This window comes from Belnapia rosea (genome assembly GCF_900101615.1).
In the GTDB taxonomy this organism is placed as follows: Bacteria; Pseudomonadota; Alphaproteobacteria; order Acetobacterales; family Acetobacteraceae; genus Belnapia; species Belnapia rosea.
Genome location: NZ_FMZX01000003.1, coordinates 221,032 through 321,949, shown reverse-complemented (window position 1 = coordinate 321,949; position 100,918 = coordinate 221,032). Strand labels below are relative to the sequence as shown.

Sequence of the window (100,918 nt, the reverse complement as noted above, 5' to 3'; positions counted from 1 at the left end):
AGGACACGTTCCTACGCGTTACTCACCCGTCCGCCACTAGAGCCGAAGCCCCCGTGCGACTTGCATGTGTTAAGCATTCCGCCAGCGTTCGCTCTGAGCCAGGATCAAACTCTCAGGTTCATCCCCGCAGCCCAGCCAAAGCCAGGCCACGCAGACGCCTTTCGATCAGGCTCCGCTCACCACTCCCGATGCAATCCATCACCCAGCCAAAGCCAGGCAACGATCCATCGTCTTCCAAAAAACCGATGCAACTGTCAAAGAACAAACCAAACCAGGAAAAGAGCCAATCACTCAGCCCCACAACCCCGTCCGGTAAACCACCATGTAGCGTCAACCAACACTACATGCAAGAGACTTTTTTGGCCTTTTTAAGTCGATCTGAACCTTGCCGATTACTGGCAACCAGCGATCAAGACTGCTGGCCACACTCTCGGTTACTCAGGCCAACCTCATCCAGCCAAAGGAGGAGCGTGCAAATAACGCCCCATCCGAAATCCGCAAGGGCAAACCGTCAGGCCCACCCAAAAAAAGCTACCCCAGGCACGCCATCCTCGCCACAAGCAGTAGCCTGCGCAGATGAGGAAACCGATATGGGGCTGCCCCGTCATCACGACGGGAGGCGTTATCTAGCCCCGTACTTCGGATGATTCAAGCCCCTTGAAACTTCCAGCTAGTCGCCTGACGCAGGGCAGGCATCGGCTCCCCTCCTGGCCCGAGGATCAGCCCTTGGCCTCGCGCCCGCCCATCGTTCTGGCGGCCAGGCAGCAGCCAAGCGCCACGCCCGCCCATTGCTGACCGAAAAGGGCGCCAAGGCCCAATGCCGCGATGCCGAGGAGAAAGGCTCCTGCGCCGCGCTCGGCCAGGATGAGGTCGAACCAAAAGCCCATGGCGATGCCGCCCACGAGGCTGGCGAGCATATACAGGTGATCGCCGAGCAGCGGCGGAAGAGCTTCGATCATGCTCCTTCGTTGCATGGCGAGGTTGCCTAATCCTTGCCGGGGCGCCGGTTGGGCACCGCATTCAGCCCAGACCGAGCAACCCATAGATGCGCCGGACATAGTGGCCGAAAGCCTCCCCGGTCTTGATGTCCAGTCCACGATCGGCCGGCAACTCGATTGGGAAGAACTCGGCCATGCGTGCTGGCCCCGCGGTCAGTACGGCGCAGCGCTCACCAAGAAAAACCGCCTCCTGAATGGAATGGGTGACGAAGAGAATGGTCTTGCCACTCTCCCGCCAGATCCTCCGCATCTCGAGATTCATCCGCTCCCGCGTCAGCGCATCGAGGGCGCCGAAAGGCTCGTCCATCAGGATCAGCTTCGGGTCATGCACCAGGGCCCGCGCGATGGCCGCCCGCTGCTGCATCCCGCCCGATAGCTCATAGGGGTATCGGTCCTCGAACCCTTTCAGCCCGACAAGGGCGAGCAGGTCCCGCGCCCGCGCTTCGGCGGCCCGGCGCGGCAGGCCGAGGATTTCGGCCGGCAGCATCACGTTGCGGAGGATGGTGCACCATTTCAGCAGCAGTGCCTGCTGGAAGACCATGCCGACATCCCGCCCCGGGGTGAAGGCGCTGGCGGCGCTGCCGATCCGCACCTCGCCGCCATCCGCCCCATGCAGCCCGGCCAGGATCTTCAGCACGGTGGTCTTGCCGCAGCCGGAGGGACCGACCAGCGCCACCATATCCCCCTCAGCCACCTCCATGGTGACGTTGGAGACGGCGGTGAAGGCCCGGCCATCGCGGCGATAGGTCTTGCTGACGTCACGCAGCCGGATCAGCGGCTCGGCATTCATGAGAGCCAGCGCTCCCGGTTCTCGGCCACGAAGGCATCGTCCGAAAGGTCGGCATGCTCGCGGCAGACGCGGTCGATGAGGGCCGCCTGGCCCGGGCTCAGCCCCTCCTCGGGGTTGAGGCACCAGATGCCTTCCAGCAGGCCCTGGCGCCGCAGCACCTCGTGGCAGCCGGCGATGCAGCCGTGGAAATCATGGGCGACATCGAAGAAGGCGGCGTTGCAGTCGGTCACGCGGGCATCGAGCGCCAGCAGCTCCGCCGGCACGGCGCTGCCCCGCGCCGCGGCCTGCAGCCGGGCCAGCAGCTGCACCGCCTGCCGCGTCCAGACCGACCAGTGGCCCAGCAGCCCGCCGCGGAAGCGCACCGTCACCGGCACCCCCTCCCGCATCGCCACGAAGGGTGTCAGCAGGTCGAGCACGATATGGTCGTCGTTGCCGGTGTAGAGGGTGATCCGCTCCTCGGCCCCGGCGGCGACCAGGCCGCGCACCACATCCAGCGTGCGGTAGCGGTTGAACGGCGCGGCCTTGATGGCGACGACATTGTCGATGGCGCAAAACCGCGCCCAGAACCCGGCATCCAGCGGCAGGCCCCCGACCGCGGGCTGGAGGTAGAAGCCGACCAGCGGAATCTCCTCCGCCACCCGCTGGCAATGGGCGATGACCGCCTCCGGCGTCGCGCCGCGCAGCGCGGCGAGGCTCAGCAGCCCCGCCTGGTAGCCGAGCGAGACGGCCAGCCGCGCCTCCCGCACGGCCTGTTCCGTGCCGCCGCAGACCCCGGCGATCATCACCAGCGGCCGGTCGGTCCAGGCCCGCGCATCCTCCATGGCGCCGGCCAGCACCGGCTCGTAGAGGCCGACATCGCGGATCTCGAACTGCGTCGTATGCACACCGACGGCGAGGCCGCCTGCCCCGGCATCGATGTAGTAGCGGGTCAGCGCCCGCTGGCGGCGGTGGTCCAGCCGGCGGTCCGCACCCAGCGCCAGCGGATGGGCGGGGATGACGGTTCCCTCGGCCAGCAGCCTGCGCACGGCCTCCGGAATGGCGGAACGGTGCAGTCCCATCGAGCCCAACTCCCCTCGGCCAGAGCGTGATCCGCGATCACCGGATTGCGGATCACGCCCCAGCTTGTTGTGTCGCATGATTCACGCCTCCGGCCGTTCCAGCCTGCGGCGATCATGCCCTATCCCAGTTCCGGCCCGGCGATGAGGAAGAGCCGCGCCGGGTCGCCGAAGCCCGTGTCGCGGCCCAAGGCCATGCGGAGGAAGGGCCGCTCCTCGCCGAAACCGGCTTCATGCAGGTCGGCACGGAGCCCGGCCCAGCGCTCCGGCAGGTCGAGCAGCACCGGCCCCATGGTCCGGCCGAGCGCCGCCCGCAGCAGCAGGCCGGCCGCTGTCTCGTCGGGCGCCACGAGCGGACCGATCTGCAAGGCCTGCCGCCCGGGCCGCGCCAGCACGAAGCCCGCGCCACCCTCCAGCACCAGCGCCTGGTCCGGCGCCCGCCGCCACAGCCCCTCCAGGATGCCCGGCCGGGCTGCTCCGAACGCCGCCCCATCCGCCGCCGCGATGGCTGGCAGGTCGGCTGCCATTGCGGGCCTTACGCCCTCCGGCAGAGGAGAAGGGCCCCTCCCCTCGCCGCGCCAGCGCATCAGCCGAAAGACCGGGCGGAAGCCGAGCGGGCGGTAGATGCGCTGGCCGGCCGGCGTCGCATCAAGGAAGGCCACCTGCCCCGCCTCTGCCAGTGCCGCCATCGCCTGCCGCAGCACCGCGGTGCCGAGGCCCTGGCCCCGTGCGGCCGCCGTCACCAGCACCATGCTGATCCAGCCGAAGGGGCCGTAGGGCAGTACCGCCCCGGTCGCCTGCAGCCCGCCATCCGGCCCGCGCAGGCCATGAACCACGCCATGCGCCAGGAAGATGCGCCAGTCCTCGGCCAGCTGGTTCCAGCCCGCCTCGGCCGAGAGGGCGAGCGCCCCCGGCAGGGCCGTCTCGTCCAGCCGATGCAGCCCGGGGCTAGTAGGCGCCATCCCGCACCTCGAAATGGGTGGGCTTGCCGAAGCTTGGCTGGTCCCGCGCCACCCAATCCGCCACCCAGTCGATCATCTTCCCCAGCGGCACCACCGGATAGCCGAGGAGACGCGCGGCCTCGCCGGCGTTGTTGAGCCAGGCGGTCGGTGCCTCCTCGCCCTGCAGCACCGGCGCGCGGCCGAGGCGCTGGCCGAAGGCCCCGGCCAGCCAGCGCACCGAGATGGTCTCCGGCCCGGTGACGTTGAGCGGCGAGGCCGGTACCGTCGCATGGCGGAGGCAGCGCAGCGCCTGGCTGTTCGCATCGCCCTGCCAGATGACGTTGACATGCCCCATGGTGACATCGACCGGCGCGCCATCCCGCACCGCGCGGGCGATGTCGAAGAGCACGCCGTAGCGCAGGTCGATGGCGTAGTTCAGCCGGAACAGCCGCCCGGGCGTGCCGTGGCGGGCCGAGAAGTAGCTGACGAGCCGTTCCCGCCCAATGCAGGAATTGGGGTATTCGCCGGGCGGTGTCAGCGGGCTGTCCTCGGTCGAGCCCCCGCTGGCAATGGGCACGAAGGGATAGACGCAGCCGGTCGAGAAGGTGACGATGCGCGAGGACTGGAAAGTCTCGGCGACGAGGCTCGGCGCATGGACATTCATCGCCCAGGTCAGCGCCTGGTCGCCCTGCGCGCCGAATTTCCGCCCGGCCATGAAGATGATGTTGGCCACGCGCGGCAGCCGGCCGACCGCCTCGCGGTCCATCAGGTCGCAGGCGATGGTCTCGACGCCATGTCGCTCCAGGCCCTCCCGCAGCCCCGGCTCGCTGAACCGGGCGACGCCGATGACGCGCTTGGCCGGCGCCGCGTTGCGCGCCAGCCGCGCCAGGCTCGGCCCCATCTTGCCGCCAACGCCGAGCACCATGATGTCGCCATCGAGCGCGGCGAGGTCCTCGGCAAGCGCCCGGCTCGGCCGGGCGAGGAAGTCGTCCAGCGCCCCGGCATCGGCGAAGCCGGCGGGCAGCGCAGCGGCGTCCAGCCAGTCGGTCATCCTCTAGGTCCTTGCATCACGGGGAACGAAGATCCGCTCCAGCAACAGCACTGCGCCATAGAGCAGGATGCCGAGCAGGGTGAGCAGCAGCACGGCCATGAACATGGCCGGGGTATCGAGCGAGGCCTGCACCTGGATCATGAGGTAGGCGAGGCCCCGGTCGGAGGCGATGAACTCGCCCACCACCGCGCCGGCGACGGCGAGGATGGCGGCGACCTTCATGCCGGAGAAGATGTAGGGCAGCGAGCCCGGCAGCTGGATGGTGCGGAACATCGCCCAGCGCGAGCCCCTCAGCGAGCGGACGAGGTCGAGCAGATCCGGTTCCACCTCCCGCAGCCCGCGCAAGGTGGTCAGCAGCACCGGGAAGAAGCAGAGGCTGAACACGATCAGCATGTTGGTGCCGATGCCGTAGCTGAACCAGACGATGACAAGGGGCCCAAGCGCCACCTTCGGGATCATGTTCAGCGTGACCAGCAGCGGGAAGACAGCAAGTGTCAGCCAGCGCGACCAGGAGAAGACCAGGGCGAGGGCGACACCGGCAAGGACGGACAGCACATAGCCGCCCAGGATCTCGAGGCCGGTGACCCAGGCATTGGCTGCCCAGGCGTAATGCGCGCCGCCCAGCGTGGCGAGGATGTCGGTCGGCGCCGGCAACAGCATGGGCGGCAGCCCGGCCGCGCGGACGCCGAATTGCCAGGCCAGCACCAGCGCGACATGGATGGCGATGACGGCCAGCCAGTGCAGCAGGGCGGCGCGGGGAATCAGCGGGCGCGGGGCCGCAGACTCCTCCACCACAGGGGCGCTCTGCTGCGCGACGGCCTCCATGCCTGCACCTCGTTCCGCGACCGGGGGAGGCTAGCGAGGCCGGGCCTGCTCTGTCAACCAACCGGTTGACTGAAACAACTCAGGGCCGCAGGGCCCGCAGCGTGAAGTCGATGACATGCCGCCGCCGCGCCGCCACCGCCCGCGCCCCGTCCAGCTCCCGCCCGAAGATCGCCGAGAGGGTGCGGTTGTTGGAGAAGTAGAAATAGGAAAGCCCGGCGATCGAGATATAAACATTCACCGGATCCATATCGGTGCGGAAGACGCCAGCCTCCCCGCCCCGCCGCAGCGTCTCCTGCAGCAGCTCGACCAGCGGCGAATGCATGGCCTGCAGGCCGGGCGAATCCCGCAGGTGCTTCGCTTCCTGGCGGTTCTCGTCATTCAGCAGGGCGACGAATTCCGGGTGTTCCAGCAGGTAGTCGAAGGAGAAACCGACCAGCCGCTCCATCGCCGCCTCGGGCGGCAGGTCGGCCAGGTGGAGCGCGCGCTCCTGGACGCGGATGCCGGCATAGACCTGATCCAGCGCGGCCCGGTACAGCGCCTCCTTGTTGCCGAAATGATGGTAGACGAGCTGCTTGTTCACGCCGGCGCGGCGGGCGATCTCGTCCACCCGCGCGCCGGCCAGCCCCTTCTCGGCGAATTCCGCGGTGGCGGCGGCAAGCAGCGCACGCTGCGTCGCTTCCGGGTCGCGTTGGCCGCGGGCACGTTCGGGGGCATCGGGCAGGCTGGGACGGGGCATGATTCACCCTATCAACCAACCAAATGGTTGGATAGCATTCCGCCCAGCTGTTGCGCAGGAGGGGACTGGAGATGGCGAAGGCCGAAGCCGCGGCAGGCCGCCGCACGGTGCTGGGTGGCCTCGCGGCCGCCGCGATCCTCGGCCCGGGACGCGCCCGGGCGGGCGAGCCGCTCAACCTGGTGCTCAACTGGACCCCGACGGCCGATCACGCGCCCTACTACCATGCCAAGGCCCAGGGCTGGTACGAGCAGGCCGGCATCGACCTCACCATCGAAACCGGGCGCGGCTCGGGCACCGCTGCCCAGCGCGTCGCGGCCGGCGGTGCGCAGCTCGGCATTGCCGACATGGCGACGGCGATGCTGGCGCGCAGCCGCGGCTCGAAGCTCGTCGCCGTCATGGTCGTCTATGCCAATTCGCCGCAGGGCTTCTATTGGCTGAAGAGCAACGGCATCGCCGGGCCGAAGGACTTCTCCGGTCGCTCCATCGGCAACCCGCCAGGCGATGCGTCGCGCGTCATGTGGCCCGCCTTCGCCAGGAAGGTCGGCATCGACCCGGCCAGCGTCCGCTTCGTCAATGTCAGCCCGCAGGCGAAGCTGCAGGCCCTGCGCGGCCGGACCATCGACATCACCAGCGACTTCTACAACGAGCATGACCTCAAGCTGCGCCAGTTCGGCGACGATCTCGGCTTCCTGGCCTGGCGCGAGATCGGGCTGAACCCCTACGGCAACTCAATCATCGCCAATGAGGATGTGCTGGCCGCCAAGCCGAAGCTGGTCGCGGATTTCGTCCGCGTCTCGCAGCGCGCCTTCGCCGCCGCGGTGCAGGATGTCGGCCCGGCGCTCAAGGCGCTGCTCGCCTCGGTCTCGGGCCTCGAGGAGGCGAACCAGCGCGACCAGTGGCGCCGCATCCTCGAGCTGATGCGCGACCCGACGACGGAGGGCGTCGCCCTCGGCGCCTTCGATGCCGGTCGCGTCGCCGCCGACTACGACCTGCTGCGGACCTATTTCGAGAATGTGCCGGTGATGCAGCCGGACAGCGCCTTCACCAACCGCTTCCTCGACACCGGGCTCCGGATGCCGGCCGGATAGGCGCATGGAGCGGCGACAGGGCATTGGGTACAAGCTGGCGATCTTCGATGTCGACGGTACCCTCGCCAACTCCCTCCCATGGTTCGCCGAGGTGCTGAACGACACCGCCGACCGGTTCGGCTTCCGCCGGACCGACGCGGCGGAACGCGAGGCGCTCCGCGCGCTGGGGGCACGGGAGATCATCCGCCGGCTGGGCGTGCCGCCCTGGAAGCTGCCTCTCATCGCCCGGCACATGCGCCGGCAGAAGGCCCTGACTGCCCATCGGGTGCCGCTGTTCGAGGGCGCGTCCGAGCTGCTGCGGCAGCTCGCGCGACGCGGCATCACGCTGGCCATCGTCAGCTCGGACTCCGAGGCGTCCATCCGCGTGACACTCGGCCCGGACGCCGCCCTCATCTCGTATTTCGAATGCAGCGCGGCGTTGTTCGGGAAGCGCCGCAAGCTCCTGGCGATCTTGCGGCGGGCTGGCGTGCCGGCCGGGGATGCCATCTATATCGCCGATGAGCTCCGGGATGCGGAGGCGGCGCAGGAGGCGGGCATCGCCTTCGGGGCGGTCGCCTGGGGCTACGCCACCCCTGCAGCGCTCGAGGCCCGGCATCCATTGGCCCTGTTCCACGATTTCGACGGGATCGCCGCGCGGCTCTGACGCCTGGAGGCGCTTGCCCGGCGGATACGGGCCAAACCACCAGGCGCCGGGAAGGGCGCCAGGGAGGCGGCCGGGGCGGCACCCGGCTCGCCGCGTTGCCGGCATCCGCGACTCCCCGAAGCATGGCGATGGACTGCACGTCCCGCTCGGGCCCGGGCGCGCCTGTCGCCCGGATGGACCTCCCGCCGGATCACGCCACGCCCCTCGATCCGTTCGAGGCATTTGATGACGGAGGAGCGGCCGAGCGCCAGGCGCAGTCGGCCTGGCGCGGGGCGCTGGCTACCTGGCCGGCCCGCCCTACCGAAAGGAGGGAGAGAATTGCAGCCCGCCCTCGGTCCAGAGCCGGTTATGGCCGCGCTCCAGCCCGAGCGGGATGATGTAGCGGTCGTAGAGCTCTCCGTAGTTGCCGACCTGCCGGACGATGCGGGCCGCCCAGGCGTCGTCGAGGGCTAGGCCGCTGCCGAGGCCACGCTCCACCCCGAGAAGGCGGCGGATATCGGGATTCGTGCTGCCCGCCATGCCGTCGATCGAGGCGCTGGTCACGCCCAGCCGCTCGGCGAAGACCATGGCGAAATGCGTCCAGCGGACGATGTCGAACCACTTGTCGTCGCCCTTGTGCACCATCGAGCCGGCCTGGCCCAGCGTCATGCGCTCGGGCAGGATCACCAGCTCCTGGGCGCGGGCGCCCTGCCGCGCCCGGAAGCCGGCGAGCTGGGACGCATCGGTGGCGAAGGCGTCGCAGCGGCCCGACAGGAAGGCGTCCTGCACCTCGTTGACCCCGCCGATCATCACCGGGTTGAAGGCGATGCGATGGGCGCGCAGCCAGTCGCCGACATCGAGCTCGGTGCTGGTGCCGGGGCGCATGCAGAGTGTCGCGCCATCCAGCTCGGCCGCCGATTTCACGCCGGACTTGGCATGGACGATGATGCCCTGCCCGTCCCAGAAATTGGTCGCGGCGAAGAGCAGGCCGAGATTCGCCTCGCGTGTCAGCGACCAGCCGGTGTTGCGGATGAGCACATCCACCTCGCCGGATTGCAGGGCGGTGAAGCGGTTCTGGGCGGAGAGGGTGACGAACTCGACCCGGTCGGCCTGGCCGAGGGTTGCCGCGGCGATGGCGCGGCAATAGGCGGCATCCATCCCCTGCATCTCGCCCTTGGCATCGGCCAGGGAGAAGCCGGCGATCTCACCCGAGACGCCGCAGCGCAGCCTGCCGCGCGCGCGGACCGCATCGAGCGTCGCCGAGCCGGAATTGCCGGTGGCGGCGGCCGGTGCCCCGCTTTGCGCCAAGGCGGAGGGGATGGCCGGGGCGGCGGCGAGGCCGGCCACCAGGGCGAGCACGCAGGACAGGGTTTTCATGGGAACTCCAGGTGCAGGACGACGGAGGGAGGCGCCTCAGCCCTCCCCGCCACGCGGGGGACGGGACAGGGTGGCGGGAACGGCGAGGCTCGCCTCGACGGCGGCGACCTCCCGGCGCATGCGCTCCAGCAGGGCCTGCCGGGCCTCGGCATCGAGGCGGCTGGCGATGAAATTGACGGCAATGGCCGCGGTGACGGCATGGCCCGGCGGGCGGATCGGCAGGCTGATCGCGGCCAGGCCGGCGATCAGCGAATCGTCAAGCATCAGCGCCCCATCGGCCTGCACCCGCGCGAGGCGGTGCCGCACCTGCTCCAGGCTGCTGCCGAACTGGGCGTAGCGTCCGGCATTGGCGCTGAGCACCGCCTCGATCTCGGCCAACGGCTGGCCGGCCAGGATGGCGACGCTGCCGGCGCCGATCCCGAGCGGCATCAGGCCGCCCACGCCCTGGGTCAGGCTCTCGATGACATAGTCCCCCTCCTGCCGGTCGACCACCACGGCGTTGAGGCCGCTGCGGACGATGAGGAAGGTGGTCTCGCCGCTCTCGCCCGAGAGGCGTGCCAGAGCGGGGCGGCAGATGCGGCGCAGCCCGGTGCCATCGGCCGCCTGCCCGGCCAGCGCGACCAGCGCGGCACCCAGGCGATGGCGCTTGCCGCCATCCACCCGTTCCACCCAGCCATGATGCTCGAGCGCCGCCAGCAGGCGATGGGTGGTGGAGGCGCTGAGGCCGAGCGCATCGGCCAGGCGGGAGAGTTGCTGGCCCCCTGCCCCAGCCTCGCCGAGCTGCCGCAGCAGCCCCACGGCACGGTCGAGCACCTGGATGCTCGATTCTGCAACCGGTGAGGCGGGCCCTGGCTTGGCGGGGGGACGGGGCATGGGCGGACGATAGGCCGACCCTCGGGATCGCATCAATTCCAAAATGCGGAAATTGAATATCTAGTTTTCCGTCTGGTGGAATTTATATCACCACCCTACGCTGTCGGGCTTAGGCTACAGGCAAGGCCCAGGAGGCGGTGCTGTGCGACTGGTACGTCTGACCGACCAGGATCGGCCGGAGATCCGCTTCGTTTTCGAGGGCCAGGAGGTCACGGCCCGCGCCGGGGATACGTTGCTGACCGCCATCCTCGCCGGCGATGGCGGCTTCCTCCGCACCAGCGAATTCGGCGATGGCCCACGCGCGGGCTTCTGCCTGATGGGCGCCTGCCAGGATTGCCGTGTGTTCGTCGAGGGCCAGGGCCGGGTCCGCGCCTGCACCACGCCCTGCGCGCCCGGTCTGCGGGTGAGGCGGGCATGAGGGTCGCGGTGGTCGGCGCCGGCCCGGCCGGGGTGCGCGCGGTCGGGCAGCTGGTGCGCGCCGGCCTTCACCCGCTTTGGATCGACGAGGCGCCGGATGGCGGCGGCCGCATCTACCAGCGCCCGCCGCCCGGCTTCCGCCGCAGCCCGCAGGCGCTCTACGGGCTGGAGGCGCGTAAGGCCACGGCCCTTCACGCGGCGCTGGATGCGCTGAAGCCGCGGGCGGATTGGCGGCCGGATACGCTGGTCTGGAACATCGCCACCCATCCTGGTCGGCTGAACCTCATGCGCGACGGCGTGGCGACGGAACAGGGCTTCGATGCCGCCATCCTCTGCACCGGCGCCATGGACCGCGTGGTGCCGGTGCCGGGCTGGACGAGGCCCGGCGTGACGACGCTGGGCGCCGCGCAGATCGCGCTGAAGGCGCAGGGCTGCGCCATCGGCCAGCGGGTGGCGCTGGTGGGAAGCGGGCCGCTGCTGTGGCTCGTCGCCTACCAGTACCTGAGGGCCGGCGCGGGGCTGGCCGCCGTGCTCGACACCACACCTTTCCGCCGCAAGCTGCAGGCCTTGCGTGGCCTCCCGCACGACCCCGCCACATTGGCCAAGGGCCTGTTCTATGTCACGCGGCTGCGCGCCGCCGGCATCCCGGTCGCCGAGGGTGCCACACCGCTGGCCATCGAGGGCGAGGCCCCGGATGTGGTGGCCGCCCTGCGTTGGCGCGACGCCGCCGGGCGCGAGCACCGCCTGGAGTGCGACGCCGTCGGCCTCGGCTGGGGCGTGCGGCCGGAGCTGCAACTGGCCGACCTCGCCGGCGTGCCGATCGGGTTCGACCCGGTGCAGCACAATTGGGTGCCGCAGCGGGATCTCACCGGCCGCACGCCCGTGGCTGGTATCTACCTGGCCGGGGATGGCGCCGGCATCGGCGGCGCGGCGGTGGCGGAGCTGGCTGGCGCCCGCGCCGCCCAGGCCCTGCTGGCGGATGCCGGCCTGCCCGTGGACACGGCGCTCGTGGCGCGGCTGGAGCGCCGGTTGCTGCGTCAGGCCCGTTTCCGCACCGCCCTTGAGCGCGCCTTCCCCTTTCCGGCGCATCTGGCCGCCGCCATGCCGGACGAAACCATCCTCTGCCGCTGCGAGAGCGTGACGGCCGGCGAGCTGCGCGCCGCCGCCGCGCCGGACGGCCCGCATGGCGCCTCGCCGGAGGTGAACCGGGCCAAGGCCTTTACCCGCATCGGGATGGGCCGCTGCCAGGGCCGGGTCTGCGGTGCTGCGGCGGCCGAGGTGCTGGCGGCTCGCCTGGGCTGCGACACCGCCGCCATCGGCCGGCTGCGCGGCCAGCCACCGGTGAAGCCCCTGCCCATCCCTCAGCCGGAGGCCGCGCCATGACCACGCCCCGCGAGGCCGATGTGCTGGTGATCGGCGGCGGCGGTGCCGGCTGTTCCGCCGCGTTGCATCTCGCCCGGCGGGGTGCCCATGTGGTGCTGCTGGAGCGTGGACTGGTCGGCTCCCAGGCCTCGGGCAGCAATTACGGCGGCGTGCGGCAGCAGGGCCGTCACCCGGCCGAGCTGCCGGTGGCCAAGCGCTCGCATGAGCTGTGGAAGCGCCTGCCGCAGCTGATCGGCACGGATTGCGAATTCGTCCAGACGGGGCACCTCAAGCTGGCCCGCAGCGAGGCCGAGGCGGCCGAGCTCGCCGCCTATCTGGACGTGGCACGCAGCCATGCGCTGGAGTTGCAGCTGCTGGGCCGGGCGATGCTGCGGGCGCGCTATCCCTGGCTGGGTCCCTCCGTGGTCGCGGCTTCCTTCGCGCCGGGGGATGGCTCGGCCAATCCCCGGCTGCTGGCCCCGGCCCTGGCGCAGGCGGCGCGGGAGAGCGGCGCGGCCATCCTGGAACACACCGCCGTGACCGCCTGCCACCATGGCGGAGGGCGCTTCCTGCTGGAGACCGCGGCCGGGCCGTTCACCGCGCCGCGCCTGCTGAATACCGCCGGCTTCTGGGGCGGCCAGCTGGCCGCCAGCTTCGGCGAGCCGGTGCCGATCCGCCACCTCACGCCCAACATGATGGTGACGGAACCGGTGCCCTATTTCATCCGGCCGAATATCGGCGTGGCGGGCGGCGGCGTGTACATGCGGCAGATTCCCCGTGGCAACATCATCATCGGCGGCGGGCATGGCACCGGCGACCCCAGCGTGCCGATGTCGCGCCCCTCGCCGGAGGTGACGCTGCAGGTGATGCAGCGTGCCGTGGCATTGGTGCCGGACCTCGCCGGCGTCTCCGTCATCCGCAGCTGGAGTGGGATCGACGGCATCCTGCCGGACAAGATCCCCGTGGTCGGCCCGAGCCTGACCACGCCCGGGCTGTTCCATGCCTTCGGCTTCTCCGGCCATGGCTTCCAGCTCGGCCCGGCGATCGGCGCCATCCTCTGCGAGCTGGCGCTGGATGGCCGGACGGAGACGCCGCTCGACGGCCTTTCCATCGGCCGTTTCGCCCGGGCCGCGTTGCCGGTCGGCTGAGCCCGCCCGCATCCTTCGGAAGCGGGGGCGCGTCATGGGTCCCGGGCAGCAGCGCGGCATGCTCCTGGCCCCTCTCGGCCAGCAGGGCAGCCTCCTCGATAGAGGCCGGCCTGCCGGCGCCCCCCTGACAAGCAGGTGGGGTGGCGTTACCCTCGGGGGCAACGGGGCCGAAGCCCCGATGAGGGAACCCGAGCCATGACCTTGTCCATCCAGCCCGCCAACCCCGCCCGCCCCGATTTTGTCGGCGAGGTGTCGGGCATCGACCTGAGCCGGCCGATCGGCGCCGCCGAAGCCGCCGCCATCGAGGCCGGCATGGACCGCTATGCCGTGCTGGTCTTCCGCGACCAGGATATCGACGACCAGCAGCAGATCGCCTTCAGCCGGCATTTCGGCGAGCTGGAATTGGCGACGGGCGACATCGTCCAGGGCCAGGCGCGGCGGCTGTCGATGGAGATCAACGACATCTCCAACCTCGAGCGCGACGGCAAGGTGATGGCGCGGGACGACCGCAAGCGGCTGTTCAGCCTGGGCAACATGCTCTGGCACAGCGACAGCAGCTTCAAGCCGACGCCCGCCAAGTACTCCCTGCTTTCGGCCCGCGTCATCCCGGGCGGCGGCGGCAACACCGAATTCGCCGATATGCGCGCCGCCTGGGATGCGCTCGACGACGAGACGAAGGCGATGGTGCGCGACCTGGTCTGCGAGCACAGCCAGATCTACTCCCGCGGCGTGCTCGGCTTCACCGATTTCACCCCGGAGGAGCTGGAGAAGTGGCGGCCGGTGCCGCAGCGGCTGGTGCGGCGGCACCCGAAGACGGGGCGGCTCTCGCTCTTCCTCTCGGCCCATGCGGGGGCGATCCAGGGCTGGCCGGTGCCGGAGGCGCGGGCGCTGCTGCGTGACCTCAACGAGCATGCGACGCAGCGCGAGTTCGTCCATGCCCATGTCTGGCGGCCGCATGATCTCGTGATGTGGGACAACCGCGCCACCATGCACCGTGCACGCCGCTATGACTCGACCAAGGTCCGCGACCTGCACCGCACGACCGTCGCCGATGTGGCGCCGACACTGGAGCAGGCGGCCTAGATCGCGCCGCCCAGATAGGCATCCCGCACATCCGGGCTCGCCAGCAGCTCGGCACCGGTGCCGCTGCGGACCACATGGCCGGTCTCCAGCAGATAGGCCCGGTCGCAGAGCTGCAGCGCCGCCATGGCATTCTGCTCGACCATCAGCACCGTCGTGCCGGCGGCGCGGATGTCCCGGACGATGGCGAAGACCTGCTCGACGAGGCTCGGCGCCAGGCCGAGCGAGGGCTCGTCGAACATGACGAGGCGCGGGCGGGACATCAGTGCCCGGGCGATGGCCAGCATCTGCTGCTCGCCGCCGGAGAGGGTGCCGGCGGCCTGGGCGCTGCGCTCGCGGAGGCGGGGGAAGCGGGCGTACATCGCCTCCAGGTCCTGAGCGATGCCGGCGCGGTCGCGGCGCAGCAGGGCGCCCATGGCGAGGTTCTCGCGCACCGAGAGATGCGGGAAGACGCGGCGGCCCTCGGGGCAATGGGCGATGCCGCGGGCGAGGATCTCGCGCGGCGGGAGGTTGCCGATCTCCTTGCCGTCGAGGGTGATGCGGCCGGTGGTGAGCTTCAGCAATCCGCTGATGGTGCGGAGCGTGGTGGACTTGCCCGCGCCGTTGGCGCCGATGAGGCTGACCAGCTCGCCCTCGCGCACCTCCAGCGAGACTTCGGCAAGGGCGGCGATGCGGCCGTAGCCGGCGGAGACGCCCTCAAGCCGCAGCATGGGCCGCTCCGAGATAGGCGCGGATCACTTCCGGGTCCTGGCGGATCGCGGCGGGCGGGCCGGAGGCGATGATGCGGCCCTGGTTCAGCACGACGATCCGGTCGGAGAGGCGCATCACCATCGCCATGTCGTGCTCCACCAGCAGCACGGTCATGCCGCGCTCCTTGAGGCCGCGGATGAGGGCGATGCAGTCCGCCGTCTCCGAGGGGTTGAGGCCGGCAGCGGGCTCGTCGAGCAACAGCAGGCGGGGATGGGCGGCGGCGGCCATGGCGATGCCGAGGCGGCGCTGCTCGCCATAGGCCAGCGCCTCGGCAGGCAGCCCGGCGCGGTCGGCGAGGCCGGTGAGGTCGAGCAGGTCGGCGGCCTCGGCGTGCAGCGCGGCCTCCTCGCGGCGGGCGCGGAGGAAGGGCAGCAGCGCGTCGAGCAGCCCGGCCCGGCCGCGGAGGTGGAGGGCCATCAGCGCATTCTCGAAGACGGTGCAGCCGGCAAAGACGCTGGTGCGCTGGAAGCTGCGGACCAGGCCGCGCGCGGCGATGCGCTCCGGCGCGAGGCCAGCGATCGGGCGGCCCTCGAAGAGGATGCGGCCGCGGGTCGGGCGCATATAGCCGGTGATGACGTTGAAGGCGGTGGTCTTGCCGGCGCCGTTCGGGCCGATGAGGCTGACGACCTCGCCGGCCGGGACGGTGAAGCTCATATCGGCGATGGCAGTGAGGCCGCCGATCTGCACGCCGAGGCCTTCGACGGAGAGCAGCACGTCGGTCATGGCAGGCGCCGGGCGAGGGCGGGGACGATGCCGCGCGGGAGGAACATGACGAAGAGGATCATCGCGGCGCCATAGATGATCCACTGCGCCTCGGGCGGCGCGGTGCCGCGCAGCAGATCGGGCATCAGGCCGAAGACGAGGCCGCCCACCACAGGGCCCCAGAGCGTGCCCTTGCCGCCGGTCACCACCATGATGACCATGGTGACGGTGTAGATGAAGAGGAAGACGTCCGGATCGACGATGCGGACGTAATGGGCGAAGAGGCTGCCCGCGGCGCCGGCGATGCCGGCCGAGAGCACGGCGGCGATGACGAGGTAATGCGTGACGCGGATGCCGACGGAGCGGGCCAGCGGCTCGTTCGCCCGCAGTGCCACCAGGGCGCGGCCGATGCGCGAGCGCACCACCTGCCGCACCAGCAGGAAGGCGAGCACAGCGACGGCCAGCACCAGCCAGTAATTCTGGTCCTTGCGGTAGAGCGGCACCACCCCCTGCCCCGGCCACCAGAGCGAGAAGGGCGGGATGGAGATCAGCGCCATCGGCCCCTGGGTGAGCTCGACCCAGTTGAGCGCCACCATCCGCAGCACCTGCGCGAAGCAGATGGTGATGATGACGAAATAGGCGCCGCGCACGCGGAAGGCGAGGCGGCCGAGCAGCCAGCCGAAGCCGCCCGCCACCACGATCGCGGCGAGGAAGCCGAGCCAGACCGGCTGCGGCGCCAGCACCACCCGCCAGCCGAAGCCGATGCCGATGTCGAAACCGAGCGTCGCCAGCGCGCTGGCATAGGCGCCGAGACCGAAGAAGGCAACATGGCCGAGGCTGAGCTGCCCGGTATAGCCGAGCAGCAGGTTGAGGCTGATGGCGCCGATGATGAAGATGCCGGCCGAGGTCAGCACCGCCAGCAGATAGGGGTCGGGGAAGACGAGCGGCAGCGCGGCGAGCGCGGCGACGAAGCCCCAGGCGAACAGCGCGTTCAACCGATGCGCTCCTTCGCCGGCACCAGGCCTTGCGGCCTGACGGCCAGGATCAGGATGATCAGCAGGAAGCCGAAGGCATCGCGGTACTCGGTCGAGACGAAGCCGCCGGCGAATTCCTCGACGAAGCCAAGGGCGAAGCCGCCGATCGTCGCCCCCGGCAGGCTGCCGAGCCCGCCCAGGATGACGATGGCGAAGGCCTTCAGCCCGACGAGGTCGCCCATGGTGGGCGACACCATGAAGACCGGACCGAGCAAGGCCCCCGCCGCCGCGGCGAGGCCGGAGCCTATGGCGAAGGTCGCGGTGTTCACCCAGCCGATGCGCACGCCCATCAGCGCCGCCGTCTCCGGGTCCTGGAATGTAGCGCGCATCGCCATGCCGATCCGCGTGCGGTCGAGCAGCAGCCAGAAGCCGAGCAGCAGCGCCGCGGAGACCACCAGGACGAAGAGCCGGAGCGGCATCACCGAGACCGGGCCCACCACCAGCGGCGTCCCCGGAAAGGGGTTGGGGATGAGCTTCGCCACGCCGCCCCAGGCCCACATCTCGCCATTCTGCAGCACCAGCGCGGCACCGATCATGACCAGCATGACGGAATCGATATCGGCCTTCCGCATCGGCCGCAGCAGCAGCCATTCGATCGATGCGCCGAGCGCCATGCCGAGCAGTGTCGCCAGCGCGAGGGAGAGATAGAAATTGAGCCCCAGCAGGGATACGCCCGCATAGGTCATGTAGGCGCCGAAGGCATAGAGCTCGCCATGGGTGAAATTCACCACCCGCATGACGCCGAAGACGAGCGTCAGGCCGATCCCCAGCAGCGCATAGGTGCCGCCGAGGACCGTGCCGTTGACGAGATGCTGGAGCGCCTGGTCCATCAGAGGAGGCCGGTCTTGCCTTCGCTGAGGGTGACGACCGAGACGTTCGGCTTGTTCTGCCCGCTCTCCTGCCCGGCCGGGCCTTCCTTGGCGAAGCTGATATCGCCGTTGACGCCGGCGAGCTTCACCTTCCACAGCGCCGCGCGGATGGCCTCCGCCTCCGGCTTGCCGGCGAGCTTGATGGCCACGGCGACAGTCAGCACGGCGTCGTAGCCGCGGAAGCCTTCGGTCAAGCCGGCGAATTCCCAGCCCTTCTTGTTCCACTCGGCGGTGTAGCGCTCGGCGATCTGCGGGTGCGGCGCGCGCTCGGGGAACCACGGGGCGTAGAAGAGGATGTGGTAGCTGGTGTTGCCGGGCGGCAGCGGGTTGGCGAGGAGCTGGTCGGGGAAGGAGCCGCCGGTGGTGACGATCCGCTTGCCGAGCCGCTGCTCCACCGCCTGGCGCAAGGCGAGCGTCTGCTGCTCGACGCCGGTGGTGAGGAAGACGGTATCGCCATCCGACTGCCGGAGCGCGGTGATCTGCGCGGCGAGGTCGGTCGCTTCCGGCGTCATCGTCTCGGTCCGGCCGATGCGAATGCCCTTGGCGCCGAGGGCGGCGGAGAACTTCTCGGCGGCGCCGCGGCCGAAGTCGTTGTTCACCGAGAGGAAGTCGATCTTCCTGATCGGCGGGTCGAACTTGCCGAGCAGCTCGGCGAAGGCGACGGCCTCCATCTCCGAGGTCGGGGCGATACGGAAGACCCAGGGGTTGCCGGAGGTGGTGATGCGCGCCGCCGAGGAGGTCTCGACGATCATCGGCACCTTGTACTCGATCAGCTTCGGCATGATGGCGAGGGTGAAGGTGGAGCTCCAGGCGCCGATCAGCACCGGCACCTTGTCGCGCAGCACCAGCTTCTCGGCGGCCGCCACCGCCTCGCGCGGGTTGGATTTGTTGTCCTCGAGGACCAGCTCGATCGGCCGGCCGAGCACGCCGCCAGCCGCGTTCAGCACCTCGACGGCGATCTTGGCCCCGTTGGCGACGTAGTTGCCCGAGGCCGCGACGGCGCCGGTCAGGGGCTGGGTCATGCCGATCCTGATCGGGTCGGCGGCGAAGCCATGGCGCGACAGGGCAGGCATGGCCAGCCCGGCCAGCAGCAGCGTGCGGCGGTTCATCATGCGGCGGGTTCCTTCACGCGGGTCTGTCGGTACTTCTCGTCGCGATAGGCGCCGGAGAGCACGGGCGGGTATTTCGCCTCGCCCGGTGGCGCGATGCATTCGATCAGCGCGTCGTAATTCGGGTGCTGGAAATAGGCGATGGAAAGGCGGCGGCTGCGCGCGGCCAAGCTGTCCGGCGGGTTGACCACGCGGTGGAGGTTGGAGAACCAGCGGTCATTGGTCCAGCGCATCAGCAGGTCGCCGATATTGACGACGAAATCCGCCGGGTGGGTGGCGACATCCAGCCACGCCCCGCCCCGGGTCTGCACCTGCAGCCCGCCCGGTACATCCTCGCCGTTGAGGATGGTGAGCAGCCCGTAATCGGTATGCGCCCCGGCGCGGAGCTGGCCAGGCGCCGGCGGCTCGGCCTGCTCCGGGTAGTGGTTCAGCCGCATCGCGGTGATATGGCGGTCGAGCTTGTTGTCGAAGAAATGCTCGTCGATGCCAAGGCCCAGCGCCGCGATGCGCATCAGCTCGACCGTCAGATGCTCCATCGCACGGTAATAGGCATCCGCCGCCGCGGCGAAGCCCGCCGGCCGCTCCGGCCAGAGATTGGGCAGGAAGTAGCGGCGCCCCTCGGCGCTGGTCCAATAGGGCTCATCCGGCCAGCTCTCCCGGCCGTAATGGTAGTATTCTTTGAGGTCGGGCGGCGTCGCCCAGGCATTGCCGCGCGACAGCGCCTCGACGCCGAGCGCGATATAGCCGCGCGGCGTGCCCGGCACGGGGTGCCTGGCGCGCAGCTTCTCCTCGAGTGGCAGAGCGAAGAAAGCCTTCGCCGTGTCGCGCAGCGCATCCATCACCGCGGGCGGCACGCCATGGCCGGTGATGGTGAAGAAGCCGATCTCGCGGCAGGTCCGGTCGATCTCCTGCCCGACGCGCAGCCTTGCCGCCGCGTCACCGCCCAGGGCAGGCGAGAGGTCGATCACCGGGATCATGCGCGGCCTCCGTCGTTCAATGGAAATAGGCGCCGCCATCGACCACCAGCGTCTGGCCGGTGATGAAGGCGGCATCGGGGCCGGCGAAGAAGCAGACGGCGCCGGTAAGATCCTCCGGCAGCATGTCCCGTGCCAGCACGCGGCCACGGAGCGAGGGACCCTTCACCCCCTCCACCAGCACCGGGTTGCGCAGAACGCCCTCGCTCAGCGTGAAGCCGGGCGCGACGCTGTTGACCAGGATGCCGTGGCGGCCAAGCTCCGTCGCCAGCGCGCGGGTCAGCGAGACGACGGCGCCCTTGCTGGCCACGTAATGCGCCATGTAGGGGTTTCCCTTGAAGGCAACGCCCGAGCTGATGTTGACGATGCGCCCGCCGCCCCGCCTCTGCATCGCCGGCAACACGGCACGGCAGCAGAGGAAGGTGCCCATCACGTTCACCTCGAGCACGCGGCGCCACTCGGCGAGGTCGAGTTCCTCGAAGGGCTTCGGCGTCAGGGTCGCGTAGATGCCGGCATTGTTGACAAGGATGTCGAGCCCGCCGAAGCGCGTCTCGGCCGCCTCCGCCATCGCTGCCGTCGCCACCTCGGAGGAGACGTCCGCCGCGATGCCTTCGGCTGCCAGCCCCTCGGCGCGGAGCATGTCAGCCGCCGCCTCCGCGCCCGCCAGGTCGGCCAGCAGCACCTGGGCACCACGCCGCGCCAGTGCCCGCGCCAGGCCGAGGCCGATGCCGGAAGCACCGCCCGTCACCACCGCCACCCGGCCGGCCAGCGTACCGGCGCCACCCCCGCTTCCCTCCGCCATGCCAGCAGCCCCGCAGTTCCAGGGGGCTCTTGCACGCCTCGTGCCAGTTCCACCGGCGGCGAAACGGCCTCCTGACGCTCAGGCGGCCGCCCAGGGCTTGGGCGCAGCCCGGGCCGACTGCCGAGAAAATGTGCGTGCAGCCACCTATTTCCGGCCTATCCTGCTGGCACATGGCTTGCGTGCAGCAGCCGCGAGACGAGGAGGCGCCAGCCGATGGACAACCGACCCTTCGACACCATCCTGCGCGGCGGCCGGGTGATCGACCCGGCCCAGGGCCTTGACGGCGTGATGGATGTCGCCGTGCGCGACGGCCGCATCGCCGCCCTCGGCAGCGCCATTCCCGGCCCCGCGACGCAGGTGGTCGAGGTTGCGGGCAAGCTCGTCCTGCCCGGGATGATCGACACCCACGCCCATGTCTACCGCTACGTCACTGGACGTTTTGGGCTGGATGCCGACATGGTCGGCGTCCGCTCCGGCGTGACGACGCTGGTCGATCAGGGCGGGCCCTCGGTGCTCACCTTTCCTGGCTTCCGCGAATACGTGGCGAACCAGGCGCGGAGCCGCGTGCTCGCCTTCCTCTCGGCCTATATGGTCGGCGGCCTCGAAGGGCATTACTACCCGGAGCTCTATCGCCCCGATTGCATCGCGGTCGAGGACACCATCCGCTGCGGCCAGGAGAATGCCGACCTGGTGCGTGGCATCAAGGGGCATGCCGAGATCGGCGGCTTCACCCGCTGGGGCGACGAGGCGATGAAGCGCGCCGCCGAGATCGCCCGCGGCCTCGACCGGCCGCTCTATATCCATTTCGGCCAGCTCTGGCCGCTGCCGGAGACCAACCAGCCTTATGACCCGGACGCGATCCTGCCGGAGATGCTGGAGATCATGCGGCCAGGGGATATCCTGGCGCATCCCTTCACCCGGCATCCCGGCGGCTTCGTCGACCGGCATGGCAAGCTGCATCCGGTGGTGCGGGAGGCCCTGGCGCGCGGGCTCAAGACCGATGTCGGCCATGGCTCGCACTTCTCCTTCAAGATGGCGCAGCTGGTGCTGGAGGCGGGCGTCGTGCCGGATACGCTCGGCGCCGACATGCATGGCTACAACACCACGCTGCCCAAGCCGCGCGGCACGCCCGAGACGCATCCCGACACGGAGGAGATGCACCTCTTCGCCGGCAAGCAGAATTTCTCCCTGGCCTCGGCGATGACGAGCATGCTGGCGCTCGGCCTGCCTCTCGAGCAGGTGGTGCCGATGGTGACCTCCAACTGCGCCGCCATGCTGCGGATGGAGGAGGAGATCGGCACGCTGCGGCCGGGCATGGTGGCGGATGTCTCCGTCCTCAGCGACGAGCGCGGCCGCTTCCTGCTGCAGGACAACGAGGGCACCCAGGTAGTGGCCGAACGGCTGCTGCGCCCCGCCTTCTGCCTCCGCGCCGGCGAGCGCTTCGAGGCCGATGCGGCAATCCTGCCACGGCCCGTCCTCGCGGAAGCGGCGTGACCGAGCAGGGAGTCGGCGCCTCGCTCCGCCGCAAGGAGGACGCTCGCTTCCTCCACGGCCGCGGCCGCTATGTCGGCGATATCGCGCCGCGCGGGCTGCTGGAGGTCGCCTTTCTCCGCAGCCCCGTGGCGCATGCGCGACTGACCGGCATCGGCAAGCCCGAAGGCGCCGAGGAGCGCGTCTTCGCCGCGGCCGACCTGCCCGAGATCGGCCCGATCCGTGCCAACAGCGCCCTGCCCGGCTTCCGTGCCTCGGACCAGCCGGCGCTCGCCACCGGCAAGCTGCGCCATGTCGGCGAGCCCATCGCCGCCTGCCTTGCCGCAAGCCGGGCGGAGGCGGAGGATCTCGCCGCCGCCTGCCGGCTGGACTACGAGCCGCTGCCGGCCGTCGCCGACATGCTCACCGCCCGTGCCCCCGGCACGCCGCTGATCCATGAGCATTGGCCGGACAACGCCTTCCTCGAGACGCGGCGGGATGAAGACCTGTCGGATCTCGACGCCGTCGCCGCCGCCAAGGTGGTGCGCCGGCTGCGCACCGCCCGGCAAAGCATGGCGCCGCTGGAAGGCCGCGGCGTCCTCGCCGAATGGGACCCGCGGCTGGAGCAGCTCATCCTCACCAGCTCCACCCAGATGCCCCATGTGACGAAGACCGGACTCGCCGAATGCCTCGGCCTCGACGAGGGCCAGGTGCGCGTCATCGCCCCCGATGTCGGCGGCGGCTTCGGCTACAAGGGGATCCTGCTGCCGGAGGAGCTGGTCTGCGCCGCCCTCGCCATCCGCCTCGGCCGCCCCGTGCGCTGGCTGGAGGACCGGTTGGAAAGCCTCACCGCCCATGCCAATTGCCGCGAGCACCACTACATCGTCACCGCCTGGGCCGATGCCGGGGGGCGGCTGCTCGGCGCCGAGGTGGATGCGACCGTCGATGCCGGCGCCTATTCCTGCTACCCCTTCAGCGCCTGCCTCGAGGCGGCGCAGATCGGCTCGATCTTCCCAGGCCCCTATACGCTGCCGCGCTTCCGCTACCGCACCGTCTCGGCCTGCACCAACAAGCCGCCGATCCTGCCGTATCGCGGCGTCGCCCGCACCGGCGTCTGCTACGCCATGGAGACGACGCTGGACGCGCTGGCCCGCAAGCTCGGCCTGAGCGCGGAGGCGGTACGCCTGGCCAATCTCGTCCCCCCCGAGGCGATGCCCTACCGCAACCTCGTCGGCAAGGTGTTCGACAGCGGCGACTATCCGGAGGCCGTGCGGCGCGCGGTGGCAGCGGTGGATGTCCCCAGGATCCGGGCACGGCAGGCGGCCGGCGAATGCGTGGGCTTCGGCCTGTCGGTCTTCTGCGAGCAGGGCGCGCATGGCACCAGCGTCTATCATGGCTGGGGCATTCCCTTCGTCCCCGGCTATGAGCAGGCCCAGGCGCGCTTCACGCCCGATGGCGTGCTGGAGCTCCGCACCGGCGTGCACAGCCATGGCCAGGGGCTGGAGACGACGCTGGCGCAGGTCGCGCATGAGGTGCTCGGCGTCGACCCCGCCCGCGTCCGCCTGGTGCATGGCGACACCGCGCTGACGCCCTATTCCACCGGCACCTGGGGCAGCCGCGCCATGGTCATGGCCGGCGGCGCGGTGGCCGAGGCCTGCCGCCTGCTCGGCGAGCGGGCCATCGCCATCGGCGCCGCGCTGCTGCAGGCGGAGCCGGGCACGGCCACGCTCCGCAACGGCGCCGTCCAGGCCGGCGAGGCCAGCATCAGCCTCGACCAGATCGCCCGCACCTGGTTCCGCCACCCGCAGAACCTGCCGCGCGACGTGGACAAGGGCGGGCTTGAGGTGACGGCGGGCTACCGGCCGGACCCGGATACCGGCACGCACTCCTATGCCTGCCACGCCGTCACGGTCCGGATCGAGACGGAGACCGGCCTCGTCACCATCGAGGATTACGTCGTCGTCGAGGATGGCGGCAGGCTGGTGAACCCGATGATCGTCGATGGCCAGGTGCTCGGCGGCACGGCGCAGGGCATCGGCACCGCCCTGTATGAGGAGATGCCCTTCGACGCCGAGGGCCAGCCCCTTGCGGGGACGCTCGCCGATTACCTCCTCCCCGGCGCGACCGAGGTGCCCTCCATCCGCATCGACCATATGGAAACGCCGAGCCCCTGGACCCGCTTCGGCCAGAAGGGCATCGGCGAGAGCGGCGCCATCGGCCCGCCGGCCGCAATCATCAATGCCATCAACGATGCCCTCGCCCCGCTCGGCGCCGAGGTGACGGACTTGCCGGCAACACCGGCCCGCCTGCTCGCCGCCATCGAGGCCGCGCGATGAAGCCTGCCGCCTTCGACTATGCGAGGCCCGCCGACTGGCCCGCCGCGCTCGCGCTGCTGGCCGGGGGCGCGCGGCCCATGGCCGGCGGCCAGTCGCTCGGCCCCATGCTGAACCTCCGCCTCGCCCAGCCGGAGCGCGTCGCCGATCTCCGCCACCTGCCGGGCTATGCCGGCGTCGAGGTGCAGGGGGAGGCCATCCGCATCGGCGCCGGCACCACCCATGCCGCGATCGAGGATGGCGCGGTTCCCGGCCGGCTCGGCGCCATCCTGGCCGGCGTTGCGCGGCGCATCGCCTATCGCCCGGTACGGAACCGCGGCACCATCGGCGGCAGCCTGGCCCATGCCGATCCGGCGGCCGACTGGGTGGCCGTGCTGCCCGCCTTCCCCGGCCATGCCGTGGCCCTCGGCCCGTATGGCGAGCGCCGCATTCCCCTCGCCCGCTTCGTCACCGGCGTCTTCGAGACGGCGCTGGCGCCGGGCGAGCTGCTGCGGGCCATCGAGCTGCCCGTGCTGCCGGAGACCGCGCGCTGGTCGCACTGGAAATTCTGCCGCAAGCCCGGCGAGTTCTCGAAGGCGACCGCCTGCCTGCTCGCCCTGCCCGATGCACCGCCGCGCCTGGTGCTGGCCGCGCTCGATACCGCCCCGCTGGTGATCGAGGATGCGACGGGGCTCGACCCGGCAGCCCTGGTCACCAGCATCTCCGATCCCTGGCGGCGCCGGCTCGCCCTCACCGCCCTCCGCCGCGTCCTGGAAGGGGCCGCATGACCCGCCGCCCGATCACCCTGACCGTCAATGGCCGCGCCGAGACGGTGCTGGCCGAGCCGCGCACCCATCTCGCCGACCTGCTGCGCGGCGAGCTGCTGCTGACCGGCACCCATATCGGCTGCGAGCACGGCGTATGCGGTGCTTGCACGGTGGAGGTGGATGGCGCGCCGGCGCGGTCCTGCATCCTCCATGCCGGCGCCTGCGAGGGGTCCGGCATCCGCACCATCGAGGGCTTCGACGCCGACCCGGTGATGGCCGCGCTGCGCGAGGCCTTCTCCGCCGAGCATGCGCTGCAATGCGGCTACTGCACGCCGGGGATGCTGGTCACGGCGCGCGACATCGTCCTCCGCCTGCCCGAGGCCGACGAGGCGCGGGTGCGGGAGGAGCTGGCGGGGAATCTCTGCCGCTGCACCGGTTATCGCGGCATCGTCCACGCCATCCTGCGCGTGCTGGCGGAGCGACGCGCTACCTGACCCGCGGCGGCGGCGCCTCCAGCGGGTCGGTCTCGTCCACCAGCCTTCGCAGCATACGCATCAGCAGCGCCCTTTGCCGCGGCGGCAAGGGTGCTACCAGCCGCTCATGCGCCCGCGCCGCGCTCTCCTGCATGGCCGCATAGACCTCGCCGCCCCGTTCGGTGAGCGTCAGCAGCCGCGTTCGCCGGTCCCGCCCCGGCCCGACCTGCAGCAGCCCCGCCGCCTGCAGCCGCTTGATGACATCCGCCGTGGTGAAGCGGTCCAGCCGCAACCCGCTCGCCGCGCTGCCCTGGTCCATCCCTGGCGCAGCGGCGACCAGCGTCAGCAGGCTGTACTGCACCGGCGTCACGCCGAAGGCGCCGCATTCCTCCTGGAACATCGCCGAATGGATCTGGTGCAGCCGCCGCACGAGCACGCCGGGGCGGTCGAGCAGCAGCGAGGCGGCAGCGGGCTGGTCCTTCGGCATGGCGTTACAGGGCGACATCCCGCGGGGCCGTCTCCGGCATCGGCACCCAACCCTCGGGGGTGGGGCGGTAGAGCGGCGTGGCGAAGGCGGCGACGAGCGGCACCTCGCCGGGCCAGGCGGCCCGCCAGCGATCCCCCTGCGCCATGGCGACGCAGGCGGCGGCGGGCCGCACCCCCGCCTTCGCCAGCAGTTCCAGCCCCGCCAGCGCCGAATGCCCGGTCGAGATCACGTCGTCCACCAGCAGCACCCGCCGCCCCTCGATACGTGCGACCAGCCTCGGATCAAGCCAGAGCCGGCGCGACACCGGCGTGGTGGAAGAGGCGAGCGGCACGGACAGCCCCTCCTCGTACCAGAGCTTCCGTGAATAGCCGGGTGCGACCCAGTTCGAATGCCCCAGCGCCTCCGCCACCAGGGGACCGAAGACATGGCCGAGCGTCGGCAGGCCGACCACCACCTCCGGCGCGAAGCGTGAGGCCGCGTCGGCCATCCAGCCCGCCAGCCGTCGCGCCACAGCGAAGGAGGCCTGGTTGGCGATCAGCCCGGTGACGCCGACCGCGCCATAGTCGCGCAGCGGCAGGCGAAGGGCGGAGCCGTCCGGCATCGGCACCAGCGCATCCGCCCGGCGCGGGGCCTCCATGCCGATCGGTGCCTCGAATTCCTGCCAGAACGCCATCGGCGGCAAGATGCCAGCCGGGGGGCTTGGCGGCAACGCCGGCACGGGGCTTGCTGCCCCGCCGAGCCGAGGAGAACCGCATGCCGCTCCATTACAGCATCGCTGGCCGCGCTGATGCCGCCGAGACCATCCTGCTCTCCGCCGGGCTTGGCGGCGCGGCGGGATTCTGGGCGCCGCAGATGGAGGCGCTGTCGTCGCGCTTCCGCATCCTGCTCTTCGACCAGCGTGGCACCGGCCGCAACGCGGCGCCGTTGCCGGAGCCATACAGCATCGCCGCCATGGCCGAGGATGCGGTCGAGGTGATGGATGCTGCCGGCATCGGCCAGGTGCATGTCATGGGTCATGCGCTGGGCGGGCTCGTCGGGCTGGAGCTGGCACGGCGCCATCCGGCCCGGATCGGTCGGCTGGTGCTGGTGAATGCCTGGGCCAAGGCAGACCGGCATACGGAGCGCTGCTTCGAGATCCGCCTCGGCATCCTGCGCAGCCAGGGGCCGGCCGCCTATGTCGCGGCCCAGCCGCTGTTCCTGCACACCGCACCCTATCTCTCGGAGAATCACGACCGGATCCTGGCCGAGATCGCGCATGGCACGGCCCACTTCCAGGGGGCGGAGAACCTGCTGCGGCGCATCGCCGCCCTGCGCGCCTTCGACGCCCGGGCCGACCTGCCGCGCATCACGGCCCCCACCCTGGTCGCCGCCTCGCGCGACGATCTGCTGGTGCCCTGGACCGCCTCCCGGACCCTGGCGGAAGGGCTGCCCAGGGCCCGCCTCTGGCTGACCGCCGAGGGCGGCCATGCCTTCACGGTCGAGCAGCCGGCGCCCTTCAACGTGGCGATGATGGAGTTCCTCACCGACTGATCCCGATCAAGGACGGGCGCCACCCGCCGGCCCATATGGAGGAATGCTCAGCTCCTGCCTCCATGCCCTGGATGCGCTCGGCCCGGACGGGCTGCCGGCGCTGATGGGGGCGCTGTTCCTGGCCGGCCTCGCCGGCGGCGCCAGCCACTGCGCGGCGATGTGCGGGCCCTTCGTGCTGGCGCAGGTCGCCTCCGGCGGAAGCCTCGGCGGCGGCACACTGGCGCGCCTCTCCGGGGCGCTGCTGCTGCCCTACCATCTCGGGCGCGGGCTCGGCTATGCGGCGCTGGGCGGGGCGGCGGGAGGCCTCTCCGCCGTGGCGGCGAGTCTGCCGGGGCTCGCCTGGGTGCCGGCGCTGCTGCTCGGCCTGGCGGCGCTGGCGATGCTGGCCCAGGCCGTGCCGGCGATATCCTTGCCCTGGCCGCGCAGGGGCTTCGGGGCGGTGGTCACGCCGCGCCTCGGCGGGTTGCTGCGGGCGCCCGGAGCCGGCCGCTCCTTCGTGCTTGGCCTGCTGCTCTCCGCCCTGCCCTGCGGGCTGCTCTACGCGGCCCTGGCCGGGGCGGCTGCGAGCGGCAGCGCATTGGCGGGTTCGCTCGCCATGGCAGCCTTCGTTCTGGGCACCATGCCGGCGCTGGTCGCTCTCGCCCTGCTTGGCCGCTTCTTCCGCCGCCGGGCAGAGCCGCTCCTGCGCCGCGTCGCGCCCTGGCTCTATGGCTTCAACGCGGTGGTGCTGCTGGCGCTCGCCGTGCGGCTGGTGGTCTGAACGGGCGAGAAGGACGGAGCCGGTCTTCCCTGCCGCAGCGGGCCGACCTAGCCTCGACCGGCGATGCCCGCTGGAGAGACCTCATGAGCCATGCCGCGCCCGAGCCCCGGATTCCCCGCATGATCGGCAGCATGCCGGTGATCGATGTCTCGGCCTGGCTGGCTGGGGAGCCCGGTGCGCTCGAGCGCATCGCTGGCGAGCTCCGCTATGCCTGCGAGCAGGTGGGCTTCTATTTCCTCACCGGCCACGGCATCCCGCAGGCGGCGATCGAGCGCGTCATGGCAGCGGCGAAACGCTTCCATGACCAGCCGCTCGACGAGAAGATGAAGCTCAAGGTGAATCAGGAGACGGTCGGCTACCTGCCCATGAAGGGCAGCACGACCCGCACCAGCAAGGTGAACCTGAACACCAAGCCCAATCTCAACGAGGCTTTCTTCCTCAAGCGGGAGTCGGAGGAGGAGGCCACCCGGCTCGGCCGGCCGCCCGGCCATCGCAACCAGTGGCCGGAGAACCTGCCCGGCTTCCGCGAGGATACGCTGGCCTATATGGGCATGATGGAGGAGCTGGGGCGGCAGCTGGTGCCGGTCTATGCCCGCGCCCTCGGCATGCCGGCCCATCATTTCGACGCGGCCTTCGCCAGGCCGGGCATGACGCTCCGGCTGTCCCATTACCCGCATACCGAGGTGCTGGAGGACAACGAGTTCGGCCTGGCGCCGCATACCGATGGCAATTTCGCCACCTTCCTGCCGCCCAACCCGGTCAGCGGCCTGGCGATCCGGCTGAAGGACGGCGGCTGGTTCGAAGTGCCCTACATGGAGGGCGCCTTCGTCGTGAACACCGGCGACATCCTGGCGCACTGGTCGAATGACGTCTTCGTCTCCACGCCACACCGTGCGGTCAACCGCTCGGGGGAGGAGCGCTACGCGATGCCCTTCTTCCTCAATGCCAACCCGCAGACGGTGGTCGAATGCCTGCCGAGCTGCCAGGGGCCCGACCGCCCGCCGAAATACGAGACCATGACGGTCGAGGCTTATTCGGCCTGGTTCCAGCGCACCAACTACCCGCATTTGCAGAAGGAAAAGGCTGCCTAAGGCCAACCCGCTGCGGCCGTGGCAAGGGCCAGGGCCGCAGCGCCGCCATCAGGCCAGGGCCACCGCCGGCCGCTTCAACAGCCGCAACGCCAGGGCCGTCACCACCGTCCCCGCCAGCAGCGCCACCACATAGCCGCCGAGCTGCGACACCGCATTCGGGATCGGCAACACGAAGACGCCGCCATGGGGCACGCGAAGCTCCGCCCCGACCGCCATGGAGATCGCCCCTGCCACGGCCGAGCCCGCGACCAGCGCCGGGATGACGCGCAGCGGGTCCTTCGCCGCGAAAGGGATCGCTCCCTCCGAGATGAAGGCGAGGCCGAGCACGCCGGCCGCCGGGGCCGCCTCGCGCTCCTCCGGGGTGAAGCGGTCGCGGAACAGGAAGGCGGCCAGTGCCAGGCCGAGCGGCGGCACCATCCCCGCCACCATGGCCGCCGCCATCGGGCTGTAGACCTGGCTCGCCAGCAGCCCGGTCGAGAAGGCATAGGCCGCCTTGTTCACCGGCCCGCCCATGTCGAAGGCCATCATGCCACCGAGCAGCAGGCCGAGCAGGATCGCCCCGCTGCCCTGCATGCCGCGCAGGAATTCGGTGAGCCAGGCGAGCGCCACCGCCACCGGGCCGCCGGCCACGTAGATCAGCGCGAGGCCGGTGATGAGTGCGCCCAGCACCGGCAGGATCAGCACCGGCTTCAACCCCTCCAGCGTCCGCGGCAGGCGCAGCGCGCGGTTGAGCCAGGTGACCGAGTAGCCGGCGACGAAGCCGGCGACGATGCCGCCGAGGAAGCCGGCATTGAGCTGGGCGGCGATCATCCCGCCGATCATCCCGGGCGCGATGCCCGGCCGGTCGGCGATGGAATAGGCGATATAGCCGCCGAGCGCCGGCACCATCAGCGCCAGCGCGGCCTTGCCGCCGATCTGGAACAGCGCCCCCGCCAGCGTGTCCCGATGCGCGTCGTCGAAGGCGTAGATGCCGCCCAGCGCGAAGGCGAGCGCGATCAGCAGCCCGCCCGCCACGGTGAAGGGCAGCATGAAGGAGACGCCGGTCATCAGGTGCTTGTAGGGGCCGCTGAGCGAACGCTTCCCGGCGGCCGGCGCGGCCGATGCCGTGGCCTGCGCCCCGCCCTGCTCCGTCGCCTCGGCCAGCGCCCGCGTCACCAGCGCCTGACCGTCGTTGATCGCGGCCTTGGTGCCGCTGAGGAAGACCCGCTTCGCCCCGAAGCGGGAGAGATCGACCTGGGTATCGGCGGCGATCAGCACCAGGTCGGCGGCGGCGATCTCCTCCGGCGTCAGCGCGTTCTGCGCACCGACCGAGCCCTGGGTCTCCACCCGGATCTGGTGGCCAAGCGCCTTCGCCGCCCCCTCCAGTCCTTCGGCGGCCATGAAGGTATGGGCGATGCCGGTCGGGCAGGAGGTGATGGCGACGATCCTTTGCCCCCGCGCCGCTGCCGGAGCAGGCACGCCGCCATCGAGCCGCGCCAGCACACCGGCTGGATCGGCCAGCACCTCGGCGATGCCGGCATGGATCGCCTGCATCCCGGCGAGCCCCGCCGGCGCCGCGGCCTCTCCCACCAGCAGCAGCGCGTCGGCCGTGGGCGATGCGGGCAGCGGGGAGATGACGCCCCGCTCCGTCCGCACCTCCACGGCAAGGTCGCGCCCACCGCGCCGTGCCGCCTGACGCAGTGCCTCGGCCGCCAGCATGGCCTGGACAGGGTTGCCCCCCGCCTCCACGACCGCGATGATTCGAGACATGGTTTTCTCCTAGGCCACAGGCTCGACAACGAGCATGGCGGCGATCTCCTCCACCGCCGCCCGCCCCGGCAGTTGCGCACCCGGCTTCTGTAACTTGGCCACCGCGAACCCCGTCGCGCGGCAGGCCAGCGCCACCAGCCCCAGACCCTCGGCGAGGCCGGTGGCGATGCCGGCGACCATCGCATCCCCCGCGCCGACGCTGCTGGCGGCGATGGCGAGCGCCGGTGGCTGCACCATCACGGCTTCGCCGGCCGTCACGAAGAGCGCGCCTTCCGCCCCAAGCGAGACCACCACCAGCCGCACCCCACGCCCGACCAGCCCGCGCGCCACCTCAAGCAGCGCCGCCCGGTCCGGCAGGGCGCGCCCGGCCCAGCCTTCCAGCTCATGCCGGTTCGGCTTCACCGCATGCGGCAGCACCGGCGCATCCAGCACGGCGGAGAGCGCCGCGCCGCTGGCATCGACGACGACGCAGGCCCGCTGCTCCACCAGAAGGCCTACGAGATCCGCATAGGTTTCGGCCGGGAGGCCGGGCGGCAGGCTGCCGGCGAGCACGGCGACCGTTCCCTTCCCGACCGCCACATGCAGCGCCGCCAGCGCCTCCTCCAATGCTGCCGGCTCCGGCTCCGTGCCGGGCAGGTTGATGTCGGTGGTGGCGCCGGCCTCGCGGTCGAGCAGCTTGACGTTGGTCCGGGTCTCGCCCGGTATGCGCACGCAGCAATCCTTGATGCCGCGCGCGGCGAAGAGCGCACGGTAGGGCGCGTCATTCGCCTCGCCGAGCAGCCCGGTTGCCGTCACCGGCACGCCCCAGTCGGCGAGGCAGGCGGCGACGTTGACGCCCTTGCCTGCCGGGTGCCGCGTGGCGCCTCGGGCAAGGTTGACCGATCCGGGCCTGAGCGCCTCCAGCTCGATCGTCTGGTCGATCGCCGGGTTGAGCGAGAGGGTAACGAAAGGCGCCGCCATCAGGCAGCCGCCTGCGGCGCCGGCCGCGTCATGGCTTCGAGCTCCATTTCCAACTCCCGCACCTCCGCTGCCGTGCCGCAGGCGATGGCCTGGCCCGCCAGCGCGCGCAGCGCCGGCAGGGTGGCACCGCGCAGCACCGCCTTCACCGCGGGGATGTCGCGCGGCGTCATCGAGAGTTCCGCGACACCGAGCCCTGTCAGCAGCGCCGCGCCGAAAGGCTCGCCTGCCAGGCCGCCGCAGACGCCGACCCAGCGGCCATGCCGCGTTGCCGCCTCCACCGTCTGGGCGATCAGCCGCAGCACGGCCGGGTGCAGGCTATCCGCCTCCGCCGCCAGTTCCGGGTTCTGCCGGTCGATCGCCAGCACGTATTGGGTGAGGTCGTTGGTGCCGACCGAGAAGAAGTCGACATGCCGCGCCAGCGCATCGGCCTGCACCGCCGCCGCAGGTACCTCCACCATGATGCCGACCGGCACCTCGGGCGCACCGACCTCCGCGCGGATGCGCTCGCAGGCGGCCCGCAGCGCCACGACCTCCGGCACCGACGTCACCATCGGGAACATGATGGAGAGCGGCCCGCCCGCTGCCGCGGCCCGGTAGAGGGCGCGCAGCTGCGGCTCCATCAGATCAGGCCGGCGCAGCAGCAGCCGCGCGCCACGGACACCGAGGAAGGGGTTGGCCTCCACCGGCAGCCGGAGATGCGGCACCTGCTTGTCGCCGCCGATATCGAGGGCGCGGACGATCAGCCGCCTTCCACCCAACGCCTCCAGCATGGCGCGGTAGGTGGCGTACTGGTCCTCCTCGTCCGGCGTCTCGCCACGCTCGAGGAAGAGGAATTCCGTGCGCATCAGCCCCACGCCCTCGGCCCCCTGGGCAAGGGCGAAGGCAGCCTGGTCCGGCAGGTTGATGTTGGCGGCAACCTCGATGCGGTGGCCGTCCCGCGTTGCCGCCGGCTCGGCCCGCTGCGCCGCCTCCCGCGCCCGCTGCTCCGCCTGGGCGGCGAGGAAGGCACGGGCAGAGGCGAGGTCGGCCTCATCGGGCGCGAGGTGCAGCCGGCCGGTGGCACCGTCCAGCACCGCCTCCACCCCCGGCGTCAGCTCCATCAGCCCGGGCCCGCCCGCGACCAGCGCCGGCAGGCCGAGGGTGCGGGCGAGGATGGCGGTATGCGAGGTCGGCCCGCCCGTCGCCGTCGCCAGCCCGACCACGCGCCTGGGGTCCAGCCCGGCCGTATCCGAAGGTGCCAGATCCTCGGCGACGAGGATGACGCCGCCTTCCGGCAGGCCAGTGAGCGAACCGCCGGCCAGGGCGGGGTCGATCTGCGTCAGCACCCGCCGCCCGACATCGCGCAGGTCGGCCGCCCGCCCGGCCAGCACCGGGTTGCCGAGCGCCGCCAGTCCGGCCGCCACCCGCTCCACCGCCTGGTGCCAGGACCAGGCGAGGCCATGGCCTTCGACCATGAGCTGGCAGGTGGTGGTGATGAGGTCCGGGTCCTCCAGCAATTCGGCATGGGCGCGGAAGATGGCGGCCTCGCCCGGGCCGAGGCGGCGGGCGGTGTCGTCCTCCAGCGCCTTCAATTGGGCACGCGTGCCGCGGATCGCGGCCTCCAGCCGCGCGCCGCCCTCGGCCAGCGGCAGCGGGGTATCCGGGATCGTTGCCTCGGCATTGGTGAGGACATGGATGCGGCCGATGGCGAGCCCCGGGCTGGCACCGATGCCGGCCAGCGTGACGAGCGGGCCGGCCGGCCTCCAGCCCTGCGCCGGCCCCGCCGCGCGCTTCGTGGCCTGCGCCGCATCCGCCCGCTCCTGCGCGCTGAGCCCGGTGATGGCGGCCCGCATCCGCGCCAGCCCGGCCGCGGTCGCGGCGGAGACGGTGATCCGGTCGCCGGCCTTCAGCCCCAGTTGCAGCAGGCCGATCAGCGCCGCGGCATCCGCCGCCTGGTCGCCATGCCGCACCTGGACGCGGCAGCCAGCGGCGCGGGCGGCCTCCACCCAACGCGTCGCCGGACGGGCATGCAGGCCGGCGGGGTAATCGACCGTCCAGTCCCAGCGCTCGGCGAGGTCGGTCGTGGGGGCACCCGGCGCGGCTGCCTCCGGCTCGGCGCCGAGGGCGGCGATGATCGCCTCCGGGTCATCGGTGGTGAACAGGGCCTGGAGCCGCGCCGGCTCGTTCAGCAGGCGGGTGAGGCGGCGGAGGATGGCGATGTGCTCGTCGGAGGCGGCGGCGATGCCGATGACGAGATGCGCCACCTGACCGGGATTCCACTCGATCCCGTCCCGCACCTGCAGGATGGCGAGGCCGTTGCGCCGCACCATGCCCCGGTCCGCGCCCATGCCATGCGGAATGGCGACGCCATGGCCGAGATAGGTGTTCGCCGCCCCCTCGCGCCGCTCCATGCTGCCGGCATAGCCAGGCTCGACGCAGCCGGCGGCAGCGAGGAGCTGGGCCGCCTCGGCGATGGCAGCGGACTTGCCCGCCGGGCGGGCATCGAGCCGGACCAGCTCGCGGCTGATCGGCATGGGTGATGCGGCGATGGCCATCCGGACGTTCCTGCCTCTGCTTGGTTGGGTTGAATGAAATCGTTCCCAGTCGCCATGTCAAAGCAAAAATGGAGTTTCAGGTCCGATACTGGTTGCGAGATGACATGACGTCGGGCAAGGTTTGGGCGGATTTTGTGGAACCGTTTGCAGCCGCATGACCGCCAGCATCAAGGATGTCGCCCGGGCTGCCGGGGTCTCGCCGGCCACCGTCTCCCGCGCCCTCGGCAAGGGGCCGGTCAGCGAGGCGCTACGGGCCCAGGTGATGGAGGCGGTGCGCGTCACCGGCTACCGCCCGAACCTCGCCGCCCGCCGCCTGCGCTCGCAGGAGAGCGGGACGATCGGCCTCATCCTCGCCGATATCGGCAACCCCTTCTTCACCGGCGTCGCCCGCGCGGTGGAGGCCGCCGCCTATGAGGCCGGCCTCCGCGTCCTGCTCTGCAACACCGACGAGGATCCGGAGCGCGAGGCCAGCTACCTGGCGCTGATGCAGGAGGAGCGGGTGACGGGGCTGATCCTCGCCCCCACCCGCGCCACTGCCGATCGCCTGGCCGAGGCGCCGCCCGCCATGCCCGTGGTGCTGATCGACCGCCCCGGCCCGGCCGGCCTGTTCGACTCCGTCCTGCTCGACAATGCCGCGGCCAGCGCCGCGCTGGTCGATCATCTGGTGGCGCAAGGCTACCGGCGGATCGCCGGGCTCTTCGGCCAGACCAGCGGCACCGGGGTCGAGCGGGCGGAGGGCTACCGGGCCACCATGGCACGGCACGGTCTGGCCCCCTCCTGGCGCTTCGTGCCGCCGCAGGCCGAGGCAGCGGAGGCGGGCTTCGCCGCGCTCTCCCGGGAGGGCCAGCCGGAGGCGGTGCTGGCCAGCAACTCCCTGCTGCTGATGGGGACCCTGCAGGCGGTGCGCGCCAAGGGGCTCCGCATCCCGGCCGATCTGGCGCTCGCCGGCTTCGACAACGAGCCCTGGACCGGGCTGGTGGAGCCCGGGGTGACGGTGATCGAGCAGCCGCTGGCGGAGATCGGCCGGCAGGCCATGGCGCTGCTGTTCGAACGGCTGCGGGCGCCGGATGCGCCGGTGCGGAAGGTGATGCTCAGCGGCCGCGCCATCCTGCGCGGCTCGACCGCGCCGCGGCGAGTCCTGGCCTCGATGCTCTGACCAGGCGCCCTACTGGCCGTCCAGCTTCTTCACCGCCTTGCGCAGCAGCCAGCCGTGGAAGCCCGGCACCTTGCCGATCGCATCCCGCAGCGCCTTGAGCTCTCCCTCGGCGCGCGACTTGGCGATGGCGGCCTCCACCGCCTGCCCCCGCGCCACCTGCTGGCCCTCCTCCAGCACGGCGATGCGCCGCGCCGCATAGGCCTCGACGCCGCCCTTCTCGAATTCCTGGAGACTCGCTTCCGCCCTGGCGAGCTTCGCCCGGGTCTCGGCCAGTTCCGCCTCGAGCTGCACCAGGCGGCGGCCCTGGCCCCTGGCTCCCTTCGGCTTGGCCGGGCGCGGCGGGCGGGTCATGCCGCCTCGCGCCGGATGAAGCCGCCGCCCAGCACCCGCTCCCCGTCATAGACCACGCAGGCTTGGCCAGGCGCGGCAATGGCTGGCGAATCCGGGGTGACGCGCAGCAGGCCCGCCGCCGCATCCCAGCGCACCGTCGCCGGCTGAGGCACCTCCCGCGCGCGGAGCTTCACCTGGCAGGACAGCGGGAGGTTCGGCGGCTCGGCCAGCCAGTTCACCTCGGCAGCCGCGATCTCCGGCTGCGGCAGCGCCGCCCGCGGCCCGACGACGACGCGCCGCCGCCCCGGCTCCACCGCCGCGACATAGAGCGGCTGGTCCCCGTCGCGGGAGGCCTGGCCGAGGCCACGCCCCTGGCCAACCGTGTAGCGGGCGATGCCGGCATGGCGCCCGAGCACGCGCCCGTCGAGATGGACGATCTCGCCCGGCTCCGCCGCGTCCGGCCGGAACTTCGCCACCACGTCGGAATAGCGCCCCTCCGGCACGAAGCAGATATCCTGGCTGTCCGGCTTCTCGGCCACCGCAAGGCCAAGGCGAGCCGCCTCTGCCCGCACCGCTGCCTTGTCCGGCATGGCGCCGAGCGGGAAGCGGCAGAAATCGAGCTGCGCCTGCGTCGTGGCGAAGAGGAAATAGCTCTGGTCCCGCGCCGGATCGGCGGCCCGGTGCAGCTCGGCGCCGCCCGGCCCATCGACGCGCTGCGCGTAATGTCCGGTCGCCAGCGCCTCGGCACCGAGATCGCGGGCGAGGCCCACCAGATCCTCGAATTTCACCGTCTGGTTGCAGCGCACGCAGGGGATGGGCGTCTCGCCTCGGGCATAGCTGTCGGCGAAATCCTGCACCACGGCGTCGCGGAAGCGGCTTTCCCGGTCCAGCACGTAATGCGGGATGTCGAGCGCATCGGCCACGCGCCGGGCATCATGGATGTCCTGCCCGGCGCAGCAGGCGCCCTTACGGCTGGTCGCCGCGCCGTGGTCGTAGAGCTGCAGGGTAGCGCCGATCACCTCATGGCCCTCGGCCTTCAACAGGCCGGCGACCACGCTGCTGTCGACACCCCCGGACATGGCCACCAGGATGCGCATCAGGCTGCGTCCAGCCCCTGCTGCCAAAAGCGCGCCTCCAGGCGTGCCGCTTCGGCGAAGGTGGCCGAGAGGATGGCGAAGCGGGGCGAGCCGCCATGGCTTTCGCCCAGAGCATCGATCCGGAGCGCCGCCGCCCGCGCCATCGCCTGGTAGTCCGGCGCCGCATAGGCGTCGATCCAGCTCTGATACGGGTTGCCCTCCCGCATGCGGTGCGGGTCGGCCAGTATCCGCAGGGCCACCTCGCCATAGCCGACGGTGCAGGGCGCGAGCGCCACTTCGAGGTCGAGGATGTCCCCCGCCAGGCCGCGATCGATGACGTATCGGGTATAGCTCACCGTCTCCGCGCTCTCCGGCGTGCCGACCACCTCGGCTTCCGACAGGCCCCATCCGGCGCAGTAGCCGAGATGCAGCTGCGTCTCGGCCAGGATGGCGGCGATGGAGGCGGTCTTGTCGCGCATCGCCTGGATGCTCTCGGCCTTGAAGACCGCCAGCGCCTTGGCCCGGGCGAAATGGATGAGGAACAGGTAGTCCTGGATCAGGTAGCGGCGGAAGGCCGCCAGCGGCAGCGTCCCGTCCGAGAGGCCCTGGACGAAGGGATGCCAGGTATAGGCCGCCCAATCGCCCGCGCAGGCTCCGCGCAGCCGCCGGAACAGCCCGCCCTCAGCGCCGAAATCAGCCCAGGGAGTATCAGCCACCGGCATTCCTGGTGCCGGAGGGCAGCTTCACCACCAGCCCGTCCAGCGCATCGGTCATGATGATCTGGCAGCCGAGGCGGCTCGTCTCCTGCAGGTCGAAGGCGAGGTCGAGCATGTCCTCCTCGTCCTCGGTCGGCGCTGCAAGCTTCTTGAACCAACCGCCATCGACGACGACGTGGCAGGTCGAGCAGGCGAGCGAGCCCTCGCAGGCGCCCTCGATATCGACGCCATGCTTGTGCGCGATCTCCAGCACCGAGAGGCCGAGCGGTGCCTCGACTTCCCGCCTGGTGCCGTCCCGCTCGACGAAGGTCATCTTGGGCATTCTACCTGCTTGCTCCAGCCACGGCCGCATGCCAGCCGGCGGCAAGCGCTGCCGCGGCCCGGTCCACATCTGCGGGCGAGGTAAAGCGGCCGATCCCGATCCGCAAGGTGGCGCGTGCCTCCGCCTCCGGAATCCCGAGTGCGCGGAGCACATAGGAGGGCTCGATCGCCGCCGAGGAACAGGCCGAGCCGGTCGAGACGCAGACCTCGGGCGCCGCTGCCATCAGCGCCTGGGCATCGATTCCACCGGGGAAGGTGATGTTGAGGTTGCCCGCCACGCGCCGCTCGGCATGGCCATTCACCCGGATCTCCGGCACCTCGGCCCGTAGCGCAGCGAGGAAGCGGTCACGTTGCCCGGCAATCCGCCCGGCATCCAGCATCGCCTCCACGCCCGCCACTCGCGCCGCCTCGCCGAGCCCGACGACCAGCGGCGCCGGCAAGGTGCCGGAGCGCAGACCCCGCTCCTGCCCCCCGCCGGAGAAGAGCGGCGCGAGCCGCACGCGCGGCCGCCGCCGCACATAGAGGGCGCCGATGCCCTTCGGCCCATAGATCTTGTGGCCGGACATCGACAGCAGATCGGCCTGGATGTCCTCCACATCGAGCGGGATGCGCCCGACTCCCTGCGCCGCATCGGTATGGAAGAGGGCGCCGGCCGCCTTGGCGATCGCGCCGATGGCCTCGAGGTCCTGCACCACCCCGATCTCGTTGTTCACCGCCATGACGGAGACGAGCAGGGTCCGGCCATCCACCGCTTCCCGCAGCAGGTCGAGATCGAGCAGCCCATCCGGCCCGACCGGCAGCACCACCGGCTCGAACCCCTCCGCGGCCAGATCCCGCACGCTCTCCAGCACGCATTTATGCTCGGTGGCCAGGGTGATGACGCGCCGCCGCTCCGTCCCCTGCCCTGCGGCGAAGCGGGCGGCGCCTTTGATGGCGAGGTTGTTGGCCTCGGTCGCGCCCGAGGTCAGCACGATCTCCCGTGCCTCGGCGCCGATCAGCCCGGCCAGCTCGGCCCGCGCCGCCTCCACCGCCTCCTCGGCCTCCCGCCCCATGGCGTGCTCGACGCTATGGGGGTTGGCGAAATTCTCCTCCCACCAGGGCCGCATGGCGGCCAGCACCCGCGGGTCGAGCGGCGTGGTGGCGTGGTTGTCGAGATAGACGGGGCGGTTCGGGCGCATCACCCCATGGTGGGGCCTCAGGCGGCACTTTTGGAGAGGCGCCGGCGCATGGCAGACCATGCCTCGAGGAAGCGCTCCGCCGCATCCTCGGGCGCATTCCAGGGCAGCGAGACGCGGATGCCGCAGCCGGCGAGCGGGCCGAGACCCATCGCCGCCAGCACCGGGCTCCGGGCCACCTTGCCCGAGGAGCAGGCCGCCCCGGCCGAGACGCGCACGCCGGCGAGGTCGAGGGCGATCACCTGCGTCTCGGCCGGGACGCCGGGGAGGATGATGCAGGAGGTATTCGGCAGGCGCGGTGCTCCGGCACCGGCGATGATGGCCTCGCCGCCCAGGCCCGCCTCGATCCGGTCGCGCAGCGCGGCCAGCCGCCCGGCCTCGTCCGGCTCCGCCAGTGCGGCGGCGAGGCCGGCAATGGCCGGCAAGGGCTCGGTCCCACCCCGCCTGCCGCGCTCCTGCCCCCCGCCCGCGATCAGCGCCGGCAGGTCGAGCCCAGGCCGGAGCAGCAGCGCCCCCGCACCCGGCGGCCCGCCGAGCTTGTGGCCGGAGATCGCCCAGCTATCGGCGCCTTGGGGCAGTGGGATACGCCCCGCGGCCTGTACCGCATCCATATGGAGAAGGGCGCCATGCGCCTGGCAGAGCGCCGCCACCGCAGCGACCGGGTGCAGGACCCCCGTCTCGTTGTTGGCGGCCATCAGGCAGACCAGCGCGGGCGGCCCCTCGGCCAGCAGCCCCTTCAGCACCTCCAGATCCACTTGCCCATCCTCCAGCACCGGGATGGAGGTCGCCCCAGGCCCCGCCGCCGCCAGCACGGCCGGATGCTCGGTCGCCCCGACCAGCACCCGCCTGCCCCGGCCGAGGCCATGGATGGCGAGCGCATTCGCCTCCGTCCCGCCGCCGGTGAAGACCACATCGCCCGGCCGCGCCCCGAAGCGCCTGGCCAATGCCTCCCGTGCTTCCTCCAGGCGGCGGCGGGCCGCCCGGCCGGCGCCATGCACGGCGGAAGGGTTGCCGCCCATGTCCAACGCCGCGATCACCGCCGCCCGGGCCGCGGGCCGCAGAGGCTCGGTCGCGTTCGCATCGCAATAGAGGGTCATTCCGCTACCTGCACCCGCGGGGTGTTGGCTCGCCCGGCGATCCGCCCGGCGATGACATCGGCCAGGGTGACATGCTGCAGGAAAAGGCGGATCTGCTCGCCGAGTTCTTCCCAAAGGTCATGGGTGAGGCAGCGCTGCCCTGCCAGGCAGCCGGGTGAGCCCTCCTCGCAACGGGTGGCCCGCAGCGGCTCATCGACAGCATCGACGATGGCAGCAACCGCGATCTCCTCCGGTGGCCGGGCCAACCGGTAGCCGCCGCCCGGGCCGCGCGCGGATGCAACGAGACCGGCGCGGCGAAGATGTCCGAACAATTGTTCGAGATAGGCGACCGAGAGCAATTGGGCACCCGCGATATCCGCCAGGGAAACTGGCCGCGGCATGGGATTCGCAACCCTTCCAGCGGCTTCGCACCCCCACTGCCGCGCTGCGAGTTCGACCATGGCCATGACGGCATAGCGACCACGGGTAGAAAGTCGCATTGCATAACCCTCTTTTTACGGGCGCTCTGGCTGTGTTGCACCGGGCCCCGACGCAGGAACATGGGGGGCATGCCTTGAATCCGTTATGAAACTCGGAGTCAGGTGCCTATATTCCCGTCACCCTCGGATCAGGGAGACTGTCCGGGGTTGCCGACCATGAACCGGAGACGTAGCTGCGCGATGAAACACATCCCGTCCGGGAGCGTCGCATCGATCAGGCTATTTTGTCCGACCAGCCCGGTCAACTATTGGGCCGGACGGGCGGACCAGGACATGGAGAGCGGTTGGCCCCTGGCCAACGAGGACTTCCCCATCAAGCGTCCTTGCGCGCTTGGCCTGTCGGCGGGCTGGTACACCACCCCGTCGGCAGCCCAGACGCGCAGGGCACAACCGGAATTGGACCCACGGGACGATGCCTGAGGTCATGTTCGCCGGCCCTGACGGCCGGCTCGAAGGCCGCTATCACCATTCGAAGCAGGCCAATGCGCCGGTCGCGCTCCTGCTGCACCCGCATCCGCTGCATGGCGGAACGATGAACAACCGGGTGATTTACGCTCTGTACCAGCGCTACCAGGCCATGGGCTTCTCCGTCCTCCGCTTCAACTTCCGCGGGGTCGGCCGGAGCCAGGGCCGTTATGATGGCGGGATCGGCGAGATCTCCGATGCCGCCTCGGCACTCGACTTCCTCCAGGCAGTGAACCCGAATTCCCACAGCCTCTGGGTCGCCGGCTATTCCTTCGGCGCCTATGTTGGGATGCAGCTGCTGATGCGCCGGCCGGAGATGGGCGGCTTCGTCTCCATCAGCGCGCCGGCCAGCCATTACGACTTCGGCTTCCTCGCCCCCTGCCCCTGCAACGGCCTCATCCTGCACGGTGCGGCGGATGAGCTGGTGCCGGAGTCCTCGGTGAAGAAGCTGGTCGACAAGCTCAACACGCAGCGCGGCATCACCATCGACTACCGTGTGATGCCGGGCGCCGGTCATGTCTTCACGCCCGAGGAAACCGAGCGTGTTGTCGACATGGCGGAGGACCATGTGAACAGCCGAATGAACCGCAGCCGGATGGCGCTCGCCGCCGACTGATCGCGGCATCGCAGCTTGCGGGATCGAAGGCCGGCGGGGACACTCGCCGGCCTTCGCCAATTCGGGGAACACCGATGCTGCAACGCCGTCACCTGCTGGCCGCCCCGGCTCTCATCCTGGCCCGGCCGGCCCGGGCGGAGTGGCCCGACAAGCCACTCTCCATGGTGGTGGCCTTCGCCGCCGGCGGCGGGACGGACCTTGCGGCCCGCACCATCGCCCGCTTCCTCGAACGCGAGCTGGGCCAGCCCGTCGTGGTGGTGAACCGGCCCGGCGCCGGCGGCGAGATCGGCTTCACCGAGCTGGCGCGCGCCAAGCCGGATGGGCTGACCATCGGCTTCATCAACACGCCGCATATTGTCACCCTGCCGATCGAGCGGCGCACCCGCTTCCGGCTCGAGGACTTCACGCTGATCGGCAATATCGTGGACGATCCTGGCGCCTTCTACGTGCTGACCGACAGCCCCTATCGCAGCCTGGCCGATGTCATCGCCGCGGCCCGGGCGCAGCCGGAGACGATCAGCTACGGCAGCACCGGCATCGGCTCCGACGATCATCTCGCGGTGCTGGCCCTGGAACGCCTGGCCGGCATCCGCCTGCTTCACGTGCCCTATGGTGGCAGCGCCCAGGTGAAACAGGCGCTGATCGGCCGGACCATCGCCATCGCCTCGATGAATGTCGCCGAGGGCGTGCATGAGAGCCGGCAGGGGCTCCTGCGCATGCTCGGCCAGATGGGCGAACGCCGGACCGATGTGGCGCCCGAGATTCCGACCTTCCGCGAGGCCGGCTTCGACGTGGTGGAGGGTTCGATGCGGGGCATGGCGGCACCCGCCGGGCTGCCGTCCGCCATACTGCAGCGCCTTTCCCTCGCCGTCCGCCGCGTGGTCGAGGAGGCGGAATTCCAGACCAGCGCGGAGCAGCAGGCGCTGCCGCTCCGCTTCCTCGGCCCGGATGAGTATCTCGGCGAACTCACCGCGCTGCGCGAGAAGTACCAAGCCCTCTGGGCGCGGCACCCCTGGCGGGACTAGCCCGTCCGCGGCGCCGCCGCGTCGGGCGAACAGCATGCGGCATTCGCCGCCGTGCCGGTATCGGCGAAGGTGAAGCCGACAGGGCCGTTCCGGGTCAGGTCGGCGGTGCTCTTCGCCAGCTCCACGCCGTTGCAGGTGATGCCGCTGGCATGCAGGGTCCGGTCGGTGGCCGCGCTGCCGCCATACTCATCGTTCAGGAACCTGACCGTCAGCTTGTGGCTGACGGCAGACCAGTTGCCCTTCATGGTGGCGATATCGTCCTGTCCCGCGGTGTGGGAGGCGCTGGCCGTCAGCACGCCACCGATCTGCTGGCCATCGACGCTGATGGGTCTACCGGGCGTTGCCGTTTAGGCATCCTGGCTGATCCTCAGCACCAGCGCATCGCTGCCGATCGCCTTGGTGACGGCGGATGAGCTGTCCGGCATCGGCGGCTTCGCCTTTACCAGCGATAGGCGAGCGTCGCGTAGACGGCCCGGCCGGAGCCATAGTAGCAGCTGCCCTGGCAGGCCTGCACGTAGCGTTCATTGCCAAGGTTCTGCGCGTTCACCATCAGCCGCCACTGCTTCCAATCGGCGCGCGCCATGCCGTCGAACAGCGTGTAGCTCGGCACATGGAAGATGGGCGCGCTGGCCGAGGGCGTGTTGTTGCCAAGGGTATTGCCGATGTAGCGCACGCCGCCGCCAAGGCCGAAGGACAGGTCGTCCGTCACCCGCCAGGTATAGTCGCCCCAGAGCGAGGCCATGTGGTTCGGCACCGCGGCCGGGCGGCGGCCGAGTGAGGCGGTCGTGCTCCTGGTCACCTCCGCATCCTGGACGGTGAAGGCGGCGATCAGGTTGAAGCCGGGGAAGAGATTGGCCCGTGCTTCCAGCTCCGCCCCGCGCACGCGAACCTCGCCGGTCTGGATGCTGTAGGTCGGGTTCAGCGTATCCGTCGTTGCCACGTTCTGCTGCGTCAACTCAAAGAGCGCGCCGCTGATGAGGCTGTTGGAGCCGGGCGGCTGGTATTTCACGCCGGCCTCCACCTGCTCGCCGGTCGTCGGGCGGAAGGCCCCGCCGCCGCGCGCCGGCGCATAGGTGCCAATGGCGGGCAGGAAGGAGGTCGCGTAGCTGACATAGGGCGAGACGCCGGAATCGAAGGCGTAGAGCAGCGCGGCACGGCCGGTGAAGGCGGCATCGCGCTGGCTGGAGTTGCGGCCTGTCACCTGGTTGCTGGTGCCGGTATCCGCCCAGTCCTGCCGGCCCGTCAGCGTCAGGATCCAGCGGTCGAGGCGGATCTGGTCCTGCGCATAGAGGCCGATCTGTTGCTGCATCTGGTCGGTCAATGTGGCCGAGGTGGCACCGCGCGGCAGCGTCGGAAGGCCGATGCCATAGACCGGCGCATAGACATCGAGTGACCGGGCATTCGCCAGGTAGCTCCGCGTATTCGCATGCAGCAGCCGCAGGTCGAGGCCGGCCAGCGCGGTGTGCTCCAGCGGCCCGGTGCTGAAGCGCCGCTCCGCCTGGTTGTCGAGCGCGAAGGAGTAGTAGATCGGCCGCACCGTGTTCGCCACGCGCTGCACCACCCGCTGCTGCGTCGCCGGGCTGTAGCCATTCGCATAGATCGTGTTGTAGTCGATCTCCTGATAGGTGGCGCGCATGGTCTGGCGCAGTGTCCAGTCCTCGTTCGGCCGGTGCTCGAGGATGTAGCCGATGCCGTATTGGCTCTTGCGGTAGCGGTCCCAGTCCGGCTCGCCGGTGGCGCGGCCAACGCGGATGCGCCCATTCGGGTTCGGCAGCACGGTCCCCTGCGGCGGCAGCCACTGGCCGGTGATGCCCGTATCGTCCCGCATGTAGCTGGCGAGGAAGGTCACGCTGGTCTGGGCGCTCGGCCGCCAGGTGAGCGAGGGCGCGAGGTAGATGCGGTTGTCGCGCCCGCCATCGACGAAGGTGTCGGAGTCCCGCACCAGCCCGTTGAGGCGCCAGAGCAGGGAGCCGTCCTCGTTGAGCCGGCCACCGACATCGAAGGCGCCCTGCAAGCGGTTGAAGCTGCCGCCCTGGAACGCGACCTGGTTGACCTGGTCCGGCTGCGGCACTTTGCTGATGGCGTTGACGATGCCGCCGAGATTGGCCTGGCCGTAGAGCGCCGAGCTGGTGCCGCGCAGCAGCTCGACCCGCTCCATCCCCCAGGGTTCGATGCGGAAGCCATAGGCCGGTGCCACGGTGGGGACGCGAAGGCCGTCGAGGTAGATGTCGGCGGTGAAGCCGCGCACGGAGAAATACTCGCCGCGCGTGTCGAAGCTCGAGGAGAAGCCGCCCGGACTGTAGCGCAAGGCCTCGACGATGGTGCGGACATTCTGTGTCTCGAGCTGGTCCCGCGTGATGACGGAGATCGATTGCGGCGTCTCGACCAGCGGCGTGTCGGTCTTGGTGCCGGTCGCGCTGCGTCGCGCGACATAGCCGGGAACTGGCCCACGGGCGGTCTCTCCGCTGCCCTCCACATCGAGGATGGGCAGTTGCACCGCGGCCTCCTGCGCGACGGCGGGCAGGGCGAGCAGCGCGGCGGCAAGCAGGGCGGAGGCCCGCATGGTTGGGATGGGTCGCATTCCATCTGATCCCGGCATGGTTGACGTAAGGCCTGGATGACAGGCCGTTCATGCCGTTAATGCGACTGATTCGCATTTGCGGCAAGAGGTCAGAACGGTTCAGGTTGCAAATTGGTCGGCCGGCGGTGCGCAGGCCCAACAGAAAGGCCTCGCAGCCATGGCTGCGAGGCCCCTCCATCAACCAAATTCGAACGAAAAAGGCGGCTTCGGCGCTACTGCCAGAGCCAGCTCATCAGCATCCCGCCCTCGGTCCAGGGCCGGTTGAGCCCCCGCTCCATGCCAAGTACCCGGCCCGGCCCGCGCTCGAAGACCTCGCCGTAATTGCCGACCTGCCGCACCACCTCAAAGGCCCAGCCCGCCGGCAGGCCCCAGCCCGTGCCGACATTCTCGGTGAGGCCGAGGAAGCGGCGGATCTTCGGGTCCTGGGTGGTCTCCCGCACCTGGGCCACATTGGCCCGCGTCAGCCCCATCTCCTCCGCCTGGATGAGGGCAAAGACCGCCCAGCGGGTCAGCGCCGCCCATTCCGGGTCGCCGTTCCGCACCAGAACCCCATGCGGCTCCTTGAAGACCAGCTCCGGCAACAGGACGAGATCGGCCGGGTTGGGCGAGGCGGTCCGGTTGCCGGAGAGGTTGATCATGTCGTTGCTGATCGCGTCGCACCGCCCCGCCTGGAAGGCGGCGAGGATGGTCGGCGGGGTGTCGAAGGGGATGGTGGTGATGCGGATGTTCTTCTGCCGCGCCCAGTCCGCCAGGTTCCGCTCGATCTCGCTCGCCAGCGTGGCGCAGAAGGTCGCGCCGTCCAGCTGCTCGGCGCGGGTGATGTTCAGGCGTTTATGAACCAGGATGCCCTGGCCGGTGAAGAAATGCGCCACGCTGATGGTAAGGCCGAGCTGGCTGTCCCGCGCGAGCGTCAGCGCCGTGGTGCGCGAGAGCAGGTCCACCTCGCCCGATTGCAGCGCGGTGAAGCGCGTCGCCGTGGTGGTCGGCACGAAGCGTGCCCGCCCCGCATCGCCGAAGACGGCGGTGGCGACGGCACGGCAGATATCGGCATCGAAGCCCTGCCACACGCCATTCGCATCCGGCTGCGACATCCCGGCCAGCCCGGTCGAGACCGCGCAGCGCACTTCGCCGTTGCGGCGCACGGCATCGAGCGTTGGGCCGGCCTGTGCCGCACCGGCCACCCCCAGCAGCAGCGCCATGGGGGTGAAAAGCCTCGTCCAGCCTGCAAGATTGCACCGCATCGCCCGCCTCCGCTCGTTGCGGGGGAAGCATGGCGCGGGGCAATCCCGCCGGCCAGCCGAAAGAGCCCAGCCGAAAGGATTGCCATGCCGATCGGCATCCGCCCGGCCGGGGGCCGGGGGCCGCCCGCCCTGCCTATCCTCTACAGCCACCTGAACCTGGCCGAGGCGCCGCCTCGACCCGCATTTGCGGAGCGGGACTGGCAGGCGATGCTTGGGGCAGCCCGGCCTCACCGGCCTTCTCGCCGGGCAGGAAGGCGAGCCCAAGGCCACCTGCAGCCTGCTCCAGCTGCCCAATCCAGGGCGCGGGACGCGCTCCTACACCCTCATCGAAGAATGTGGAGACCCGCGCCCTGGCGGAGGCTGCGCTCGCCGCGGCCTGGGCCGCCGGTTGCCACAAGGCCAGGTTGGCCAGCGGCTCGCAGCAGGAGGCGACGCTACGCCCCTACGAGAGGGCCGGCTCGCCACGACGGGAAAACCGGAATGGTCGCGCGCCCATCACCGTCGTTGCAAAGGCGCCGCCCCCATGATCCGATCACCCCTGGGACCTGCAGTCATAAGCGGGCATCGGGAGGATCAACCATGCAAAGACGCGCCCTTATCGGCGGCCTGGCCGGGCTGCCGCTCGCCGCCCCCGCCATCACCCGGGCACTGGCCCAGCCCGGCTTCCCCGACCGTCCGCTCTCCATGGTGCTGGCCTTCCCGGCTGGTGGCGGTACGGATGTCGCGGCCCGGCCGCTGGCCCGCATCATGGAGCGCTATCTCGGCCAGCCGATCGTGATCACCAACCGCCCAGGTGCGGCCGGCGAGATCGGCTTCACCGAGCTCGCCCGCAGCAAGCCGGATGGCTACACAATCGGCTTCATCAACACGCCGACCATCGTCACCATCCCGCTCGAGCGGCCGCAGGCCCGCTTTCGGCTGGACGACTTCGCCCCGCTGCTCAATGTCGTCGACGACCCCGGCGCCATCTGGGTACTGCCCGACAGCCCGATCCGCACCGTCGCCGATCTGGTGGCCGAGGCGCGCCGCCGCCCGGGCCAGATCAGCTACGGCACCTCCGGTATCGGGTCCGACGACCATCTGGCGGTGCTGGCGCTGGAGCGGGCGAGCGGCACCAAATTCCTCCATGTCCCCTTCGCGGGCGGCGCCCCCGTCCGCACCGCGACGCTCGGCCGGCAGATCGAGCTGGCGGTGACCAATATCGGCGAGGCGATCGGCGATTTCCGCCAGGGGATGTTCCGGCCGCTCGGCCAGATGGGCACCGCGCGCTGGCCGGTGATGAAGGACGTGCCGACCTTCCGCGAGCAGGGCTTCGACGTGGTCGAGGGCTCCATGCGGGGCCTCGCCGCCCCCGCCGGCCTGCCGCGCCCGGTGCTCGACCGGCTGGCGGATGCCGCCCGCCGTGCCGCGGAGGACCCGGAATGGCAGGCCATCGCCACCCAGCTCGCCCTGCCGCTCCGCCTGCTCGGGCCGGATGAGTACCGGGGAGAGTTGGTGGCGATGCAGGCGCAGTACGAGAAGCTTTGGGCCGCGCATCCCTGGCGGGACTGAGGCCTGCCCGTGGACGCGGCGCGGCTTTGCTCCCGCGTGCTCGAGGGCACGGTGCGGGGTCAGCTCCGCGGGGCGATTTCGCTCGTCTGGGAGAAGGCGGGCCTGGTCTGCGGGATGGAGCGAACTGCCGCTCGGCCGCTCTCCGCCGGGGCGGCCGGCGCCACCTGGGTGACGCCAGCGACCGGACCGGAACTTACAGGAATTTCAGCGCGACGAAGCCCAGCACGATGCCCGCCGCCGCCCCGGTGGTCACCAGGGTCAGCCGCCGCTCGATGAAGTCGCGGATCGGCGGCCCGTAGCGCCGCAGCAGGAAGGCCAGCAGGAAGAAGCGCGCCCCGCGCGTGACGATGCTGGCCAGCACGAAGATGAAGAAGTTGAACTGGGCCGCGCCCGAGGCGATGGTGACGATCTTGTAGGGGATCGGTGTCAGCCCCTTGATGAGGATCACCAGCGCGCCCCAGCGGTCATACCACCCCTGGAAGGTGTCCATCGCATCGGCATGGCCATAGGCGCGCAGCACCGGCTCCGCCAGCGCATCGAACAGCCAGAAGCCGATCGCATAGCCGAGGATGCCGCCCAGCACCGAGGCGACGGTGCAGATCGCCGCATAGCGATAGGCCAGATCCGGCCGGGCGATGCACATGGGGATGAGCATGGCGTCGGGTGGTATGGGGAAGAAGCTGCTCTCGGCGAAGCTGACCCCGGCCAGGTAGGTCGGGGCGCGGCGATGGCCGGCCAATGCCAGGACGCGATCATAGAGGGCTCGCAGCATCATCCATTCCCAGGCGGTTCGGCGCCGCCTTCGCACCTTCACGGCAATGGTGCAATGCACAGCAACGCGGCCCCGCCCCACAAGCATGTGGGCCTGCCCTTCCCATGCGTCCCACGCGGTTGTCGCAGTGGGGGTTGCGATGCTCTCATGGCTCGAATTCGAGAGGATCTGCCCATGCCCATATCGACCAGGATGTCGGTCGCCGTGCTGCTGACCTGCGGCGTCGTGACGGCGGCCCTGGCGATGGGCCTGCGCCAGAGCCTCGGCCTCTTCCTGGCGCCGATGACGGCGGCCCAGGGCTGGAGCGCCAGCGGCTTCGCCTTCGCCATCGCCCTGCAGGTGCTCTGCAATGGCATCACCCAGCCGATCTGGGGCCAGGTGGCGGACCGCATCGGCGGCCGGCGGGTGGTGATGATCGGGGCCGTGCTGCAGGCGGTGGCGCTCGCCGGCATGGCGCTGTCGGAGAGCCTGTTCTGGTTCACCGTCTTCGCCGGCGTGGTCATGGGCTGCGCGGTCTCGGCTGCCGGCATGCCGGTCATCATGGCCAGCCTGACCCGCCTGCTGCCGGAGAGGATGCGCGGCCGTGCCACCGGGCTCGGCACCGCCGGTTCCTCCTTCGGTCAGTTCCTGGTGGTGCCGCTGGTCGCCTTCGGGCTGCACGGCGCCGGCTGGCAATGGGCGCTCTTCGCCATCGCCGCCGTCTCGCTGCTGATGATCCCGCTCGCCCTGCCGCTGAACGACCAGGTGGCGCAGCCGGCACCCGGCGCCCCGGCCGAGGAGAAGGCGGGTGCCGCCCTCAGCCGCGCGTTGCGCGACCCGACCTTCTGGTTTCTCTCCTTCGGCTTCTTCGTCTGCGGCCTGCATGTGAGCTTCATGGCCGTCCACCTGCCGGGCTTCGTTGCCAGCTGCCACCTGCCGCTCGGCGTCGGCGCGGCGGCCATCAGCCTGATCGGCCTGTTCAACGTCGCCGGCTCGCTCACCGCTGGCGAGCTCTCCAGCAAGTGGAAGCGGCGGGAGCTGCTGGTGATCATCTATGCCGCGCGCGGCGTGCTGATCGGCGGCTTCATGCTGGTGGAGAAGACCACCGTCAGCGTGCTGGTCTTCTCGGCCATCATGGGGCTGCTCTGGCTCTCCACCGTGCCGCCAACCGTCGCGCTCTGCGCCCGGAATTTCGGCACGCGCTGGCTGGCGACGATCTTCGGCCTGGTCTTCCTCGGCCATCAGGTGGGCGGCTTCACCGGCGCCTGGCTGGGTGGCGTGGTCTTCGACCGGACCGGCAGCTACGACACCATGTGGCTGATCGCCGTCATCGCCGCCTTCGCCGGCGCCGGCGTCTCGGCCCTGTGCCGCGACGGCGCCCCGGCCCCGATGGCGCCGGCCCGGCCGATCGGGCGAGTGGCGGAGGCCTGAGGCTAAGCCTCGGCCAGGGGAGGTCCCGCACCGTCTCCGCAGGCCGGCAGAGCCGCGCGCCGCGCGGCGTGAGCACGCTCGGCCGGTTGATCAGGATCGGATGCACCATCATGGCATCCAGCCGCTGGTCGCCGGTGAGGGAGGCATCGCCGAGGCCCCGTGCCTCATAAGGTGTGCCCTTGTCCCGCCGCACCGGGTCGCCCATGCGGTTGATGACGACCGGCTCCACCCGCTCACGCGGATCAGATAGGCGGGGCTATAATAGAGCGTGACGCTCATGCGCGGCGTCCCTGGGCCGGGGCCAGATAGGGCAGGCGCGTCATGCCCGGTCCTTTCGCTGCGGGGCGCAGCCCTCCGGGCCCGCCATCCTTCATGCCGCCCGATCCGGCCACCGCGATCAAGCCCCTTGGCGCGGCCAAGGCATTGTCTTTTGCCCCCTCCCAGCAACCGACCACCGGCTTTATGGCGTTCCCCTGGCCTCGGGAGCGGCAGGGGAGAGAGGATGCGGTCATCCGATGCGGCGAAGCTGGCGCGGATCCTGGGCCTGCTCGGCTCCGACCAGGCCGGCGAGCGCGCGGCCGCCGGCATGGCTGCCCACCGCCTCGTCACCCGCCTCGGCCTCCGCTGGGAGGACATCCTCGGTCCGCCGCCCAAATCGCCACCGCCACCCGCCTCGCCCTCGCATGACGCCCTGGCGGCGGCCCAGTCGCGCCTCCGCCAGTCGATCCGCGAGAATGCCGATCTGCGCCGGCAGATCACCCGCCTGCAGCGCCGGCTGGAGGTGTTGCACCAGCGCCAGCCACCGCCCATGGCCGATGCGGAGGATTAGCCGAAGACCTCCCCCCAGCTCGCCATCAGCGCCGCATCCACCTCCTCCATCGTCGCCGTGATGCCGAGCCGGTGCAGGCTCGTCACCCCATGCTGGCTGATCCCGCAAGGGACGATGCCGCCGAAATGGGAGAGGTCCGGGTCGACATTCACCGCGACGCCATGCCAGCTCACCCAACGCGTCACCCGCACGCCGATGGCGGCGATCTTGTCCTCGGTGCCCCGCGCCCGGTCCTCTACCCAGATGCCGACGCGGCCGTCCCGCCGCTCGCCCCTGACATTGAACCGCCAGAGGGCCCGGATGAGCCACTCCTCCAGATGATGGACATAGGCCCGCACATCCCGCCCTCGCCGGGTGAGGTCGAGCATCACATAGGCCGTGCGCTGTCCGGGCCCGTGATAGGTCCACTGCCCGCCACGCCCGGCCCGGAACACCGGAAAGCGGGGGTCGACCAGCCCCTCCGGCGTCGCCGAAGTGCCGGCGGTGTAGGTTGGCGGGTGCTCCACCAGCCATACCAGCTCCTCCGCCGTCCCGGCGCGGATCGCCGCCACCCGCTCCTCCATCCGGGCGAGGGCCGTTTCATAGGGAGTGAAACCTTCTGCGACCTCCCAATGCGGAAGCCCTGTTGATACCGGCGCGTTCATCGTCTATACGCCCCGCCTCGCCCCGGTTTGCGGTCGTGGCGGAATGGTAGACGCGCCAGCTTGAGGTGCTGGTGGGGGAAACCCCGTGGAAGTTCGAATCTTCTCGACCGCACCATCTTCTCCGACATCCTGTTCCGGACCTGGTCCTGTGGCTGGACAGGCCCCTGGGCCGTAGTCCGCTTGGCGAGCACCGCCCGGGTGGCCGCTCCTCTGCATGTCCTACATCTAGGGCGAGTGGCATGCCGCTCAAAGCGGCCTGCACGCTGCCGCACCACGCCCCGCCGGCATGCCGCAGCCGAAATCGCCCCTTGTTCATCCTGACCAGGCAGCCGTGCCGCGTTCCGGCCCTCAGGAGGGCCACAGCATGCAGCTACAGGACAAGATCGTCATCATCACCGGCGCCGATAGCGGGATCGGTCAGGCCTCGGCCGAGGCCTTTGCGCAAGCCGGCGCCGATGTCGCCATCTCATACCACTCCGACGCCGAGGGCGCGGCGGAGACCCGCCGGCGCGTCGAGCAGGCCGGGCGCCGTGCCCATGTTGCACAGGTGGATGTCGGGAATCCGGCCTCGGTCCAGGCCCTGTTCGACGGCACGGTCCAGGCGCTCGGCACGCCCGATATCCTCTTCGCCAATGCGGGGACCGGCATGAGCGGCATGCCGGTGGCCGAGATGGAGGATGCCAAGCTCGAGCAGGTGCTGCGGACCGACCTGATGGGCCCGCTCTTCTGCGCCAGGGCCTTTATCCGGCTACGGCGTGGCGCGGGCGGCGGCGGGCGGATCGTCTTCACCGGCTCGGTCGCCGGCCATCTGCCGACGCCGGGCAGCGCGCCCTACGGCATGGCCAAGGCCGGGTTGAATTCGCTGGTGCGCAGCCTCTCGGTCGAGGTGGCGGGGGACCGGATCAATGTGAACGCCATCGCCCCTGGCCTGATCGAGACGCCGATGACCCAGAAGCGGATGGATGACCCGAAGGCCCGCGAGCAGAGCATGCAGGCGATCCCCTGGCGCCGCCCAGGCCGGCCTGAGGAGATCGCCGGCCTCGCGGTCTTCCTTGCCTCGGACGCTGCGGATTACGTCACCGGCCAGACCTGGGTGATGGATGGCGGCCTGACGATGAATTGGGGCGGGGCCTAAGGCTGCCCGGGGCGGAGCTCGACGTTCCGCCCCGACGCGCCTCAGGCCTTCTCCGCCTCCATGACGAAGAGCAGGACGGAACGGCCGGTGACGCCATAGGCGTCGCCGAAGCCGAAGACCTCCTCCTTGCCCTCGGGCTGGTTGGTGTCGATCAGCCGCTTCCAGCCGCGCCCGCCCGGGCTCGGCGGCAGGGTGAACTCCACCAGGTCGTGGTAGGAGTTGAGGATCAGCAGCAGCGTCGCATCCTGGCCACGCTGCTTGATGCCGGTCGTCTGCGCCCGCCCGTCGAGCAGCATGCCGAAGCAGAGCGTATTCTCGTCCGCCCAATCGGTGTCCTGCATCTCGGAGCCGTTGGCATTGATCCAGGTGACGTCCTTGACGTCGAGCTCCTCGTTGTAGGTCCCCGACAGGAAGCGGCTCCGCCGCAGCATCGGGTAGGTCCGCCGCAGCGCCGTCAGGCGCTGGACGAAGCTCACCAAGGCCTGGCCTTCCTCGCCAATGTCCCAGTTCAGCCAGCCAATCTCGTTGTCCTGGCAATAGGCATTGTTGTTGCCGCCCTGGCTGCGGGCGAATTCATCGCCCGCCAGCAGCATCGGCGTGCCCTGCGAGAGCAGCAGCGTCGCCAGCATGTTGCGCATCTGCCGCTGGCGCAGCTCGTTGATGGCCGGATCGTCGGTCTCGCCCTCGGCGCCGCAATTCCAGGACCGGTTGTGCGAGTGGCCGTCCCGGTTGTCCTCGCCATTCGCCTCGTTGTGCTTCTCGTTGTAGGTGACCGTGTCCTTCAGCGTGAAGCCGTCATGGGCGGTGATGAAGTTGAAGCAGGCCCAGGGGCGGCGGCCCTGATGGGCGAACATGTCGGCCGAGGCGCAGAGCCGGGGCGCCAGCGCCGCGGCGGAGGCCTCGCCGCGCCAGTAGTCGCGCACCGTATCGCGGTAGCGGTCGTTCCACTCCGCCCAGCCCGGCGGGAAGCCGCCGACCTGGTAGCCGCCGGGGCCGCAATCCCAGGGCTCGGCGATGAGCTTCACGGTGTTCAGCACCGGGTCCTGGCTGCAGGCCTTGAGGAAGCCGCTCTGGTTGTCGAAGCCGTTGGGCTCGCGCGCCAGGATGGTGCCGAGGTCGAAGCGGAAGCCGTCGATATGCGTCTCCTGCACCCAGTAGCGCAGGCTGTCCGTCACCATCTGGATGACCCGCGGGTGGGACAGGTTGACCGTGTTTCCGGTGCCGGTGTCGTTGATGTAGTAGCGCGGGTTGTCCGGCATCAGCCGGTAGTAGCTGGCGTTGTCGATGCCCTTGAAGGACAGGGTGGCACCGCGCTCATTGCCTTCCGCCGTGTGGTTGTACACCACGTCGAGGATGACCTCGAGGCCGGCATCGTGGAAGCGGGCGACCATCTCCTTGAACTCGCGCAGCGTCTGCTCGCGTTCCCAGGCATAGCGGGGATCGGGGGCGAAGAAACCGATGCTGTTGTAGCCCCAGTAATTCCGCAGGCCCTTATCCTGCAGATAGTCGTCATCGATGAAGCTGTGGATCGGCAACAGCTCGACCGAGGTGACGCCGAGTGCCTTGATATGCGCCAGCACCTCCTTGGTGAAGCCGGCATAGGTACCGCGCAGCTTCTCCGGCACCTTGGGGTGCAGCTTGGTGAAACCCTTCACATGGGTCTCGTAGACGACCGTCCGGTCCCACGGGACGGGGAGGCGGTTCGCCTCGCCATGCCAGTTGAAATCCGGGTCCACCACCACGCATTTCGGCATGAAGCGGGCGCTGTCGCGCTCGTCGAAGGAGAGATCCTCATCCGCATGGCCGATGGTGTAGCCGAACAGCGCCGGATTCCATGTCAGCTCGCCAGTATGGCCGCGGGCATAGGGGTCGAGCAGTAGCTTGTTCGGGTTGAAGCGGTGGCCCGCATCGGGCGCATAGGGGCCGTGGACGCGATAGCCATAGACCTGTCCCGGGCCAAGATCCGGCAGCCAGCCATGGAAGATCTGGTCGGTGTATTCGGGCAGTTCGATGCGCTCGAGCTCGGTTTTGCCGAGCGGATCGAACAGGCAGACCTCGACCTTGGTGGCATTGGCCGAGAAGAGGGAGAAGTTGACCCCCTTGCCATCCCAACTGGCGCCCCTCGGATGCGGCAGGCCTTCGCGGATGCGGCCTTTGAGAACAGCAGCCACCGAGTCATTCTCCCACTGACGTGAATTGCGGTGAAGCAACGGACGACGCAGGGCCCGGTTCCATCGCGAACCGGGCACGGCGCCGCACAAACCTCATTCACGCAGGGGCTGGGCGCACCGTCAGCGGACGGCCAGATCCCGGTAGGCATGCCAGGTCGCGTGCCCGATCAGCGGCAGCACCACGACGAGGCCGAGGAAGAAGGGCACCAGCGCCAGTCCAGTGAAAAGCACGATCAGCCCGGCCCAGAGCGCCATGGCCTGGCGGTTCTCCATCACCGCCTGGATGCTGATCGTCGCCGCCTCGAGCCAGGAGATGTCGCGGTCCACCAGCATCGGCAGGGAGACGGCAGCCAGCGCGAAGCTGCCTGCGGCGAGCAGGAAGCCGAAGCCCGTGCCGACCACGAGGAAGGGCACCAGCATCTCCGATTGCAACATCGCAAAGGGGAGCTGGGCCAGGGAGGGCAGCGCCACTCCTCCAAAGAACAAGGCGAAGAGCAGCCCGGCAACGCGGATCCAGAACAGGTGGATCAGCAGCAGCAGCGCCCCCATCATGGCGATCTGCGGCCCCGGCCGGCGGAAGGCCTGCATAGCATCCTGCAGCGTGGTTGCCTGGCCCAGCTCCGACCTGCGCGACACCTCATAGAGCGGCACGGCCAGCAGCGGGGCGAGGATGAAGAAGCCCGCCGTCGCCGGCAGGATCGCCCATTGCGTCCCCGCCTCGAACAGGAGCCATGACAACACCCAGCCGAACAGGGTGAGCGCGGCGCCGAGGCTGAGGCTGATCGCCCGGTGCGCCATCATGTCGCGCCAGCCGAGGGTGAGCCACACCCATGGCCGGTCGCTCGCCACCCGGCGTACGCGGCTTCTCATGGGCGCATCAAGAGCTTCGCTCGGCATGCGTCAATTCCTCACGGCATGTCATCCAAGGCTTAAGCGGCTTTCGGCCAGGGCGCCTTGATCCGGATCAAGGACGCGCGAGCAGGGAAAGGCGAGGTTGCCCCCTTAGCCGGGGACCCCCTCGACCGCCCCCCGGCCCGGAGATGATTTGCATGGCAGCCCTTGCCGCCCTGACGCCGCCAGCGCCCGAGGCCGATGTGGAGGCGCCGATCCGTGCCTTCGCCATCGCCACGGTGTTCTGGGGCATTGCGGGCTTCCTCGTCGGCGTGGTGATCGCCGCGCAGCTCGCCTTCCCGCTGCTCAACCTCGACCTGGAATGGACCACCTTCGGGCGGCTCCGCCCGCTGCACACCAGCGCGGTGATCTTCGCCTTTGGCGGCAATGCGCTGATCGGCACCAGCCTCTACATCGTCCAGCGCACCTGCCGCGCCCGGCTTTTCGGCGGCGAGGAGATGGGCTGGTTCCTGTTCTGGGGCTACCAGTTCTTCATCGTGACGGCCGCCGTCGGCTACCTGCTCGGGGTCACCCAGGGCAAGGAGTATGCCGAGCCCGAGTGGTATGTGGACCTCTGGCTGACGCTGGTCTGGGTCATCTACCTGGTCGCCTTCGGCGGCACGATCCTGAAGCGGCGCGAGCCCCACATCTATGTGGCGAACTGGTTCCTGCTCGCCTTCATCATCACCGTCGCCATGCTGCACATCGTCAACAACCTGGCGCTGCCGGTGGGCGATGGCATCGGCAAGTCCTACGGCGTCGCCTCGGGCGTGCAGGACGCGATGATCCAGTGGTGGTACGGCCACAACGCGGTGGGCTTCTTCCTGACCGCCGGCTTCCTCGGCATGATGTACTACTTCATCCCGAAGCAGGCGGACCGACCGGTCTATTCCTACCGGCTCTCCATCGTGCACTTCTGGTCGCTGATCTTCCTCTATATCTGGGCTGGCCCGCACCACCTGCACTACACCGCGCTGCCGGACTGGGCGCAGACGCTGGGGATGGTGTTCTCGATCATGCTGTGGATGCCCTCCTGGGGCGGCATGATCAACGGGCTGATGACCCTCTCGGGTGCCTGGGACAAGCTGCGCACCGACCCGGGCCTGCGCTTCTCGGTGACCGCCGTCGGCTTCTACGCCATGGCCACCTTCGAGGGGCCGGTGATGTCCATCCGCGCGGTGAACAGCCTCTCGCACTACACCGACTGGACCATCGGCCATGTCCATAGCGGCGCGCTGGGCTGGAACGGCTTCATCATCTTCGGTGCGCTCTACTGGCTGATCCCGGTGCTGTGGAACAAGAAGCTCTACTCGGAGCGCCTGGTCTCCTGGCACTTCTGGGTCGCGACCCTCGGCATCGTCCTCTACATCACCGCGATGTGGGTCAGCGGCATCATGCAGGGCCTGATGTGGCGCGCCTATGACGAGCTCGGCTTCCTGCAATACGCCTTCGTCGAGACCGTCGCCGCCATGCATCCCTACTACGTCATCCGCATGCTGGGCGGCCTGCTCTACCTGAGTGGCGCACTCATCATGGCCTACAACATCTTCCGCACGGTGACGGCGAAGGAGGAGGCGCTGCCTGCCGCCCTCCCCGAAGCCCTGCCGATGGCTGCCGAGTAAGGAGAGGCATAGCCATGAAGCGCTTTACCCACGCCCTGATCGAGAAGAACCTCATCATCCTGGGCGTCCTCACCCTGCTGACGGTTGCCATCGGCGGCCTGGTGCAGATCGTGCCGCTCTTCCTCGTCGAGACCACGATCGAGCGCGTGCAGGGCATCCGTCCCTACACGCCGCTCGAGCTGATGGGCCGCAACATCTATGTCCGCGAGGGCTGCTATCTCTGCCACAGCCAGATGGTGCGCCCCTTCCGCGACGAGGCGGAGCGCTACGGCCATTACAGCCTGGCGGCCGAGAGCATGTACGACCATCCCTTCCAGTGGGGTAGCAAGCGCACTGGGCCCGACCTTGCCCGCGTCGGCGGCCGCTACTCGGATGATTGGCATGCCGCCCATCTGCGCAGCCCGCGGGCACTGGTGCCGGCCTCGGTGATGCCGCCCTACGCCTTCCTCGACCGGCCGATCGAGGCCGAGGAGATCAAGGCCCATCTCCGCGCCCAGCGCGCGGTCGGCGTGCCCTATACCGAGGAGATGATCGCCGAGGCGGCGAACGACCTCGCCGCCCAGGCGACGCCCGAGGCCGATGCCGCCGGCTTCGTCCGCCGCTATCCCAATGCCCGCCAGGCCGCCTTCGACGCCAACCCGCGCGTGGTGACGGAGATGGATGCGCTCGTCGCCTATCTGCAGATGCTCGGCACCCTTGTCCGCTTCTCGGACGTGGCGCCCGACCAGCTGCGTCAGCCCTGAGGAGCGCCGCTCGATGGATATGCAGCGCCTGCATGAGATCCTCTCCACCGTCTGGGTGGTCTGGTTCGTCCTGCTCTTCACCGGGATCCTGGCCTGGGTGCTGCGCCCGGGCAGCCGCGAGGCTGCCAACCAGCACGCCACCATCCCGCTCCGCGACAGTCAGCCCTGAAGGCCACGACCATGGCACGCAAGCCAGAGACCGATGCCGCCACCGGCGTCGCCACAACCGGCCATGAATGGGACGGCATCCGGGAACTCGACAACCCGATGCCCTCCTGGTGGCTCTATACCTTCTATGCCAGCATCGCCTTCGCGCTGATCTGGATGGTGTTCTACCCGGCCCTCCCCTTCGTGCGCGGCCTGCTTGGCAACACCGCGCGCGGCGATCTCGCTGCGGTGATGGCGACCGAGCAGGCGAAGGCCGCGCCGATGCTGGCCCGGCTGCGCGCCGCGACGCCGGAGGCGATCTCCGCCGACCCCGAGCTGCGCGCCTATGCGCTGGCCGGCGGCCGCATTGCCTTCGCCAATAGCTGTGCCGGCTGCCATGGCGCCGGCGGCCAGGGTGCGCCGGGCGGCTTCCCGAGCCTCGCCGATGACGACTGGCTTTATGGCGGCAGCTTCGAGGATATCCGCACCACGATCCGCCATGGTGTCCGCAACGGCGAGGATGCCGAGGCGCGGGGCACCGCCATGCCGGCCTTCCTCCAGGCCGGCCTCAACATGGCGCAGATCAGCGACCTCGCCGACCACGTCCTCTCGCTGGCCAGTACCGGCCCGGCCAATCCTGCGGGTGCCGCGCTCTTCACCGACAACTGCGCCGCCTGCCATGGCGACCGCGGCGAGGGCAACCGCGCCGTCGGCGCGCCGCGGCTGAACGACCGCATCTGGCTTTATGGCGGCGACAAACCCTCCGTCATGCGCAGCATCGCCTATTCCCGCGCCGGCGTGATGCCCGCCTGGGAGGGCCGGTTGGATGCGGCGGTCATCAACATGCTCACCGTCTACGTCCACGCGCTCGGCGGTGGGGAGCAGTAGGGGACTCGTCATGCCCGATACCTGCCCGGCCCCGACCTCCCTCTATGCCGCCCACCGCAAGGTCTATCCGCGCGCGGTGCAGGGCCGGGTGCGCCGCGTCAAGTGGGCGGTGCTCGCATTGCTGCTGGGGCTCTACTACACCGTGCCCTGGCTGCGCTGGGACCGTGGCCCGGGCGCGCCGGACCAGGCGGTGCTGGTCGACATGGCCCATGCGCGGCTGTTCTTCTTCTGGATCGAGCTCTGGCCGCAGGAGGTCTATTTCCTCACGGGCCTGCTCATCCTCGGGGCCATCGGCCTTTTCGCCGCGACCTCGCTGTTCGGCCGCATCTGGTGCGGCTTCGCCTGCCCGCAAACGGTCTGGACCGACCTCTTCCTCTGGGTCGAGCGCCGGATCGAGGGCGACCGCAACGCCCGCATGCGGCGCGATGCGGGGCCGCCCTCGCGCGACCGCACGCTGCGCCGCCTTGCCAAGCATGCCGCCTGGCTGGCCATCGCCGCAGCCACCGGCGGCGCCTGGGTGATGTATTTCCACGACGCGCCGAGCCTCGTGCTGCATCCCGGCAGCGTCTCGCTGCAGACCTGGTTCTTCTTCGCCCTCTTCACCACCACGACCTATGTGCTGGCCGGCTTCGCCCGCGAGCAGGTCTGCACCTATATGTGCCCCTGGCCACGCTTCCAGGCCGCCATGCTCGACCAGGACAGCCTCGTCGTCACCTACCGGGACTGGCGCGGCGAGCCGCGCGGCACGCCGAAGGACCCCGGCAATGGCGACTGCGTCGATTGCAGCGCCTGCGTGCAGGTCTGCCCCACCGGCGTCGACATCCGCGAGGGCCAGCAGCTGGGCTGCATCGGCTGCGGCCTCTGCATCGATGCCTGCGACGACATCATGCGGAAGCTCCACCGGCAGGAAGGGTTGATCGGCTTCGAGACCCTCGCCAACCTCGCCGCCAGCCAGGCCGCGACGCATGAGCTGGAGCCAGGGCCCGCCCGCCTCGCGGCCGGCATGGAGGCGCGCCGCCCGCCTCGCCTGCTGCGCCCCCGCACGCTGATGTATGGCGGCGTGCTCGCCCTGGTCTCCGCGGTGATGCTGGGTGCCCTGCTGATGCGCGAGACGCTGAGCCTCACCGTCCTGCCGGAGCGCGCCCCGCCCTTCGTCCGCCTCTCCGATGGCGGTGTCCGCAATGCCTACCTGCTCAAGCTCGCCGACAAGAGCCGCGATGGCGGCCGCTACACGCTGGCGCTGGACGGCGTATCCGGGCTGCGGCTGCTGGTGCAGGACGCGGCGACGGATGCCGCCGGGCTGCCGGTGCTGCCGGTGCGCGGCGATGGCGTCTCCAGCTTCCGCGCCCTGGTCACCGCCGGGCCCGGCCTTCCCTTGAAGGAGCGGCAACCGCTCCGCTTCCGCCTGCTCGACGCCGCCGGCCGGCCCGTGGCCACCGAAAGCAGCGTCTTCCTGGGACCGCAACCATGACGACCCGCACATTCGACCCTGCCCGTGGCCGCTGGATCCCTTGGGTCTTCGTCGGGATGATGCTGCTGGTGATCGCGGTGAACGGCGTGCTCATCACCGCCGCCGTCGAGAGCTTCACCGGCACCACCACCGGGCGGTCCTATGACAAGGGCCGCGCCTACAACCACATCCTCGCCGAGGCCGAGCGCCAGGCAGCGCTCGGCTGGTCGGCGCGGGTCGCGCTCGGTGCCGGGGAACTGGCGGTGGCGGTCACCGACCGCGAAGGCCACCCGGTCGAGGGCAGGCTGGAAGGCCTGCTGCTGCGCCCGCTCGACGGGCGGACGGTTCCGCTCGCCTTCGCGGCGGCGGGTCCCGGCCAATGGTCCGCCCCCGCCCTGCCGCCGGCCTCCGGCCAGTGGGAGGCGCGGCTGACCTTGCGTGACGCCGGCGGCCGGCATCTCGACATCCGCCAGCGGGTGATCGCGCCATGAGCGTCATCTCCCGCATCGCCCCTCCGAAGGAGGCCTGTGCCCATTGCGGCGCGCCGGTCGCGCCCCCCGCGCAGTATTGCTGCGAGGGTTGCGAAGCCGCCCATGGCCTCGTCGCCGGGATGGGGCTCGACGCCTTCTACCGCCGTCGCAGCGCCGCGGATGGCGCGCTCCGTCCGGAAACCGTGCCACCGGTGCCGCTCGCCGGCGCCGCGGTTGCCGAAGGGCCTGGCCTGTGGCGGCTCGATCTCATGGTGTCGGGGCTGCGCTGCGGCGCCTGCGTCTGGCTGGTCGAGCAGGCCCTCGCCGCCGAACCGGATATGCTCTCGGCCCGCGCCGCGCTGACCACCCGCCGCCTCACCCTCCGCTGGCGGGGCGAGCAGGCGCGGGCCGAGGAATTCGCTGCCCTGCTGGCCCGGTTGGGCTTCCGCGCCGTGCCCTTCAGCCCGGCCTGCCTCCGCGCCGCCGATGATGCGGAGATGCGGAGCCTGGTCCGCGCCCTCGGCATCGCCGCCTTCGGCGCGATGAACGTGATGCTCGTCTCGGTCGCCGTCTGGGTGGGCGAGGACATGGGCGCCGAAACGCGGGCGCTGATGCATTGGCTCGCGGCGCTGATCGGCCTGCCGACCATCGCCCTCGCAGGCCTGCCCTTCTACCGCTCGGCGCTCGCCGCGCTGCGGGCATGGCGGACCAACATGGATGTGGCGATCAGCCTCGGCGTGCTGGCCACGGCCGCCATGTCGCTCTCCGAGGCCTGGCGCAACGGCCCCTTCACCTGGTTCGACGGCGCCACCACCCTGCTGGCCCTGCTGCTCGCCGGGCGGCTGCTCGATCGCACGGCGCGCGGCCGTGCCGGCCGTGCCGTGGCCGAGCTGATCGCCTTGCAGGACGGGACGGTGCGGCGCCTCAACGGCGAAGGCAGGGCCATGGATGTGCCGGCCGGCGCCGTGCTGGCGGGGGACCGCATCCTTCTCGCCGCCGGGGAGCGGCTGCGGCTGGATGCCGTGCTGGAGGGCACCCCCGGCCTCTTCGATCTGGCCGCCACCACCGGCGAGAGCCTGCCCCGCCCGATCGCCGTGGGCGAGGCGCTGCTGGCCGGCGCGATCAATATGGGCGGTCCCGCCGTGCTGCGCGTCACCGCCGCGGCGGCCGAGGGCTCGCTGGCGGCGACCGCCCGGCTGCTCGAACAGGCGGCCGAGATCCGCGGCCGCTTCGTTACCCTGGCCGACAAGGCAGCCCGCCTCTACGTGCCGACGGTGCTGGTGGTCGCCACGGCGACCTTCCTCGGCTGGTGGCTCTGGGCCGGGCTCGGCTGGCAGGCGGCGCTGGTGCCGGCCGTCGCAGCCCTGATCGTGACCTGCCCTTGCGGCCTCGCCATCGCGGTGCCGGCGGTGCAGGTGGTGACGGTCGGCGCGCTGTTCCGCCGCGGCGTGCTCGTCACCTCGCCAACCGCGCTCGAGCGGCTGGCGGAGGTGGACCGGGTGGTGCTCGACAAGACCGGCACCCTCACCACCGGCACGCCCCGGCTGCTGCCCGGTGACTGGACGCCGGAGGTGCTGCGCGCCGCGGCCGGTCTCGCCCGTGGCAGCCGCCACCCTCTGGCCCGCGCCCTCCTCGCTGCCTGCCCCGACGCGCCCTTGCGCACCGATGCGACGGAGCACCCGGGCCAGGGCATGACTGCCTGCAATGCCCGGCTCGGCAGCGCGCGCTTCTGCGGCGTGACCGAGGCTGGCTCCGACCCGACCCTCTGGTTCACCGAGGCTGGCTCGGCGCCCGTGGCCTTCCGCTTCGCCGATACGCTGCGGCCCGATGCGCGGGAGGCAGTCGCCGCCCTGCGGGCGCTCGGCCTGCCGGTCGAGATCCTCTCGGGCGATGCGCCCGGCGCCGTCGCCAAGGTGGCACGGGAGCTCGGCATCGAGACCTGGGAGGGCGGGGCGATCCCCGAGGCGAAGCTCGCCCATGTCGCGGAGCTGCGCCTCGCTGGCCAGCGCCCGTTGATGGTCGGCGACGGCATCAACGATGCGGGGGCGCTCGCCCTCGCCCATGCCGCCGTGGCCGCCCCGGGGGCGCAGGATATCGCCCAGGGTGCCGCCGACCTCGCGCTGCGTGGCGAGGCCCTGATGGCATTGCCGGAGGCGATCCATGCCGCACGCCGGGCCCAGTGCCTGGCAAAGCAGAACATCACCTTCAGCCTGGCCTACAACCTGGTGGCGGTGCCAGCCGCGGTGGCCGGGCTGGTCACGCCGCTCGGCGCCGCGGCGGTGATGGCCAGCTCCTCGCTCATCGTCATTCTCAACGCGTTGCGTGCGGAAAGGCCTGCCCGATGGACTCGCTGATCCTTCTCGTTCCCGTCGCCCTGGCGCTCGGCCTGCTCGGCCTCGGCGGCTTCCTCTGGGCGCTGCGCACCGGCCAGTACGAGGACCTCGACGGCGCTGGCGCCCGCATCCTCTTCGACGACACCAAGACCGAAAGGCACCCGACCCCATGATCCCGAGCCGCGTCTTCTTCCTGGTCCTGTCCGTGTTGGTCGCCGTCATCGGCCTCTTCGCCGCGGCGGCCGCGCATGACTACCTGCAGAGCTTCGGCCTTGGCCTCTTCGCCTTTGGCACCCTCTTCGCCCTGGGCTGCATCAAGCGGCACTTCGATGAGCGGGATGCCGCGCACTGAAGCCCCGATGGGCGCCCTAATGGGTGCCTTCGGCGCCCGCCAGTGCCTCGAGGCCCGGCATGTCCAGCAGCCGGACTTGGCCGCGCTCCGGCTCGCGCAGCAGCCCGCCACGGCGGAAGGCGGCGAAGACGCGGCTGACGCTCTCGATCGTCAGCCCGAGATAGTCGCCGATATCGGCCCGCGTCATCGGCAGGGACAACTCGGCGGGCAGGGCGCCGTTGCGCACCGCGGCATCGCGCAGCATGAGCAGGAAGGCGGCCACGCGGCCCTCCGCGCTGCGCGGCGCCATGGCCGCCAATTGCTCCTGCGCCGCTGCCAGGTCCTCGGCGCAGAGCTCGAGCAGGCGATGGGTGATGCCGGTGCAATGCCGGCTCATCGCCTCCAGCCGGGCACGGTCGACGCGGCAGACGGTGGCATCGCAGACCAGTTCGGCATCGCAAGGGTATCGATCCCGCGCGGTGAAGCCAATCAGGTCGCCGGCGAAGCGGAAGCCGATGATCTGCTGCCGGCCATCCGGCAAGGTACGCAGCAGCTTCGCCGCGCCATCGACCAAGGTGAACACGGCGCCGGCACGATCGCCCTCGCGGAACACCGCGCTGCGGGCTGGCAGCCGCACCAGGGAGGATGCGGCGAATAACGACGCCTGATCCAGATCATCCAGTCCGTGGCATAGGCCGCGTAGCGCACCGCTACAGTTGCCGCACAGGGCCGCACCGGTGTGCCTCGGCAGGATAGCACCCGAGATGTCCACGACATAACCTCCGCAAGTGCCCCTGACTCTGGGACGCAGGCTTGCAATATGCAAGCACGGTTTCGTGAGCCGTCAGACCGATACCCGCAAGCCGTTCGCAGGACAGCTATTTGTATCGCTCTTGTGCCTTAAATCAAAGCCTTTGGCATGCCGCGCCCGCTGTCGGTGCCTACAGCGAGCTTATCCACAGGCCAGGGGGTATAAGGTGTGGAAGTCCAAGCCACACGCCATGCGACGTCGAGACATGCCGAAAGCCTGGATCGCGCGGCTTTCCCGAGAGAATTGGCTCCAAAGACGATTTTTCCGGTGCATCCTCATTCATAACTAAATAGTATCGTTCTGTAGTCGATCCATGATGGCCGGGGCCGGAAGCCTGCATGAATACCGCCTTGCTGTATCACCGGCCGGAACCGGCCAGGCTCACGCTGGTCGAGGCCCCTTCGCCGGCAACTCCCACGGAGGTCAGGCTCCCCGCCGAAGCCGGGCTGGCCTCGGCGCGGGCCGCCCAGGTCGCCCTGGCGATGACCGAAGCCGGGCTTGATGCAGCCTTCCACGACCTGGTCGCCGAGGCTGATGCGGCACGCGACCGGCGGCAATGGGACATCGCCGAATATCTCTACTGGCGGGCGCTGTCCCTTCACCCCCTGCATCCGGGCTATCGCGTGCAATACGGTCACGCGCTGAAGGAGCAGGGGAAACTCGCCGATGCCGAGGTCGCCTACCGCTCCGCCTGGGCGCTCGGCGAGCGGGGCGAGGATCTCCACCGCCACATCATGCATGTTGCCGGGTTGCAGGGAGATGCGACGGCCCCGCCCCTGCCACCCGAGGTGCCACCCGCTCATCCGCTCGACGAATTGCCGTGGCAGGAAGATGTCGAGCTCGCCTTCGCCCTGTTGCTGCATCGCCCGCCCCAGCTGACCGGGGAGGTACTGCCCCTGCTACGTGCCGTGCCGAGCCGCCGCGCCCTGCTCCTGCTCATCGCGAAGCGGCCCGAGATGGCGGCCGCCAATCGCGACCTGATGCTGCTGCTCGCCGAAGCCGGATGAACGCCATGGATCGGCCCGCCATCAGCATCGTCATCAACACCTGCAACCGCGCCACTCATCTGCGCAATGCCCTGCACGGGCTGCGCGGGCTGCGCTATCCGCGCTTCGAGGTCGTGGTGGTCAACGGTCCCTCGACCGATGGCACCGAGGCGGTGCTTGCCGAATGGGGGCCGCGGCTGACGCTGCGGCAATGCCCGGAGCCGAACCTCGCCATCTCCCGCAATATCGGCATCGCCGCCGCGGCGGGCGACATCGTCGCCTTCATCGACGATGACGGCGTGCCGCATCCCGACTGGCTCGAGCACCTCGCACTGCATTACCGGGACCCGGCGGTGGGCGCGGTCGGCGGCTTCACCGTGGACAATACCGGCACCCGCTGGCAGGCGCGGAAGACCATCTGCGACCGCTTCGGCAATGCGCATGCGGTTTCGGAATTCTTCGACGAGCGGCCACTCAACCGGCCTGGCTCACCCTATTACCCGAGCCTTCTCGGCACCAATTGCAGCGTGCGAATGGCGGCGCTGCGCGAGGTCGGCGGCTTCGATCACAGCTTCGCCTATCTGCTCGACGAGACCGATCTCTGCCTTCGCCTCGTCGATGCGGGCTGGCATGTGCTCTATGAGCCGCGAGCGCTGGTCTTCCACCAATTCGCCCCGAGCGGCATCCGCAATGCGGCCCGCATCGCCCGCACCCTCTACCCTTCCGCAGTGAGCAAGGCCTACTTCGTCCACCGCCACGGCGCCGCGCAGGATCCCGGCCGCGTGGCCGGAGAGATCGAGCGCTACCGGGCCGATCTGCTCTCCAGCAATGCCTGGTTCGAGGAACACCGCGAGATCGGCATCGAGCACCGCCTGTCGCTCGACCACGACCTGGCGCTCGGCCTGCACGACGGGCAGGAGCGTGCCCGCCGCCACGGGCACCGCGACCGCGCCGATCTGGAAGCGGAGGCGTCACCGCCCGCCTTCCGCCCCTTCGCCACCGCCGATGGCCTGCGCATCTGCATGGTAAGCCAAGGCTTCCCGCCGGAGAACGATGCCGGCATCGCCCGCTGGACGGCGATGGTGGCGCAGGAGTTGGTGCGCCGTGGCCATCTGGTCCATGTCATCACCCGCGCCGCGGGCGAGGAGAGCGTGACGCAGCGCGAGGGCCTCTGGCTGCACGCCCTGCGGCCCGAGCCCGAAGGTGCCGAGCCGCTGATGCTGGAATATGGCCTGCCTCCCAACATCGCCGCCTGGAACGCCCGGGTGCAGCGCGAGGTGGAGGCGCTGAAGAATTTCGGCCTCGAGGTGCTGTCCTTCCCCATCTGGGACCTGGAAGGGCTGGCCTGCCTGCACGACCCCGCGCTTGGCGTGGCGATGAGCCTGCATACCAGCTACGCCCTGGCACGGCCCTTCAAGCCGGAATGGGAGGCACGGCCGCTCTACGACCATTTCATGGTGCGGAAGATGATCGCGGCCGAGGCCCGTGCGCTCGCCACCGCGCCGCTGCTGCTGGCCAATTCCCGCGCCGTCATCGCCGATCTCGAAGCCGCCTATGGCATCACCCTGCCGGAGAGCCGGCTGGTGCTGGCGCCGCATGGAACGGAGGATCTCCTGGCCGGTGCGCCGCCTGCCGTGCAGGAGCCCGCTTGCCGCATGCTCTTCGTTGGCCGCTTCGAGCCACGCAAGGGATTCGACCTTGCCGCCGAGGCGGCGCTCGCCGTGCTGGACGCGCTTCCCGAGGCCGACTTCACCTTCGTCGGCGGCATCCTCGACGACGCCGCTGCCGAGGCGCTGCCGGCCGGGCAGGCCGAGAGGATGCGGCAGCACCCCCGCATCCGCTTCGCCGGGGTGATGGACCGGCCCGCGCTCGAGGCCGCCTACCGCGCCTGCGATGTCGTGGTGGTGCCAAGTCGCTATGAGTCCTTCGGCCTGGTGGCGATCGAGGCCATGGCCGCCGGCAAGCCGGTCGTCGCCCTGGCGGTCGGCGGCCTCGCCGAGGTGGTGACCCATGGTGTCGATGGCCTGCTGGTCCCGGACGGGCCGAGGGCGGCAGCCCATCTCGCCGCTGCCCTTTGCGACATCGGCGGGGACCCGGCCCTGCGCAGCCGCCTCGCCGCCGGCGCACGCGAGAGCTTCACCAAGCATTACACGGTGGCCGCCATGGTGGACCGTCTGGAACCGGCATATCGCCAGTTGGCGGCGAGCGCCCGCGCGCGGCGGGAGGCCGCCTGAGATGCAGTGCGATGCGGATGCCGTGCAGCGCTTGCTCGCCATGCTCGAACCCCGGCCCCCTGCGGCGGAGGAGGCAGCGCGGCTGGCCACGCTGACAGGCTCCTGGCCCGAATTGCTGGCGCATCTGCTGCTGCGTCGCGGCAGCTTCGCCACCGAGCCGGAGATCGACGCTGCCCTGCGCGCGCCGGCGGAGCGGTTCCGCGGCGGTGCGCTGAACCGGCGCCCATCCGGCCGGGCCGGCGCCACGGACCTGCGCCGGCAGGAGCGCAGCCACCAGGCCCTGGAGATGGCGATCGCGGCGGTGCTGGCCGCCGAGCGGCAATGCACCGAGACCCTGGCCGCGGCCGATGCGGCGCTGCGAGACCATGTGCTGGCCCGTCCCCGTCACGGCTTCGACCTGCATCGCCGTATCGGCCCGGCCATCGGCTGACCCAACAGGATTTCCACCATCATGCATGAGAGAGAAGGGCTGCTCATCGGCTCCGCATCGGGGCCCGATGGGGGGGTGGAATTGCGCGAGCTCGCCTGGCGGGGCGCCGGCGCCTGGAGCAGCGGCATCAGCCCCTATACCGGGCGGGTCACGCTGCATGCCGATCAGCCGGGCGACTGGATCGAATTCCGCCTGCCGCAGGGCCGGTGGCGGCTGATGCTGGTGCAGCACCACTGGTCCGGCCAGATGCTGCTGCGCGATGCCGCCCATTATGCCCTGCACGACCTCTATGTTCCCGAGACGGAGAACGGCATCCGCGAAATCGCGGTTGATTCCGCCGGGGAAGCGCAGCCGGTGCGGCTCGAGGTGACCGGGATGCGCCACCCCGACTCCCGCGGCGCCCAGGTCTGGCTGCTCGGCCTGCGCAGCGGCGCCGGCACCTTCCATCCCGAATTGGGCCGGCCTCTTGGCCCCGTCTGCCGGCTGATCGAGGGCAGCGAGGGGCGCTTCCTGGCGCTTCGCACCGATACCGGCGTCGCCGACTACCTCGCCGTCTCAGGCACCTGGAAGCCGGATAGCCTCCGCATCTTCGCGCAGCATGTACCGGGCAGCCGGATCGTGGTCGATGTCGGCGCCAATATCGGCCACCATACCGTCGCCCTGTCCCGGCTGGTGCCGGCCGGGCGGGTGCTGGCCTTCGAGCCGCAGATGCAGATGTTCAACCTGCTCGGTGCCAACCTGGCCCTGAACGGCTGCACCAATGTAGTGCCCTTCCGCATGGGTCTCGGCGCGGAGGAGACAGAGCTGCGGATGTATCCGGTCGACTACCGCAGCTTCTCCAATTTCGGCGCGCTCGGCATCCAGCCGGGGACAGGCGAGGGCGAGGCGGTGCCCGTGCTGCCGCTCGACGATCTGTTGACGCGGCAGGGCATCCCGCATGCCGATATCGGCTTCCTCAAAATGGACGTGCAGTCCTTCGAGTACTACGTGCTGCAAGGCGCCGGGCGGGTGCTGCGGGAGGCGCGGCCGGTGATCTATTGCGAGGTGGCGCCGCGCTCCATGCGCCATGCCGGCTACGACTACCGCGAGATCTACCGGCTGCTGGACGGGCTCGGCTACGGCTTCCTCGACGATGCCGGGGAGGCCCATGCCGTCCCCGACTGGGATGGCGAGAGCGCTGCGGAATGGAACATCCTCGCCCTGCCGGGCCGGCAGCGCGGACCGCTGGTGATCGAAACCGTCGCACGCGACGCGGCGCCGGCGGTGGTCAAGCCGCGCATTGTCCCGCCCATGCAGCCGCAACTGCCCAACGCCCCCTCCGCCTGGCCTTCGGCGGATGGCTTCGCCCTGTCCAACCGCATCGGCGACCTGCCGCGCTTCACTTCGCGCCACGAGCCGCAGATCGATATGGCGGAGGCTGGCGCCTGGGCCTTCATCTGCCGGGACGAGGCCCTGCTCGGCCGCGTCGCCGCCTGGTTCGGACGCAACCCGGCCGGGCTCACCCTCAAGGTCTGGCAATACCCGCATCAGGGCGACGACCTGCGTGCGGTGAATTGGGGCCGCTATTTCAACCTGGTGCATGAGCCGCATCTCGACATCCGGGTGCAAGGCAGCCTGCTGCAATCCCTGAAGGCGCAGAATTTTGCTGCCATGGCCGGACTGGCGCCGCGGGTGCTCGGCCTCTTCCTGCTGGAAGGTCCCTGCGGCACGCTGCACCCCGCCATCCTCACCGAGGATGCCCGCGCCCTGCAACGCGATGCCGAGCCGATCCTGCCGGAGGACCTGCATGGCCGCGTCGCCGGCTTCTGTGCCCGGCACGGGCTGTACCCGCCCTTCGGCGACCTAGCGACCGAGGGCAACCATGGCATGGGCATCTGGGTGGACTGGCAATTCGCCTATCCGACGGAGGCGCATGCCGAATTCCTCCGCACCCACTACCTGCGCCACACCCAGTTCGGCGAGTCCAAGTACCAGACGGCGCCAGGCCTCGGCGTCGGCGAGGGTATCCGCGACACGCAGCGGCGGATCGGCGACCTGGGCCTGGAGGGCATCGAGTTCGGCGGCGCCACCGTCATCGATCTCGGCTGCAATGGCGGGCAGTTCCTGAACTACGCCGCCGCCCGCGGCGCCCGCTACGGGCTCGGCCTCGACTGGCCGGAGACGGCGCGCGCGGCGTCCTATGCCTCCAACCACCTCGGCCACTTCAACCTCGGCTATCTCGGCGCCGCCCTGCATGAGGGGCTACCGGCGGACCGCCCCGGCCCGGCCGAATTCGACATCGTGCTCTACCTCGCCATGGTGACGCATCTCGGCGTGCCCGACTGGCTGCACGGGCTGGGCCGGCGGCTGGTGATCGAGATCAACCACGCGCATCAGGTGGAGGAGACGCTGGCCGCCCTGGCGCCGCACTGGTGGCTGCGCTTCGTCGGCAAGGCCAGCGACCATGGCGACCGGGCCATCTATCACGGCTTCAGCCGCCGGCATTTCAGCCAGGAGCCGTGAGGCCGGGACGGTGCCGCATGGCACCGCTGCCCGGCTGCCGCATCAGAGGCCGTACATCACCTGGCGGGAATTGCCCCGCCGCAGGTTGCGCAGCCGCGCCAGGGCCCAGAGCGGGAAGAGCCGCGCATAGCCGTGGTAGCGGAGGTAGAAGACGCGCGGGAAGCCGGTGCCGGTATAGTCCTCCTCCGGCCAGGACCCATCCGTCCCCTGGTTCTGCACCAACCACATCGCCCCGCGATCGACGGCCGGATCCTCCACCACCCCCGCCGCCATGAGCGCCAGCAGCGCCCAGGCCGTCTGGCTGGCGCTGCTCGGCCCCATGCGGCGATCGGGGTCGGCCCGGGTGCCGCCGCGGCGAGGATAGGTGAAGCCATCCTCGCCCCAGCCGCCATCGGCATTCTGCGCCGATTTCAGCCAGGCGACGGCCTTCCGCATCGCCGGATGCTCGGGTGGCAGCCCGGCAGCGTTCAGCGCGGTGACGGCGGACCAGGTGCCGTAGACGTAATTCACACCCCAGCGGCCGTACCAGGCGCCATCCGGCTCCTGCTCACCGAGCAGGTACTGCACCGCCCGGCGCATTACCGGGCTTCCCGGCGGATAGCCGAGCTGGGCCAGCATGGCGAGGCAGCGGCCGGAGACATCCGCAGTGGGCGGGTCGAGCAGCGCGCCGTGGTCGGCGAAGGGAATGCTGTTCAGGTACTGGTGGGTATTGTCCGCATCGAAAGCACCCCAGCCGCCGCCCTTCGACTGCATGCCGACCACCCATTCCGTCGCCCGGGCAATGGCTGCCTCCGTCCGCTCCTCGGCCGGCAGGCCGGCCTGCTTGCGGGCGCGGTCGAGGGCAAGCACCACCACTGCGGTGTCGTCCACATCCGGGTAGTGCGGGTTGGCATATTGGAAGGCCCAGCCACCGGGCGGCACATCCGGCCGGGCATCGGCCCAATCCCCCACGAGATCCGTCACCTGCCGGTCCAGCAGCCAGTCCAGGCCGCGTCCCGCCGCCGCCTCGGCCTCCGGCCCGCCCGCTTCCATCAGGGCATGGGAGACGAGGGCCGTGTCCCAGACCGGGGAGAGGCAGGGCTGGACGTAGGTCTCGTCCCGCTCCGGCCGGTCCATCACCAGCTTCTCGATGGCTTCCCAGGCGGTGACCATCCGTGGGTCGTCCTCGGGCACGCCGAGGCAGTGGTACATCCAAATGGCATTGGCCATGGCCGGGTAGATGGCCCCGAGCCCGTCCTCACCATTCAGCCGCTCGGTGACGAAGGCTTCGGCCCGCGCCTCGGCCCGGGCCCGCAGCGCCTCGGGGATCAGCCCATGCGCCCGCTGCAGCACCGCATCCATCTGGCGGAACAGGGTGCGCCAGGGCTCTGCCGCATGGGCACCGCCTGGCCAATGCTTCACCTGCGCGGGCGGCGTGCGGAACAGCTCCGCCACCGAGACGCCGAGCGGCGCCAGCGGCTGCGGCCGGTGCGCCATCACCACCGTCAGCGGCACCAGCACGGTGCGTGCCCAGTAGCTGATCTTGGTGAGGTGGAACGGGAACCAGCGGGGCAGCAGCACGATCTCGGGCGGCATCACCGGCACCGCCGTCCAGGGCACCTGGCCGAACAGCGCCAGCGTCGCCCGGGTGAAGACATTGCTCTGCTCCGCCCCGCCCGCGGCAAGGATGGCGGCGCGGGCGCGTTCCATGTGCGGCGCGTCAACCGGGTCGCCGATCAGGCGAAGCGCGAAATAGGCCTTCACCGAGCAGGAGATGTCGATCGGCGCCCCATGGAAGAGCGGCCAGCCGCCACCGCAATTGGCATCCTGCTGGGCCTGGATGCGGCGGAGGTAGCGGCCTATCCGCGCCTCGCGCGCCGGGTCGCGCTGGCCGAAGAAGCGGCGGAGCATGACATATTCGGCCGGGATGGTGGCATCCGCCTCCAGCTCGAACACCCAATGGCCATCAGGGCGTTGCCGGGACAGAAGATGCGCCGCGGCGTGGTCGATCGCGGCATCGAGCGGCCCCCGCACCAGCGGGCCCATGGGTCCGGCCAGCGCCAGGTCCGACCGCAGCGCCGCCGCGGCGAGATCCTGAATCGTGGACAAGGCGAGCAACTCCCTTCGGCCGACCGAGACGCCAGCCAATCGATCTCAGCGAATACGGCGTCCTCTCGCTCTTGCGAAGAGATAGAAGGCCGGTCATTTGTCGATTAATGCGCTCCTGTGGCACGATCCGCTCGCGGACCGGCCTCCCCCTTCCACATTCCCCCGCGGCCACGCCATTCGGCCAGGGCCGAGTCCAGGGTGAACGCCATGTAGGTAGCGGCAATCCCCGGCAAGGCGAAACCCCGCAGCGACGACAGCCCGAAGCGCCGGAGCGTCGGGGCGAAGGCCACCGCCATGGCCACCCAGGCCAGCAGGCCGAGCCAGCGCGGGCCCCCGGTCGCCAGCAGCGCGAGCAGCGGCGGGGCGAGGAAGACGAGGGCCAGCGCCGCGATCATCCCGACCAGCGCCGCCGGGTTGTAGCCCAACTGGGCATAGGCGGTGCGCGCCACCATCCGGCGGATGGCCCCGGCCCCTTCATAGGGGCGCAGGCTCTCCACCCGCTCGGTCAGCCCGGTCCAGATCGGCCCGACGCCCTTCATGCGCCGGGCCAGCGCGCAATCGTCGATGATGGCACCCCGCATCGGGGCCAGGCCGCCGGCCCGCTCGAAGGCGGCGCGATCAAGCAGGACACAGCCCCCCGCTGCTGCTGCCGTCCGCGCCGATGGGTCGTTCGACCAGCGGAAGGGGTAGAGCATCTGGAAGAAGAAGATGAAGGCCGGAATCAGCCAGCGCTCGGCCGCGCTGGCGCAGCGCAGCCGGGCCATCAGCGAGACCAGGACGAGCCCGCCCGCCTCCGCCCGTTGCACCAGTCGCCGCAGGCTGTCCGGCGCATGGCGAATATCGGCATCGGTGAAGAGCAGCCGGTCCGGCGCCCCCTTCAGCGCCTCGGCCAGCCCCTGCTCCAGCGCCCAGAGTTTGCCGGTCCAGCCCGGTGGCCGGGCTTGGCCCCGCACCACCGTGAGCCGCGCATCGCCCCCGGCCGCAGCGAGCGCGGCCTCGCCGGTGCCGTCGGTGCTGCGGTCATCCACCACCACCAGGCGGAAAGGGCCGGGATAATCCTGCGCCAGCAGGCCACGCACCGTCTCGCCGATCGTCTCCGCCTCGTCGCGCGCCGGTACCACGGCGGCAACGGCAGGCCAGCGCGCCGGGTCGGGCTGCAGGGCCGCATCCCGGTCATCGTCCCGCGCCAGCCAGAAGAAGCCGCGTCCGAGAAGCAGCACGGCCCAGGCCAGGCAGGTGGCCAGCGCCAGCCAGGTCATCGCGCCAGCATCCCCTGTTCGCGGAACCAAGCGATGGCATCCGCCACCGCCTCCTGCCAGGGCCGGGCGCGGTGCCCGAGCACCCGCTCCGCCTTGGCGGCACTGAAATACATCGGCTTGGCGGCCATGCGCAGCCCGTCGAGCGTCAGCATCGGCTCCCGCCCCGAGAGCCGGGCCCAACCCTCGGAGGCGACGGCCGCTGGCCAGAGCGGCGCCCGCGGCAGCCGGACCGGGCGGCGACGGCCGAAGACCGCGGCAATCCGCGCCAGCAGCTCGCCGAGCGGCACGTCCTGCCCGCCGAGGATGTGCCGCTCGCCCACCTTTCCCCGCGTCAGGGCCGCGACGCAGCCCGCCGCCACGTCATCGACATGGACGAGGTTGAGGCCGGTATCGACATAGGCCGGCATCCGCCCCCGCGCCGCCTCGAGGATGACCCGCCCGGTCGGGGTCGGCCGCCGGTCGCGCGGGCCGATGGGGGTCGAGGGGTTGACGATGACGGCCGGCAGCCCGGCCTCCGTCACCAGCCGCTCGACCAGCCGCTCGGCCTCGGTCTTGCTGCGCTTGTAGGGACCGATGGCCTGTTCTGGCGCCGCCGCATCCGCCTCGGTGGCGGCGCGGCCATCGGCATGCGGCTTCAGCGTGGCGACGGAGGAGACATGCACCACCCGCCGGACGCCCTCGGCCAGCGCCGCCCGCATCACCGCCTCGGTCCCCGCCACGTTCACCGCCCACATCCGCGCCGGGTCGGGGACGAAGATGCGGTAGTCGGCCGCGCAATGGATGGCCGCCCCGCAGCCCCGCATGGCGGTGGCGATGGAGGCCGGATCGGTGAGGTCGCCGGGAATGAACTCCAGCGGCAGCCCATCGAGCATGGCCCGCGGCGTCTCCGGCCGGACCAGGGCCCGCACCTGGTGCCCGGCCTCGTGCAGGGCGAGGGCGATCGCGGAGCCCAGGAAGCCGGTGGCCCCGGTCAGCATCACGGTGTCTGTCATGCGATCGGCCCGTGATGGCTGGCGCCGGGTGCAGGACCGGCACCCCCGGCGATCAGATGGCGGCTCAGGAGACAAGACCTGCCGCGCCGCCGGCCCCTTCCGCACAGACCATGCTCACTCAACGATTTGGCGCCTCTGGTCATAGGTGGCCGCAATCTCAAATACCCCTGCATCCTGGCCGATGCGCACGCATACCCACGAACGCTCACGCCCCTCGGTACCGGACCGCTTGAGATCCGGGGTTGTTCCTGGGGCTGGGCTGGGCTGCGCATGATCGCGGGCGATGTGGCGGCATGGAGCGTCCGTACCCGCACCTGCGCCTGGACGCAAACGCGCCTGGAATTCGGAACCTAGCCGGCATCCAAGCCAATGCCGGCCTGCAGGCCAGCAAAGACCGCAGGCAACAATCCAATGGATGGCGCAAAGGTCGGCTGAGAAGCGACGAGGAGAGGCGGGCCGATGGCTGCCCGCACCTGGGTTGGGGCTCTTCCCAGCTCCCCGTCCCCGCTATACTGCCCTATCGTGCGATTTCGTACATTCAACAGAACGCCAAGCCGGTGTCCTCAGCGCTGGTACGGCAACTCGCCAGGGCCGAGCCCGAACAGCCGGTCCCGGGCACGGCGCACGACGCCGTAGCACTCGCAGGAGGCGCTCTCGAGGCCGTCCCGGTCGGTGATGGTGATGCGGCCGGCGCTGTAGCGGATCAACCCCGCCTTTTGCAGCGTACCGGCGGCGACCGTGACCCCGGCGCGGCGGACCGCGAGCATCGTGGCCAGCATCTCATGGGTCATCGTGAAGGTGTCATTCTCGGCCCGGTCATGCGCCATGAGCAGCCAGCGCGCGAGGCGCTGCTCAACGTGATGGCACGCATTGCAGGCTGCGGTTCGTGCCACCTGCCCATGATGGAGCAGGGCATAGCGGTTCAGCTGGCGCCGCAGGGAAGGCAGGCGGTCCAGCGCCTCCCGGAAGGCCTCGGCCGACATCTGAAATCCCTCGCCAGGTCCCTGGACCACCGCTTCGAGATCGTCTCGGTCATCATCGAGCAGGAGCGGCAGCCCGACCAGGCCCTCATTCCCGACGATGCCTACCTCGGCGCTGTCGCCGTCCTCCAGCGTCGTGAGCATGGAGACAAGGCCGGCTTCGACGAAGGTGGCTGCTGGTATGGGCTCTCCCGGAAGCTGAAGCACCTGCCGGAACACCAACTCGACCGGGGCGAGTTGTGGCCAAAGGGCAGTGAGGTCTTCCGGTGGCAGAGCCTTGAGGAGGCGGTTGCGAAGGTCAGACGGCGGTGCAGCGGGTTTAGCCAAGGAAGTACTCGGTCCAGTGAAAATGGCGAGAGTTCGGACCTCTCTCAGTCACCCGCAGCCGGTCTTTGCAGGTAATCCATCACGACTAAAAACCTTGGCCTGCCGTGTCGGTACGATAAGGAACACCACACTACACCGAACAAATAGGATCAGTCCTGACCGGAGCCAGGCCAGCTCGTCGCTCGGGATGCTGTGTGGCCAGTATCGCTGGACTCGCGGGCCTGGCCTCGGCAGCAAGCCATCCGCTTCCGCAGCAGGATGGGCGAGTGACCGACAGGCCTATTAGCCTCTTGGATCCGCCATGCTGTCGGCCCTATCTCGGTCCATGGTTGACCGCTTCCGCAGCTTCGATGAGTTCTGGCCCTTCTACCTGCGGGAGCATGCCCGGCCGGCAACCCGCGTCATTCATGTCGCAGGGACCTGGACGGCCGCGATCGTGCTGCTGATCGGTCTGTCCCTGGGGCCCTGGTGGCTCATGTTGCTGGCCCCGCTGATTGGCTATGGTTGTGCCTGGATCTCGCATCTGTTCGTCGAGCGGAACCGGCCAGCGACATTCAGCCATCCCATGTGGTCGCTGCGCGGCGACCTGCGTCTGGCTGTGCTTGCGGCGACAGGGCACCTGGGGCCGGAGCTACGCCGGCATGGTTTGTAGGCGGGCAAGGGTCAGCGGGGCTCTTACCGGCTGGTGCGCCGCCCGCCGAAGCACAATCCTTGATTTCGATACGGTCTGGTTCCGGTGGACTGGTGCCGGGTGAGGGAAGCCTGCGGAAAGGGGCAATCATCGCAGGTGATTAAACGCTTCTGATGTAAGAAGCCGAACGGAAAAACCTGATAAATGCGGCGTAAGAAGGGGTTATGCCCCGCTTCTTCTTACACGTCCGTACAGATGAGGACCTAATCTCTGATCCGGAAGGGTCCGAGTTACCCGATCTCATCAGCGCCCAAAATGAGGCGCTGGTAGGGCTTCGGCAGCTGGTGGCCGACAGTATTCGCGGCAGCAGAATACCAGTCGTGCAACAAATAGAAATTGCCGATGAGGTGGGGCAGATCCTGGCGACGGTCCGCTTCCAGGACGCACTGCAATCGCTAGAAGCGGATTACCGCAGGTGAAAAGGCTTCGCTAACGCCAATACGGCCGGCTCGTACCCGCGGGTAGCCCGATCAGGCTGTCATAGGCCCGCCGGGCCACGCCGTAGCACTCGCAGGTAGCTGCCTCGAGACCGGGCCGGTCAGCAATCCGCATCTTGCCAGCGCGGTAGTTGATCAGCCCAGCTTTCTGCAGGGAGCCGGCGGCGACGGTAATCCCCGCGCGGCGCACCCCGAGCATCATGCTCATGAACTCATGGGTCATCGGGAACTCGTCACTCCCGGTCCGGTCGTGCGACATCAGTAGCCAGCGGGCGAGGCGCTGATCGATGTGGTGTCGGCCATTGCAGGCCCCGGTCCTTGCCACTTGCTCGAAATGCGCCAGCGCATATCGGTTCAGCAGCGGCCGCAGGCTGGGGATGTCGTCCAGTGCCTTGCGGAAAGCCGTGGCATCCATTCGCATCGCGGTGCCGGGCATCTGCACCAACAACTCGAAGCTGTCGCGGTCGGCACCGAGCAGGACGGCAAGGCCCGTCATGCCCTCCGGCCCGATCAGGCCAATCTCGGCGCTGTCGCCGTCCTCCATGGAGGCCAGCCGGGAGACGTAGCCGACCTCGGGGAAGTAGACGCTCCCTGCCGGTTCATCCGGGCGTTGCAGGGTCTTGCGGAACTCAAGCTCAACCGGCTCAAGCTGCGGCCAGAGCTTGGCAACGTCCCCAGACGGCAGGGCCGCGAGCAGGCGGTTGCGGAGGGAGGGTAAAGGCTGATCGGCAATGGCCATGGAGGGCTCCTGCGACGGATGTCGGCGGGAGCACTGGCGTGTCTCTCAGTCACCCGCGCCGGAAAGGCGTCGGCAGGTAATGAAGTATGTATAGGGCCATGACGCGCCGATAGTCAGCCTGAAATCGTACAGTCGATTGGTATGTACGAGAGCCGGAAGGAGTTTGTTGCTGCGCTCGCATTGCCCTGTCGTCGCGATAGGACAGGTTAAGGTCGGATGGCCCCCTCTCCCTGCTACGGCCCCTAGCCCTGCGCCAACTTCCCCAACGCCCGCAGCACCGCCCGTTATCCAGGTCGCTTGCCTCGTCCACCCCCGATCAAACCAGCCGGGCCAAATTCCGCTTGGTGGGTCCGCCGGGGTCCGCAGAAAAGAGCGGTAGATCCGCTGCGGAGCGATGCGGCAGCTAAGCGTTTGAGAAGTTTGGTGCCGGGTGAGGGATTTGAACCCCCGACCTTCTGATTACAAATCAGCTGCACTACCCCTGTGCTAACCCGGCCCCGGGCTGGCCTCTCTTACCAGAAGCAAGCCCGCCTGGTCAGCCCACGCCCAGCAATTCCACGTCGAAGACCAGCGTCGCATTCGGCGGGATGACGCCGCCGGCACCACGCGCCCCATAGCCGAGCTCTGGCGGGATGGTCAGGGTGCGCTGTCCGCCGACCTTCATGCCTTCGACGCCCTGGTCCCAGCCGGCAATGACATGGCCGGCGCCGAGTTCGAAGCGGAAGGGCTCGCCCCGGTCCCGCGAGCTGTCGAATTTCCGCCCCTTGTTGTCGGGCTGGGAGGTGTCGAACAGCCAGCCGGTGTAATGCACCTCGACGGTGTGGCCGGCGGTCGCGGTTGCCCCGGTGCCGAGCTTCTGGTCGGTCATGCGATGTCCCCTTCGATAGGCCGCGGATCATGCACGTCCGGAGCCTGGGCGATAGACCCCTTGCGGCCTTGCCTCCCCTGGCCGCTCAATCCCTGGCCGCCCCATCGCAGCCCGACCGGAAGGACCGCCCGATGCCCGATGCCGCCAAGCTTGCCCTCGTCACCGGCGCCTCGCGTGGCATCGGGCTGGAGGCCGCCTTCGCCCTCGCCAGCCGCGGCTTCGCCCTCTTCCTCGCCGCCGAGGGCACGGCGGAGGAGCTGGCGGCGGCCGAGGCCGGCTGCCTCGCCCGTGGCGCCCCGGCCGTGGCGCATGGCCTCTTCGACCTCGCCGAACCGGGCGCGGCGGAAGCCATGGTCGCCGCAGCGCTCGACCGCTTCGGCCGCATCGACCTCCTGCTGAACAATGCCGGCATCCGTTGCCGCAAGGCCTTCGGCACCTATACGCGGGAGGATTTCGCCCGTGTCGTCGCGGTGAACCTCGAGGCCGCCTTCTTCGCCAGCCAGGCCGTGCTGCCCGCCATGCGGGCCCAGGGGGCGGGACGCATCATTCATGTCGCCAGCCAGATGGGCTCCGTCGCGGCGGAGGAGAATGCGCTTTACGGGCTGACCAAGGCGGCGCTGATCCACCTCACCCGCAACATGGCCTTCGAGCTGGCACGGGAGGGGATCCAGGTGAACAGCATCAGCCCCGGCCCCATCGCCACCCAATTCAACCTCGATACCTGGGGCCGCCAGCCCGGCAAGCTCGACACCATGGTCGGCCGCGTGCCGGTCGGGCGGATGGGCGAGGCACGGGAGGTGGCCGAGGCCATCCTCTTCCTCGCCACCGCCGAGGGCGGCTTCATCCAGGGCCATGACCTCGTCGTCGATGGCGGCTACATCATCCACTAATCCACCTTGGCACCCGAGGCGCGGATGAGGGGCGCCAGCCGCTCCTTCTGCGCCGTACGGTAGGTGGCGATCTCCTCGACGCCGGTCCACCAGGGGCTGGCGCCGAGGTCCTGGTAGGCGCGGATCAACGCCGGGGTCTCCAGCGCCTGCTTGGTCAGCGCCGACATCCGCCCCACCACCGCCGGCGGCAGGCCGGCCGGGCCGCAGACGCAGGTCCAGGACACCACGTCGAAGCCGGGCAGGTATTCGCTGAGCGCCGGAATCTCCGGCGCCACCGGGCTGCGCGCGGCCGAGGTGACGGCGAGCGGCCGCACCTGCCCCTGGCGCGACAGCGAGAGGGTGCCGGGGATGTTGTCGAACATCATCGAGATCCGCCCGGCGACGAGGTCGAGCTGCGCCGGCGCGCTGCCGCGATAGGGCACGTGCACCATCTCGACCCTGGCCAGCTGGCGGAACATCTCGCCCGCCAGGTGCAGCGTCGTACCGGATCCGGCCGAGCCGAAGCTGTACTGCCCGGGCGCCGCCTTCAGCAGCGCGATCAGCTCCGGCACGCTCTGCGCCGCGACGCCCAGATGCACCGCCAGCAGGTTCGGCAACTGCCAGAGCCCGGCGACGAGGGTGAAGTCCCGCTCCGGGTCGAAGGGCAGGCTGCGGTAGAGCGTCGGCGCGATGGCATGCGAGGCGACCCCGCCGAGGCCGATCGTATAGCCATCCGGCGCCGACTTGGCGATCGCATCGGCCCCGACATTGCCGCCCGAGCCGCTGCGGTTCTCCACCACGAATTGCTGGCCGGTCAGTTCCGACATGCGGGCGCAGTAGATGCGGGAGAGCGTGTCGGTCGGCCCGCCCGGCGGGTAGGGGTTGATGTAGCGTACCGGCCGGTTCGGCCAGTCACCCGATTGCGCCAGCGCCGGCGCGGCGAGCGCCGGCAGCAGGCCGAGCGCCGCACGGCGCGCGAGAATCACCTTGGCCATGACGCGTCCCCTCTCAATCCACCTGGACACCGGTGGCGCGGATCACCGGCGCGAAGGCCGCCTCATTGGCGGTGCGGAAGGCGGCCAGTTCCTCCGGGCCAGCTGGCCAGGGCGTCGCGCCATTCTCCTCGAAACGGGCAATGAGCTCCGGGGTCTCGAGCGCCTGGCGGGCAAGCGCGGCGATGCGCAGCACCATCGGCGCCGGCAGCCCGGCCGGCGCCACGACCGAACCCCAGGAGGTGATCTCGAAACCCGGCAGGAACTCCGCCATGGCCGGGATCTCCGGCGCCTGCGGGCTGCGCTTCGCCCCGGTGACGGCAAGCGGCCGTACCTTGCCCTCCCGCGCTTCGGCCAGCGCCTGGGGGATGTTGTCGAAGATCATGTGGACGCGTCCGGCCATCAGGTCGACATGCGCCGGCGCCCCGCCTCGATAGGGCACATGCACCATCTCAAGCCCAGCCTGCGCCGCGAACATCGCCCCCGAGAGATGCACCGTGGTGCCCGAGCCGGAGGAGGCATAGGTGAATTTGCCGGGGTTCGCCTTCACCAGCGCGATGAGTTCCGGCACCGTCCGCGCCGGCACGTCAGGGTGCACCACCAGCAGGTTCGGCAGCTGCCAGAGCCCGCTGATATAGGTGAAGTCCCGCGTGACATCGAAGGGAAGGCGCCGGTAGAGCGTGGGCCCGATGGCCAGCGGGGCGACGCTGCCGAGGCCGATGGTCCGCCCATCGGGCGCGCTTCGGGCGATGGCCTCGGTGCCGATATTACCAGCCGAGCCGCTGCGGTTCTCGACGATGAATTGCTCGCCGGTCAGCTCCATCATCTTCTGGCACCAGAGCCGCGAGAGGATGTCCGTGCCGCCTCCCGGCGGGAAGATGCCGATGAAGCGGATTGGCCCCGGCGGCCAGTCCACACGCTGCGCCAGCGCCGGCGCCGCCAAAGCGGCAGCGACCATCCCCAATCCCGTACGCCGCGTGACTCGCGCCATACCCGGTCCTCCCCGATTTTTCGTTGCGCCCAGTTTAAGCATTGAGCGGCACGGGCCGCCAGCGCCCAATCGGGGGCGCGGAACATCGGCGAAGCGGCCGCGTTCTTCCTGGCCAGCACCGAATTTTTCAGGGAACACGCGCATGCCCATCGTCATGGACAGCAGCCAGTGGACCGGCGAATACGACCACACCTCCCATGCCGGCCCGGTTGTCTGGGGTGAATTCCAGGATCAGGCCGCGCTCGACGGCGTGGTGGCGAAGCTGCAGGCCGAGCAGTGGTTCCAGGACCTCCAGTCCCGTACGGCCCCCCAGGGAGAACGCCAGGCTGACAACGACCAGGTGATCACGCCGGACGAGAACCCGAAGGGTGCCGACAGCCGGAACCTGCGGCAGAATTTCGTCGGCATCGGCACCGCTTCCACCTCCATGCTCGCTGCGGGCATCGTGATCGCCACGGGCGGCGCGGCCCTGCCGGCTGTGGCAGCCGCCGCGGCGGCCGGTGCGGCGACCCTTGCCGTGGGCGAGACGGCCGGCGCGGCCGCCAGCTCGACCGATACCGGAAAGCGCCCCGAGGAGGTGCTGCAAACCAATGGCCCATCCCTCGGCATCCAGGCCCAGACCGAGGAGGAAAAGGCCAAGGCGCAGAGCTTCCTGCAGGCGCAGGGCGCCCGTCGCGTCTGGGTGCAGGACCAGCAGTCCGCCTGACGCTTGGGCAGGGCCCGGTCGCCACGCCACATCATCCCCGATGATTCATCGGAGGATGGGGGTGGCGGCTGGATCGATGGCTCAGCGTAGCCTCTTCGCCCAGTTTTTCGGCGCTGCGGCGGCCCATCCTGGGCACCGACCCAGCCCCAACCTGCCTGGCCTGACCGCCCGATTGTCCCGGTCCTCAGCAGCGTCGGCGCCAACGGCAATATCGGTGCGACGGCTGCCACGCGTAACTGATCGCGGCGCTCGCCGGCCAGCGCGTGAAGCAGTTGCCCGCTGTGCCGATGATGGCGGAGCCCAGCCTGTCCGACCTCGTCTTCGGCACCGGATCGGCATCCTGCCGTCTCAGTCAGAGGACGGCGCCTGTGGTGATCGCGCGCCAATGCCGGAGTGAATGGCCGATCCAGCCCTGCGCGCGAGGTTCGAGGAGGCTAGGCTCGCTCCCTATGGCGGGCCGCCCGAGCGGCTCGCCACCCCGAGATCCTGCGACGCAGCGGGGTGAGGCTCGATTGAGCCTTGCCTATCTCATAGGGGCTTGAGGTTCGCGGCGGCGGCCTTGCCGCGCTCCATCACCACCTCGTAGCTGACCTTCTGGTTCTCATTGAGCCCCTGCAGGCCCGCCTTCTGCACGGCAGTGATATGGACGAACACGTCCTTCCCGCCATCCTGCGGCACGATGAAGCCGAAACCCTTGGTGGCGTTGAACCATTTCACGGTGCCGATCGCCATGCGATGCACCCTCCCCTTGCATAGGGCACGGGCGCCGATCGCCCGCGCAAAACCGCCAGGCTGGATCGGCTTGAAGGCGTCCGGAAGGTCCGGGTGGGCACGGCAAGGCGGGCCAAGAACGGCTGGCATGACCAGTGGACACGGATCGCCCCGGCCAAGTCAACGATGACGCACACGCGTTGTCGTGAGGGATTCGGCGCTGGAAAGGCAGCATCCCGGCACGAAAAAGGGGCGGGCCCTGCGGCCCGCCCCCGTTTCCGATCAGCCTTGCGGGCTGGATCAGAAGTCCATGTCGCCCATGCCGCCCATGCCGCCGCCCGGGGGACCACCGGCCGGAGCCTTACGCTCCGGACGCTCGGCCACCATGGCTTCGGTGGTGATCAGCAGCGAGGCGACCGAGGCCGCATCCTGCAGCGCCGTGCGCACGACCTTGGTCGGGTCGATGATGCCGGCGGCGACGAGGTCCTTGTACTCGTCCTTCTGGGCGTCGTAGCCGAAGACATAGGTGTCGGTGCGCAGCACCTCACCCGCCACGACCGCGCCGTCCTTGCCGGCATTCTCGGCGATCTGCTTCGCCGGCGCCTGGATGGCGCGACGGACGATCTCGATGCCGACCTGCTCGTCGTTGTTCAGGCCCTTCAGGTGGCCGAGGTTGGTCGAGGCGCGCAGCAGCGCCACGCCGCCGCCCGGCACGATGCCTTCCTGGACCGCGGCGCGGGTCGCATGCAGCGCGTCGTCGACGCGGTCCTTGCGCTCCTTCACCTCGACCTCGGTCGAGCCGCCGACGCGGATGACGGCAACGCCACCAGCCAGCTTCGCCAGGCGCTCCTGCAGCTTCTCGCGGTCGTAGTCCGAGGTGGTCTCCTCGATCTGCGCCTTGATCTGCTCGACGCGGCCCTGGATCGCGGACTTCTCGCCAGCGCCGTCGACGATCGTGGTGTTCTCCTTCTCGATCCGCACCGTCTTGGCGCGGCCGAGCTGGGCGAGCGTCACGCTCTCGAGCTTGATGCCGAGATCCTCGGAGATCACCTCACCGCCGGTCAGGATGGCGATGTCCTCGAGCATCGCCTTGCGGCGATCACCGAAGCCCGGCGCCTTCACGGCCGCGACCTTCAGGCCGCCGCGCAGCTTGTTGACGACCAGGGTGGCCAGCGCCTCGCCCTCGACATCCTCGGCGACGATGATGAGCGGACGGCCGGACTGCACAACCGCCTCGAGCAGCGGCAGCATCGGCTGCAGCTGGCTGAGCTTCTTCTCGAAGATCAGCAGGTAGGGGTTGTCCATCTCGACGACCATCTTCTCCGCATTCGTGATGAAATACGGGGAGACGTAGCCGCGGTCGAACTGCATGCCCTCGACGACGTCGAGCTCGGTCTGGATGCTCTTCGCTTCCTCGACCGTGATGACGCCCTCGTTGCCGACCTTCTCCATCGCCTGGGCGATCATCTCGCCGATCTCGGTCTCGCCGTTGGCGGAGATGGAGCCGACCTGGGCAACCTCGGCGGAGGTGGTGATCTTGCGGGTCTTCGCCTCGAGCTCGGACACGACGGAGGAGACGGCCTTGTCGATGCCGCGCTTCAGGTCCATCGGGTTCATGCCGGCGGCCACGGCCTTGGCGCCCTCACGGATGATCGCCTGGGCGAGCACGGTCGCGGTGGTGGTGCCGTCACCGGCCAGGTCGTTGGTCTTCGAGGCCACTTCGCGCACCATCTGCGCGCCCATGTTCTCGAACTTGTCGGCCAGCTCGATCTCCTTGGCGACGGTCACGCCGTCCTTGGTGATCCGCGGCGCGCCGAAGCTCTTGTCGATGACGACGTTGCGGCCCTTGGGGCCGAGCGTCACCTTCACGGCGTCGGCCAGGATGTCCACGCCACGCAGCATGCGGTCGCGCGCATTGGCGCCGAACTTAACGTCCTTCGCAGCCATGTATGTACCTCATTGGTTCGGCGTCCGGCCGCTGCCTGGGCTAGGTGCCCTGGCGCGGTCCCGTCGGCCAGTGTTGACGAGTGTCAGACCTCAGAGCGGTTGCTCAGGCGGCCTTCGCAACGGAAGCGTTCTCGAGGATGCCCATGATGTCGGACTCCTTCATGATGAGGAGCTCCTCGCCATCGAGCTTCACCTCGGTGCCCGACCACTTGCCGAACAGGATGCGGTCGCCGGCCTTCACGTCGAGCGCGCGGAGCTCGCCCTTGTCGTTCAGGGTGCCGGAGCCGACGGCGATAACCTCGCCTTCCTGCGGCTTCTCCTTGGCGGTGTCGGGGATGATGATGCCGCCGCGGGTCTTCTCCTCGGCCGTCACGCGACGGACGAGAACGCGGTCATGCAGGGGACGGAAGCTCATATGCGGTCCTCTCCTGGCCTATTCTCTTGGAATGGGTCCCCCCGCCGGGAGGCGCCAGCGGGACCGCTAGCACTCACCCCAGAGGAGTGCCAAGCGATCTAGGGCAGGCTTGCGCGGGCGTCAAGGGATTTGCAGCACTCTCCGAGTGCGAGTGCCAACCCACTGAAATCCAACAATTTTGTTGCAAGCCCCCGGGAAAGCCGTGGCAAGCTTCGCGTTGCGAAAGCGGAGGAAATCGCCGGCCGCAACGGCTGGCACCAGTGAAAGGATCGTCTCGCGTGCTGTACAGCCTCGAACGCTTCGTCCGCATCCCCGACTGGCGGCTCACCACCGCCGAGATCCTCTACCACATGCCGGACCATCCCGGCGTGCTGCAGACCTTCGTCTGGCAGAAGGTCGACCACGCCCCGGCCTTCCCCGAGCTCTCGCGCTTCCTGGAATTCTGGCGCCGCGAGATCGAGGGGCCGCTGCATTCCGTCCGTGTCGCCTCCGCCGCCTTGACCCGCCCGGCCGAGCTTCGCTTCGCCAACGGCCAATTCGTCCTGCACTGACGGCCGAAGGAAGGGCGCTATTCCTCCAGCGCCCGCCCCGCGCGGTGCCGCCTGAGCAGGGCGAAGCCGATGGCGATGGAGCCGAGCAGCAACAGGGCCGACAAGCCAAGCTGCCAGGCGCCATCCACGCGGATGCCCTTGCCCAGCAGGGCGAAGACCACCGTCTGCGGCAGGTAGCCGATCGCCGAGGCCGCGACGAAAGGCAGGATCGCGATCCCCGCCATCCCCGCCAGCAGGTTCAGCGCTAGGTTGTTGCCGAGCGGCAGCAGCCGCAGCGCCAGGGTCGCGCCGAAGGGACTCGCCGCCAGCGCATCCCTGAGCGGCCTGAGCCGCCGCCCGAAGCGCCCCGCCAGCCGCCGCTCCGCCCAGCCCCGCCCGACCAGCCGCGCCCAGCCGAAGGAGAGCGCGCAACCGAGAAGCTGCGCCAGCAGCGAGAGCCCCGTCCCCACCACCGCCCCGAAGGCATAGCCCCCGAGGAAGGCGACGCCCTGGCGCGGGATGCCGACGGCCGTCGCCATCATGCCGACCAGCAGGAAGACCCCCTCCCCCCACAGCCCCTGGCCACGGATTCGGCGGTCCACCCATTCGGTACCGAGCATGGCGCCGAGCCAGCGCAGCAGCAGCCCCGCCACCACCAGGCCGGCCGCCAGGACCAGCAGCTTGGCGACGGCCCGCGCCCTCTCGCTCACTCCTCGACCACCGGACGCGAGCCGCGGCGCTGCAGCCAGGCCACGCCGAGCAGATCGAAGACCGAGACGGCCAGCCGGTCCAGCGTGCCGTAGTTGGAGCGCCCACGCACCCGCGGCCGGTGGTTCACCGGCTCGCTCACCACCCGCCCGCCCTGGCGCAGCACCAGCGCCGGCAGGAAGCGGTGCATATGGTCGAAATGCGGCAGGTCGAGGAAGAGCGCGCGGGGGAAGACCTTCAGCCCGCAGCCCGTATCCGGCGTCGCATCGCCGAGCAGCCGGGCGCGGATGCCGTTGGCGATGCGGCTGGACCGTCGCTTCACCCAGCTGTCCCGCCGCGTCACCCGGTGCCCGGCGACCAGCACCGGCGCCGCACCGGCCTGCATCTCGCCCTGGGCCCTGGCCAGCAGCCGGGGGATATCGGCCGGGTCGTTCTGCCCGTCCCCGTCCAGGGTGGCGATCCAGGTGCCGCGGGCGGCCTTCACCCCGGTAATGACGGCCGAGGATTGGCCGCAGCTCACCCGGTGCCGCAGATGGCGCAAGGGGACGTCCGGCGCCGCCTGCCGCAGGGCCTCCGGCGTGCCATCCGTGGAGCCATCATCGACATAGATGATCTCATGCGGCATCCCGGCCAGCGCCACCTCGATCTCGGCAACCAGCGGCGCGATGTTCGGCGCCTCGTTGCGGACCGGGATGACGACGGAGATCGTGGGAGGGGAGGCCGAGGCCGCCGGGGCACCGGCCGCATCGGAGGCGGTCTGCATCGCGGGGCTGCGGTTAGCAGCCGTGGGGACCCGCCGCAAGTCGCAGCGATTGTTGCATCGGAATAGACTTCGGTTGGTGTCTCAGCGGCGGCGCCACCCTATACTGAGACCATGCCATTCGATGCTCCCTCCTCGCCCAAGGCGCGCAGCCGGGCGACCCCTCGCGTGATCGGTTGCTGGCTGCTGGGTGTGGCCGGCATGGTCTGGATCATGGTCGCCATCGGCGGGGCGACCCGGCTGACCGGGTCAGGCCTCTCCATCATGGAATGGGCACCGCTCTCGGGCACCCTGCCGCCGCTCTCCGATGCCGAATGGCAGCGGCTCTACGACCTGTACCGGACCATTCCACAATATGCCCTGGTCAATCAGGGCTTCGGCCTCGACGGCTTCAAGCAGATCTTCTGGCTGGAATGGGCCCACCGCTTCTGGGGCCGGCTGATCGGCCTCGCCTATGCGCTGCCGCTCGCCTGGTTCTGGCTGCGCGGGCGCATCCCCGCGGGCCTCAAGCCGCGGCTGCTGCTGCTGCTGCTGCTTGGCGGGCTGCAGGGGGCGGTGGGCTGGTTCATGGTCGCATCCGGCTTCGAGGCGGACCGAACCGCGGTCTCGCCCTATCGGCTGGTGATGCATCTCAGCCTGGCACTTGCCCTGTTCGCCGCATTGACCTGGACCGGGCTCGGCCTGTTGCGCCCACGCCCCGCCACCATGCCGGCCGCCACCGGCAGCATCCGGCGCCAGGCGAAGGCGGCCGCCTGGCTGCTGGTCGCGGCGATGCTGGCCGGCGGTTTCGTCGCCGGCAACCGCGCCGGGCTCGACTACAATACCTTTCCGCTGATGGAAGGCAGGCTGGTGCCGGAGGGCTACTGGCGTCTGGCGCCGGCCTGGAGCAACCTTACCCTCAATGTCGCGGCGGTGCAGTTCAACCACCGCCTGCTGGCAAGCCTTGCCGCCCTGGCCGGGCTCGGCGCCGCCTTTGCCGGCTGGCGCCGCCTGCCTCCCGGTTTCGCCCGCAGCGCCTGCCTCGGCCTTGGTGGGGCCGTGGTCCTGCAATACGCCCTCGGCGTCGCCACCCTGCTGCATGCCGTGCCGGTCTGGCTCGGCACCCTGCACCAGGCCTGCGCCGTGCTGGTCCTCACCGCGGCGCTCCTCGCGCTGCATGGCCTCCGCCCCCCGAAGAGGGTGACATGATCGAGGCAAGCCTGCCCGCCGCGCCGGAAATGGACTCGCCACCGCCATCCTCCCCCTTGGGCAGTCCGGGGCAGGAGCGCCCCGACCTGCTGCCGCTTCTGCTGGCCAGCATGCGGCACGGCATTGCCTTGTTCGACGCCGCCGGCCGGTTGGTGGCGGCGAACGAGCTGGCGCGGCGGCTCGGTGCCCTCCCCGGCGACACGCTGCCCATCGGCGCATCGATCGAGGCGCTGATCGAGGCTCAGGCCGCCGCCGGCGAGTTCGGCGACGAGGCGCAGACGGCTGCCCAGCTGGCCGCGGCCCGCAGCTTCGACCGCAGCCGACCCGGACGCTATACCCGCACCCGGCCGGACGGCAGGGTGCTCGAGATCACCTCGGACCCGACGCCGGATGGCGGCTTCATCGCGACCTACAGCGACATCACCGCCCGTAGCCGCGCCGAGGAGGCCGCCCGGGACCGCGCTGCGATGCTCTCGGCCGCGCTCGATTCCATGCAGCATGGCTGCCTCATCTTTGGCCCCGACGATCGGCTGCTGGCCCTCAACGCCCTGGCCACCTCCTGCGCCGGCCTCGCCCCAGGGGATCTGTCGCCCGGCCACAGCCTGGCCGAGCTGGCGCAGCGGCAGTTCGAACGCGGCGCCCTCGGCGAGGGGGAGGCGGCGGAGTTGCGACGGCAGCGTCTGCTGCAGGGCGAGCATGGCCATGCCGCGCAGGACACCCTGATCCTGCCGGACGGCAGGGTGGTGAAGGTCATCTCGAACCCGATCCCCTCCGGCGGCCGCGTCATCACCTTCACCGACATCACGGCCCTGGTCGCGGCCGAGAAGGCGGCCGAGGCCCGGGCCGCCACGCTGCAGGCGATGCTCGAGAACATGCGCCACGGCGTCACCCTGTTCGATGCCGGGCACCGGGTTGTGGCAACGAACCGGCTGATGCCCCAGCTCGCCGGGGTCCCGGCGGCGGAGGTCATGCCCGGCCGGCACCTGCGTGACCTGATCGCCGCCCAGGTCGCCGCCGCTGCGAGCGGCGACCCGGAACTCGACCGGCGCCATGCTGCCGAGGCCCTTACCGCCGACCGGTCCCGGCCATTGCGGCATACCCGCCCCTCGCGCGACGGCCGCGTGCTCGACGTCACCTCGGACCCCATGCCGGATGGTGGCTTCGTGCTCACCATCACCGACATCACCGCCCTTGCCCGGGCGGAGGCCGAAGCGCGCCAGCAGGCCCAGGTGCAGGAGGCGATGTTGAGGGCGATCCGCCACGGCATCGCCCTTTACGACGCCGATGGCCGGCTGGTTGCGGTGAACCGGATTTCCGGCAGTGCGGGCGGCCCGACCTTTCCCGAGGGCGACCGCCCCCTGCCGGCCGGCACGCATTTCATCGATGTGCTGCGCCGCCAAGCCGCGATCGGCGGCCTCGGCCCCGAGCCGGAACGGGAATTCGCGCGGCTGGTCGCTCTCGACCGGCGCCAGTCGCACCGGTACATGCGCCGCACCAGCACCGGCCGGCTGATCGAGGTCCATTCGGATCCGATGCCGGATGGCGGCTTCGCCATGACCTTCTCCGACGTCACCGCCCTCGCAGAGGCCGAGGCGGAGGCCGAATCCCGGGCCGCCATGTTCCGCGCCGCGCTCGACAACATGCGGCACGGCTTCATGCTGTTCGGGCCCGACCGCCGCCTTCGCGCCACCAACCGTCTGGCCTCGGAGATCGGTGGCCTCTCCGCCGAGGAGCTGGCACCCGGCATCCTCATCGATGAGCAGATCCGCCTGCACCATGCGCGCGGCATGTACGGCCCGCCGCCCAAATCCGACGAGACCCTGGCCCGGCTGCTGCAGGCCGATCGCAGCAAGCCGTGGCGCCGCACCCGGCACATGCCGGACGGCCGCGTGGTCGAGGTCTTCAGCGACCCGACGCCCGATGGCGGCTTCGTCATCACCTTCACCGACATTACCGCCCGCTCCGCGGCGGAGGCCGAAGCGCAGGACCGGGCGCGCAACCTCCAGGTGACGCTCGACAGCATACGCCACGGCATCGCCCTCTATGGGCCGGACCGCCGCCTGCTGCTGGCGAACCAGCTTGCCGGGCCAGGCCATGGCTTGTTCAACCTGCCGGCCCGCACCGGCGTGCTGTTCGACGACCTGCTGCACGAGCAGCACGCGCTTGGCATGTTCGGGTCCGAGCCGGAGGCCTCACGGGTCCTTGCCCAATCCCTCACGCTCGACCGCTCCAGGCCGAGCCGGCTGCAGCGCCGGGCGCCGAACGGGCAGGTCTTCGACATCGCCTCCAACCCGACGCCCGATGGCGGCTTCGTCGTTACCCATTCCGACGTCTCGGAACTCGAAGCCGCCAAGGCGGAGGCCTCCGAGCGCGCCGCCATGCTGCAGCTCATGTTCGACAACATGCAGCACGGCATCACCTATTTCGGGCCCAACGAGCGCCTGCGCGCCTTCAACCGCCTCGCCGAGGATACCATGGGCGGGCCCACGGTGCGGCTGCGCCTCGGCATGACGCTCGATGAACTCGGCCAGCTCCAGGCCGCGGCCGGTATCCTGGGCGATGCGGACACCGCAGCTGCCATCCTGGAGCGGCGGCGGCGCATCGACCGCAGCCGCCAGCACCGCTACCTCCGTCGCGGCACCGGCGGACGGTTCATCGAGATCATTTCCAACCCGGCCCCCGATGGCGGCTTCGTCGTCACCCATTCCGACGTGACCGAGTTGTTGAAGGCGCAGGCCGCCGCCGCCGAGCGGGCCTCCCAGCTCCAGGTCATGCTGGACAGCATGCGGCATGGCATTGCCCTTTTCGACCGGGATCGTTGCCTGCTGGCGGCCAATGCGCTCGCCGCCCAGATCAATGGCCTGCCGGTGGATGCCCTCCAGCCAGGCCGCCGCATCGAGGACATTGCCGCCGAGGTAGTGGCCGTGGGGCTGATCGACGCCGCCGAGGTGGAGAAGCTGCTGCGCGAGGACCTCCACAGCCCGAGCCGCATCACGCGTCACCGCCCCGACGGTAGCGTGATCGAGATCGTCCGGGACCCGACGCCGGATGGCGGCTTCGTCATCACCTACAGTGACGTCACCGCATTAACCCGGGCCGAGACGGCCGCGCGCGAGCGGGCCGGCGTGCTGCAGGTGATGCTGGAGAATACCCGGCACGGCATCTGCTACTACGGGCCGGATCGGCGGGTCATCGCCGCCAATTCCCTGGCGTCCGACTTCGGCGGCTATTCCCCCGGCACGCTGCGCCCCGGCCGCACCCTCGAGGAGCTGGTCGATGACCAGCTGACGCATGGCGTCGCGGGCGACCAGGGCGCCGAGACGGCGCGGATGGCGCTCGCCATGGATCGCAGCCAGCCCGCGCGCTACATGCGCACCGCGGAGGATGGCCGCATCATCGAGGTCACCTCCGACCCGACGCCGGATGGCGGCTTCGTCGTCACCACCTCGGATGTCACGCCGGCCGCCCGCGCCGAGCAGGAGGCGCGGAGCCGCGCCGCCATCCTGCAGGCCATGCTCGACAACAGCCGGCAAGGCATCACCCTGTTCGACATGCAAGGCCGGGTGCTCGCCGCCAACGGCATGGCCGCCAGCATGAACGGCCTGCCTCCGGATGCCCTCTCGCCGGGCCAGCCCATCCAGGCGCTCATCCGGGCCCAGGCCGAGCTTGGCTACTTCGACGCCGTCACGTTGGAGGATGCGCTGTCATTGGTGCCGGAGGACCGGCCCTGGCCCGTGCCCTATAGCCGCCAGCGCACCCTGGGCGGGGGGCGCATCGTCGAGATCACCACCGACAGCGTGGGCGGCGTCGGCTACATCCGCAGCTACCGCGACATCAGCGAGGAATTGCGTGCCCGTGCCGAGCTGGAACGCGCGCGCGATGCGGCCGAGGCAGCGAACCGCGCCAAATCCCGCTTCCTGGCCACCATGAGCCATGAGCTGCGGACGCCGCTGAACGCCGTCATCGGCTTCTCCGAAGCCTATATGATCGACAACGACCCAGCCCGGCGGCTCGACTACGTGCAATCGATCCATGAGGCCGGCCGGCACCTGCTCTCGCTGATCGACGACATCCTCGACGTCACCCGTTCGGAGACGACCGGCTTCGCCATCACCGAAAGCCGGGTCGATGTGGTGAGCCTCGCGGAGGGCGCCGTCCATATGATGCAGGCCACGGCCGCCACCGCCGGCGTCTCGCTGCGGGCCAGCCTGCCGCCGAGCCTGCCGCCGCTGCGGGCCGATGAGCTGCGGCTCCGCCAGGTCTTGCTGAACCTCGTGGCCAATGCGGTGAAATTCACCCCATCCGGCGGCGCCGTCACCCTCGATGCCGGGATCGAGCCGGAGGGCGACCTCCTGCTGCGCATCACCGATACCGGCATCGGCATGGAGGCGGCGGACATCCCGCGCGCCTTCGAGCCCTTCACCCAACTCGATTCCTCGCTCTCGCGCCGCTTCCCCGGCTCCGGCCTCGGCCTATATCTGGCAAGGGCACTGGCCGAGGCGCAGGGCGCGACCCTCACCCTCGACAGCACGCCCGGCGCCGGCACCATCGCGGTACTGCGCTTCCCGAAAGCCCGCCTCCTGGCCGACATGGCCGCCTGAACCCGGAGAGCCCCTACTATGCCGCTCGACACGCCGCTTTCGGTCACCGATCGTCTCTTCTTCGCCGAGGAGGGCCTCGACCGCGCCGGCGCCGAACGCCTGGTGCAGGGCGCCCTGGCCGGCGCCGATGACGGGGAGCTATTCCTCGAATACCGCGAGAGTGAGGGCATCTCGCTCGACGATGGCCGTATCCGCTCGGCCACCTTCGACGCCATGCGCGGCTTCGGCCTGCGCGCGGTCGCCGGCGAGGCAGCCGGCTATGCCCATTCCGGCGAAATCTCCGAGGCCGCGCTGAAGCGGGCGGCGGAGACGGTCGGCGCCGTGCGCCATGGCCATTCCGGCACGCTGGACCTCGCCCCACGCTCGACCAATGCCCGGCTCTATGCCGATGGCAACCCTCTGGCGCTGATGGATTTCGGCGCCAAGACCGCCCTTCTCGGCGAGATCGACGCCTTCGCCCGGGGCCGCGACCCGCGGGTCAAGCAGGTCATGGCCTCGATCTTCGGCGAATGGCAGGCGGTACAGATCCTCCGCCCCGATGGCACCCGCGTCGCCGATATCCGCCCGCTGGTCCGGCTCAATGTCGCCGTGGTGGTGGAGCAGGACGGGCGACGGGAGACCGGCAGCCATGGCCTCGGCGGCCGTTTCGACTATGCCCGCATCCTGGCCGAGCCGGTTTGGCAGGGCGCCGTGGACGAGGCGCTGCGCCAGGCGCTGGTCAATCTCGACAGCGTCCCGGCCCCGGCCGGGGAGATGGAGGTGGTGCTCGGCCCGGGCTGGCCCGGCATCCTGCTGCACGAGGCGATCGGCCATGGCCTCGAGGGCGATTTCAACCGCAAGAAGACCTCGGCCTTCGCCGGCCTGCTTGGCCAGCGCATCGCGGCACCCGGCGTGACCGTGGTGGATGACGGCACCATGCCGGACCGCCGCGGCAGCCTCACCGTGGATGACGAGGGCACCCCCTCCAACCGCACCGTGCTGATCGAGGACGGCATCCTCACCGGCTTCCTGCAGGATCGGCAGAATGCGCGCCTCATGGGCGTCGCCTCCACCGGCAACGGAAGGCGGCAGTCCTATGCCCATATCCCGATGCCGCGCATGACCAACACGGTGATGCTCGGCGGCCAGCATTCGCCGGAGGATATCCTCCGCAGCGTCAAGCGCGGCCTTTACGCGGTGAATTTCGGTGGCGGCCAGGTCGACATCACCAGCGGCAAATTCGTCTTCTCCGCCTCGGAGGCCTATCTGATCGAGGACGGCAAGCTCGGCGCCCCGGTGAAGGGCGCGACGCTGATCGGCAACGGCCCGGACAGCCTCACCAAGGTAGCGATGGTCGGCAACGACCTGGCGCTCGACCCGGGCATCGGCACCTGCGGCAAGCAGGGCCAGGGCGTGCCGGTCGGCGTCGGCCAGCCGACGCTGAAGCTCGCCGGCCTCACGGTCGGCGGCACCGCCGTATGACCATCCGCCCGGCTCGCTTCGGCGAGGCGCCGCTGCTCGCGGCGATCGTCGAGCGGGCCTATGGCCCCTGGGTGCCCGCCATCGGCCGCCGTCCGATGCCGATGGAGGATGACTACGCCGCGCGCATCGCCGCCGGCGAGGCCTGGGTGTTGGAGGAGGCGGGTGCGCCGGTCGCCCTGGTGGTGATCGAGCGCCATGCCGGCCACCTGCTGCTCGACAACATCGCCGTCGACCCTGCCCGCCAGGGACGCGGCGAGGGCCGCTTGCTGCTCGATTTCGTCGAGGCCGAGGCGGCGCGGCTCGGCCTGCCGGAGGTGCGGCTCTACACCAACGTCCTGATGGAGCGGAACATCGCCCTCTACGCCCGCCGCGGCTATGCCGAGACAGGGCGCGAGGTGCAGAAGGGTTTCAGCCGCGTCTTCATGGCGAAGCCGGTCAGCGGTTCCGCCGCCACAGCTCCTCGCTGAGCAGCGCGGCGAAGCCTATCCAGGCCGCATAGGGCGCCGCCATCCAGGCCGAGGCCGGATCGACCCGCCGCGCCGCATCGACATAGGCCGCGGCATTGGCCACCGTCACCCCCGCCTCCACCGTCGCCGCCCCCAGCCGCCGCTCCCCGAAGCCGAGCCAGAGCCAGAGCGCGTTCAGCACCTGGATGCCGAACCAATGGCCGAGCGCCCGGTCCCGCGCCGGGCCCCGTGGAGCGTTCCAGATCCGCAGGCCCGAAAGGGTCAGCAGGGCATAGAGCGGCCCCCAGATGGCAAAGACCGGGTCGGGCGGGTTGAAGGGCGGCTTCTCCAGCCGCTCGTAGTCCCGCCGGATACGGCCATGCGCCGGCGAGGGCGAGTAGAGGCTCGACACCAAGGCGGAGGCCAGCACCGCACCGCCGGTCACCGCCAGGCCGAGGCCGATGCCCCGGCTGCTTCCACCCGGTGGAACCGCCGCCCGCCGCATCAGGGACCCGTCCATCGCTGCCGTCTCCACCCATCCACCGGGCGGAAACCGCATGACCCCGGACAGGGTTCCGGCCTACACCTCGGCCTGCAACAGCGCCCGCGCCGCATCGCCACCCCAGCTGCGGTCATAGAGATGCAGCAGCCGGTCGGCCTGGGTCAGCCCGCTGGCGACGATCTCGTCGAGCGGCGCGAGATAGACCTCCTCTCCGAGGCCCCGCGCCCGCAGCCCGTCCCGCGCGATGGCGAGGACGTCCCGCGCCACATCCCGCACGCTCCGTCCGCGGATGGTGGCCGAGAGGGCTTCCCGTGGCGCCGCGGCCCGCAGCGCGCGGATCTCCTCCAGCCGCCAGTCGCGGATCAGCGCCGCGGCCGCCTTCTGCGCCGCATCGTCATAGAGCAGCCCGACCCAAAGCGCCGGCTTGGCCACGATCATCGCCGGGCTGCCGACATCCGAGCCACGCATCTCGAGGAAGCGCTTGAGGCGCACGTCGGTGAAGGCGGTCGTCACATGGTCGGCGAAATCGCCGATGGTGGCGCGCTCGCCGGGCAGGATGCCGAGCCGTCCATCGAGGAAATGGCGGAAGCTCGCCCCCGCCGCATCCAGCCAGCGCCCTTCGCGCATGACGAAGTACATCGGCACGTCGAGCAGCCAGTCGGCGAAGCGCTCGAAGCCGAACCCGTCCTCGAAGACCACGCCAGGGATGCCGGTGCGGGCGCCGTCCGTATCGGTCCAGACCTGGCCACGCATGCTGCGGAAGCCGTTCGGCCGCCCCTCGGTGAAAGGGGAGTTGGCGAAGAGCGCCGTCGCCACCGGCTGCAGCGCCAGCGAGACGCGCAGCTTCTCGACCATGTCGGCCTCGTCGCCATAGTCGAGATTGGCCTGCACCGTGCAGGTCCGCTGCATCATGTCGAGGCCGAGGGAGCCGACCGTTGGCATGTAGCGCCGCATGATGGCGTAGCGGCCCTTCGGCATCCAGGGCATCTCGGCCCGGCTATGGGTCGGGTGGAAGCCGAGCGCGGCGAAGCCGAGCCCCATCGGCCCGGCCACCTGATGCACATCCCGCAGATGCGCCTGGAGCTCGAGATGCGTCGCATGCAGGTCGGCCTGGACGGCGCCGGAGAGCTCCAGCTGCCCGGCCGGCTCGAGGCTGATCGAGGCACCGCCCCGCTTCAGCCCGATCGGCTTCCCGTCATCGAGGATGGGCTCCCAGCCGAGCGCGGCCAGCCCCTCCAGGATGGCGCGGATGCCCCCTGGCCGGCCCCCTGCCTCGTAGGCGGGAGTCACGAAATCCGAGCGGAAGAAGCCGAATTTCTCGTGCTCGGTGCCGACCTTCCAGGTGCCGCGCGGCTTGCAGCCATCGGCGAACCAGGCCGCCAGCTGCCGCCGGTCGGTGATGGGCGTCAGATCCGCTTCGCCAGGATTGGACATCCTGCCCTTCCGTCATGTCCCGGCCCGGGCGGAGTTGCCCAATGCCATATGCCAATCGATGCTGGCTATTCGGTCCAATCGCCCGCCAACGCCTGGAGAAGCGTCAACCCCGCGATGGCCGCCGTCTCCGCCCGCAGGATGCGGGGGCCGAGGGCAGCCGTCGAAACAAAGGCGCGCCGGGCCAGATCGTCAAGCTCCACCCGATCGAACCCACCCTCCGGCCCGACAAGCCACGCCCAGGGGGCGTGCAACCCCTTGGCGGCACGCGCGAGGGGCGGCCTTTCCCCCCGCTCCGCGCCGACCAGCAGAGGTATTCCATCCCATGCCTCCAGCACGGCCGGCAAGGGCTGAGGGGCACCGATGCGCGGCAGGCTCAGCCGCTCGCACTGCTCGGCCGCCTCCTGGGCGATGGCGGCGAGGCGGGCGGCATTCACCCGGTCCGCCACGCTGCGCCGGGTGAAAACCGGCTGGATCAGCCCGATGCCGAGCTCGGTCGCCTTCTCCACCACCCATTCCATGGCATCGCGCTTCAGGGCGGCGACCAGCAGGCGGGTATCGGCCTGCGGCGGCTGCGGCCGGGCCTGCCGCTCCGGCAACAGGGCGCAGCGATCCTTGCGGATGGCGGCGATGCGGCCCTCCCACTCCCCGTGCCGGCCGTTGAACAGCAGCACGGCATCGCCCGGGCCGCGCCGCATGACGCTGCCGAGATAATGCGCCTGGCCCGGGGTGGCGGGCACTTCGCGCCCGGCCTCGAGCGGTTGGTCGAGATAAAGCCGCGGGATGGACATGGCGCCCTTTCGCTGGAACAGAGGGCGCGTGCAAGGCTTCACCGACATCGAGAGGCGCGGCTGGGTCGCGCGACTGCCCGCCGGCTGGCAGCCCTATGCGCTGCTCGCACGGCTGGACCGGCCGATCGGCTCCTGGCTCCTGGTGCTGCCGGGCCTCTGGGCCTTCGCCCTCGCCGCGCCGGGCTGGGCGGAGGGGCTGCGCCTCGCGCTCCTCTTCGGCATCGGCGCGGTCGCCATGCGCGGCGCCGGCTGCGTGGTGAACGACCTGTGGGACCGTGACATCGACCGCCGCGTGGAGCGCACCCGCGGCCGGCCACTGGCCGCCGGCACCGTCAGCCCGCGCCAGGCCCTCGCCTTCCTGGCCGCCCTCTGCGCCATCGGCCTCGCCATGCTGCTGCAGCTGAACGGCACGGCGATCCTGCTCGGCATCGCCTCCCTGCTGCCGATCCTGCTCTACCCGCTGGCCAAGCGGGTGACGAACTGGCCGCAGGCGATGCTCGGCCTCACCTTCTCCTGGGCGGCGCCGGAGGGGATCGCCGCCGCGACGGGCCAGGTGGATGCGGTGGCGCTGATCCTCTGGGCCGCCGCCTTCTGCTGGATCCTCGGCTACGACACGATCTATGCCCATCAGGACCGCGAGGACGACGCCAAGGTCGGCATCGGCAGCACCGCGCTGCGCTGGGGCGAGCGGACGCGCCCCTTCCTCGCCGCCTGCTACGCGGCGACGCTCGGCCTGCTGGCGCTGGCCGGCTGGCAGGCGGGCCTCGGCTGGCTCTATCTCCCCGCCCTCCTCCTGCCGGCCGCGCTGCTGGCGCGGCAGGTGCTGACGCTCGACATCCACGACCCGGCCCATTGCCTCCGCCTGTTCAAGTCGAACCGGGAGGCCGGGCTCGCCATCGCCCTCGCCTTCCTGATCGGCCGGCTGTGAGCGGCGCCGCGGATTTCCTCCGCGCCCATACGGCGGTGGCCCGGCCGCCGCTGGTGCCGGAGATCCCCCTCCACCTCGCCACCGAGATCACCCCGATCTGGCAGGCAACCGAGGCCTGGCTGGCGCGGGAGGGGATCGAGCCACCCTTCTGGGCCTTCGCCTGGCCGGGCAGCCAGGCCATGGCACGGCTGATCCTCGACCAGCCCACGAAGGTTGCCGGCCGCCGGGTGCTGGATTTCGCCGCCGGCTGCGGCCTTGCCGCCATTGCCGCGGCGCGGGCCGGGGCGATGCTGGTCGAGGCGGCCGAGATCGACCCGCTGGCCATCGCCGCCATCCGGCTGAACGCCGCGCTGAACGGGGTGGCGGTGACCGCCCTCGATGGCGACGTGGTCGGCGCCCCCTGCCGCTGGGACCTCATCCTCGCCGGCGATGTCTGCTACGAGGCGCCGATGACCGCCCATATTCTGCCCTGGCTGCGCGCCATGGCAGCGACGGGGGCGGAGGTCTGGCTCGCCGATCCCGGCCGCGCCTATGTCCCGCGCGAGGGCCTGGCCGAGATCGCCCGCTTCGCCGTGCCGGTGACGCGGGAGCTGGAGGACCGGGAGATGCGGGCGGTCACCATATCCCGCCTGCTGCCCTGATGCCGCCACGGCACCGGCCCAGGATGCCCGCCATGGCACGCATCATCCTCGTCCTGCTGCTCTGGGCGGCCGGCGCCGCCGCGCAGACCGAGCGCTTCTACGATGCGCAGGGGCGCTCCACTGGCCGGGCTGAGACCCGTGGCGGCACCACCCGCTTCTATGATGCCCAGGGCCGCAGCGCCGGCCGGGCCGAAGCCCACGGCCCCACCACCCGCTTCTACGACGCCCGGGGACGCAGCGCCGGCCGGGCCGAGGATGGCCGCAGCTACGATGCGCAAGGCCGCTCCGCCGGCCGGGCCGAAACCCGGGGCGGCACGACCCGCCTCTACGACGCGCAAGGGCGCAACGCCGGGCGGCTGGAGGAGCGGGGCGGCAGCCTGCGGGCCTATGACGCCCAGGGCCGCGCTACGGGGCGGATCGAGCGGCGGTAGCCACTTCGAGGAAGCGGATCAGCGCCGCCCTCTCCGCCGGGTCGCCCAGGCGCTGCACCGGCATGGTCGTCCCCGGCGTCACCACATCCGGGCCGCGGGTGAAGAGGTCCGCCACCGTCTCCGG

General features: G+C 70.4%; 99 protein-coding genes, 2 tRNA genes and 1 rRNA gene (1 of these 102 cut by a window edge). 46 read left to right on the top strand and 56 right to left on the bottom strand.

Annotated features, from left to right (window positions below; translation table 11 throughout):
* From BLR02_RS10380 to BLR02_RS10345, 8 genes are all read right to left on the bottom strand, one after another.
* Positions 1-120 (bottom strand): 16S ribosomal RNA (locus tag BLR02_RS10380); the annotation flags it as partial.
* A 599-nt stretch (positions 121-719) separates the two neighbouring features.
* Complete coding sequence (locus tag BLR02_RS10375; protein WP_090662856.1) at positions 720-959, bottom strand: hypothetical protein; 240 nt, start codon at positions 957-959, stop codon at positions 720-722.
* 61 nt (positions 960-1,020) lie between these two features.
* On the bottom strand, positions 1,021-1,788 hold the full coding sequence (locus tag BLR02_RS10370; RefSeq protein ID WP_090662854.1) for an ABC transporter ATP-binding protein: 768 nt from the start codon (positions 1,786-1,788) through the stop codon (positions 1,021-1,023).
* Positions 1,785-2,846, bottom strand: coding sequence for a dihydrodipicolinate synthase family protein (locus BLR02_RS10365; protein WP_090662852.1), 1,062 nt, complete (start codon positions 2,844-2,846; stop codon positions 1,785-1,787). The genes BLR02_RS10370 and BLR02_RS10365 overlap by 4 nt, the downstream gene beginning before the upstream one ends.
* Positions 2,847-2,965: 119 nt before the next feature.
* The gene (locus tag BLR02_RS10360) at positions 2,966-3,805 is read right to left on the bottom strand and encodes a GNAT family N-acetyltransferase (protein ID WP_090662850.1); all 840 of its coding nucleotides are present in this window, start codon (positions 3,803-3,805) and stop codon (positions 2,966-2,968) included.
* The gene (locus BLR02_RS10355) at positions 3,792-4,835 is read right to left on the bottom strand and encodes an NAD-dependent epimerase/dehydratase family protein (protein ID WP_090662848.1); all 1,044 of its coding nucleotides are present in this window, start codon (positions 4,833-4,835) and stop codon (positions 3,792-3,794) included. The genes BLR02_RS10360 and BLR02_RS10355 overlap by 14 nt, the downstream gene beginning before the upstream one ends.
* Before the next feature lie 3 nt (positions 4,836-4,838).
* On the bottom strand, positions 4,839-5,660 hold the full coding sequence (locus BLR02_RS10350; RefSeq protein WP_090662846.1) for an ABC transporter permease: 822 nt from the start codon (positions 5,658-5,660) through the stop codon (positions 4,839-4,841).
* A 79-nt stretch (positions 5,661-5,739) separates the two neighbouring features.
* On the bottom strand, positions 5,740-6,396 hold the full coding sequence (locus BLR02_RS10345; protein WP_090662844.1) for a TetR/AcrR family transcriptional regulator: 657 nt from the start codon (positions 6,394-6,396) through the stop codon (positions 5,740-5,742).
* Between the two features lie 71 nt (positions 6,397-6,467).
* Here BLR02_RS10345 and BLR02_RS10340 point away from each other — a divergent pair, with 71 nt between their 5' ends.
* Together BLR02_RS10340 and BLR02_RS10335 are read left to right on the top strand one after the other, a co-directional pair.
* The gene (locus tag BLR02_RS10340; protein ID WP_090662842.1) at positions 6,468-7,484 is read left to right on the top strand and encodes an ABC transporter substrate-binding protein; all 1,017 of its coding nucleotides are present in this window, start codon (positions 6,468-6,470) and stop codon (positions 7,482-7,484) included.
* A gap of 4 nt (positions 7,485-7,488) precedes the next feature.
* Positions 7,489-8,127 carry an HAD hydrolase-like protein gene (locus BLR02_RS10335; protein WP_090662841.1) on the top strand — a complete coding sequence of 213 codons (639 nt, stop codon included), beginning with the start codon at positions 7,489-7,491 and terminating at the stop codon, positions 8,125-8,127.
* Positions 8,128-8,424: 297 nt separating this feature from the next.
* On the opposite strand, the gene BLR02_RS10330 is transcribed toward BLR02_RS10335, so the two are convergent.
* Together BLR02_RS10330 and BLR02_RS10325 are read right to left on the bottom strand one after the other, a co-directional pair.
* Positions 8,425-9,483: a transporter substrate-binding domain-containing protein gene (locus BLR02_RS10330; protein ID WP_090662839.1), complete on the bottom strand. Its 1,059-nt coding sequence runs from the start codon at positions 9,481-9,483 to the stop codon at positions 8,425-8,427.
* Between the two features lie 36 nt (positions 9,484-9,519).
* Positions 9,520-10,356 carry an IclR family transcriptional regulator gene (locus BLR02_RS10325; protein WP_176849486.1) on the bottom strand — a complete coding sequence of 279 codons (837 nt, stop codon included), beginning with the start codon at positions 10,354-10,356 and terminating at the stop codon, positions 9,520-9,522.
* Positions 10,357-10,498: 142 nt separating this feature from the next.
* On the opposite strand from BLR02_RS10325, the gene BLR02_RS10320 reads away from it, so the two are divergent.
* From BLR02_RS10320 to BLR02_RS10305, 4 genes are all read left to right on the top strand, one after another.
* Positions 10,499-10,774 carry a (2Fe-2S)-binding protein gene (locus BLR02_RS10320; protein WP_090662834.1) on the top strand — a complete coding sequence of 92 codons (276 nt, stop codon included), beginning with the start codon at positions 10,499-10,501 and terminating at the stop codon, positions 10,772-10,774.
* Positions 10,771-12,156, top strand: coding sequence for an FAD/NAD(P)-dependent oxidoreductase (locus BLR02_RS10315; protein ID WP_090662832.1), 1,386 nt, complete (start codon positions 10,771-10,773; stop codon positions 12,154-12,156). The genes BLR02_RS10320 and BLR02_RS10315 overlap by 4 nt, the downstream gene beginning before the upstream one ends.
* Positions 12,153-13,283, top strand: a complete 1,131-nt coding sequence (locus BLR02_RS10310; RefSeq protein ID WP_090662829.1) for an NAD(P)/FAD-dependent oxidoreductase — start codon at positions 12,153-12,155, stop codon at positions 13,281-13,283. The genes BLR02_RS10315 and BLR02_RS10310 overlap by 4 nt, the downstream gene beginning before the upstream one ends.
* 195 nt (positions 13,284-13,478) lie before the next feature.
* Positions 13,479-14,366, top strand: a complete 888-nt coding sequence (locus tag BLR02_RS10305; protein WP_090662827.1) for a TauD/TfdA dioxygenase family protein — start codon at positions 13,479-13,481, stop codon at positions 14,364-14,366.
* Here the strand turns inward: BLR02_RS10305 and BLR02_RS10300 are convergent.
* The 7 genes from BLR02_RS10300 to BLR02_RS10270 are packed head-to-tail and all read right to left on the bottom strand — an operon-like array spanning position 14,363 to position 20,603.
* Positions 14,363-15,073 carry an ABC transporter ATP-binding protein gene (locus tag BLR02_RS10300; RefSeq protein WP_090569413.1) on the bottom strand — a complete coding sequence of 237 codons (711 nt, stop codon included), beginning with the start codon at positions 15,071-15,073 and terminating at the stop codon, positions 14,363-14,365. The genes BLR02_RS10305 and BLR02_RS10300 overlap by 4 nt on opposite strands.
* Positions 15,060-15,836: an ABC transporter ATP-binding protein gene (locus BLR02_RS10295; RefSeq protein ID WP_090662825.1), complete on the bottom strand. Its 777-nt coding sequence runs from the start codon at positions 15,834-15,836 to the stop codon at positions 15,060-15,062. The genes BLR02_RS10300 and BLR02_RS10295 overlap by 14 nt, the downstream gene beginning before the upstream one ends.
* Positions 15,833-16,810, bottom strand: coding sequence for a branched-chain amino acid ABC transporter permease (locus BLR02_RS10290; RefSeq protein WP_090662823.1), 978 nt, complete (start codon positions 16,808-16,810; stop codon positions 15,833-15,835). The genes BLR02_RS10295 and BLR02_RS10290 overlap by 4 nt, the downstream gene beginning before the upstream one ends.
* Entirely contained in the window at positions 16,807-17,679 is an 873-nt protein-coding gene (locus BLR02_RS10285; protein ID WP_090662821.1) for a branched-chain amino acid ABC transporter permease, read from the bottom strand. Before BLR02_RS10285 ends, BLR02_RS10290 begins: the two co-directional genes overlap by 4 nt.
* Complete coding sequence (locus BLR02_RS10280) at positions 17,679-18,830, bottom strand: ABC transporter substrate-binding protein (protein WP_218127905.1); 1,152 nt, start codon at positions 18,828-18,830, stop codon at positions 17,679-17,681. Before BLR02_RS10280 ends, BLR02_RS10285 begins: the two co-directional genes overlap by 1 nt.
* Entirely contained in the window at positions 18,827-19,804 is a 978-nt protein-coding gene (locus BLR02_RS10275; protein WP_176849485.1) for an isopenicillin N synthase family dioxygenase, read from the bottom strand. Before BLR02_RS10275 ends, BLR02_RS10280 begins: the two co-directional genes overlap by 4 nt.
* 16 nt (positions 19,805-19,820) lie before the next feature.
* Entirely contained in the window at positions 19,821-20,603 is a 783-nt protein-coding gene (locus BLR02_RS10270) for an SDR family NAD(P)-dependent oxidoreductase (RefSeq protein WP_090662817.1), read from the bottom strand.
* A gap of 213 nt (positions 20,604-20,816) precedes the next feature.
* On the opposite strand from BLR02_RS10270, the gene BLR02_RS10265 reads away from it, so the two are divergent.
* From BLR02_RS10265 to BLR02_RS10250, 4 genes are read left to right on the top strand one after another with little or no spacing between them, the layout of a single operon-like run.
* Positions 20,817-22,097, top strand: a complete 1,281-nt coding sequence (locus tag BLR02_RS10265; RefSeq protein ID WP_090662816.1) for an amidohydrolase/deacetylase family metallohydrolase — start codon at positions 20,817-20,819, stop codon at positions 22,095-22,097.
* Entirely contained in the window at positions 22,094-24,409 is a 2,316-nt protein-coding gene (locus BLR02_RS10260; RefSeq protein WP_090662814.1) for a xanthine dehydrogenase family protein molybdopterin-binding subunit, read from the top strand. Before BLR02_RS10265 ends, BLR02_RS10260 begins: the two co-directional genes overlap by 4 nt.
* Positions 24,406-25,173, top strand: a complete 768-nt coding sequence (locus BLR02_RS10255; RefSeq protein ID WP_090662812.1) for an FAD binding domain-containing protein — start codon at positions 24,406-24,408, stop codon at positions 25,171-25,173. Before BLR02_RS10260 ends, BLR02_RS10255 begins: the two co-directional genes overlap by 4 nt.
* Positions 25,170-25,646 carry a (2Fe-2S)-binding protein gene (locus BLR02_RS10250; protein WP_090662810.1) on the top strand — a complete coding sequence of 159 codons (477 nt, stop codon included), beginning with the start codon at positions 25,170-25,172 and terminating at the stop codon, positions 25,644-25,646. The genes BLR02_RS10255 and BLR02_RS10250 overlap by 4 nt, the downstream gene beginning before the upstream one ends.
* Here BLR02_RS10250 and BLR02_RS10245 read toward each other — a convergent pair.
* Complete coding sequence (locus BLR02_RS10245; protein ID WP_218127904.1) at positions 25,639-26,112, bottom strand: MarR family winged helix-turn-helix transcriptional regulator; 474 nt, start codon at positions 26,110-26,112, stop codon at positions 25,639-25,641. The genes BLR02_RS10250 and BLR02_RS10245 overlap by 8 nt on opposite strands.
* A 4-nt stretch (positions 26,113-26,116) precedes the next feature.
* Complete coding sequence (locus tag BLR02_RS10240) at positions 26,117-26,785, bottom strand: phosphoribosyltransferase (protein ID WP_090662806.1); 669 nt, start codon at positions 26,783-26,785, stop codon at positions 26,117-26,119.
* An 80-nt stretch (positions 26,786-26,865) separates the two neighbouring features.
* Here BLR02_RS10240 and rutD point away from each other — a divergent pair, with 80 nt between their 5' ends.
* The 3 genes from rutD to BLR02_RS10225 all read left to right on the top strand — a co-directional run bounded on the left by rutD (position 26,866) and on the right by BLR02_RS10225 (position 29,493).
* Complete coding sequence (gene rutD / locus BLR02_RS10235; protein ID WP_090662804.1) at positions 26,866-27,642, top strand: pyrimidine utilization protein D; 777 nt, start codon at positions 26,866-26,868, stop codon at positions 27,640-27,642.
* Positions 27,643-27,685: 43 nt separating this feature from the next.
* The gene (locus BLR02_RS10230; RefSeq protein WP_090662802.1) at positions 27,686-28,402 is read left to right on the top strand and encodes a sulfite exporter TauE/SafE family protein; all 717 of its coding nucleotides are present in this window, start codon (positions 27,686-27,688) and stop codon (positions 28,400-28,402) included.
* An 83-nt stretch (positions 28,403-28,485) separates the two neighbouring features.
* Positions 28,486-29,493 carry an isopenicillin N synthase family dioxygenase gene (locus BLR02_RS10225; RefSeq protein ID WP_090662800.1) on the top strand — a complete coding sequence of 336 codons (1,008 nt, stop codon included), beginning with the start codon at positions 28,486-28,488 and terminating at the stop codon, positions 29,491-29,493.
* A 48-nt stretch (positions 29,494-29,541) separates the two neighbouring features.
* On the opposite strand, the gene BLR02_RS10220 is transcribed toward BLR02_RS10225, so the two are convergent.
* From BLR02_RS10220 to ptsP, 3 genes are read right to left on the bottom strand one after another with little or no spacing between them, the layout of a single operon-like run.
* Positions 29,542-31,242 carry a PTS fructose transporter subunit IIC gene (locus BLR02_RS10220; RefSeq protein WP_090662798.1) on the bottom strand — a complete coding sequence of 567 codons (1,701 nt, stop codon included), beginning with the start codon at positions 31,240-31,242 and terminating at the stop codon, positions 29,542-29,544.
* A gap of 9 nt (positions 31,243-31,251) precedes the next feature.
* Positions 31,252-32,202: a 1-phosphofructokinase family hexose kinase gene (locus BLR02_RS10215; RefSeq protein WP_090662796.1), complete on the bottom strand. Its 951-nt coding sequence runs from the start codon at positions 32,200-32,202 to the stop codon at positions 31,252-31,254.
* Complete coding sequence (gene ptsP / locus BLR02_RS10210) at positions 32,202-34,736, bottom strand: phosphoenolpyruvate--protein phosphotransferase (protein ID WP_090662794.1); 2,535 nt, start codon at positions 34,734-34,736, stop codon at positions 32,202-32,204. The genes BLR02_RS10215 and ptsP overlap by 1 nt, the downstream gene beginning before the upstream one ends.
* 154 nt (positions 34,737-34,890) lie before the next feature.
* On the opposite strand from ptsP, the gene BLR02_RS10205 reads away from it, so the two are divergent.
* Positions 34,891-35,892: a LacI family DNA-binding transcriptional regulator gene (locus tag BLR02_RS10205; RefSeq protein ID WP_090662792.1), complete on the top strand. Its 1,002-nt coding sequence runs from the start codon at positions 34,891-34,893 to the stop codon at positions 35,890-35,892.
* A gap of 9 nt (positions 35,893-35,901) precedes the next feature.
* Here the strand turns inward: BLR02_RS10205 and BLR02_RS10200 are convergent, their stop codons facing one another.
* Genes BLR02_RS10200 through BLR02_RS10170 form a run of 7 tightly spaced genes read right to left on the bottom strand, consistent with a single transcriptional unit; the run spans position 35,902 to position 41,086 of the window.
* A complete protein-coding gene (locus BLR02_RS10200) occupies positions 35,902-36,243 on the bottom strand; it encodes a hypothetical protein (protein ID WP_090569356.1) in 342 nt (113 codons plus the stop codon).
* A complete protein-coding gene (mnmA, locus tag BLR02_RS10195; protein WP_090662790.1) occupies positions 36,240-37,319 on the bottom strand; it encodes a tRNA 2-thiouridine(34) synthase MnmA in 1,080 nt (359 codons plus the stop codon). Before mnmA ends, BLR02_RS10200 begins: the two co-directional genes overlap by 4 nt.
* The gene (locus BLR02_RS10190; protein ID WP_245704725.1) at positions 37,319-38,014 is read right to left on the bottom strand and encodes a TenA family protein; all 696 of its coding nucleotides are present in this window, start codon (positions 38,012-38,014) and stop codon (positions 37,319-37,321) included. The genes mnmA and BLR02_RS10190 overlap by 1 nt, the downstream gene beginning before the upstream one ends.
* Positions 38,007-38,336, bottom strand: a complete 330-nt coding sequence (locus BLR02_RS10185; protein WP_090569349.1) for a ferredoxin family 2Fe-2S iron-sulfur cluster binding protein — start codon at positions 38,334-38,336, stop codon at positions 38,007-38,009. Before BLR02_RS10185 ends, BLR02_RS10190 begins: the two co-directional genes overlap by 8 nt.
* A 1-nt stretch (position 38,337) precedes the next feature.
* Positions 38,338-39,513: a cysteine desulfurase family protein gene (locus BLR02_RS10180; RefSeq protein WP_090569346.1), complete on the bottom strand. Its 1,176-nt coding sequence runs from the start codon at positions 39,511-39,513 to the stop codon at positions 38,338-38,340.
* Positions 39,514-39,530: 17 nt separating this feature from the next.
* Entirely contained in the window at positions 39,531-40,607 is a 1,077-nt protein-coding gene (locus BLR02_RS10175) for a cysteine desulfurase family protein (RefSeq protein ID WP_090662788.1), read from the bottom strand.
* Positions 40,604-41,086 carry an Rrf2 family transcriptional regulator gene (locus BLR02_RS10170; RefSeq protein ID WP_090569341.1) on the bottom strand — a complete coding sequence of 161 codons (483 nt, stop codon included), beginning with the start codon at positions 41,084-41,086 and terminating at the stop codon, positions 40,604-40,606. Before BLR02_RS10170 ends, BLR02_RS10175 begins: the two co-directional genes overlap by 4 nt.
* A gap of 412 nt (positions 41,087-41,498) precedes the next feature.
* Here BLR02_RS10170 and BLR02_RS10165 point away from each other — a divergent pair, with 412 nt between their 5' ends.
* Together BLR02_RS10165 and BLR02_RS10160 are read left to right on the top strand one after the other, a co-directional pair.
* Complete coding sequence (locus BLR02_RS10165; protein WP_090569338.1) at positions 41,499-42,167, top strand: alpha/beta hydrolase; 669 nt, start codon at positions 41,499-41,501, stop codon at positions 42,165-42,167.
* 74 nt (positions 42,168-42,241) lie between these two features.
* A complete protein-coding gene (locus BLR02_RS10160; protein ID WP_090662786.1) occupies positions 42,242-43,192 on the top strand; it encodes a tripartite tricarboxylate transporter substrate binding protein in 951 nt (316 codons plus the stop codon).
* Here the strand turns inward: BLR02_RS10160 and BLR02_RS10155 are convergent.
* The 3 genes from BLR02_RS10155 to BLR02_RS10145 form a co-directional block, all read right to left on the bottom strand.
* A complete protein-coding gene (locus tag BLR02_RS10155; RefSeq protein WP_090662784.1) occupies positions 43,189-43,518 on the bottom strand; it encodes a carbohydrate-binding domain-containing protein in 330 nt (109 codons plus the stop codon). The genes BLR02_RS10160 and BLR02_RS10155 overlap by 4 nt on opposite strands.
* 113 nt (positions 43,519-43,631) lie before the next feature.
* Positions 43,632-45,773 (bottom strand): TonB-dependent siderophore receptor, encoded by a 2,142-nt coding sequence (locus tag BLR02_RS10150; RefSeq protein ID WP_176849483.1) that lies wholly within the window; start codon positions 45,771-45,773, stop codon positions 43,632-43,634.
* 212 nt (positions 45,774-45,985) lie between these two features.
* Positions 45,986-47,014, bottom strand: coding sequence for an amino acid ABC transporter substrate-binding protein (locus BLR02_RS10145; RefSeq protein ID WP_090569326.1), 1,029 nt, complete (start codon positions 47,012-47,014; stop codon positions 45,986-45,988).
* 579 nt (positions 47,015-47,593) lie between these two features.
* Between BLR02_RS10145 and BLR02_RS10140 the strand changes: the two genes are divergently transcribed.
* Positions 47,594-48,565 (top strand): Bug family tripartite tricarboxylate transporter substrate binding protein, encoded by a 972-nt coding sequence (locus BLR02_RS10140; RefSeq protein ID WP_176849482.1) that lies wholly within the window; start codon positions 47,594-47,596, stop codon positions 48,563-48,565.
* A gap of 193 nt (positions 48,566-48,758) precedes the next feature.
* On the opposite strand, the gene BLR02_RS10135 is transcribed toward BLR02_RS10140, so the two are convergent.
* Positions 48,759-49,337, bottom strand: coding sequence for a YqaA family protein (locus tag BLR02_RS10135; RefSeq protein WP_090569467.1), 579 nt, complete (start codon positions 49,335-49,337; stop codon positions 48,759-48,761).
* Between the two features lie 174 nt (positions 49,338-49,511).
* Between BLR02_RS10135 and BLR02_RS10130 the strand changes: the two genes are divergently transcribed.
* On the top strand, positions 49,512-50,747 hold the full coding sequence (locus BLR02_RS10130; protein ID WP_245704724.1) for an MFS transporter: 1,236 nt from the start codon (positions 49,512-49,514) through the stop codon (positions 50,745-50,747).
* Here the strand turns inward: BLR02_RS10130 and BLR02_RS10125 are convergent.
* Complete coding sequence (locus tag BLR02_RS10125) at positions 50,644-50,952, bottom strand: ArsC/Spx/MgsR family protein (protein WP_090662892.1); 309 nt, start codon at positions 50,950-50,952, stop codon at positions 50,644-50,646. The two genes, BLR02_RS10130 and BLR02_RS10125, sit on opposite strands and share 104 nt — an antisense overlap.
* Positions 50,953-51,249: 297 nt before the next feature.
* Here BLR02_RS10125 and BLR02_RS10120 point away from each other — a divergent pair, with 297 nt between their 5' ends.
* Positions 51,250-51,576, top strand: coding sequence for a hypothetical protein (locus BLR02_RS10120; protein WP_090662778.1), 327 nt, complete (start codon positions 51,250-51,252; stop codon positions 51,574-51,576).
* Here the strand turns inward: BLR02_RS10120 and lipB are convergent.
* Positions 51,573-52,220: a lipoyl(octanoyl) transferase LipB gene (lipB, locus tag BLR02_RS10115; protein WP_090662776.1), complete on the bottom strand. Its 648-nt coding sequence runs from the start codon at positions 52,218-52,220 to the stop codon at positions 51,573-51,575. The two genes, BLR02_RS10120 and lipB, sit on opposite strands and share 4 nt — an antisense overlap.
* A 29-nt stretch (positions 52,221-52,249) precedes the next feature.
* Here lipB and BLR02_RS10110 point away from each other — a divergent pair.
* Positions 52,250-52,335 (top strand) — tRNA-Leu (locus tag BLR02_RS10110).
* A gap of 249 nt (positions 52,336-52,584) precedes the next feature.
* Positions 52,585-53,355, top strand: coding sequence for an SDR family NAD(P)-dependent oxidoreductase (locus tag BLR02_RS10105; protein ID WP_090662773.1), 771 nt, complete (start codon positions 52,585-52,587; stop codon positions 53,353-53,355).
* A 41-nt stretch (positions 53,356-53,396) separates the two neighbouring features.
* Here BLR02_RS10105 and glgX read toward each other — a convergent pair whose 3' ends face one another.
* Positions 53,397-55,526: a glycogen debranching protein GlgX gene (gene glgX / locus BLR02_RS10100; RefSeq protein ID WP_090569309.1), complete on the bottom strand. Its 2,130-nt coding sequence runs from the start codon at positions 55,524-55,526 to the stop codon at positions 53,397-53,399.
* A 120-nt stretch (positions 55,527-55,646) separates the two neighbouring features.
* Positions 55,647-56,396, bottom strand: coding sequence for a DUF2189 domain-containing protein (locus BLR02_RS10095; protein WP_245704723.1), 750 nt, complete (start codon positions 56,394-56,396; stop codon positions 55,647-55,649).
* Positions 56,397-56,575: 179 nt separating this feature from the next.
* On the opposite strand from BLR02_RS10095, the gene ccoN reads away from it, so the two are divergent.
* From ccoN to BLR02_RS10050, 9 genes are read left to right on the top strand one after another with little or no spacing between them, the layout of a single operon-like run.
* Positions 56,576-58,039: a cytochrome-c oxidase, cbb3-type subunit I gene (ccoN, locus tag BLR02_RS10090; RefSeq protein ID WP_090662770.1), complete on the top strand. Its 1,464-nt coding sequence runs from the start codon at positions 56,576-56,578 to the stop codon at positions 58,037-58,039.
* Positions 58,040-58,053: 14 nt separating this feature from the next.
* The gene (gene ccoO / locus BLR02_RS10085) at positions 58,054-58,782 is read left to right on the top strand and encodes a cytochrome-c oxidase, cbb3-type subunit II (RefSeq protein ID WP_090662767.1); all 729 of its coding nucleotides are present in this window, start codon (positions 58,054-58,056) and stop codon (positions 58,780-58,782) included.
* Between the two features lie 13 nt (positions 58,783-58,795).
* Complete coding sequence (locus tag BLR02_RS28535) at positions 58,796-58,951, top strand: cbb3-type cytochrome oxidase subunit 3 (protein WP_218127903.1); 156 nt, start codon at positions 58,796-58,798, stop codon at positions 58,949-58,951.
* A gap of 11 nt (positions 58,952-58,962) precedes the next feature.
* Positions 58,963-59,817 carry a cytochrome-c oxidase, cbb3-type subunit III gene (gene ccoP, locus BLR02_RS10075; RefSeq protein WP_090569295.1) on the top strand — a complete coding sequence of 285 codons (855 nt, stop codon included), beginning with the start codon at positions 58,963-58,965 and terminating at the stop codon, positions 59,815-59,817.
* Between the two features lie 10 nt (positions 59,818-59,827).
* The gene (gene ccoG / locus BLR02_RS10070; RefSeq protein WP_090662763.1) at positions 59,828-61,288 is read left to right on the top strand and encodes a cytochrome c oxidase accessory protein CcoG; all 1,461 of its coding nucleotides are present in this window, start codon (positions 59,828-59,830) and stop codon (positions 61,286-61,288) included.
* Complete coding sequence (locus tag BLR02_RS10065; protein WP_090662761.1) at positions 61,285-61,758, top strand: FixH family protein; 474 nt, start codon at positions 61,285-61,287, stop codon at positions 61,756-61,758. The genes ccoG and BLR02_RS10065 overlap by 4 nt, the downstream gene beginning before the upstream one ends.
* Entirely contained in the window at positions 61,755-64,091 is a 2,337-nt protein-coding gene (locus tag BLR02_RS10060; protein ID WP_090662759.1) for a heavy metal translocating P-type ATPase, read from the top strand. Before BLR02_RS10065 ends, BLR02_RS10060 begins: the two co-directional genes overlap by 4 nt.
* Complete coding sequence (ccoS, locus tag BLR02_RS10055; RefSeq protein WP_090569283.1) at positions 64,079-64,243, top strand: cbb3-type cytochrome oxidase assembly protein CcoS; 165 nt, start codon at positions 64,079-64,081, stop codon at positions 64,241-64,243. Before BLR02_RS10060 ends, ccoS begins: the two co-directional genes overlap by 13 nt.
* The gene (locus tag BLR02_RS10050) at positions 64,240-64,422 is read left to right on the top strand and encodes a hypothetical protein (protein ID WP_090569280.1); all 183 of its coding nucleotides are present in this window, start codon (positions 64,240-64,242) and stop codon (positions 64,420-64,422) included. Before ccoS ends, BLR02_RS10050 begins: the two co-directional genes overlap by 4 nt.
* A gap of 16 nt (positions 64,423-64,438) precedes the next feature.
* On the opposite strand, the gene BLR02_RS10045 is transcribed toward BLR02_RS10050, so the two are convergent.
* Positions 64,439-65,038, bottom strand: a complete 600-nt coding sequence (locus BLR02_RS10045) for a Crp/Fnr family transcriptional regulator (RefSeq protein ID WP_176849481.1) — start codon at positions 65,036-65,038, stop codon at positions 64,439-64,441.
* Between the two features lie 512 nt (positions 65,039-65,550).
* On the opposite strand from BLR02_RS10045, the gene BLR02_RS29405 reads away from it, so the two are divergent.
* The 4 genes from BLR02_RS29405 to BLR02_RS10030 are packed head-to-tail and all read left to right on the top strand — an operon-like array spanning position 65,551 to position 71,364.
* Positions 65,551-66,219: a hypothetical protein gene (locus tag BLR02_RS29405; protein WP_176849480.1), complete on the top strand. Its 669-nt coding sequence runs from the start codon at positions 65,551-65,553 to the stop codon at positions 66,217-66,219.
* A 5-nt stretch (positions 66,220-66,224) separates the two neighbouring features.
* Complete coding sequence (locus tag BLR02_RS10040) at positions 66,225-68,432, top strand: glycosyltransferase (protein WP_176849479.1); 2,208 nt, start codon at positions 66,225-66,227, stop codon at positions 68,430-68,432.
* A gap of 1 nt (position 68,433) precedes the next feature.
* Positions 68,434-68,862, top strand: a complete 429-nt coding sequence (locus tag BLR02_RS10035) for a hypothetical protein (RefSeq protein ID WP_090569273.1) — start codon at positions 68,434-68,436, stop codon at positions 68,860-68,862.
* Between the two features lie 21 nt (positions 68,863-68,883).
* Positions 68,884-71,364 carry an FkbM family methyltransferase gene (locus tag BLR02_RS10030; RefSeq protein WP_090662755.1) on the top strand — a complete coding sequence of 827 codons (2,481 nt, stop codon included), beginning with the start codon at positions 68,884-68,886 and terminating at the stop codon, positions 71,362-71,364.
* 42 nt (positions 71,365-71,406) lie between these two features.
* Here BLR02_RS10030 and shc read toward each other — a convergent pair whose 3' ends face one another.
* The 4 genes from shc to BLR02_RS10010 form a co-directional block, all read right to left on the bottom strand.
* Positions 71,407-73,389 (bottom strand): squalene--hopene cyclase, encoded by a 1,983-nt coding sequence (gene shc / locus BLR02_RS10025; protein ID WP_090662890.1) that lies wholly within the window; start codon positions 73,387-73,389, stop codon positions 71,407-71,409.
* Positions 73,390-73,556: 167 nt separating this feature from the next.
* Positions 73,557-74,711 (bottom strand): glycosyltransferase, encoded by a 1,155-nt coding sequence (locus BLR02_RS10020; protein WP_090662753.1) that lies wholly within the window; start codon positions 74,709-74,711, stop codon positions 73,557-73,559.
* The gene (gene hpnA, locus BLR02_RS10015) at positions 74,708-75,703 is read right to left on the bottom strand and encodes a hopanoid-associated sugar epimerase (RefSeq protein ID WP_090569264.1); all 996 of its coding nucleotides are present in this window, start codon (positions 75,701-75,703) and stop codon (positions 74,708-74,710) included. The genes BLR02_RS10020 and hpnA overlap by 4 nt, the downstream gene beginning before the upstream one ends.
* A gap of 563 nt (positions 75,704-76,266) precedes the next feature.
* Positions 76,267-76,890 carry a Crp/Fnr family transcriptional regulator gene (locus tag BLR02_RS10010; RefSeq protein ID WP_342670571.1) on the bottom strand — a complete coding sequence of 208 codons (624 nt, stop codon included), beginning with the start codon at positions 76,888-76,890 and terminating at the stop codon, positions 76,267-76,269.
* Positions 76,891-77,335: 445 nt separating this feature from the next.
* Here BLR02_RS10010 and BLR02_RS10005 point away from each other — a divergent pair, with 445 nt between their 5' ends.
* Positions 77,336-77,662 (top strand): DUF962 domain-containing protein, encoded by a 327-nt coding sequence (locus BLR02_RS10005; protein WP_090662749.1) that lies wholly within the window; start codon positions 77,336-77,338, stop codon positions 77,660-77,662.
* A 203-nt stretch (positions 77,663-77,865) separates the two neighbouring features.
* Positions 77,866-78,120, top strand: coding sequence for a DUF6894 family protein (locus tag BLR02_RS10000; protein ID WP_090662748.1), 255 nt, complete (start codon positions 77,866-77,868; stop codon positions 78,118-78,120).
* Positions 78,121-78,130: 10 nt separating this feature from the next.
* Here the strand turns inward: BLR02_RS10000 and BLR02_RS09995 are convergent, their stop codons facing one another.
* From BLR02_RS09995 to BLR02_RS09985, 3 genes are all read right to left on the bottom strand, one after another.
* A complete protein-coding gene (locus BLR02_RS09995; protein ID WP_090662744.1) occupies positions 78,131-78,877 on the bottom strand; it encodes a Crp/Fnr family transcriptional regulator in 747 nt (248 codons plus the stop codon).
* Positions 78,878-79,298: 421 nt separating this feature from the next.
* A tRNA-Thr gene (locus tag BLR02_RS09990) sits at positions 79,299-79,373 on the bottom strand.
* A gap of 39 nt (positions 79,374-79,412) precedes the next feature.
* Positions 79,413-79,745 carry an FKBP-type peptidyl-prolyl cis-trans isomerase gene (locus BLR02_RS09985; protein ID WP_090662743.1) on the bottom strand — a complete coding sequence of 111 codons (333 nt, stop codon included), beginning with the start codon at positions 79,743-79,745 and terminating at the stop codon, positions 79,413-79,415.
* Positions 79,746-79,876: 131 nt separating this feature from the next.
* Here BLR02_RS09985 and BLR02_RS09980 point away from each other — a divergent pair, with 131 nt between their 5' ends.
* The gene (locus BLR02_RS09980; RefSeq protein ID WP_176849477.1) at positions 79,877-80,635 is read left to right on the top strand and encodes an SDR family NAD(P)-dependent oxidoreductase; all 759 of its coding nucleotides are present in this window, start codon (positions 79,877-79,879) and stop codon (positions 80,633-80,635) included.
* Here BLR02_RS09980 and BLR02_RS09975 read toward each other — a convergent pair.
* Together BLR02_RS09975 and BLR02_RS09970 are read right to left on the bottom strand one after the other, a co-directional pair.
* Positions 80,632-81,609 carry a Bug family tripartite tricarboxylate transporter substrate binding protein gene (locus BLR02_RS09975; protein ID WP_090662739.1) on the bottom strand — a complete coding sequence of 326 codons (978 nt, stop codon included), beginning with the start codon at positions 81,607-81,609 and terminating at the stop codon, positions 80,632-80,634. The genes BLR02_RS09980 and BLR02_RS09975 overlap by 4 nt on opposite strands.
* Before the next feature lie 13 nt (positions 81,610-81,622).
* Positions 81,623-82,564, bottom strand: a complete 942-nt coding sequence (locus BLR02_RS09970; RefSeq protein ID WP_176849476.1) for a Bug family tripartite tricarboxylate transporter substrate binding protein — start codon at positions 82,562-82,564, stop codon at positions 81,623-81,625.
* A gap of 175 nt (positions 82,565-82,739) precedes the next feature.
* Between BLR02_RS09970 and BLR02_RS09965 the strand changes: the two genes are divergently transcribed.
* On the top strand, positions 82,740-83,303 hold the full coding sequence (locus tag BLR02_RS09965) for a hypothetical protein (protein WP_090564177.1): 564 nt from the start codon (positions 82,740-82,742) through the stop codon (positions 83,301-83,303).
* Positions 83,304-83,831: 528 nt separating this feature from the next.
* Here the strand turns inward: BLR02_RS09965 and BLR02_RS09960 are convergent.
* From BLR02_RS09960 to groES, 3 genes are all read right to left on the bottom strand, one after another.
* Complete coding sequence (locus tag BLR02_RS09960; RefSeq protein ID WP_090564179.1) at positions 83,832-84,035, bottom strand: cold-shock protein; 204 nt, start codon at positions 84,033-84,035, stop codon at positions 83,832-83,834.
* 279 nt (positions 84,036-84,314) lie between these two features.
* On the bottom strand, positions 84,315-85,961 hold the full coding sequence (groL, locus tag BLR02_RS09955) for a chaperonin GroEL (protein WP_043358938.1): 1,647 nt from the start codon (positions 85,959-85,961) through the stop codon (positions 84,315-84,317).
* Positions 85,962-86,064: 103 nt separating this feature from the next.
* On the bottom strand, positions 86,065-86,376 hold the full coding sequence (gene groES / locus BLR02_RS09950; protein WP_043358940.1) for a co-chaperone GroES: 312 nt from the start codon (positions 86,374-86,376) through the stop codon (positions 86,065-86,067).
* Positions 86,377-86,654: 278 nt separating this feature from the next.
* On the opposite strand from groES, the gene BLR02_RS09945 reads away from it, so the two are divergent.
* Positions 86,655-86,927 carry an usg protein gene (locus BLR02_RS09945; protein WP_281177071.1) on the top strand — a complete coding sequence of 91 codons (273 nt, stop codon included), beginning with the start codon at positions 86,655-86,657 and terminating at the stop codon, positions 86,925-86,927.
* Positions 86,928-86,944: 17 nt separating this feature from the next.
* Here BLR02_RS09945 and BLR02_RS09940 read toward each other — a convergent pair whose 3' ends face one another.
* On the bottom strand, positions 86,945-87,616 hold the full coding sequence (locus BLR02_RS09940; RefSeq protein WP_245704721.1) for a TVP38/TMEM64 family protein: 672 nt from the start codon (positions 87,614-87,616) through the stop codon (positions 86,945-86,947).
* Entirely contained in the window at positions 87,613-88,377 is a 765-nt protein-coding gene (locus tag BLR02_RS09935) for a glycosyltransferase family 2 protein (protein ID WP_090662733.1), read from the bottom strand. The genes BLR02_RS09940 and BLR02_RS09935 overlap by 4 nt, the downstream gene beginning before the upstream one ends.
* A gap of 111 nt (positions 88,378-88,488) precedes the next feature.
* Between BLR02_RS09935 and BLR02_RS09930 the strand changes: the two genes are divergently transcribed.
* From BLR02_RS09930 to BLR02_RS09915, 4 genes are read left to right on the top strand one after another with little or no spacing between them, the layout of a single operon-like run.
* Positions 88,489-89,562, top strand: coding sequence for a COX15/CtaA family protein (locus BLR02_RS09930; RefSeq protein WP_090662731.1), 1,074 nt, complete (start codon positions 88,489-88,491; stop codon positions 89,560-89,562).
* Complete coding sequence (locus tag BLR02_RS09925; protein WP_090662729.1) at positions 89,559-94,163, top strand: PAS-domain containing protein; 4,605 nt, start codon at positions 89,559-89,561, stop codon at positions 94,161-94,163. Before BLR02_RS09930 ends, BLR02_RS09925 begins: the two co-directional genes overlap by 4 nt.
* Positions 94,164-94,181: 18 nt before the next feature.
* Positions 94,182-95,624 carry a metalloprotease TldD gene (gene tldD / locus BLR02_RS09920; protein WP_090662727.1) on the top strand — a complete coding sequence of 481 codons (1,443 nt, stop codon included), beginning with the start codon at positions 94,182-94,184 and terminating at the stop codon, positions 95,622-95,624.
* Positions 95,621-96,091 (top strand): GNAT family N-acetyltransferase, encoded by a 471-nt coding sequence (locus tag BLR02_RS09915; protein ID WP_090662725.1) that lies wholly within the window; start codon positions 95,621-95,623, stop codon positions 96,089-96,091. Before tldD ends, BLR02_RS09915 begins: the two co-directional genes overlap by 4 nt.
* Here BLR02_RS09915 and BLR02_RS09910 read toward each other — a convergent pair.
* From BLR02_RS09910 to BLR02_RS09900, 3 genes are all read right to left on the bottom strand, one after another.
* Positions 96,060-96,590 (bottom strand): TspO/MBR family protein, encoded by a 531-nt coding sequence (locus BLR02_RS09910; RefSeq protein ID WP_176849475.1) that lies wholly within the window; start codon positions 96,588-96,590, stop codon positions 96,060-96,062. The two genes, BLR02_RS09915 and BLR02_RS09910, sit on opposite strands and share 32 nt — an antisense overlap.
* 60 nt (positions 96,591-96,650) lie before the next feature.
* Positions 96,651-98,006, bottom strand: coding sequence for a glutamate--cysteine ligase (locus BLR02_RS09905; protein WP_090662721.1), 1,356 nt, complete (start codon positions 98,004-98,006; stop codon positions 96,651-96,653).
* 65 nt (positions 98,007-98,071) lie between these two features.
* Positions 98,072-98,794 (bottom strand): 16S rRNA (uracil(1498)-N(3))-methyltransferase, encoded by a 723-nt coding sequence (locus BLR02_RS09900; protein ID WP_090662719.1) that lies wholly within the window; start codon positions 98,792-98,794, stop codon positions 98,072-98,074.
* On the opposite strand from BLR02_RS09900, the gene ubiA reads away from it, so the two are divergent.
* Genes ubiA through BLR02_RS09885 form a run of 3 tightly spaced genes read left to right on the top strand, consistent with a single transcriptional unit; the run spans position 98,787 to position 100,794 of the window.
* Positions 98,787-99,722, top strand: a complete 936-nt coding sequence (gene ubiA, locus BLR02_RS09895; RefSeq protein ID WP_408735512.1) for a 4-hydroxybenzoate octaprenyltransferase — start codon at positions 98,787-98,789, stop codon at positions 99,720-99,722. The genes BLR02_RS09900 and ubiA overlap by 8 nt on opposite strands.
* The gene (locus BLR02_RS09890; RefSeq protein WP_090662715.1) at positions 99,719-100,363 is read left to right on the top strand and encodes a class I SAM-dependent methyltransferase; all 645 of its coding nucleotides are present in this window, start codon (positions 99,719-99,721) and stop codon (positions 100,361-100,363) included. Before ubiA ends, BLR02_RS09890 begins: the two co-directional genes overlap by 4 nt.
* A gap of 32 nt (positions 100,364-100,395) precedes the next feature.
* Positions 100,396-100,794: a type IV secretion protein Rhs gene (locus tag BLR02_RS09885; RefSeq protein WP_245704719.1), complete on the top strand. Its 399-nt coding sequence runs from the start codon at positions 100,396-100,398 to the stop codon at positions 100,792-100,794.
* On the opposite strand, the gene BLR02_RS09880 is transcribed toward BLR02_RS09885, so the two are convergent.
* Positions 100,769-100,918, bottom strand: the final stretch of a protein-coding gene (locus tag BLR02_RS09880) for a hypothetical protein (protein WP_245704718.1). 1,089 nt of this gene lie beyond the right edge of the window; only the last 150 of its 1,239 coding nucleotides appear in the window; its start codon lies beyond the right edge, outside the window; its stop codon occupies positions 100,769-100,771. The two genes, BLR02_RS09885 and BLR02_RS09880, sit on opposite strands and share 26 nt — an antisense overlap.

Excerpts from the sequence above, each read along its gene's own strand:
- BLR02_RS10375 (WP_090662856.1), bottom strand. The coding sequence starts at position 959 with ATGATCGAAGCTCTTCCGCCGCTGCTCGGCGATCACCTGTATATGCTC.
- BLR02_RS10370 (WP_090662854.1), bottom strand. The coding sequence starts at position 1,788 with ATGAATGCCGAGCCGCTGATCCGGCTGCGTGACGTCAGCAAGACCTAT.
- BLR02_RS10365 (WP_090662852.1), bottom strand. The coding sequence starts at position 2,846 with ATGGGACTGCACCGTTCCGCCATTCCGGAGGCCGTGCGCAGGCTGCTG.
- BLR02_RS10360 (WP_090662850.1), bottom strand. The coding sequence starts at position 3,805 with ATGGCGCCTACTAGCCCCGGGCTGCATCGGCTGGACGAGACGGCCCTG.
- BLR02_RS10355 (WP_090662848.1), bottom strand. The coding sequence starts at position 4,835 with ATGACCGACTGGCTGGACGCCGCTGCGCTGCCCGCCGGCTTCGCCGAT.
- BLR02_RS10350 (WP_090662846.1), bottom strand. The coding sequence starts at position 5,660 with ATGGAGGCCGTCGCGCAGCAGAGCGCCCCTGTGGTGGAGGAGTCTGCG.
- BLR02_RS10345 (WP_090662844.1), bottom strand. The coding sequence starts at position 6,396 with ATGCCCCGTCCCAGCCTGCCCGATGCCCCCGAACGTGCCCGCGGCCAA.
- BLR02_RS10340 (WP_090662842.1), top strand. The coding sequence starts at position 6,468 with ATGGCGAAGGCCGAAGCCGCGGCAGGCCGCCGCACGGTGCTGGGTGGC.
- BLR02_RS10335 (WP_090662841.1), top strand. The coding sequence starts at position 7,489 with ATGGAGCGGCGACAGGGCATTGGGTACAAGCTGGCGATCTTCGATGTC.
- BLR02_RS10330 (WP_090662839.1), bottom strand. The coding sequence starts at position 9,483 with ATGAAAACCCTGTCCTGCGTGCTCGCCCTGGTGGCCGGCCTCGCCGCC.
- BLR02_RS10325 (WP_176849486.1), bottom strand. The coding sequence starts at position 10,356 with ATGCCCCGTCCCCCCGCCAAGCCAGGGCCCGCCTCACCGGTTGCAGAA.
- BLR02_RS10315 (WP_090662832.1), top strand. The coding sequence starts at position 10,771 with ATGAGGGTCGCGGTGGTCGGCGCCGGCCCGGCCGGGGTGCGCGCGGTC.
- BLR02_RS10310 (WP_090662829.1), top strand. The coding sequence starts at position 12,153 with ATGACCACGCCCCGCGAGGCCGATGTGCTGGTGATCGGCGGCGGCGGT.
- BLR02_RS10305 (WP_090662827.1), top strand. The coding sequence starts at position 13,479 with ATGACCTTGTCCATCCAGCCCGCCAACCCCGCCCGCCCCGATTTTGTC.
- BLR02_RS10300 (WP_090569413.1), bottom strand. The coding sequence starts at position 15,073 with ATGCTGCGGCTTGAGGGCGTCTCCGCCGGCTACGGCCGCATCGCCGCC.
- BLR02_RS10295 (WP_090662825.1), bottom strand. The coding sequence starts at position 15,836 with ATGACCGACGTGCTGCTCTCCGTCGAAGGCCTCGGCGTGCAGATCGGC.
- BLR02_RS10285 (WP_090662821.1), bottom strand. The coding sequence starts at position 17,679 with ATGGACCAGGCGCTCCAGCATCTCGTCAACGGCACGGTCCTCGGCGGC.
- BLR02_RS10280 (WP_218127905.1), bottom strand. The coding sequence starts at position 18,830 with ATGATGAACCGCCGCACGCTGCTGCTGGCCGGGCTGGCCATGCCTGCC.
- BLR02_RS10275 (WP_176849485.1), bottom strand. The coding sequence starts at position 19,804 with ATGATCCCGGTGATCGACCTCTCGCCTGCCCTGGGCGGTGACGCGGCG.
- BLR02_RS10270 (WP_090662817.1), bottom strand. The coding sequence starts at position 20,603 with ATGGCGGAGGGAAGCGGGGGTGGCGCCGGTACGCTGGCCGGCCGGGTG.
- BLR02_RS10265 (WP_090662816.1), top strand. The coding sequence starts at position 20,817 with ATGGACAACCGACCCTTCGACACCATCCTGCGCGGCGGCCGGGTGATC.
- BLR02_RS10255 (WP_090662812.1), top strand. The coding sequence starts at position 24,406 with ATGAAGCCTGCCGCCTTCGACTATGCGAGGCCCGCCGACTGGCCCGCC.
- BLR02_RS10250 (WP_090662810.1), top strand. The coding sequence starts at position 25,170 with ATGACCCGCCGCCCGATCACCCTGACCGTCAATGGCCGCGCCGAGACG.
- BLR02_RS10245 (WP_218127904.1), bottom strand. The coding sequence starts at position 26,112 with ATGCCGAAGGACCAGCCCGCTGCCGCCTCGCTGCTGCTCGACCGCCCC.
- BLR02_RS10240 (WP_090662806.1), bottom strand. The coding sequence starts at position 26,785 with ATGGCGTTCTGGCAGGAATTCGAGGCACCGATCGGCATGGAGGCCCCG.
- rutD (WP_090662804.1), top strand. The coding sequence starts at position 26,866 with ATGCCGCTCCATTACAGCATCGCTGGCCGCGCTGATGCCGCCGAGACC.
- BLR02_RS10230 (WP_090662802.1), top strand. The coding sequence starts at position 27,686 with ATGCTCAGCTCCTGCCTCCATGCCCTGGATGCGCTCGGCCCGGACGGG.
- BLR02_RS10225 (WP_090662800.1), top strand. The coding sequence starts at position 28,486 with ATGAGCCATGCCGCGCCCGAGCCCCGGATTCCCCGCATGATCGGCAGC.
- BLR02_RS10220 (WP_090662798.1), bottom strand. The coding sequence starts at position 31,242 with ATGTCTCGAATCATCGCGGTCGTGGAGGCGGGGGGCAACCCTGTCCAG.
- BLR02_RS10215 (WP_090662796.1), bottom strand. The coding sequence starts at position 32,202 with ATGGCGGCGCCTTTCGTTACCCTCTCGCTCAACCCGGCGATCGACCAG.
- ptsP (WP_090662794.1), bottom strand. The coding sequence starts at position 34,736 with ATGGCCATCGCCGCATCACCCATGCCGATCAGCCGCGAGCTGGTCCGG.
- BLR02_RS10205 (WP_090662792.1), top strand. The coding sequence starts at position 34,891 with ATGACCGCCAGCATCAAGGATGTCGCCCGGGCTGCCGGGGTCTCGCCG.
- BLR02_RS10200 (WP_090569356.1), bottom strand. The coding sequence starts at position 36,243 with ATGACCCGCCCGCCGCGCCCGGCCAAGCCGAAGGGAGCCAGGGGCCAG.
- mnmA (WP_090662790.1), bottom strand. The coding sequence starts at position 37,319 with ATGCGCATCCTGGTGGCCATGTCCGGGGGTGTCGACAGCAGCGTGGTC.
- BLR02_RS10185 (WP_090569349.1), bottom strand. The coding sequence starts at position 38,336 with ATGCCCAAGATGACCTTCGTCGAGCGGGACGGCACCAGGCGGGAAGTC.
- BLR02_RS10180 (WP_090569346.1), bottom strand. The coding sequence starts at position 39,513 with ATGCGCCCGAACCGCCCCGTCTATCTCGACAACCACGCCACCACGCCG.
- BLR02_RS10175 (WP_090662788.1), bottom strand. The coding sequence starts at position 40,607 with ATGACCCTCTATTGCGATGCGAACGCGACCGAGCCTCTGCGGCCCGCG.
- BLR02_RS10170 (WP_090569341.1), bottom strand. The coding sequence starts at position 41,086 with ATGCGACTTTCTACCCGTGGTCGCTATGCCGTCATGGCCATGGTCGAA.
- BLR02_RS10165 (WP_090569338.1), top strand. The coding sequence starts at position 41,499 with ATGCCTGAGGTCATGTTCGCCGGCCCTGACGGCCGGCTCGAAGGCCGC.
- BLR02_RS10160 (WP_090662786.1), top strand. The coding sequence starts at position 42,242 with ATGCTGCAACGCCGTCACCTGCTGGCCGCCCCGGCTCTCATCCTGGCC.
- BLR02_RS10150 (WP_176849483.1), bottom strand. The coding sequence starts at position 45,773 with ATGCGACCCATCCCAACCATGCGGGCCTCCGCCCTGCTTGCCGCCGCG.
- BLR02_RS10145 (WP_090569326.1), bottom strand. The coding sequence starts at position 47,014 with ATGCGGTGCAATCTTGCAGGCTGGACGAGGCTTTTCACCCCCATGGCG.
- BLR02_RS10140 (WP_176849482.1), top strand. The coding sequence starts at position 47,594 with ATGCAAAGACGCGCCCTTATCGGCGGCCTGGCCGGGCTGCCGCTCGCC.
- BLR02_RS10135 (WP_090569467.1), bottom strand. The coding sequence starts at position 49,337 with ATGCTGCGAGCCCTCTATGATCGCGTCCTGGCATTGGCCGGCCATCGC.
- BLR02_RS10130 (WP_245704724.1), top strand. The coding sequence starts at position 49,512 with ATGCCCATATCGACCAGGATGTCGGTCGCCGTGCTGCTGACCTGCGGC.
- BLR02_RS10125 (WP_090662892.1), bottom strand. The coding sequence starts at position 50,952 with ATGGGCGACCCGGTGCGGCGGGACAAGGGCACACCTTATGAGGCACGG.
- BLR02_RS10120 (WP_090662778.1), top strand. The coding sequence starts at position 51,250 with ATGCGGTCATCCGATGCGGCGAAGCTGGCGCGGATCCTGGGCCTGCTC.
- lipB (WP_090662776.1), bottom strand. The coding sequence starts at position 52,220 with ATGAACGCGCCGGTATCAACAGGGCTTCCGCATTGGGAGGTCGCAGAA.
- BLR02_RS10105 (WP_090662773.1), top strand. The coding sequence starts at position 52,585 with ATGCAGCTACAGGACAAGATCGTCATCATCACCGGCGCCGATAGCGGG.
- BLR02_RS10095 (WP_245704723.1), bottom strand. The coding sequence starts at position 56,396 with ATGAGAAGCCGCGTACGCCGGGTGGCGAGCGACCGGCCATGGGTGTGG.
- ccoN (WP_090662770.1), top strand. The coding sequence starts at position 56,576 with ATGGCAGCCCTTGCCGCCCTGACGCCGCCAGCGCCCGAGGCCGATGTG.
- ccoO (WP_090662767.1), top strand. The coding sequence starts at position 58,054 with ATGAAGCGCTTTACCCACGCCCTGATCGAGAAGAACCTCATCATCCTG.
- BLR02_RS28535 (WP_218127903.1), top strand. The coding sequence starts at position 58,796 with ATGGATATGCAGCGCCTGCATGAGATCCTCTCCACCGTCTGGGTGGTC.
- ccoP (WP_090569295.1), top strand. The coding sequence starts at position 58,963 with ATGGCACGCAAGCCAGAGACCGATGCCGCCACCGGCGTCGCCACAACC.
- ccoG (WP_090662763.1), top strand. The coding sequence starts at position 59,828 with ATGCCCGATACCTGCCCGGCCCCGACCTCCCTCTATGCCGCCCACCGC.
- BLR02_RS10065 (WP_090662761.1), top strand. The coding sequence starts at position 61,285 with ATGACGACCCGCACATTCGACCCTGCCCGTGGCCGCTGGATCCCTTGG.
- BLR02_RS10060 (WP_090662759.1), top strand. The coding sequence starts at position 61,755 with ATGAGCGTCATCTCCCGCATCGCCCCTCCGAAGGAGGCCTGTGCCCAT.
- ccoS (WP_090569283.1), top strand. The coding sequence starts at position 64,079 with ATGGACTCGCTGATCCTTCTCGTTCCCGTCGCCCTGGCGCTCGGCCTG.
- BLR02_RS10050 (WP_090569280.1), top strand. The coding sequence starts at position 64,240 with ATGATCCCGAGCCGCGTCTTCTTCCTGGTCCTGTCCGTGTTGGTCGCC.
- BLR02_RS29405 (WP_176849480.1), top strand. The coding sequence starts at position 65,551 with ATGAATACCGCCTTGCTGTATCACCGGCCGGAACCGGCCAGGCTCACG.
- BLR02_RS10040 (WP_176849479.1), top strand. The coding sequence starts at position 66,225 with ATGGATCGGCCCGCCATCAGCATCGTCATCAACACCTGCAACCGCGCC.
- BLR02_RS10035 (WP_090569273.1), top strand. The coding sequence starts at position 68,434 with ATGCAGTGCGATGCGGATGCCGTGCAGCGCTTGCTCGCCATGCTCGAA.
- BLR02_RS10030 (WP_090662755.1), top strand. The coding sequence starts at position 68,884 with ATGCATGAGAGAGAAGGGCTGCTCATCGGCTCCGCATCGGGGCCCGAT.
- shc (WP_090662890.1), bottom strand. The coding sequence starts at position 73,389 with ATGGGCCCGCTGGTGCGGGGGCCGCTCGATGCCGCGATCGACCACGCC.
- BLR02_RS10020 (WP_090662753.1), bottom strand. The coding sequence starts at position 74,711 with ATGACCTGGCTGGCGCTGGCCACCTGCCTGGCCTGGGCCGTGCTGCTT.
- hpnA (WP_090569264.1), bottom strand. The coding sequence starts at position 75,703 with ATGACAGACACCGTGATGCTGACCGGGGCCACCGGCTTCCTGGGCTCC.
- BLR02_RS10005 (WP_090662749.1), top strand. The coding sequence starts at position 77,336 with ATGGTTGACCGCTTCCGCAGCTTCGATGAGTTCTGGCCCTTCTACCTG.
- BLR02_RS10000 (WP_090662748.1), top strand. The coding sequence starts at position 77,866 with ATGCCCCGCTTCTTCTTACACGTCCGTACAGATGAGGACCTAATCTCT.
- BLR02_RS09995 (WP_090662744.1), bottom strand. The coding sequence starts at position 78,877 with ATGGCCATTGCCGATCAGCCTTTACCCTCCCTCCGCAACCGCCTGCTC.
- BLR02_RS09985 (WP_090662743.1), bottom strand. The coding sequence starts at position 79,745 with ATGACCGACCAGAAGCTCGGCACCGGGGCAACCGCGACCGCCGGCCAC.
- BLR02_RS09980 (WP_176849477.1), top strand. The coding sequence starts at position 79,877 with ATGCCCGATGCCGCCAAGCTTGCCCTCGTCACCGGCGCCTCGCGTGGC.
- BLR02_RS09975 (WP_090662739.1), bottom strand. The coding sequence starts at position 81,609 with ATGGCCAAGGTGATTCTCGCGCGCCGTGCGGCGCTCGGCCTGCTGCCG.
- BLR02_RS09970 (WP_176849476.1), bottom strand. The coding sequence starts at position 82,564 with ATGGTCGCTGCCGCTTTGGCGGCGCCGGCGCTGGCGCAGCGTGTGGAC.
- BLR02_RS09965 (WP_090564177.1), top strand. The coding sequence starts at position 82,740 with ATGCCCATCGTCATGGACAGCAGCCAGTGGACCGGCGAATACGACCAC.
- BLR02_RS09960 (WP_090564179.1), bottom strand. The coding sequence starts at position 84,035 with ATGGCGATCGGCACCGTGAAATGGTTCAACGCCACCAAGGGTTTCGGC.
- groL (WP_043358938.1), bottom strand. The coding sequence starts at position 85,961 with ATGGCTGCGAAGGACGTTAAGTTCGGCGCCAATGCGCGCGACCGCATG.
- groES (WP_043358940.1), bottom strand. The coding sequence starts at position 86,376 with ATGAGCTTCCGTCCCCTGCATGACCGCGTTCTCGTCCGTCGCGTGACG.
- BLR02_RS09935 (WP_090662733.1), bottom strand. The coding sequence starts at position 88,377 with ATGCAGACCGCCTCCGATGCGGCCGGTGCCCCGGCGGCCTCGGCCTCC.
- BLR02_RS09930 (WP_090662731.1), top strand. The coding sequence starts at position 88,489 with ATGCCATTCGATGCTCCCTCCTCGCCCAAGGCGCGCAGCCGGGCGACC.
- BLR02_RS09925 (WP_090662729.1), top strand. The coding sequence starts at position 89,559 with ATGATCGAGGCAAGCCTGCCCGCCGCGCCGGAAATGGACTCGCCACCG.
- tldD (WP_090662727.1), top strand. The coding sequence starts at position 94,182 with ATGCCGCTCGACACGCCGCTTTCGGTCACCGATCGTCTCTTCTTCGCC.
- BLR02_RS09915 (WP_090662725.1), top strand. The coding sequence starts at position 95,621 with ATGACCATCCGCCCGGCTCGCTTCGGCGAGGCGCCGCTGCTCGCGGCG.
- BLR02_RS09910 (WP_176849475.1), bottom strand. The coding sequence starts at position 96,590 with ATGGACGGGTCCCTGATGCGGCGGGCGGCGGTTCCACCGGGTGGAAGC.
- BLR02_RS09905 (WP_090662721.1), bottom strand. The coding sequence starts at position 98,006 with ATGTCCAATCCTGGCGAAGCGGATCTGACGCCCATCACCGACCGGCGG.
- ubiA (WP_408735512.1), top strand. The coding sequence starts at position 98,787 with ATGGACATGGCGCCCTTTCGCTGGAACAGAGGGCGCGTGCAAGGCTTC.
- BLR02_RS09900 (WP_090662719.1), bottom strand. The coding sequence starts at position 98,794 with ATGTCCATCCCGCGGCTTTATCTCGACCAACCGCTCGAGGCCGGGCGC.
- BLR02_RS09885 (WP_245704719.1), top strand. The coding sequence starts at position 100,396 with ATGGCACGCATCATCCTCGTCCTGCTGCTCTGGGCGGCCGGCGCCGCC.